This window comes from Phycicoccus sp. Soil748, assembly GCF_001428025.1.
GTDB lineage: Bacteria > Actinomycetota > Actinomycetes > Actinomycetales > Dermatophilaceae > Pedococcus.
Map to the genome: position 1 here is coordinate 85,993 of NZ_LMSC01000008.1, position 114,657 is coordinate 200,649.

Here is a 114,657-nt window from a genome sequence, read left to right on the forward strand (position 1 = left end):
GCGCTGCCGTTCTGCCTGCTCTTCCTCGTCTTCACGGCGTGGCCGGTGCTGCAGTCGCTGTTCATGAGCTTCACCGACACCAGGTCCCGCGACCTGCGGACGCCGTTCGCGGTGGACGTCGTCGGGCTCGAGAACTACGCGAAGGCGTTCTCCGACCCCGTCTTCCGCAAGGCGATGCTCAACACCGCGTACTTCGTCGTCGTGGGCGTCCCGCTCACGCTGTTGATGGCCCTCGCCGCAGCGGTGGCGCTGGACCGGGGCATCCGCCGGCTGCGCGGCCTGTTCCGGCTCGGCTTCTACACCCCCGTCATCACCTCGATCGTCGCGGTGGCCGTGGTCTGGCGGTTCCTGCTCGAGCGCGACTACGGCCTCATCAACACCGCCCTCGGCTGGGTCGGCATCGACGGGCCCAACTGGCTCGGCGACCCCCACTGGGCCATGCCCGGGCTCATCCTCATGGCCTCCTGGCGCAACTTCGGCACCGGCATGATCATCTTCCTCGCCGGGCTGCAGGCCGTGCCGTGGATGCTCCACGAGGCCGCCGCCATCGACGGTGCCGGGGCCTGGCGCCGGTTCCGCCACATCACCCTGCCGCTGCTGCGCCCGACGATGCTGTTCGTCTCCGTGACGACCGGCATCGGCTACCTGCAGTTCTTCGAGGAGCCGTTCGTCATGACCAACGGCGGCCCGCTCAACAGCACGATCTCCATGTCCATGTACACGTACCGGCAGTTCGGGTTCGGCAACTACGGGCTGGCCGCGGCGATGAGCTACATCATCTTCGTCATCGTCGCCGTCGTCACCGCGATCCAGTTCCGGCTGCTGCGAGAGAACACGTGAGGACGTCATGACCCGGACCCGTTCCCAGTGGTGGCTCTACATCGTCCTGACCCTGGCGCTGCTCGCCGTGATCGCGCCGTTCGTGTGGATGGTGCTCGGCAGCTTCAAGACCCAGGGCGAGCTGCTGCAGAACCCGCCGACATGGTGGCCGCAGGCAGCGACGCTCGACAACTACACGCGCCTGTTCTCGCGGCTCAACTTCTCGCAGTACTTCGTCAACTCGACGGTCGTGGCCGTCGCCGTGACCGCCGGCAACCTCATCTTCTGCTCGATGGTCGGGTACGCGCTGGCGATGCTCGACTTCCCGGGTCGCCGGGCCCTGTTCCTCCTCGTGATGGGCACCCTGCTCATCCCCGGGGTCGTGACCTTCGTGCCGCTGTTCGTCCTGGTGACCAACGTCGGCCTGTCGAACAGCCTGCCGGGTCTGATCCTGCCGTTCCTCGTCAGCCCGTTCGGCGTCTTCCTCATGCGGCAGTACATCAGCGGCCTGCCCCGCGACCTGCTCGACGCGGGCCGGGTCGACGGGGCGAGCGAGCTGCGCATCTTCGGCCGGATCTTCCTGCCGCTGTGCGGGCCTGCCCTCGCGACGCTCGGGATCCTCACCTTCCTCGGCTCGTGGAACAACTTCCTGTGGCCCCTCGTCGTCGCGCAGGAGGAGAGCAAGTACACCCTCCCGGTCGCCCTCGCCCTCTACTCCAAGGGCCAGAACTCCACGCAGTACGGCCTGCTCCTCGCCGGGGCGACTGTCGTGGTCATCCCCGTCCTCGCGATCTTCCTCGCCTTCCAGCGCCGCTTCATCGAGGGCATCGCCACCACCGGCATCAAGTGACCGACCTCCACCAGTGAACGCACCGTGACCGACACCGGCCCCCTTCGGGTGGCCCGGTGAACCCCCACCGAACGGAGCTCCACCTCATGGCACAGACGGCACCCCTCCACGTCCCCTCCCGCCGACAGCTGCTCGTCGGCGTCACGGCCACCGCGGCCGTCGGCCTCACCGCCGGCCGCGCGGCCGCGACCCCCACCCTCGCCGGGGCCACCAAGGGGGCTCCGGCCTTCGTACGCGGGGCCGCCACCTCCACCGCCGCCCAGCAGGACCGGGTACGCCGCTGGGCCGCGGACACGTGGCACAGCCTGGTCGCGATGACCGACCCGGGGACCGGCCTGCCGGCCGACAACATCAGCGAGGGTCTCACCGCCGGCGACCGCTCCGGGTACACCTCGCCGACCAACATCGGCGGCTACCTCTGGTCCGCCGTCGTGGCTCGTGAGCTCGGGATCATCTCGCGCGGCGAGTGCACCCGGCGCCTGCTGCAGACGCTGCACACGCTGTCGCGGATGGAGCACCACGAGCCGAGCGGCATGTACTACAACTGGTACGACGAGGCGACGGGCGCCAAGCTCACCGCGTGGCCTGGGACCGGCGACCGGGTCTACCCGTTCCTGTCCAGCGTCGACAACGGCTGGCTCGGCGCCGCCCTGCGGGTCGTCATGTCGGCTGATCCCGGCGCTGCCCCGGTGGCCGGTCGGCTGTTCGGCCGGATGCGCTGGGACATGTTCTACGACAACGACACCGCGCACCCCGGGGTGCGTCCCGGCGGCCTCATCCACGGCGGGTTCTACGACGCCCCGCCGCCGCCCGGGTTCTCCGGTTACACCGGCAACCACATCGGCTCGGGCCCCGACGTCTGGTACACCAACCACCACTACGACACCACGGTCTCCGAGACCCGCATCACCAGCTACCTCGGTATCCTCACCGGGCAGATCCCGGGTGAGCAGTACTACGCGATGTGGCGCACCTTCCCCGAGACCTGCGACTGGGCCTGGCCCGAGATGCAGCCCGTCGGCGAGCACCGCACCTACCTGGGCCTCGACGTCTACGAGGGCGCCTACACCTACCGCGGCATGCACATCGTCCCCGGCTGGGGCGGGAGCATGTTCGAGGAGCTCATGCCCGACGTCTTCGTGCCCGAGTCGAGCTGGGCGCCCCGCAGCTGGGGTCTCAACCACCCGCTGCACGTCCGGGCCCAGCGCGAGCACGGGCTGCTCGAAGCGGGTTACGGCTACTGGGGTATCTCGCCGTCGAGCGACCCGTTCGACAACTACCGCGAGTACGGCGTGGACCAGCTCGGCATGAACCCCGACGGCTACTTCTCGGACAAGGAGAAGACCAACGTGGACGCCGGGTTCGGCGACTGCCGCGAGGGCACCAACCCCCACCCCGCCTTCGGCGACGGCGTCGTCACGCCGCACGCGTCCTTCCTCGCGATGATGCACGAGCCCGCCGAGGCGTTCGCCAACCTGGCGAAGATCGAGGACGAGCTCGGGGCGTACGGTGCGGGTGGCTTCTTCGACGCCGTGGCCGTCCGGTCGGGCACGATCGCACGCCGCTTCCTGTCCCTCGACCAGGCCATGGTCATGGGCGCCATCGGCAACGTGCTGGGGGACAACGTGATCCGACGCGCCTTCAGCACCAGGGACGTCGAGCGCGCCCTGCGCCCGGTCATCGGGCTCGAGGAGTTCGGCGCGGGCCGCGCCTGACGACCCCACCGCCACACCCCACCACCACTGAGAGGAACCGATGCAGCCGGAACGCCAGACCTCACCCGAGGGGGTCGCCTACCGCGACCTCAACGGCAACGGCCGGATGGACCCCTACGAGGACCCCCGGCTGCCCGTCGAGGAGCGCGTCGAGGACCTCCTGGGCCGCCTCTCGCTGGAGGAGAAGGCGGGGCTGATGTTCCACACCGTCATCGAGGCGGGGACCGACGGCACGGTGCTCGAGCACCCCGGGGCCATCAGCAAGTCGCCGACGAGCGAGGTGGTGCTCAGCAAGCACCTCACGCACTTCAACGTGCACGCGCTCGACGACGCCCGGATGGCGGCCCGGTGGCACAACGCGCTGCAGGCGCTGGCCGAGCAGACGCCGCACGGCATCCCGGTGACCGTGTCCACCGACCCGCGGCACGCGTTCATCGAGAACGCCGGGGTCTCCTTCACCGCCAAGGCGTTCTCGCAGTGGCCCGAGCCGCTCGGCCTCGCCGCGCTGCGGGACGCCGAGGCCGTGCGCGCGTTCGGCGACATCGCCCGGAAGGAGTACCGCGCCGTCGGGATCCGGGCCGCCCTGCACCCGACGCTCGACCTCGCCACCGAACCGCGCTGGGCGCGGCAGGCCGGGACGTTCGGCCAGGACCCCGACCTCGTGACCGAGCTCGGCGTCGCCTACCTCAAGGGATTCCAGGGGGAGGCGCTCGGCCCGGACAGCGTCGCGTGCACCAGCAAGCACTTCCCGGGCGGCGGCCCGCAGAAGGACGGCGAGGACGCGCACTTCCCCTATGGCCGCGAGCAGGTCTACCCCGGGGACCGGTTCGGCGACCACCTCAAGCCGTTCCCGCCGATCATCGAGGCAGGGACCGCGGCGATCATGCCCTACTACGGGATGCCGGTCGGGCTGGTGCTGGGCGGCGAGCCGATCGAGGAGGTCGGGTTCGGCTACAACCGCCAGATCGTCACCGGCCTGCTGCGTGAGCAGCTCGGCTACGACGGTGTCGTCGTCACCGACTGGGAGCTCGTCAACGACAACCACGTCGGCGACCAGGTGCTGCCGGCCAGGGCGTGGGGGGTGGAGCACCTCGACCCGCACGGGCGGATGGAGCTGATCCTGCACGCCGGCGCGGACCAGTTCGGCGGTGAGGAGTGCGTCGAGATCCTGCTCGAACTCGTCAAGGAGGGGCGGGTGACCGAGGAGCGCATCGACGAGTCGGCCCGCCGCCTGCTCGCGGTGAAGTTCCGGCTCGGGTTGTTCGACGACCCCTACGTCGACGAGGACCTCGCCGCCACCACGGTGGGACGCGAGGACTTCCGCGAGGCGGGGTACGCCGCGCAGGCCCGGTCCGTGACGGTGCTCCAGGACGGCTCCGGCGACCTCGCCCCCGTCCTGCCGCTGGCTCGTGGCCGGAAGGTCTACGCGGAGAACGTCTCGGACGAGGCGCTGGCCGCGGTCGGCACCCGCGTGGCGACCCCCGAGGAGGCCGACGTCGCCCTGGTGCGGCTCATGGCGCCGTTCGAGCCCCGGTCGGACCTGTTCCTCGAGTCATGGTTCCACCAGGGCTCGCTGGACTTCCCGCCCGGCCTGGTGGCGCGGCTGGCCCGCGTCGCAGCCCACTGCCCGCTGGTCGTCGACGTCGTCCTCGACCGGCCGGCGGTGCTGACCCCGCTGCTGACCTTCGCGAGTGCGGTGGTCGGCAGCTACGGGACGTCGGACGCAGCGCTGCTCGACGCCCTCACCGGCACCATCCCACCCGTGGGGCGGCTGCCTTTCGACCTGCCGCGCTCGATGGAGGACGTCCGGCGCAAGGGCGAGGACGTCCCGGGGTTCGCCGACCCCCTGTTCCCTTTCGGCCACGGGCTCGCCCTGCGCGACCCCTCCTGAGACCACCGGGCCCCGACCTGCCGACCCCCTGCTGCAGCGTCGGGGCCCGGTGCCCCGCGTCCCGGCACGCTCCCGGTCCGTCCGCCCGTGTCGGGTCTACCCAAGGCAGGCCCCGTCCCCTTATGTTTAAGCCGTGAACCCATCCACGGCGGCCCCTGGCTCGCAGGCGTCGCTGCGTGAAGCCAACCGGCTCCGCGTGCTCGAGGCCCTGCGCGACCAGGGTGCGATGACCCAGGTGGAGATCGCGGGGTTCACCGGCCTCAGCCCGGCGACGGTCTCCAACGTCGTCAAGGACCTCGACGCCGTGGGGGCGGTCGAGCTCGAGCCGAGCATCCGCAACGGCCGTCGCGCCGTCCTCGTCTCCCTGGCCACGGGGAACACGCTGCTGGCCGGCATCGCCTTCGGCGACCGCGACGTGCGGGTGGCGATCGGCACCGGCCCGCGCGACATCATCGGCCGCCAGCGCATGCCGCTGCCCGCGGACCACGCCGCCGACGAGGGGATGGAGCGCGCCGTACGCCTGCTGCTGGACCTGGTCGAGAAGGCCGGCAAGACCATGGGCGACGTCCGCGCGGTCGGCGTCGGCATCCCCGCGCCCGTCGACCGGGTGTCAGGCCAGGTGGGCAGTGAGAGCATCCTCCCGGGGTGGCGAGGGGTCGCTGTCGGGCAGGAGATGGCCGGGCGGCTGCAGGCGCCGGTCGACGTCGACAACACCTCCAACCTCGCAGCGCTGGGCGAACTGAGGTGCGGCGTGCTGCAAGGGGTTCAGCACGGTGTCTACATCAAGCTGTCGCACGGCGTGGGCGCCGGGCTCATCCTCGACGGCGACATCTTCCGCGGTGCTGCGGGCACGGCGGGGGAGATCGGGCACCTGACGATCGACGAGAACGGTCCGGTCTGCCGGTGCGGCAACCGCGGCTGCCTCGAGACCTACATCGGGTCGCGGGGGCTGCTCGAGTCGCTTGCCGCCTCGCACGGCCCCCTGAGCCTGCGCGACGTCATCCACCGTGCCCTCGCCGGGGACGCAGGCTGCCGCCGGGTGCTCGAGGACGCCGGACGCCACCTCGGGGTGGCCGTCGCCGGGGTGGTCAACCTCGTCAACCCCGAGGTCGTCGTGCTCGGGGGGCAGCTCTCCAAGGTGGGGGCGATCATCACCACGCCCATGCGCGCCTCACTTGAGCGCTGCGCCATACCCAGTGCGACCGCCTCGCTGGTCGTGCGCCTCGGGGAGCTCGACACGGACGCCGACGTCGTGGGCGCGCTGGTGGCTGCCGGGGCCCTGCTGCCCGCCACCGAGGGCGCGCTGGTCAGCCCTGTGGTCACGTCTTGAATTCAACTCTTGACGTCAATGGGGTTGCGGCGCTTAACTCGACCCACGCCCGCACCACCGTGGATGCCGGTGTCTGACCAAGGGAGTTCAGCAATGCCCACCCGATCCATTCGTCTCACCGGGGCCGCTCTCGTGGCTGGCCTCGGCATCGCGACCCTCGCCGCCTGTGGCGGCAGCGGCTCCTCCTCCGACAGCAGCTCGTCCTCCGGCGGCGGTGGCGGCAGCGCCAAGAAGATCGCGCTCCTCCTGCCCGAGTCCAAGACGACCCGCTACGAGACCTTCGACCGGCCGCTGTTCCAGGCCGCCGTCAAGAAGGACTGCGCCTCGTGCTCGATCATCTACAGCAACGCCGACCAGGACGCGAGCAAGCAGCAGCAGCAGGCCGAGGCCGCGCTGACCCAGGGCGCCAACGTCCTGGTCCTCGACCCGGTCGACGGCAAGGCCGCAGCGGCGATCGCCGCCAGTGCCAAGAGCCAGGGCGTCCCCGTCATCGCCTACGACCGCTTCATCGCCGGTGTCGACTACTACGTGTCCTTCGACAACGAGACCGTCGGCAAGATCCAGGCCCAGACGCTGGTCGACATCATCAAGAAGGGCGGCAAGACCTCCGGCGACATCGTCATGATCAACGGCTCGCCCACCGACCCCAACGCCGCCAGCTTCAAGAAGGGCGCGCACAGCGTCATCGACTCGAGCGGCTTCAAGGTCGCGGCCGAGTACGACACCCCGGACTGGAGCCCCGACAAGGCGCAGGCCTGGATGGAGGGCCAGATCTCGGCCGTCAAGGGCAACCTCGTCGGCGTCTACGCGGCCAACGACGGCACTGGTGGCGGCGCCATCGCCGCCCTCAAGGCCGGCGGCGTCAAGCCCCTGCCGCCCGTCACCGGCCAGGACTCCGAGCTCGCCGCCATCCAGCGGATCCTCGCGGGCGACCAGGCGATGACCATCTACAAGCCGGTCCCGCCGGAGGCCGAGGCCGCAGCCAAGGCCGCGATCGCCCTCGCCAACAAGCAGAAGCCGGCGTCGACCAAGGACGTCGAGGGTGTGCCGTCGACGATCCTCGACCCGATCGCCGTCACCAAGGACACCGTCAAGGACACCATCGTCAAGGACAACGTCTACAAGGTGGCCGACATCTGCACCGGCTCTTTCGCTGCCGCGTGCACCGCGGCAGGCTTGAGCTGACCCGTCTCCCGTGGGTGGGGCGTGCCGATGCGGCCGTCCCACCCACGGGCTCACTGCGTACCCCGTCGTCCCGCCCCGCGGCGGGCGGCGGGACCGCACCGCGACCGCCCTCGCTCGGCGTCGCAGCCCCACCCGGAACCACCTGAAGGACTGACATGACCGCGACCCTCTCGCCGGCGACGACAGCCGTCCTGTCGCTGTCCGGTGTATCGAAGCGCTTCGGCGCAGTGCAGGCGCTCAAGGACATCGACTTCGACGTCCACGCCGGGGAGGTCGTCGCCCTGGTGGGTGACAACGGCGCGGGCAAGTCGACGCTCGTCAAGACCATCGCCGGCGTCTACACGCCCGACGAGGGCGCGATGACCTTCGACGGCCTGCCGGCCTCGGTGTCGAGCCCGGCGGAGGCGCAGGAGCTCGGGATCGCCACGGTGTTCCAGGACCTGGCGCTCTGCGACAACCTCGACGTCGTGGCGAACCTGTTCCTCGGCCGCGAGCTCTACACCGGCCGCGCGCTCGACGAGGTGACCATGGAGCAGGAGTCGTGGCGGCTGCTGCGCCAGCTGAGCGCCAAGATCCCGTCGGTCCGCATCCCCGTCGCCAGCCTCTCCGGTGGCCAGCGCCAGACCGTCGCGATCGCCCGCTCGCTGCTCGGCGCGCCGAAGGTCGTGATGCTCGACGAGCCGACGGCAGCCCTCGGTGTCGCGCAGACGGCGGAGGTGCTCAACCTCGTCGAGCGGCTGCGCGAGAACGGCCTCGGCGTCATCCTCATCAGCCACAACATGTCCGACGTCATGGCGGTCGCCGACCGCGTCAACGTGCTGCGGCTCGGCCGCAACAACGGCGTCTTCAACGTCAGCCAGACCAGCAGCCAGGAGATCATCGCCGCCATCACCGGGGCGACGACCAACGCCGTCTCGCAGCGGGCCGCCCGCCGCGAGTCGCAGGAGGAGCAGTCATGAGCGCGTCCACGCCGACCCCCGAGGCGCAGGCTCCCGCCGACGCCACCGCCGCACTGCCCGCCGACCTGCAGGACGAGCGCCTCATCGCCTCCCAGGGCATCGGTGGCTTCCTGCGCGTCTTCCTCTCCCGCCTGCGCAGCGGTGACCTCGGCTCGCTGCCGGTCGTCGTCGGGCTCATCGTCATCTGGGGCGCGTTCCAGATGCAGAACAGCGCCTTCCTCTCCAGCCGCAACCTGGTCAACCTCACCCAGCAGAGCGCCGCCACCGGCACCATCGCCCTCGGCATCGTGCTCGTGCTGCTGCTCGGCGAGATCGACCTGTCCGTCGGGTCGATCAGCGGTCTGTCAGCGGCCATCCTCGCAGTCGGGTTCGTCGGCCACGGCTGGTCGCTGCCGCTGGCCATCCTCGCCGCGATCGCCTCGGGTGCGGTCATCGGAGCGGTCTACGGGCTCCTCTACACGCGCTTCGGGGTGCCCAGCTTCGTCATCACCCTGGCCGGTCTCCTCGGCTTCCTCGGCCTCCAGCTCAAGGTCCTGGGCCAGGAGGGGTCGATCAACATCCCGTTCGACTCCGGCCTGGTCAAGTTCGCGCAGGCGAGCTTCCTGTCCGACGCCGCCGCCTACGTCGTCGTGGTCGCCGCGGTAGCGGTGTACGCCGCCACGCGACTGCGCTCCAACCAGCGTCGCGCGGCTGCCGGGCTGTCCACGACCCCGGTGGTCACCCTCGCCGTGCGCGCCGTCGCGCTGCTCCTGCTGTTGGCCATCCCGGTCTACATCCTCAACCGCGACCGCGGCGTCTCCTACATGTTCCTGCTGTTCGTCGCCCTCGTCGTGGTCTTCGACTTCGTGATCCGGCGCACCCGTTGGGGCCGCTCGGTCCTGGCCATCGGCGGCAACGTCGAGGCCGCCCGCCGTGCCGGCATCAACGTGCGCGCCGTCTACGTCTCGGTGTTCGTGTTCTGCTCGTCGCTGGCCGCCCTCGGTGGCCTCCTCGCAGCGGGGCGCCTCGCCGCAGCCAACCAGAGCAGTGGTGGCGGTGACGTCAACCTCAACGCCATCGCTGCGGCGGTCATCGGCGGCACCAGCCTCTTCGGCGGTCGTGGCACGGCGTACTCGGCCCTGCTCGGGATCCTCGTGATCCAGTCGATCTCCAACGGCCTCAGCCTGGTCAACCTCGGGTCGCCCGAGCGCTACATGATCACCGGTGGCGTCCTGCTGCTCGCGGTCATCATCGACTCGCTGTCCCGTCGGAGCCGGGCCTCGCACGGCCGCGCCTGACCCTGCGCGCCCGATTCCGACAGACGAGCGCGGCGCCACACCTCGACGGTGTGGCGCCGCACTCGTGTTCCAGCGGTTCGTGCTTCAGCGGGTGTGCGTGAGCGGTTTGGTCTGCGTCAGCGGGCTGCCTGCGCCTGGGCCTGCTTCGCCTGGCGTGCCGACCACATCCGGTCTGCGGCATCGATGCTCGCCCGGCTCGACAGGTCGACACCGGCGCGCTTCGCCGCCGCCTTCATCTGCGGTGACCCGAGGTCGGGCGCGCGGAACTCCTTCGGCGTGATGGAGGCGTCAGTCGCGGCATACCGGCGCTGTTGCGTCGCAAGGCGGTCCGCGCTCTGCGACGCGAGGCGGAGGGTGGTCGCCGTGGACCTGAAGGCGCTGCCGGTCAGCGGCGTGCTGACCGTGGGGGCGTAGCCGTCGCGGTGCCCGGCGATGTTGGGGTGGTAGCTCTCCGTGATCGGGTTGGAGAGCCCGTTGAGCCACTCGGGGCTGTCGCAGACGGCGTGGCCGACGAAGCGGCTCGTCGGGTTGGCGAAGGTGAAGCCCTTCCCGGACGCCTGGGCCGAGGTCTTGCTGTTGAGCAGGTCGGCCATCGCGTTGAGGCGCGTCTCCTCGGCGGGGGAGAACCACGTGAACGCGTTGCAGTCCTCGCCCATGAAGATGCGCGGGTAGCCCACGACGACCACCTTGGCGTTCGGCGCCTTGGCCCGGATCGACGAGTACAGCGTCGAGAGCCGGGCGGGCAGGACGTTGTCGATGATGTACTGCGCGTCGTCGATGGCGCCGTTGCAGTCGCTGGCCCAGCCGGGCTGGGCGCACTCGGTGAGGACGTCGGCGAACCCGGCGTCATTGCCGCCGACGGAGATGCTCACCTTCGTCGTCGAGGCCGAGAGCGCGCTGAGCTGGGTGCTGGTCACGTCTGCGACGGTGGCACCCGAGCAGGCCCGGAAGTTCAGGGTCAGGCCCTTGCTCGCCGCGATGAGCGAGGGGTAGGCGTACACCGACCGCTGGCACGACGTGCCGTCATTGATGTAGGACCGCGTCCCCGTTCCGGACGAGTACGAGTCGCCTAGTGCGACATAGGATCCCGCGGCCTGCGCGGGTAGTGCTGTAAGAGTCAGCGCAGAGGCGGCCCCCAGTGCCGCGATCGCGCCGAACGTCCGGGTCATCGCCATTGACATCTCCCCTGCGGTTCGGTGTGACGGTGCTCGCACAGTAGGACCGGGGGGTGGCCCATGACGGTTCGGCGCCGAACCCTTGCCAACTTCTTACCGCGCCATGACCGGCGCGGTCGGCGACGGAGCGGCCCTGCGAGACTGGCCGCATGTGGCGCGAGTTGGTGGTGGCGGTCGTCGCGGGCCTTTTCGTCACCTGGCTGGCGGTGGTCGCAGCCCTGCTGGTCGTGCGGCCGCGCGGGTCGCTGTTGAAGGAGTCGGTGCGCCTGCTCCCGGACCTGTTGCGGCTGCTGCGGGACCTGGCCGCCGACCGGAGCCAGCCGCGCGGCGTCCGCGTCCGGCTGGCGCTGCTCCTCGGCTACCTCGCGCTGCCGTTCGACCTCGTCCCCGACTTCCTGCCGGTCATCGGCTACGCGGACGACGTGGTGGTGGTCGTCTGGACGCTCCGGTCGGTCGTCCGGGTGGTGGGCCTGTCCGAGCTGCGGCGGCACTGGCGCGGGACCGACGACGGCTTCGAGGCCCTGCGCAAGGTCGCCGGCCTCCCCGGGTAGGAAGGACGGACGTCCCACGACGGGCGTCCAGCCCCACGAGCACCCTGACCAGCGGAAACGAACGCTCCACCGGTGGCGCCGTACCGGGATGTGACATAGGAAGGACACCGGCGGTGCGACGACGCCCGTCACCCGAGACAGAGGGAGCAGAGCCATGAGCGAGACCCCCAGCAGCCCCACCGACGACCTGAGTGCCGGCGAGGGCCAGGCGGACGGCGGCGCCAACCCCGGCGGCCAGGACGGCGGTGCGGACGGTGGCGCGGACGGCGGTGCTGACGGTGGCGCCGACGGTGGCGCCGACGGCGGTGCGGACGGTGGCGCCGACGGCGGTGCGGACGGCGGAGCTGACAGCGGTGCCGAGGGCCCGGCTGACGGCGGGGCGGACCCCGGTGGCCACGACGGTGGTGCCGACGGCGGCGCCGACGAGGTCGAGCGCGGTCTCTGACCTCGTCGTACGACCACTGCCGACTTTGCGCACATGACCGCCACCCGAGGCTCGGTGGCAGGGTCCGGGGTGCCCGCTCTCCCGAGCGGGCACCCCGCCCTTCGCCGACTCGTCGCCACGGACCCCGACGCCTTCGCCCGCGACCACTGGGGTGTCGAGCCGCTGCTCACCCGCAGCGCTGACCTGCCGTCGTCGTTCGACGACCTCTTCTCCGAGGCGGCCGTCGACGAGCTCGTGTCGCGGCGCGGGCTGCGCACGCCGTTCCTGCGCATGGCCAAGGGCGGCTCGACGCTGACGGACCGCAGGTTCACGCGCAGCGGTGGCACCGGGGCCGGCATCGCCGACCAGGCCAGCGACGAGGACGTCCTGCGCGAGTTCGCCGACGGCGCCACCCTCGTCCTGCAGGGCCTGCACCGCACGTGGGAGCCGGTCGTCGACTTCGCCCAGCAGCTGGCGGCCGACCTCGGGCACCCCACCCAGGTCAACGCCTACATCACCCCGCCGCAGAACACCGGCTTCAGCGACCACTACGACGTCCACGACGTCTTCGTGCTGCAGATCTCGGGCGAGAAGCGTTGGCGCATCAGGCCGCCCGTGCACCCGCGGCCGTTGCGCGACCAGCCCTGGACCGACCGCCGTGAGGCGGTCGAGCTCGCTGCGCAGGCCGAGCCGCTGGTCGAGACGACCCTGGCCCCGGGTGACTGCCTCTACCTGCCGCGCGGCTACCTCCACTCGGCCACGGCCCTCGGGGGCGTGAGCACCCACCTCACCATCGGGGTCCACACCTGGAACCGGCACCACCTCGCCCAGGAGCTGGTGTCCGCCGCCCTGGCCAGGGCGGCGCAGGACCCCGAGGTGCGGGCGTCGCTGCCGATGGGCGCCGACCTCTCCGACCCGGCCGCCCTCGGGGCCGATGTCGAGCTGGTCCGGGCGGCCCTGGCCCGCGCCCTCGAGGACGTCGACGCCGCCGACCTCACCGCGGCCATGGTCGCCGCCTCGCGCGGCTCCCAGCGCGCCGCACCCATGGGCCCGCTGGCCCAGCACGCGCTGGCCTCCTCCCTGCGCGACGACACCGCCCTGGAGGTGCGGCCGCACCTCGCGCCGACCCTCACCCCCGCGAGCAGCGGAGGGGCCGTCCTGCGCAGCCGGGCCGGCACCGTACGCGTGGACGAGGGCGACGTGGCAGCGGTCCGGTCGTTCCTCGAGGTGGGCACCGCGACGGCTGGTCACCTCGGTCTCGACCTCGCCCGCCGCCTGGTGCTGGCCGGTATCGCCGTGGCGGCGTGACCGCCGACCACTGCGCCACCGAGGCCCGGCTGCGAGCAGACCCCCTGCAGGGCTCCGCAGCTCGGGCGCAGCGGTGGCTGCTCGTCGAGCACCGTGGGCCGTGGGCCGTCAGGGCGCTCGACAGCACCGGCCTGTCCGGTGGGGTCGCGACCGCGCTGCACGAGGCGGCACTCGCGACACGGGGACGGGTGCTGCTCATCCGGCGCACCGGTCGGCGGCCACGCCGGGCGGTGCAGCAGTGGGCCGTGGTCGACCACGACGGCACCCAGCAGTGGGGCACCTGGCGCCGGCCGGAGGACCTGCTCCGCGCCGCCGAGGTGATGCTCGACGGGCCGGCCCCGCCAGCGCATGCCCGGCCGCCCCAGCCCCTCGTGCTCGTGTGCACCCACGGGCTCCACGACACCTGCTGCGCGGTCCGTGGGCGACCGGTCGCCGGGGCGCTCGCCGCCCGCTGGCCGGACCACACGTGGGAGTGCACGCACGTCGGCGGCGACCGGTTCGCGCCCAACGTGCTCGTGCTGCCCGACGGCGCCTGCTACGGCAACCTCGACGAGGACTCGGCCCAGGAGGTGGTGGCGGCCCACCTGCGGGGCGTCGTCACGGCTGCCCACTTCCGCGGGGTCTCGACCGAGCCGCCGGCGGTGCAGGCGGCGCTGTCCGCCGCGTTCACGCGGTACCGGCCCTGCGGCCTGGGCGACGTGCGGTCGGTGACTGCGGACCGGACCGGTGACGCCACCTGGACGGTCACGCTGCACGGGCGCGGACGGCTCCCCCTGCTCGTCCAGGCGGACGTCCGTCGGGTCGCGGCTCCCGCCGAGCTGCTGACCTGCCGCGCGCAGGCGCCGTCGTCGGCGTTCCGCTACGTCGTCGACGCGCTGCGCATCCCGTCGGCCGAACAGGCACCCTGACCGTCGCGCCGGTCGGCCCGACCGCCCGTCAGGGGGCGGGCGCGGCCACGCGTTCGGTCGACGGCTCGGTGGAGGCCGAGCAGGTCCGCGGCTCCGCGGTGGGAGTCGAGGTCGCGTCGCCGACCGGCGCCAGTGCCGGCGGTGCCGACTGCTCGATCCGCGACCCGTTGATCAGGGTGACGTCGTCATAGGCCGGCCGGCCCTCGATGACGTTGCGGAACTGGTAGCGCGTCAGCGAGGCGATCCGGCAGTCCTCCCCGAACGCGGCCACGTCGAACGCGGACGGCTGCCCGGTCAGCTCTTCGCCCTGGGCGCCGGCGAGGAAGTGGCTGAACGGTCCGCCGCCGGTGAAGGTGCCCACGCCGATCGTGTTGCCCTCCAGGCGATCGCTGTGCAGGTGCCCGTGGATCTTCACACCGGCCGCCTCGATCGCGCTCACCGCCCCGGGCTCGTGCCCGACGACGACGTCCGGCGCGGGCAGGTCGGCCATGGCCGCGGTGAACCGGGCGGCGGGTCCCTTCTGCTTGGCGGCGTTGTCGCGGTTGTCGTCGCCGAACCAGCGGGGGTCGTTGAACCCGGCGATGCGGACCCCGCCGATCGTCTGGACGGTGTAGCTGTCGGCGTCGGGCTCGAGCAGGACGACGTTGGGGACCTTGGCCAGGGCCTTGAGCACCTCGGTGTCGGTGGCCGAGCGGGCGTCGTGGTTGCCCTTGACGAAGAGGTAGGGCACGCCGAGGGAGCGGATGCCGTCGAAGAGTCCCGCCGCCTGCGCCTCGGCCACGGTGCCGAAGTTGACGAGGTCGCCGCTGTCGATGACGGCGTCGACGCGCTCCTGCTCGACGATGGTCTTCATCAGGGCGTACTGGTTGCCGCCGTGGATGTCGGAGACCAGCAGGAGCCGCGCGGCGACCGGCCGGCCGAGGGCCTGGGGCGCGTACTTGTCCTGCAGCGCCGACGACAGCGCGAGCAGGTTCTTCAGGTAGGGCGTGGTCTGCTCCGCCCGCGTCTCGACCCCTTCCAGGAGGTCGGCGTTGCGCTGCACCGCACCGAGGATGCCGGTGGTCGTGAACCGGTCGAGGCGTTCGGGACGGTAGCCGAAGCCGATGCTCGCGAACGTCACCCCGCACGCCACCACCCAGCACGCGGTGACGGTGGCGAGCCGACCGGGCCGTGGCAGGTGCCGGGCCCAGCCGGCGTAGGCCCCGACCGCGAGGAGCACCACCAGGAGGGCGCCACCGGCGAACCGCCAGGCCAGCCCGATGGCCGCGTGGCGCGCCGCCGCCTCGAGCTCGAGCGGCCCGGGCTGCAGCGAGCGCACCGAGATGTTGGGCCGGGACAGCAGGTCGGTGATGTGCTCCTTGACGTGCACGTTGGCCAGTACCCCGGGCGTGGGGACCGGCGTCGCGAAGTCGAGGTGGATGTCGCCGAAGACGGTCGGGCTCTGGATCGTGCCGATGTCGTGCGGGTCCACTGACAGCCGCAGCGTGGCGCCGTAGTTGAGCGTGTCGACCGACGTGGGGAACAGGGTGGTCGCGGCGACCCCGCCGACGACGCACCCCACGAACAGTGCGAGGAGCGCCGTCACGCGGACGACGGTGCGCCGTGGAGCTCCCCGGCGCAGACCACCCCCGCGCCGTGGAGGGTCCGCGGGCGTGCTCACCCACCCACCGTAACCGTCGAGCGGTCGGAGGATCGGCTGCCTACCCTGTCCGGTATGCCGCGAACCCTGGGACCGCTGGACGGGCGAGACTTCGCCGCCGTGCTCTTCGACATGGACGGGACGCTGATCGACTCGATCCCCGTGGTGGTGCGCAGCTGGCTGCGGTGGGCCGACGAGGAGGGTGTGGACCCGCGCCGGCTCGTTGGCTTCCACGGCGTCCCGGCGCGGGGCATCGCCGAGCAGCTGCTGCCGCCCGAGCGGGTCGACGCCGCCGTGGCGCGCATCGAGGCCATCGAGACCGCCGACACCGACGGCATCACCATCCTGCCCGGGGCGCTCGACGCCCTGGCCGCCCTCACCGGCGACCTGGACCTCTGCGCGATCGCCACCTCGTGCACCCGGGTGCTGGCCGACGCCCGGATCGCGGCCACCGGCCTCCCGGTCCCGCGGGTGGTCGTGACCGCGAGCGACGTCGACCGGGGCAAGCCGCACCCCGACCCGTTCCTGCTGGCGGCGCAGCGACTCGGGGTCGACCCCGCTCACTGCCTCGTCGTCGAGGACGCCCCCGGCGGCCTCGAGGCGGCCCGGGCGGCCGGCTGCGCCACCCTCGCCGTGACGACCACCACCGAGCCCGCTGACCTGGTCGCCGACGCGGTCGTGGCGACCCTGGCGGAGGTGCGGTTCGCCCCGGCCGGCGGCCGGGTTCGACTGACGGGCGTCGTGGCCGCCGCGTAGGTTGGCCGGCATGGACGCTGACGTCATCGTCGTGGGCGCCGGCCTCGCCGGCCTCGTGGCCACCGCCGAGCTCGCCGACGCCGGCCGCCGCGTCGTGGTCCTCGACCAGCAGGGCCCGGCCGACCTCGGTGCGCAGGCCTTCTGGTCCTTCGGCGGCCTGTTCCTCGTGGACAGCCCGGAGCAGCGACGCATGGGGATCAAGGACTCCGCAGAGCTGGCGCTGCAGGACTGGCTCGGCTCGGCCGGGTTCGACCGGGCGGCCCCCGGCCCCGACGGCCGCCACGGCGAGGACCACTGGGGTGAGCAGTGGGCGCGTGCCTACGTCGACTTCGCCGCCGGGGAGAAGCGTCGCTGGCTGCACGACCAGGGCATGCGCTGGTTCCCGGTCGTCGGCTGGGCCGAGCGGGGCGACGGCACCGCCTCCGGCCACGGCAACTCGGTGCCGCGGTTCCACGTCACGTGGGGCACCGGCCCGGGGGTCCTCGAGCCCTTCCTCCGGCGGGTCCGCGAGCACGTCGCCTCCGGTCGCGTCGAGCTGCGCCACCGCCACCGCGTCGACGAGCTGGTCACCCATGACGGCGCGGTCACCGGGGTGCGCGGCACCCGTCTGGTGGCCGACGAGGCCGAGCGCGGCCACCCGACCTCCCGCGAGGCCGTCGGCGACTTCGACCTCAGCGCGCAGGCAGTGGTCGTGACCAGCGGGGGTATCGGCGCCGACCACGACCTCGTGCGCGCCAACTGGCCCGCCCGGCTGGGTACCCCGCCGGAGCACATGCTCACCGGCGTCCCCGCCTACGTCGACGGACGGATGCTCGCGATCACACAGGACGCGGGCGGGCACCTGGTCAACCGAGATCGCATGTGGCACTACGTCGAGGGCATCGAGAACCACGACCCGGTGTGGCCCTCCCATGCCATCCGGATCCTGCCCGGGCCGAGCTCGATGTGGTTCGACGGCAACGGAGACCGGCTGCCGCCACCGCTGTTCCCCGGGTTCGACACCCTCGGGACGCTCGCGCACCTGCGCGGCACGGGGCACGACCACAGCTGGTTCGTCCTCACGAGCCGGATCATCGGCAAGGAGTTCGCGCTGTCGGGCTCGGAGCAGAACCCCGACCTCACCGGAAAGTCGGTACGCGACGTCCTCGGCCGCGCCCGGGCCGACATGCCCGCGCCGGTGCGGGCGTTCCTCGACCGCGGGGCCGACTTCGTGAGTGCCGACACCCTCGGCGAGCTCGTCGACAAGATGAACGCGCTCACGCCGCACGCCCCGCTCGACCGCCACCACCTCGAGCGCCAGATCGTCGAGCGCGACCGCCAGCTCGACAACGACTTCGGCAAGGACGCTCAGGTGACCGCCCTGCGCGGCGCCCGCCGCTACCGGGGTGACCGGCTGATCCGCACCGCCGCCCCGCACCGCATCCTCGACCCGGCCGCCGGGCCGCTGATCGCCGTCCGGCTGCACGTGCTCACGCGCAAGACCCTCGGCGGGCTCGAGACCGACCTGTCCGCGCGGGTGCTGTCGGCATCCGGCGAGCCGGTGCCGGGCCTGTACGCCGCCGGTGAGGTGGCGGGGTTCGGCGGCGGTGGGCTGCACGGCTACCGGGCGCTGGAGGGGACCTTCCTCGGCGGCTGCATCTTCTCCGGCCGGGTCGCCGGCCGCGCCGCGGCCGCAGCCGTCGGGTGACGCACGGCAGGGCCATCGCGTCCGCTCTCGGGCGGTGCACCGTTCGGCCGGTCAGCGGCTGAAACGGCCCATGACGTAGCGCCGTGGGCGCTAGCCTCCCTGCGTCATACGAGGGGGGAGCCGCTGTGGGCGTGCTGTTGCGGGTGCTGGGACTGCAGGCTCTGGTCGCCGTCATCGAGCGGGCCTCGCCCCGCGCAGGAGCGGTGGCTGCGTTCCTCACGGTCCTGGTGGCCAACCTCGCGCCCCTGTACGCAGTCGCGACCGGTACCTGGCTCGCGGGTGACGTGCTCATCGCGTTCTGGCTCGAGAACATCGCCGTCTACTTCTGGCTCGTGTTCCAGGCGTTGACCGCGACGCGGCTCTACGACAAGCCGGGAGCCGTGTCCTTCCGCTCTGGCAGCGAGGTCACGCCGGTGACCGGTGAGGCGGCGCGGTGGATCGCCGTCGTAGGCCTGACGGGGATGCTGGGCTTCGCCTCGGTGTTGCACGGGATGTTCGCGATCTCGCTGGCGATGACCACCGGGACGCGCGGCACCCTGGCGAGCTTCCTGGTCCTGTTCGCCGTCGTGTGGTCGAGCCACGGCGTCGCCACGATCCTGCCCTGGATCGGTGGCGGCCGCCGGCACGACCCTGATGCGACGGCCGTCGGTGCCGACTCGAAGCGCCGGCTCGCAGTGCTGCACGTCTCCCTCATCGCCACGTTCGCCTTCCTGCAGCTCACCGGTGGGATGAAGTCGCTCAACGCCGCGGTCGACCTGGGGTTCGGGGACTTCTTCCACGGCGGGCCGCTTCCGCAGGCGCCGACCATGAGCCTCGTCCCGGCGGTGGTGCTCATCGGCACCAAGCTCTTCGTCGACGTGCTCGGGCTCCTCGACCCCCGACCGAGCGGGTCCGTGTCGGCCCGCCGGGCTGAGGCAGACTCCACCGCATGACCGACGACGTGGCCGGAGCGCCCGGGCGCTCACGCCCCCAGCCGCCGCGCGCACGGTTGCTGGACGACCGCGACTTCCGGCTCTACTGGCTGGCCCGCACCGTGTCCGTCGGCGGCTCGCTCATCACCGTGGTCGCGATGCCGGTGCTGGTCTACACGCTCACGCGCTCACCGGGCCTGACGGCCGTCGTCACCACCCTCGACGCGCTGCCCTACCTGTTGATGGGCCTGTTCGCCGGCGCCCTCAGCGACCGGTGGAACCGCAAGCGCGTCATGGTGACCGCCGACCTCGCCAACGTCGTCGTCATCGGCTCGGTCCCGGTGGCCCACTGGCTGGGCGTGCTGACGATCCCGCACGTGCTCCTCGCGGGGTTCGTCGCGCAGAGCCTGTTCACGTTCTTCGACGGCGCCAACTTCGGTGCCCTCCCCGTCCTCGTGGGGCGTGAGCGGGTCGGGGACGCGAACGCCGCGATCTGGGGCGTGGGCGGGGTTCTCGACCTCGTCGTCCCGGCCGGTGTCGGGCTGGCGCTCGCAGTCGCGCACCCCTCGACCCTGCTCGCGCTCGACGCGCTGACGTTCCTGGTGTCGGCGCTGCTGGTGCGGGCGATCCGCCGTGCGCTGTCCTCGACCCGCGACAGCCTCGAGCCGCTGCGTCCCGCGGTCGTCCTGCGCGACGTGCGGGAGGGGGTGCGGTTCCTGTGGCGGCACGAGGGCGTCCGCTCCAACACCGTCATCGGCGGCCTGCAGTCGATCGCCGGGGCCGGGTTCGTCGCGCTGTTCGTGCCGTGGGCCGACCAGGTGCTGCACATCGGCACCTCCGGCTGGCGGTTCGGCCTGGTCTTCGCCGTGTGGGGTGTGGGAGGAGTGCTCGCCTCGGCCCTGGTGCCGAGGCTGCTGCGCAGGTACCCCGTCGCGAAGGTGACGCTCGGCGCCATACCTGTCTCCGCACTGGCCGGCATCGCCACCGCGCTCGCCCCGGGGTGGGTCCTCGCGAGCGTGGGCATGGTGGTCTGGGGCGTTGCCTACCAGCTCGTGCTCGTCACGTCGCTGACCTACCGCATGCAGGAGACTCCCGAGCACCTGCTCGGCCGGGTCAACACCGCCGGCCGCATGCTGTCGTGGGGGCTGGGCTGGACGCTCGGCTCGGTCGCGGGCGGTGCGCTGGCCGCGGCCACCGCGGTGCGTCCTGCCATGGTGACGCTGGTGTGCGTCGGGCTGCTGGCGGCGGCCTTCGCGTGGACGTCGCCGCTGCGCCGGATCGCCGCGACCCAGGCGGTCACCGGCTAGAGGTCGTCGCGCCGGGGTGGCTGCGCGAGGTGGCTGCCGACTAGAGGTACTGGCCGGTCGGGCCGCCCTCGCCGAGGTCGGGGCGCACGCCGGGCACACCCGGGCCCGGCTGCTCGGGGTGGCCCGGTGGCAGGGCGCGACGCATCTGCGCGAGCTGCTGCTGGGCTGCCATCTGCTGGGCGAACAGCGCGGTCTGGATGCCGTGGAACAGGCCCTCCAGCCACCCCACGAGCTGTGCCTGGGCGATGCGCAGCTCGGCGTCGGTCGGGGCGTGGCCCTCCTCGAACGGCAGCGCGATCCGCTCGAGCTCCTCGATCAGCTCGGGCGCGAGGCCGTCCTCGAGCTCCTTGATCGAACGGCGGTGGATCTCCGCGAGGCGCGCGCGTCCGGCCTCGTCGAGCGGGGCGTTGCGCACCTCCTCGAGCAGCTGCTTGATCATCGAGCCGATCCGCATCACCTTGGCCGGCTGCTCCACGAGGTCGGCCGGGTTGGTGGGCCCGTCCTCCTCGCCGTCGTGCGGGTGCACGCCCATACCGTCCTGGGTCACCACGACGACGCGCGGCTGGTCACCGCCGTCGGAGGGCGCGTCGTCAGGGGAGTTCGGCGTGAGGGAGCTCATGCGTCCATCCTGCCCCAGTCTGTCGGTGGGGTACCTCGCGCCTTGGGGCGGCGGGCTTTCGGGCCATGGGCCGAAAGCTCGGGGCGGGTACGCCGTACGGGGTGTGGAAGCGGGCGATGGGCCGAAAGTTCGGGGTTGGGTACGGCCTACGGGGTGGGGAAGCGGCCCATGGGCCGAAAGTTGGGAGTCGGGTACGGCGCGGGGCTGGGTGCGGCGCAGGGAGGGGGCAAGTGGTCCACCGTGGATGCGGGCCCCCCGACCGGCACCCACGGTGGACCGGCTCAGTCGGCTCGTCGCGTCATCGCGGGAGCCTTGCGGATGGCGGCGTACGACAGCAGCGCCGCCACCAGGGGCACGCCCACGACCACCGCGGCCAGCGGCAGCCAGGGGATCTCGATGATCGGGGCGCGGTGGACCTCGACGCCGGTCGCGGGGTCCCAGCTCTGGCTGGTGAGGGGGTAGGTCAGCGCGATGCCGGGCACCAGCCCGACGGCGATGCCGAGGACCGCGCCGATGAGGGCGACCACCGAGGCCTGCGCGGCCGCCAGCCGTCGACGTGTACCTCGCGTGGCCCCGACCGCGGCGAACGTCCCGAGGTCGGCCCGCTGCTCCGCCAGCGACAGGGCGGTCGAGATGAGCGTGACGATGAGCAGCAGCAGGGCGAACCCGCCGAACAGCGCCAGCATCACGACCCGGTCGTCGCGCTGGAACCCGCGCTCGACGTAGGCCTCGCCCTCGTCGCCGACCGCCTCGGACAGGGCGTCCTGGTCGGCGCGGCTGATGGCGCCGTCCGGGTCGCGCAGCAGCACCGTCTGCCCGGACACCGACCAGCCGCGGGCGCGGGCGGTGTCCGTGCTGACGAGGGCGCCCAGGCTCTGGCCGTCGAACGGCAGCGCGCCCCCGGCGGCCGGCAGCGAAGCCACGCGCATGGGCCCGGGCTTCTGCATCCCGGTGTCGGGGTCGGTGGTGTAGCTGCCGGTGGCGACCTGCGCCGTGCCGGCACGGACGAGCTTCGGGTCGTCGAGCAGGATGCCGCCGTCGGCGACGACCGACTTCTGGGCGGCGGACAGCCAGGGCGCGGACGCGAGGTCGGCGGCCGACAGGACACCGACCTGGCGCATCCCGATGCTGCCCACGACGTTGCACACGAGCGAGGGGTCGGGCCGGGCCCCGGGCGCGCCGGGCAGCGCCCCCCCGGCGTCGACCATCCCGGCCGGCCCACCGTTGATGGTCTGCTCGGGCGTGCAGCCGGGCGGGACGACGTTGATCACCGGTAGGGGGTCGGTGTCCGTCATGCCCATACCGGACGCCTGCACCACCCCGAGGGGGCTGACCACGAGGTGGGGGGTGACACGGCGGACGATCTGCACCGCGCGGTCAGCGATGGCGTTGCTGTCGACCTCCTGGCCGTTGCCCGACTCCGCGGCCGCGTCCGACGGGTAGTAGTTGAAGAAGCCCTCGCCGGCCGCGGCCCGGGGCTGGTACTCCCGGCGGCGCTGCTCGGTGTCGCTCGCGAGCCCGATGCTGAACATGGTCAGGGCGATGGTGCCGGCGACGATCGCCGTGACCGTCGGGACGGACCGGGTACGGTGCCGGGCCGCGTCACGGGTGGCGAGGCGCGGCGCCACGGGCAGGCGGGCGGCCAGCCGACCGGCGCCGACGAGCAGGAGCGGCACGAGCAGCAATGCGCCGAGCACCAGGGCCAGCCCCGTGGCGACGATGGGGATCTCCCGCTGCTCGGTGCGGACCGCCCAGAGCAGCCCGGCGCCGCCGGCGACGGCGACCACCGCACCGAGGACGGGCGCCACCTTGTTGAGCCGCGGGGAGACGCTCTGTCCGCGCATCACGCCGACGATGTCGAGGCGACCGAGCCGGGCTGCGGGGATCATCGCGGCGACGAGGGCGCTCAGCACCGAGCACACGACCACGAAGGAGACGGCAGCCACGGGCAGGTCGAAGTAGCGGTGGGTCGTCCACGGCCGGTGGTGCACCCACCACAGCTGGGCGAGCCGCAGGGCCCCGACGGCCAGGACGGCCGACACGACGGCACTGGCCGCGCCGAGCACAAGGGCCTGGGCGAGCACCTTGCGGCGCAGCTGGCGGGTCTCGGCGCCGTTGCTGGCGGCGAGGGCCAGGGTGCGGCGCTGACGGGAGGCGCTGACCGCGAACGCCGGGGCCACGAGCAGCGTGGTGACGATGAAGAGCATGACGGCACCGACTGCGACCAGGACGCGCAGCTGGTCCTGCTGGTAGCCGTTGAGCTGGCGCAGCTCCGGGGGCAGCTCGGCGTCGGTGGGCGGGTGCCGGACGACGTCGGCGCTGAAGACGCGCAGCCCGTAGGGATTGAGCTGCTCGACCTCGGCGTAGGTGACCGGGGTGTCGCGCAGCACGAGCCACTGCCACGAGTAGAGCGTGTCCTGGGCGATGGGCTCGGTCGTGACGACGTCGGGCATGCCGCCCCAGCCGTTGAACGCGCTGGCGGTGCCCACCACGGTGACGGGGTACTCCGTGCCCCCGCTCACGAGGGTCGCCTCGCCGGAGGTGGGCATGCCGCGGCTGATGCCGTACGGCGTGACCACGACCTCGCGTGCGCTGGTCGCCCAGCGACCGCTCAGGAGGTGGGCCTTGTCGCCCCAGGGCTTGGACGTGTCGAGCACCATGAGGTCGGCGCTGACGGACCGGTCGCCGACTCGGTGGCGCAGGGAGGTCGTGCCGACCCGGGCCACCTCGCCACCGGTGAGCCGCTGGATCGCGGCGACGTTGGACGGCGCGCCCGAGCTGACGTCACGGTCGAAGCCAGGGATCGCCTTCGCCGCGCGGTCGGCCTCGCCGAAGGACATCGCCTGGTCGGGGTCGGCCCCCTGCTGGAGCGACCGGTTGTCGGGCCCGCTGACCGCCGCCCGGGCCGGCCCCAGCGCGAGCGGGACGCGGTCGGTGCCGGTGACCGTCTCCGACGAGGCGAAGGTGGCGATGCCGACGAGGAGGCCGGTGGGCAGCGCCACCATGACGAAGACGAGGATGCTGCGCCCCCGGTGGCGGCGGGCGTCGCGCCAGGCCATCCGGAGGGCGACGCGCCACGAGGCGCGCCAGCGGGCGAACCGCGAGCCGGAAGGGCCGCCGTCGGGACGCTCGGGGACAGAGCTCTGGGCGCGGGGCGGGGTGAGGGTGGTCATGTCCGCGCTCAGAGCGCCGGGTCGAGCAGGGCCTCGGCGGTCTGCGCCGAGCCGGTGCTGTCGACGACGACCCCGTCGCGGAGGAAGACGACCCGATCGGCCCAGGCGGCGTGCCGGGCCTCGTGGGTGACGAGCAGCCCTGCGGCCCCGTCGTCGCAGCGCTCGCGCAGCACCCGCAGCACGCCCTCGCCGGTGTGGGAGTCGAGCGCGCCCGTGGGCTCGTCGGCGAGCACCAGCCGGCGGTCGCCGACCAGGGCCCGGGAGATGGCGACCCGCTGCTGCTGGCCGCCGGACATCTTGTCGGGGTAGCGGTCGGCCAGCTCGGCGACGCCGACGAGCGTCAGCGCCTCCAGGGCGAGCTTGCGGGCCCGGCCCACCCGCTGCCCGTCGAGCTCGAGCGGCAGGGCGACGTTCTCGACGGCGGTGAGCGAGGGGATGAGGTTGAAGTCCTGGAAGACGAACCCCNTGAGCACCTGCCCGCTGGTCGCCGAGTCGAGGCCGCCGGCGAGGTTGAGCAGCGTCGACTTGCCCGAGCCGCTGGGGCCCATGACCGCGACCAGCTCGCCCGCGTGGACGTCGAGGCTCACCCCGGCCAGGGCGCGCACCGCGGTGGAGTCGGTGCCGTGCACCCGGACCACGTTCTCCAGGCGCAGGATCGGGTCGCCGGTGCGTGGTGCGCTGCCGGACGTGCCGAACGGTGTCTCGATGGTCTTCACTGGGCCCCCCTGGGCGTCGTCGTGGTGGTGCGGTGCGGTGCCGACGAGCTCCCGGCCGGGCCGAGCCCCTCGTCGTCGGCGGTGGGTACGGTGCGTGCTGCCCGGCGTGGCCGGCTCGCCTCGCGGACGAGGCGGGCCTCGACGTGGTCGAGCCAGCGGACCTCGGCCTCGGCCGAGTAGATGAGGTTCTCCAGCACGAGCAGCCAGGCGAGGTCGACGTTGCCGTCGCCGCCCTCGGCCGACTCGCGGTGGGTGGTGGCGCGCTGCTTGAGCCGGGTGAGGTCCTGCAGGTGGCGCAGCGTCGCGGTGCGTTGGGTCTGCACGACCCGGTGGACGTCGACCCCCTCGACGGTCACGGCGAGGGCGAGCTTGATGACGAGCTCGTCACGCGGGGTGGTCTCCCGGTCGACCGGTGACAGCCACCACTGGGCGACCTCGGCCCGACCGGTGCGGGTCAGCCGGTAGGAGATGCGGCCCTCGTCGTCGGCGCCGACCTCCTCCACGAGCCCGTCACGCTCGAGCCGGGCCAGCGTCGTGTAGACCTGCCCGACGTTGAGTGGCCAGGTGCCACCCGTGCGTGCCTCGAACTCCGAGCGGAGCTGGGCGCCGTACATCGGCTGCTGCGCGAGCAGTGCGAGCAGTCCCTGCCGGACCGACATCGGTGCCCCTCTCGGTGAGGGGTGGCGGCCCGGCGCGGGTGCCGGGCCGCCGTGATCCCCCTGCGGTGTCCCCTATACCGGGTATTCCTCCCGGTGAGAGGAAGGTATACCGAGTATCAGGGGACGCCGTCAAGCATCAGGCGGGTGTCGGCACGTCCTCGGGCGCGGAGGCGGTCAGGGCGGCCGCGTGGCTCGTCGGCGCCGTCCGGCCGCCAGGGCGTAGCAGCGGCTGGGCGGCGAGCGAGAGCGCCAGGGCACCGGCGGCGGCCCCGACGGTGACCCCGAACGCCGCGGTGTGCCCGTGGCTGTCGGCGAGCCGGCCCGCCACGGCCGACCCCACGGCGTACCCGAGGCCGGTGGCCGCCGCGAGCAGCGTCATGGCGGTGCCCACCTTCGCGGGCGGGGCGCTGCGCTCGCCCATGGTGAAGTTGCTGATCATGTAGGGCGCCACGACGAACCCGAGCACCAGCACGACGAGCACCAGCGACTGCAGCGACCCGACCGCGAGCAGGGGCAGTGACAGCACCAGCAGGCCGGCTGCCGCGACCAGCATCCGCAGCGGGAAGCCGAAGCGCTCGGGCACCCCGGCGATGGCGAGGCCGGCGGCGACGCTGCCGACTCCGAGGACCGCGTGCACGAGCCCCGCGATCCCCGCGTGGCCCTCCGCGGTGGCCAGCACGCTCGTGCCGGTCTGCACCGAGCCGAAGAAGGCGCCGATGAGGCCCTGGGCGACCATCAGCACCGCCAGCGTCGCGGACATGACCCGCACCCGCGGCTGCCCCTCGCGGCGCGGGGTGTGGGCGAGGCGTGCCGTCGGGTGCAGGGCGAACGCGCCGCCGAAGCCGACGAGCAGGACCGCGGCCACGACCAGCCCGGCGCCCGGGTCGGCGAGCAGGAGCAGCAGGCCGAGCAGGGCCGGGCCGAGCACGAAGGTGGCCTCGTCGGCCGCGCCCTCGTACGAGAACGCCGCCTCGACGAGCCGGTGCTGACGCGCCCCGGCTCCCCGGGTGATGGGGCGCCAGCGGACGCGGGCCAGGGGACCGATCTGCGGCAGGAAGGCGCCGGTCGCGCCGGCGGCCGTGGCGAGCACGGCACCGGAGGCGTCGGAGCGGGCGAGGGCCACCAGGGCTAGCAGGCCGAGGCCGCCGAGCACGGACTGGGCGAGCACCACGGGCCGCTGCCCGACGCGGTCGGCGAGGGCCGCCGCGACGGGGGAGCAGACGGCGTTCGCGACGGCGAGGGAGCCGGCGGCGAGTCCGCCCGCGGCATACGAACCGGTGGTCCCGGACACGAGCAGCAGGGCGCCCATCTGGCTCATGGCCAGGGGCAGCCGGCCGACGAAGGCGATGACGACGTAGAGGGGGCCGGCCAGGCGCAGCAGCTGGCGGTAGGAGGCGATCGGTGACACGGGCTCAGGTCCTCGGGGCGGTGCCGGGGTACGGCGAACGGGCGTGCGCCGAACCCGCCTCCGAGGCGCACAGGAACCCTGAGCATTCCGGGCGAGGGCCTCAGCTCAGCGCTGCGGCCACGGGACCGGACGCCTCATTCTACCGGTGCGGAAGGGGTGCCCCGGTCAGCCGGCAACAAGCACCACGGCGAGGGTGACCGCACCCGGCAGCGCCTGGACGAAGAGGATCCGGTGGCTCGCGGTGGCGGCGCCGTACACCCCGGCCACGACCACACAAGCCAGGAAGAACACCCGGAACGCGAACCGGTGGTCGGCCGGACCCACCAGCCCCCACAGCAGGCCGGCCGCGAGGAACCCGTTGTAGAGGCCCTGGTTGGCGGCGAGCGCCCTGGTGGACTCGGCGAACTCCGGTGTCAGGCCGAAGGCAGCCCGGCCGCGCGGGGTCGTCCACAGCAGCATCTCTAGCACGACGATGTAGGCATGGAGGGCCGCCACGAGGGCCACGAGGACGACGGCGAGGGTGCTCACCCCCGAAGCGTGGCAGGTGGTGCCGTGGCTGTCAGGGCGTGAGCAGGATCTTGCCGATGTGGCCGCTCTCCTCGAGCTCGCGGTGGGCCGCGGGGGCGTCGGCGAGCGCATGCGTCGAGTGGACGACCGGCCGCACGCGGCCGTCCTCGACCAGCGGCCAGACGTGCTCGCGGACCGCGGCGACGATGGCGGCCTTCTCGTCGGCGGGGCGCGCCCGCAGGGAGGTGGCGATGACGGCGCCGCGCTTGCGCAGCAACAGGCCGAGGTCGAGCTCGGCGTTCGCGCCGCCCTGCAGCCCGATGACGACGAGGCGTCCGCCGGGGGCCAGGGCCTCGACGTTGCGGGCGAGGTACTTGGCGCCCATGTTGTCGAGGATGACGTCGGCCCCGGCACCGCCGGTCGCGGCCCTGACCTCCTCGACGAAGTCCTGCTCGCGGTAGTTGACGAGGATCTCCGCCCCGAGCTGGCGGCACGCCTCGAGCTTGGCGGCTGACCCGGCGGTGACGACCACGCGGGCGCCGACCTCGCGGGCCAGCTGGATGGCCATGGTGCCGATGCCCGACGACCCGCCGTGGATGAGCACGGTCTGGCCGGGCAGCAGGTTGGCGGTCATGAAGACGTTGCTCCAGACGGTGCTGACCACCTCGGGCAGCGCAGCGGCGTCCTGCAGGCTCACGCCGTGCGGCACGGGCAGCAGCTGGCCGGCGGGCACGCAGACCAGCTCGGCGTAGCCGCCACCGGACAGCAGGGCGCACACCTGGTCGCCGACCGCCCAGCCCTCGACGCCCGCGCCCAGCGCCTCGACCGTGCCGCTGACCTCGAGACCGGGGTACTCAGGGGCTCCGGGCGGCGGCGGGTAGTGGCCCAGCCGCTGCATCACGTCGGCACGGTTGACCCCGGCCGCCGCGACCCGGACCCGCACCTCGCCGGCCGCGGGCTCGGGGTCGGGGACGTCCGAGAGGACGAGGGCGTCGGCGTCACCGGGCTGGGGGATCGTGATGGCCTTCATGGGTCGAGCCTATGGCGGGCGTCCTCGAGGTCCGCGGGGGTGTCGACGTCGAGGGTGCCCGGCGCCTCGAGCGGGACGACGGCGGTCCGCAGTCGGTCGAGCACCCGCATGAGCGGGGCGCCCTGGGGCGGGTCGGGTACGGCGTCGCGGAGGGCATCCGCCCGGTAGGCGGCGAGCAGCGGCTGCAGCCGTCCGCCGGCGTCGCGTCCCACGACCGCGTCGACATCGGGCTGGCCGGCCAGCTGTGCCACGAGTGCGGGTGCCGGTCCGGCGGCGTACGGCATGTCCCCGCCGAGCGCGACGACGACCGGGTCGCCCACGTGGACCAGCGCTGCGGCCAGGGCGGCGACGGGGCCGCCGCCCGGCGGCTCCTCGCGGCACCAGCGGACCGGTCGCGACAGCTCGCGCGGCTCGCCGACGCAGACGACGGTCCAGGTGGGCGGCAGGCCGCGCACGAGGTGGTCGAGGACGGTGGTGGGGCCGAAGGCGGCCCGGGTCTTGTCGCCGCCGAAGCGGGTGCCGGCCCCTCCGCAGAGCACGACGGCGGTCACGGTGGTCACGCCCGCCATTGTGGTGGTCTCAGCCGGCGGCGTCCGGCCTGCGGGCGGGGCAGGTGGTCGAGGCGACGTACTCGAAGTGCCACCACTCGTTGTCGTAGGTGCGGCAGAGCCCGTACGCCGACCCGTGCTCCTCGAGCCAGGACGCCACCGCCGCGGGGTGCACGTCCACGGCGTACCCCTTGACGTGCGCGGACCGCAGCGGGGTGAGCACCCAGCGACCGGCCTCGGCCTTGGACCCGTAGGTGGCGACGGCGCGGTCGAACAGCACCTGCTGGTACTGCCGGCTGCGCCAGGCCGAGCGGACCTGCGGCGCGAGGCCGGCGGACCGCGCTGCGGCGAAAGCGCGCTCGAACGCCCGCGCCGCCGGCTGCTGCATGTTGGTCAGGCCGGGCACCGGGGCGCTGAAGGCGATGCTGGTGGTCGGTTCGGGGATGCGGTCGGTGACCACGGGGGCGAAGCTCGTCGCCGCCGGCGAGTGGTGGGGCTTGGACGAGGCGTGGGGGCGCGCTGCCCTGGAGGTGGACCGTGGCGTGGCGGCGCCCGAGGGCACGGCTGCGACGGGCTGCGGGCCCCGACCCTGGGCCGAGGCGTCGTCGGCGGTGGCGTCCCCTCCGTGCCAGGCGGCATACCCCGCCGTGCCTCCCCCGACGAGGAGCAGCGAGACGGCGATGGTGACGGTCCGCCGCAGGCGCTGCCGCCGTCGCCGCCCGGTGGACACGTGGGTCGTCGTCATGGTCTCCCCCCTTTCCGACCACGACAGTGTGGCAGGACCCCCGGTCGGATCAGCGGACCCCGCCGATGCGTGCCGTCAGCGTCGCGGCCACGCGGCCGACTGCGGCGACGAGCCGCTTCCGCTCGGTCTCGTCGACCTCGTCACGCGGGAAGGTCAGCGCGACCCCGGCGACCGGGTGGCCGGTGTGGTCGACGACCGCGCGGGCCACCGATGACAGCCCCGCACTGACGGAGTCGTCCTCGACGGCGTAGCCGCGGGCCCGGACCGCGGTGAGCTCGCGGCGCAGCTCGCTCACCGTCGTGGGTCCGTGCCCGTCGCGCTGGACGAGGGAGTCCTTGTGCGGGAACAGCGCCCGCACCTGGGCAGGCGGAAGCTCGGCCAGCATCGCGAGGCCGCTTGCGGTCAGCGACGCGGGCAGCCGCACGCCCACGTCGGTGACCAGCAGGGGCCGACCGGGAGCGCGCTCCTCGATGACGTAGAGCACGTCGCGTCCGTGCAGCACCGCGAGGTGGGCGTTGTGGGTCGTGGAGTCGACCAGGCGCCCGAGCAGCGGCCGGGCGATGCGCTGCAGCGGCGCCTGCCGCTGGTAGGCCGAGCCGAGCTCGAACGCCGCCACCCCGAGCCCGTAGCGGCGCTCCTCCTCGAGGTGGGTCACGAAGCCGTGGTCGCGCAGTACGGCGAGCAGGTGGTAGGTCGTCGACCGCGGCAGCCCGAGCTCACGGGCGATGGCGCCCGCCGGCAGGGGCTCGGTATGGCGCGCGAGCAGGGTGAGCACCTCGAGGGTGTGCCGGGCGGCGGGAGCGTTGGCCACGCGTCAGGCACCCCAGCGGTAGCGGCGTTCGGGACGGCCTGCCGACCCGTAGCGCAGCGACACCTCGGCCTGGCCGATGCTGCAGAAGTACTCGAGGTAGCGCCGCGCGCTGACCCGGCTGAGGCCGACCTGCTCGGCGGCCTCGGACGCGGACAGGTTGTCGGTGGCGCCGCGCAGGGCCGACTCCACCAGGCGCGCGGTCTGCGGGCTCATGCCCTTCGGCAGGGCCGCGGCGGTGGGGGCGGCGCCCCCGCGCGACAGCACCCGGTCTATGTCCTCCTGGCCGCGGACCTGGGCGGCGGTGAGCGCGTCGCGCTGCGCGGCATACCGCTCCAGGCGCTCGCGGAGGTCCTCGAAGCCGAACGGCTTGAGGACGTAGTCGACGACGCCCTGGCGCAGGGCGCCCCGGACGGCGTCGGCCTCCTTGGCCGCGGTGATCACCATGACGTCGCACTCGTGACCGGCCCGGCGCAGCTCGCCGAGGACGTCGAGGCCGAACTGGTCGGGCAGGTAGAGGTCGAGCAGCACGAGGTCGGGGCCGAGCTCACCGGCCGCGGCGACCGCGTCCGCACCGCTGTGGCAGGTGCCCACGACCTCGAATCCCTCGACGCGCGAGACGAACCCGGTGTGCACCCGCGCAACCATGAAGTCGTCGTCGACGACGAGGACGCGGATCACCGGTTGTCCCCCGCCGGGGTCGCCACCGGCGCGATGCCGAGCTGCGCCACGAACACCGCGCCGCCCTCCGGCGACCGCGCGAGCTGCACCTCGCCCCCACGTCGCTGGCACACCAGCCGGGTCAGGGCCAGGCCGATGCCGCGCTCGCCGGCCGTGGCCGCCTTGGTCGTGAAGCCGTGGGCGAAGACCTCCTGCGCCACCTCGGGCGGCACCCCCGGCCCGGAGTCGGACACCCGCACCTCGACGCTGGACGCGTCCTGGCGGATGGTCACCTCGACCCACTGGCCGGTCGGGCCGCTACCAGGGCCGTTGCCGGGGATGCTGCTCACGGCGTCGATCGCGTTGTCGACGAGGTTGCCGACGACGGTCGCGACGTCGGCGGAGTCCTCGGGGTCCAGGCGGTCGAGCGAGGTCTCGTCGGACACCCGCAGGTCGGCGCGACGCTCGGAGGCGAGCGACGCCTTGGCCATGAGCAGGGCGGCAACGGCGGGGTCGCGGACCCGGCTGTTGACGAGAAGGTCGAGGGACTGGCGACGCTCGGTGACGGCGTCGACGTAGCGCACGACCTCGTCGTACTCCCCGAGCTGGATGAGGCCGCTGATGGTGTGCAGCTGGTTGGCGAACTCGTGGGTCTGCGCGCGCAGCAGCGAGGTGGTGCTGCGGAACGAGCCGAGCTCGCGCTCGAGGTTGGCCAGGGCGGTGCGGTCACGCAGCGTGGTGACCGTGCCGAGGTGGCGCCCGTCGCGGGTCACGTGCATGCGGTTCATGACGAGCACCCGGCCGCGGCGGATGACGACCTCGTCACGAGGGGACTCGTCGTCGTCACGGCCCGTCACGCGGCCACCGTCGCGCGGGCCGTCCGGGCCGGTGCCGGTGAGGACGTCGAGCAGGCGGCCCTCGACCCGCAGGTCGCGCAGGCTCATGCCGGCGGCGTGCTCGGGCAGGTCGAGCAGGCGGCGGGCGACGTCGTTGACGAGGGTGACCCGCTGGTGGGGGTCGAGCGCGATCACCCCCTCGGCGATCCCGTAGAGGAGTGCCTCGCGGTGCTCTGCCAGCCCGGTGATCTCGTGCGGCTCCAGGCCGAGGGTCTGCCGCTTGATGCGCCGGGCGAGCAGCCACGAGCCGGCCACGCCGAGGGCCAGCGCGATGCCGAGGTAGGTGAGCAGGTACGACGAGGCGCCGCGCAGCCGCTCCCAGACCGAGGGGAAGTCCTCGGTGATCATCACGGTCCCGAGGTGCTCGCCGACGTGTCCCTTGGCGAGGCTGAGGACCGGCACCTGGCTGACGAGCATCCGGTTGCCGTCGAGCTGCATGACCCCTGACCAGCTCGCGCCGGTGCCGACGGACCTCGCACCCAGCGGCAGCGGCCGGGTCTCCATGGACGGGTCCGTGGAGACCCGGACGTTCTCGTCCTCGTCGGCGATGGTCACGGTGGTGACGCGCGACTGCGTCACCGTCTGCAGGGCGAGCGTGGCCAGGCCGGTGCGCTGCTCGGGCAGGTCGAGGTTGTAGAGGACCAGCGGGTTGGCGGCCAGCTGCTCGGCCAGCGCGGACACGCGGCGGCCCTCGACGCGGTTGAAGGTGGCCTGCGACTGGGCCAGGGACACCGCGCCGACGCTGACGAGGACGACGGTGATGATGCCCAGCTGGAGGAAGAGCAGCTGCCCGGCCAGCGTCCGCCGGCGCAGTGCGCGCATGACCACTATGAACTCAACCTTCTCTGGTGACACAAGGGCGACGAATCGCCCGCGGGGCGAGCACGATCATCCCGCTCGACCCACTCCACGCGAAAGAGGCCTCAACGATGAGAGCTCGATTCACCGGTCTGGCTGCTGCGGCAGCCGTGGCCTCCACCTTCCTCGTCGCCGCTTGCGGCGCGACCGCCAACCAGGGCACCGGCACCTCGGCCAGCAACGACGGCAAGCCCGCCAGCGGCCTGCAGATCATGGTCCCCAACTCGCCCGGCGGCGGCTACGACACCACTGCGCGCACCGCGGCCAAGGTGCTCGAGTCGTCGAAGATCACCAGCTCCGTCCAGGTCTTCAACCTCCCGGGCGCCGGTGGCACCGTCGGCCTGCAGCGCGTCGTCAACGAGAAGGGCAACGGCAAGCTGGCCATGCAGATGGGCCTCGGCGTCGTCGGCGCGGCCTACACGCAGAAGTCCAAGGCCACCCTCAACGACACCACCCCGATCGCCAAGCTGATCGAGGAGGCCGGGGCGATCGTGGTCCCGAAGGACTCGCCCTACAAGGACATCAACCAGCTCGTCGCCGCGTGGAAGGCCGACCCGAAGAAGATGGCCGTCGGCGGCGGTTCCTCGCCGGGCGGTCCCGACCACCTGCTGCCGATGCAGCTGGCCAAGGCCGTCGGCATCGACCCCAAGCAGGTCAGCTACGTGTCCTACGACGGTGGCGGCGAGCTCCTGCCCGCGCTGCTCGGCAACAAGATCGCGTTCGGTGCCAGCGGCTTCGGCGAGTTCCTCGACCAGGTCGAGGCCGGCGACGTGCGCGTCCTCGCGGTGACCAGCGAGAAGCCGATCGACGCGCTCAAGGACGTCAAGACGCTCAAGGACCAGGGCATCGACCTGGTGTTCACGAACTGGCGCGGCATCGTGGCCCCTCCCGGCATCTCCGACGCCGACAAGAAGGTCTGGGTCGACGCCCTGACCAAGATGCACGACTCGCAGGCCTGGAAGGACGAGGAGGCCAAGCGCGGCTGGACCGACGCCTTCGCCACCGGTGACGAGTTCAGCACCTTCCTCAAGGACCAGGACACCCAGGTCGCCGACATCCTCAAGCAGCTCGGCCTCGCATGAGCCCGCAGCACCCCGAGACCACGGGACCCGGAACCTCCGACGCGGTGGTGGCGCCCGACGCCACCGCCGCGGCGGGCGGGGCCGGCGGGACCAAGGACCGCGCGCAGTACGGCCTGTGTGCCGGCCTGGCCCTGCTCGGCGCCTACGTCCTGTTCGACGCCAGCCGGATCGGTGCGGTGTCGAGCAGCAACGACCCGGTGGGCCCCAAGCCCATGCCGATCCTGCTCGGGGTGCTGCTGCTCGTCGTCGCGGCCTTCTACGCCGTCGACATCGCCCGAGGCGGCCACGGCGAGGCCGAGGAGGGTGAGGACGTCGACCTGTCGACCAGCGTCGACTGGCGCACCATCGGCATGCTCATCGCCGCCTTCGCGGTCAACGCGCTGCTCATCGAGCCACTCGGCTGGGTCATCAGCGGAGCCCTGCTCTTCTGGGGCTCGGCGTTCGCCCTCGGAAACCGCCACCACGTCCGTGGGCTGGCCGCCGGAGTCGCGCTGTCGCTCATCACCTTCTACGCCTTCGCCATCGGCCTCGGCGTCAACCTGCCCGCGGGCATCCTGCAGGGAATCCTCTGATGGACAACATCACCAGCCTCATCGGCGGTTTCGGCGACGTCCTGTCGCCGATGAACCTCCTCATCGCCCTGCTCGGCGTCACCGTCGGGACCGCCGTCGGCGTGCTGCCGGGCATCGGCCCGGCCATGACGGTCGCCCTGCTCCTGCCGATCACCTACGGCATGGCGCCCGTCGAGGGCCTGATCCTGTTCGCGGGCATCTTCTACGGCGGCATGTACGGCGGCTCCACGACCTCGATCCTGCTCAACACCCCCGGCGAGTCCGCGTCGGTGGTGACCGCCATCGAGGGCAACAAGATGGCCAAGGCCGGACGCGCCGCCCAGGCGCTCGCGACCTCGGCCATCGGGTCCTTCATCGCCGGCACCATCGGCACGCTGGGCATCGTCTTCCTCATGCCGCAGGTCGCCAAGTTCGCGATCAGCCTCGGTGCTCCCGAGTACCTCGCGATCATCCTGCTCACCTTCACCGGGGTCACCGCGGTGCTGGGCGCCTCCCGGGTCCGAGGCCTCGCCTCGCTGCTCGTCGGCCTGACCATCGGCGTCGTCGGCATCGACTTCGTCACCGGTCAGCAGCGGCTCACCGGCGGCCTGCCCCAGCTCGCGGACGGCATCGACGTCGTCGTCGTGGCGGTCGGCATCTTCGCCGTCGGCGAGGCCCTGTGGGTCGCGGCGCACCTGCGGCGCAAGGCGGGCGAGGTCATCCCCGTCGGCCGTCCGTGGATGGGACGCAGCGACTGGTCCCGCTCGTGGAAGCCCTGGCTGCGCGGCACCCTGCTCGGCTTCCCCTTCGGCGCCATGCCCGCCGGCGGCGCCGAGATCCCGACGCTGCTGTCCTACACCGCCGAGAAGAAGCTCTCCAGGCACCCGGAGGAGTTCGGCAAGGGCGCCATCGAGGGCGTGGCCGGGCCTGAGGCGGCCAACAACGCCTCCGCCGCAGGCACCCTCGTGCCGATGCTCGCCCTCGGCCTGCCGACCAACGCCACCGCGGCGATCATGCTGGCTGCCCTCCAGGGCTGGGGCATCGAGCCCGGCCCGCTGCTCCTCACCAAGGAGCCGGCGCTCGTCTGGGCGCTCATCGCGAGCCTGTTCATCGGCAACACCATGCTGCTGCTGCTCAACCTCCCCCTCGCCCCCGCCTGGGCCAAGCTGCTGCAGATCCCGCGGCCCTACCTCTACGCCGGCATCCTGTTCTTCGCCTCCATGGGTGCGTATGCCGTGAACAGCCAGCCGTTCGACCTGTGGCTGCTGCTCGCGCTGGGGCTGCTCGGGTTCGCGATGCGGCGGTTCGGGCTCCCCGTCCTGCCGCTCATCGTGGGCGTCATCCTCGGCCCGCTCGTCGAGCGCAAGGGGCGGCAGTCGCTGCAGCTCACCGGCGGCGACCTCTCCGGCCTGGTCGGAGGACCGGTGGCGTGGGTCTGCTACGTCCTCATCGTCATCGCCCTCGCCTGGCCCCTCGTCGGCCTCGTCCGCAGCCGCCTCGGGCGCTCGGGCGGCTCGGGTGACCACCACGACGGCCCCGGCAGCGGCGACGGCCAGGGCCCCGACGCCCTGGCGAGCGCCCGCGCCGGCTACAGCTTCAACTCCCCGGAGGCCTGACATGACCGTGCTCGTGGGCTTCGTGCCCAACCCCCTGGGCGAGTCCGCCCTCACCGCTGCCGTCGCCGAGGCCCGGCGGCGCGGCGAGCGGCTCCTCGTGGTCAACATGTCCCGCGACGACGTCCTCGTGGACGCACGTCGTGCGGGTGAGGAGCAGCTCGAGCGGGTGCGTCGCGACCTCGAGGAGCTCGCGCTCGAGTTCGAGGTGCGCCAGATCGAGGAGGGCGGCGACGCGGCCGAGGTCATCCTCGACGTGGCCCGGGAAGAGAAGGCGTCGGTGATCGTGATCGGGCTGCGCCACCGGACACCGGTCGGCAAGCTGTTGCTCGGCTCGGCGGCCCAGCGCATCCTGCTCGACGCGGACTGCCCCGTCCTGGCCGTCAAGGCAGGATGAGCGCATGAGCGAGGGAGCTGGCACCCACGGTGACGCGACGAGCCCGGCCACGGCCGACCTCTACGACGAGCACGGAGAGGACCTGCAGTCCTGCGCGGTCCAGTTCCGCAGCTACGGAGGCCATCGAGCCTTCCACGGGGTGATCAGCACGATCCGCTGCCACCGCGACAACGCGCTGCTCAAGGCCCGGCTGGCCGAGCCGGGCGAGGGGCGGGTGATGGTCGTCGACGGTGGGGGCTCGCTGGAGTCAGCGCTCATGGGTGACCTCATCGCCGGCTCCGCGGTCGAGAGCGGGTGGTCCGGCGTCATCATCAACGGCGCCGTCCGCGACGTGGTCACCCTGCGCGACCTGCCGCTCGGCGCCCTGGCCCTGGGCTCCAACCCTCGCAAGAGCTCCAAGGAAGGTGTCGGCGAGCGCGACGTCACGGTGTCGTTCGGCGGTGTCGACTTCGTGCCCGGCCAGCAGCTCTGGGCCGACGAGGACGGCATCCTCGTCACCCGCGCCTGAGTCCGCCGCGCCCCCGCCGCACGGAGGGGCACATGGTCAGGGGTTGGTCAGGAACCAGGCACTTCCGTCCCATACGTCACACCTCGGGGGCTACCCTCGGCGCGACCCGAGGAGCTTCCATGACCATCTCGCGCCCCCGCCCCGCCGCGCTCGCCGCCCTCACCGCAGTGCTCGCCGCGGCGGTCACTGCAGCCTCGGTCACCCCGGCGGCAGCCGGCCCGACCGCGTCCGGTGACCTCGAGCGTGCGGCCTCGACCACGGGGGTGCCGCGCACCACGGCCGCCTCGACGGGACTGGCGCCATTCGGCCCGACCGGCGGCCCGCTCAGCCGCTCAGCCGGCACGGCGTCGACCGACGCGACCACCACGACGACGACCGACCTCACCTCCAGCATCGCGACCAAGCTCACCACGCGCGCCAAGGACACCCGGCTGGGTACGGCGTGGAGCGGCCAGGTCGTCGACCTCGCCACCGGGCGCGCGGTGTGGTCGAGGAGCACGACCACGACGCGCCTCCCCGCGTCCAACGAGAAGCTCATCACCGCATACGTCGCGATGAAGTCACTCGGTGGCGGCGCCACGCTCACCACCTCGGTGCTGCAGGGGAGCCGCTACAAGAGCTCGGTCTACCTCAAGGGTGTCGGTGACCCGACGCTCACCTCGGCCCGGCTGAAAACGATGGCCTCGACGGTCGCCAGCACGTACAAGGCGCAGGGCATCACGGCGGTGAAGGTGTTCGTCGACGACTCGCTCTTCCCCGCCCCCACCAACGCCACCGGCTGGAAGGCCGAGTGGGTGCCGTCGGAGGTCGCCCCCGTCCGGGCCCTGGTGGTCGACCAGGTCAATGTCATGGACACCTCCGTCAACGCCGGCTACGTGCTCGCCAACCAGCTCCGGTCCTACGGCCTCACGGTCAACGGCGTCGGTCGGGCGGTCGTGGAGACCGGCTCGACGACCGTGGCCGGCTCGACCTCGCCCAGCGTGGGGTCGATGGTCCAGGCGATGCTCAACGTCAGCCAGAACGACTACGCCGAGGCACTCTTCCGCCTCGCCGCCCTCAAGCGCGGGTTCGCCGGTGACTGGACCGGCGCGAGGGCCAACGCGCTCCAGGTGCTGCAGCGCTACGGCGTCTACACCAAGGGGCTCGTGTTCTACGACGGCTCCGGCCTCTCGCGCTCCGACCGCATGCCGGTGACGACCGCGCTGTACCTCGTCAAGAAGATGCGCACCCAGCCCGACGTCAACAGCGTGGTGTTCGCCTCGCCGGGCATGCCGGTGGCAGGCGTCTCCGGCACGCTGGAGAACCGCTTCACCACCGCGCCGACCAGCTGCGCCCGCTCCATCGTGCGCGCCAAGACCGGCAGCCTCGACGACGTCGTCACGCTGAGCGGGATAGCCCAGGGCAAGGACGGGCGCGAGCGGTTGTTCTCGCTGTTGGTCAACGCCAACACGGCGACGGCCGGCGCCCGCGCCGCGGTCGACGCCCTGACCGCCACCGCCACCGGCTGCTACTGAGCCGGCCCCCGCCGACGCGAGCACGGTCTCGCATGCGAGACGGTATGGCGCGTGCGCGCCTCCCGCACCGCGAGCGGCTGCGCTGCAATTGAAGGCATGACCGCCACTGCCTCCAGCCCTGACACCACGAGCAGCCGGCCCACCGCGTCCGTGACCGTCGGGGTGGGCCCCCTGTCCTTCGAGGACGTCGTCGCCGTGGCCCGGCAGGACGCCCGGGTCGAGGTCTCGCCGGAGGCCCTCGCCGAGGTGCGGCGCACGCGCGCTGTCATCGACGCGCTCGCCGACGACGACCAGGCGCACTACGGCGTCTCGACCGGCTTCGGCGCGCTCGCCACCAGGCACATCCCCGTCGAGCTGCGTGCCCAGCTGCAGCGCTCGCTGGTCCGCTCGCACGCCGCCGGCTCCGGCCCCGAGGTCGAGCGCGAGGTCGTCCGCGCACTGATGCTGCTGCGCATCTCCACGCTGGCGACCGGGCGCACCGGCATTCGCGAGGAGACGCTCACGACCTACGTCGCCATGCTCAACGCCGGCATCACCCCGGTCGTCCACGAGTACGGCTCGCTCGGCTGCTCCGGCGACCTCGCCCCGTTGTCGCACTGCGCCCTGGCACTGATGGGCGAGGGTGTCGTCCGCGACGCGACCGGTGAGAAGCTGCCGACGGAGGAGGTCTTCGCCGCCGCCGGGATCACTCCCGTCGAGCTGCGGGAGAAGGAGGGCCTAGCCCTGATCAACGGCACCGACGGGATGCTGGGCATGCTCGTCCTGGCCATCACCGACCTTCGGATGCTGCTCAAGGTCGCCGACGTCACCGCAGCGATGAGCGTCGAGGGCCAGCTCGGGACGGACGACGTCTTCGCCGCCGACCTGCACGCCCTGAGGCCACAGCCCGGCCAGGCGCTGTCGGCCGCCAACCTGCGGAAGGTGATGCAGGGCAGCGGGATCCGTGACAGCCACCGCGACCCCGAGGCCTGCACCCGCGTCCAGGACGCCTACTCGCTGCGCTGCTCGCCGCAGGTCGCCGGTGGCGTGCGCGACACGGTGGAGCACGCGGCGCGGGTCGCCGGGTACGAGCTGGCGTCCGCCGTCGACAACCCTGTGGTGACGCCGGACGGCCGCGTCGAGTCCAACGGCAACTTCCACGGGGCGCCGGTCGCCTACGTCCTGGACTTCCTCGCGATCGTCGCTGCCGACCTCGCCTCCATCTCCGAGCGGCGCACCGACCGGTTCCTCGACGTCTCCCGCAACCACGGGCTGCACGCCTTCCTCGCCGACGACCCCGGCGTCGACAGCGGGCACATGATCGCGCAGTACACCCAGGCCGCGATCGTCTCGGAGATGAAGCGGCTCGCGGCACCGGCGTCCGTCGACTCGATCCCCTCGAGCGCCATGCAGGAGGACCACGTGTCGATGGGGTGGTCGGCCGCCCGCAAGCTGCGGCGCTCCGTCGACGGGCTCACACGGGTGCTGGCCGTCGAGCTGCTCACGGCGGCCCGAGCCCTGGAGCTGCGGGCCCCGCTCACGCCCGCACCGGCCACCGCCGCCGTCGTCGCCGCCCTGCGCGCGGCCGGTGCCCCGGCCCCCGGCCCAGACCGGTTCCTCGCCCCCGAGATCGAGACGGCGGTCCGGCTCGTCGCCAGCGGCGGGGCCCTTGCCGCGGCCGAAGCCGTCACCGGCCCCCTCAGCTAGCCCACGCCATACCGAGATGGTGGTGAACCGTCGCCATCGGCCCGGACGACCACGATCTTCCACCACCTCGACGAACACTCGCTCGACCACCCGCCCGTACGAAGCCTGAAGGAGAACGACATGGAAGGCGCCCGTCCCGTCCGCGCACCCCGCGGCACCGCCCTCACGCACGCCACCCACTGGGGTGCCGAGGCGCCGCTGCGGATGCTCATGAACAACCTCGACCCCGAGGTTGCCGAGCGTCCCGACGACCTCGTCGTCTACGGCGGCACCGGCCGGGCGGCCCGTGACTGGAAGTCGTTCGACGCCATGGTCCGCACCCTGTCGACGCTCAAGCAGGACGAGACCATGCTCGTGCAGAGCGGGCGTCCCGTCGGCGTCATGCAGACCCACGAGTGGGCGCCGCGCGTGCTCATCGCCAACTCCAACCTCGTCGGCGACTGGGCCACGTGGCCGGAGTTCCGCCGGCTCGAGCACCTCGGGCTGACGATGTACGGCCAGATGACGGCCGGCTCGTGGATCTACATCGGCACCCAGGGGATCGTGCAGGGCACCTACGAGACGTTCGCCGCCGTCGCCGAGAAGGGGTTCGGCGGGACGCTCGCCGGCACCCTGACCCTCACCGGTGGCTGCGGCGGTATGGGTGGCGCGCAGCCGCTGGCCGTCACCCTCAACGGCGGTGTCTGCCTCATCGTCGACGTCGACCCCGCCCGCCTGCACCGCCGGGTCGAGCACCGCTACCTCGACGAGGTCGCCGACTCCCTCGACGACGCCATCGCGAAGTCGCTGAAGGCCAAGGAGGAGAGGCGGGCCTGGTCGATCGGTGTCGTGGGCAACGCGGCCACGGTGTTCCCCGAGCTGCTGCGTCGCGGTGTCGCCATCGACATCGTCACCGACCAGACCTCGGCCCACGACCCGCTGTCCTACCTGCCCGAGGGCATCGACCTTGACGACTGGCACGAGTACGCGGAGAAGAAGCCGGAGGAGTTCACCGACCGGGCCCGGGCGTCGATGGCCAAGCACGTGCAGGCCATGGTCGAGTTCCAGGACGGCGGCGCCGAGGTCTTCGACTACGGCAACAGCATCCGCGACGAGGCTCGCCAGGGTGGCTACGAGCGGGCGTTCGAGTTCCCCGGGTTCGTGCCCGCCTACATCCGACCGCTCTTCTGCGAGGGCAAGGGCCCGTTCCGCTGGGCTGCCCTCTCCGGCGACCCGAAGGACATCGCCGCCACCGACCGTGCCGTGCTGGACCTGTTCCCGGACAACGACCGGCTGCACAAGTGGATCCGGGGGGCGCAGGAGCGGATCGCGTTCCAGGGCCTGCCTGCCCGCATCTGCTGGCTCGGCCAGGGGGAGCGCGACAAGGCGGGCCTGGCGTTCAACGAGCTGGTCCGCACCGGCGAGGTGAGCGCGCCGATCGTCATCGGCCGCGACCACCTGGACACCGGGTCGGTGGCGAGCCCCTACCGCGAGACCGAGTCGATGCTCGACGGCTCCGACGCCATCGCCGACTGGCCGCTGCTCAACGCCCTGGTCAACACCTCCTCCGGTGCGAGCTGGGTCTCGATCCACCACGGTGGCGGTGTCGGCATCGGCCGGTCGCTGCACGCCGGCCAGGTCTCACTGGCCGACGGCACCGACCTCGCGGCCCAGAAGCTCGCCCGGGTGCTCACCAACGACCCGGCGATGGGCGTCATCCGGCACGTCGACGCGGGATACGACATCGCCGAGCGCACGGCCGCCGAGCAGGGCGTCCGCATCCCGATGCGCGAGGGCTGAGGCACCCCGCCCCCGGCCCGCCCCGACCCGCGCCAACTTTGGGTGCTGCAGCGCGCGCATTCACGAGCGTTCCGGCCCCCAAAGCTCGGGTGGGAGCGGGGCGGAGCTTGGGGTTGGGTCAGCCGGTGGGTTCGGTGACGTCGGCGACCTGGGCGTCGAGCACCCGTACGAGGTCGTCGGCCTGGAGGGTTGCCGCGACGCCGTGGGCGCCGGCCCCGATCGACAGGGGCCGGCCCGTCAGCGTCGCGTCGGCGACGACGGGCCACGCCCGCGTCGACCCGAACGGCGTGATGGTGCCGCGCTCGTACCCGGTGACGTCCTTGGCCGTCGCCGCGTCGGGCATCGACATGCGGTTGACCCCGAGCAGGGCTCGCAGCTTGGGCCAGCTGATCTCGCGTCTGCCGGGGACGAGGACGAAGAGGTAGTCGTCCTCGGCGCGCCGCACGACGAGCGTCTTGACGATGTCGCGGGGCTCCACGCCTCGTGCCGCGGCGGCCTCCTCCAGTGAGCCGACCCTGCCGTGGCGGGTGATGGTGTGCGGGATGCCGCTCGCCTCCAGCGCTGCCGCGGCCCGGGCCGCACCGTCGTCGCTCATGGGACGAGGGTAGGCGTCGCGCACCCGGTACGGCGCGGGGCCCGGGCTTGCGGGCGAGTGGCCGAAAGTTTCGTGCTGAGTAGGGCGCGGGGCTGGGGCTTGCGGGCGAGTGGCCGAAAGTTTCGTGCTGAGTAGGGCGCGGGGCTGCGGCTTGCGGGCGAGTGGCCGAAAGTCCGGGGCGCCCTCACCAGCCGCGGCAGGGGCTGCGGAGGCGTGGACGCGCCCTTGACACGGTCCTGGCCCCCGGCCACCCTGCACGGTGGTGACACGAGTCACCAGTCCCTCGACGAAGAGGTGCCCCGTGCCCCACCACCCCTTGCCAAGCCGTCGCAGGCGGTCCCGTACCCCGGTGCTCGCCCTCGCGGCCGTGGCCACGCTCGCGCTCGGCGGCCTCGTGGCCCCGAGCGCCCACGCCGCGGCCGCCGCGCCGACTGCACCAGCCGCACCAGCCGCACCGGCGGCACCCACCGACCCGGCGGCACCTGCCCTCGGCCCGGCGGTCACCGTCTTCGACCCGAGCATGCCGGTGTCCCGGATCCAGGCCGAGATGGACGCGTTCGCCTCCCAGCAGGTCGACAACGAGATGGGCACCGCCCGACACGCGTTCCTCTTCGCTCCCGGCACCTACGGCACGGCCGCCCAGCCGCTGCAGGTCAAGGTCGGCTACTACACCGAGGTCGCCGGCCTCGGAGCCTCCCCGGGTGACGTGACCATCAACGGCAAGGTCGAGGTCTACAACCGCTGCCTCGGTGACGGCGGCACCAGCAACTGCATCGCCCTCGACAACTTCTGGCGGACGCTGTCCAACCTCACCCTCCACGTGGATGCCACCGGACAGGACGGCTGCCGCGCCTCGGCGAACTTCTGGGCGGTGTCGCAGGCCGTCTCGATGCGCCGGCTCGACATCAGCGGCGCCAACCTGTCGCTGATGGACTACTGCACCGCCGGACCGCAGTACGCCAGCGGTGGCTTCATCGCGGACTCACGGATCCCGTTCACCATCAACGGTTCCCAGCAGCAGTGGTTCACCCGCAACAGCGAGGTCGCCGGGTGGAGCAACGGCGTGTGGAACGCCGTGTTCTCGGGCGTCGTCGGCGCGCCCGCCGAAACGGGATACCCCGACCCGCCCTACACGACGCTCGACCGCACCCCCGTGAGCCGGGAGAAGCCGTACCTCTTCGTCGACGGGCAGGGCCGGTACGCCGTGCGGGTCCCGTCCGCGCGACGCGACAGCCGGGGGATCTCCTGGGCCCAGGGCCTGACGCCGGGGCGGACCGTCGCGCTCGACAGGTTCTTCGTGGCGAGCCCGTCGACTCCGGTGCAGGAGATCAACAACCAGCTGGCCCGCGGGCTCGACCTGCTCCTGACCCCCGGTGTCTACGACATCGACCGGAGCATCAGCATCAAGCGCCCGGGGACGGTCGTGCTCGGCCTGGGCCACGCCACCCTGACCGCGGTCGGTGGGGCCGTCCCCCTGACGGTCGCGGACGTGCCTGGGGTCGTCGTCGCCGGCGTCACGGTCGACGCGGGGACGGTCGAGTCTCCGGCCCTGCTGCGCGTCGGCACCCGTCACGGCAACAACGGTGTCCCGCATGACGCCTCGAGCGACCCGACGACCCTCTCGGACGTCTACTTCAGGGTCGGCGGACCGCACGTCGGGCGCACCCGGACCGCTCTCGAGGTGAACAGCGACGACGTCCTCGTCGACCACACCTGGGTCTGGCGGGCCGACCACGGGGTGGAGCCCTTCACCGCCGGGGTGAGTGGCGACACCGACCGCTGGCGGACCAACACGGGGCTCAACGGCGTGGTCGTCAACGGTGACGACGTCACCGCCACGGGCCTGTTCGTCGAGCACTTCCAGCAGCACAACGTCGTCTGGAACGGGGAGCGCGGCACGACGATCTTCTTCCAGAACGAGCTGCCCTACGACCCGCCGACCCAGGCCGACTGGGACCACGACGGGGTCCGCGGCTGGGCCGCGTACAAGGTGGCCGACGGCGTGACCAGCCACCGGCTGTACGGCGGCGGGTCCTACGTCTACAACCGCAACGACCCGTCGATCCACACCGCGAACGGCTTCGAGGTGCCGCAGGCGCCGGGCGTCCGCCTGCACCACCTGCTCACGGTCAACCTCGGTGGCGGCGTGCTGGACCACGTGGTCAACGGCGTGGGCGGGGCTGCCGACACGACCAAGGTCGGGGTGCCCGTCTACGTCACCGACTACCCGGCCCCGTAGCCCTCAGGCCGACCCCCGGACGACGAGGTGCACGGTGTCGTCCGGGGGCGGTCCTGCCGTGCCGGAGTGGTCGAGGGCGGCCACGACGGCGGCTGCCAGGTGTCGCGCCTGGGCGTCCAGGGACTGCGCGACGGTCGTCAGCGTCGGCACCGAGAACTGCGCCGCGGTGGTGTCGTCGACTCCCACCACGGCGAGCTGGTCGGGGCAGGCGACCCCCTCTGCCCGGGCCGCGGCGAGGACCGCGAGGGCGACGTCGTCGTTGTAGGCGGCCACCCCGGTGACCGGGGCGTCCCCGTCCCGCAAGGTGCGCAGCGCCGTCCGCGCCGCCTGCGTCGTGAGCTCGACCGGGACGACGACCGGGGCCGGCAGTCCCGCCTCGGCGCACGTTGCCCGGACACCCGCGAGCCGAAGCTCGGCGAACAGCCGGACCCGGGAGTCGGTTGGGGCGGCGTAGCCGAGGACCGTGCAGCCCCTGGCGACCAGGTGGGCAGCCTGCAGCCTCCCGATGCGCTCCTGCGTCGCGGCGAAGACGTCGGGGACGTCTCCCGAGAACGGTGATTCGATGGCCCGGATCCCCGCCCGCTGCATGGCCTCTCGGTCCTCGCGCGTGAACCCCAGGACCCCCACCACGGCCAGGGGCGTAACGGTGCGCCACAGCTCGCGCAGCGGCCGGCCGGACCGGGCGTGGTGCACGAGCAGGGTGAGGCCGCGCTGCGCGAGCTCGCCGGCGAGGTGGTCCAGCAGGGTGTCGACAGCCGGCCCCAGGGGCCAGTCGGGAAGGACGTAGAGGACGAGGTCGCTGCGTCCGGTGCGCAACGTCCGTGCGGCGACTGAGGGGTGGTAGCCGAGCCGATCGGCGGAGGCCCGGACCCGGGCGCGGGTCTCGTCCGAGACGCGGACACCCGGGGTGTCGTTGAGCACGTAGCTGACGGTCGTCCGGGAGACCCCGCTGTCGCGCGCGACATCGGCACTGGTCACGCTCTCCACCCCAACCTCCCGGCCGTGCTCGTCCTGGCGGCCAGCCTAGTGAGCAGCGCCGGGCCGCCGGGACGGCTCAGCGCAGGAGCAGGTTGAGCACCACCGTCAGGACGACCGAGAGCAGCACGGAGGCCAGGATCATGGTCAGGCAGCCTGCGGTCCCCCCGATGGGCCGCACGTCGACGTTTCCGATTCGCATGGGCCCGGTCTACCCCAAGGGCGCCTGCCGAAGCCGGGCGTCTGCCATCCGAGACGGTATGGCGGGCGAGCCGCCACCGTCCGTGAGCTCGCTGGTGTGCAATGGTCCTGTTCGCCGACCCCGCCGCCGCGGGGTCGTCACCCGTGCCGGCGAGGTCGTGGAGAGGGCGCAGTGAGCTTCGAGTCGATGTGGGCCGAGCTGGAGCCGGTGGGGCGCAGCGAGCGCTCGGGCGGCTACCGCAGGTTCGCGTGGAGCCGGGCCGACCACGACCTGCGGGAGTGGTTCGCCGCCGAGGCCGCCCGCCGCGGGCTCGACCTCACCGAGGACCGGATGGGCAACCAGTGGGCGTGGTGGGGTGACCCCGACCAGGCGGTGCGTGACGGCGACCCCGGCGTCGTCACCGGGTCGCACCTCGACAGCGTCCCCGACGGGGGTGCCTTCGACGGCCCGCTCGGTGTGGTCAGCGCCTTCTCGGCGCTCGATGCGCTGCGCGACAAGGGTTTTGCGCCCCGACGCCCCATCGGCGTCGTCAACTTCGTCGACGAGGAGGGCGCCCGCTTCGGGGTCGCCTGCGCCGGGTCACGGGTCATCACCGGCGCCATGACGGGTCGGCGTGCCCGCAGCCTGACCGACGCCGACGGCACGACTATGGCCGACGCGCTGCAGGCCGCGGGCCGGGACCCGCACCAGATCGGCCGCGACGACGAGACCGTCGCCCGGGTGGGCGCGTTCGTCGAGCTGCACGTGGAGCAGGGCCGGGCGCTCGTCGACCTCGGCCACCCGGTGGCGGTCGGCACCGACATCTGGCCGCACGGCCGCTGGCGGCTCGACTTCCCCGGCGAGGCCAACCACGCGGGGACGACGCAGCTCGAGGACCGCCACGACGCCATGCTCGGCTTCGCCGGCGCCGTGCTCGCCGCACGTGAGGCGGCCACCACTCACGGCTGCGTCGCGACGGTCGGCAAGGTCGCCGTCACCCCCGGCGGGGTCAACGCCATACCCAGCGCCGTGACCGGCTGGCTCGACGCGCGCGGGGCGAGCCCGCGGGCGGTGCGCCGGGCGGTGGCCGACGTCCGCTCGATGGTCGAGCAGGCCGGCGGGGTGGTGAGCGAGGAGTCCTGGACGGCCTCGACGCCGTTCGACGCGGTGCTCGGCGCCCGGCTGCAGACGGTGCTGGGCAACGTGCCGGCCCTCGGCACGGGGGCGGGCCACGACGCGGGGATCTTCGCCAACGCCGGCGTGCCCACGGCGATGCTCTTCGTCCGCAACCCCACCGGTGTCTCGCACTCGCCCCGCGAGCATGCCGAGCTGTCCGACTGCCTCGAGGGCGTCCAGGCGCTCACCACCGTCCTGGAGGACCTCGCGGGCGCGCAGGGTCCGGGTGCGGGCGGCCGGGCATGACGACGTACTGGGCCGAGCACGCCTGGCTGCCCACGGGACTCGCGACCGAGGTGCGCTTCGAGGTCGTCGACGGCCGCTTCGCTGGCGTGCGCCGCAGGGCCCGCCCCGAGCCCGGTGACGAGCGCCTGCACGGCGTCCTGCTGCCCGGCCTCGCCAACGCGCACAGCCACGCCTTCCACCGCGCCCTGAGGGGCCGCACCCACGGCGACGGGGGCAACTTCTGGACCTGGCGCGAGCAGATGTACGCCGTGACGCGGCACCTCACGCCGGACACCTACCACGCGCTTGCCCGGGCGGTGTTCGCCGAGATGGCGCTGGCAGGCATCACGGTGGTCGGCGAGTTCCACTACCTGCACCACGAGGCGCGAGCACGCCACTACAGCGACCCGAACGCGATGGGGCACGCCCTCGTCGAGGCGGCCCGGGAGGCCGGGGTGCGGCTGACGCTGCTCGACACGTGCTACCTCGCCGGCGGCCTCACCGGTGACGGGCACCTGCCGCTGGACGACGTGCAGGAGCGGTTCTCCGACGGGGACGTCGACGCCTGGGCGTCGCGGGTGGCCGCACTGGAGCCCGATGCCACGACCCGGGTCGGCGCAGCCGTCCACTCCGTGCGCGCCGTACCCCGCGACCAGCTCAAGCCGCTGGCCGAGGTGACCCGCGGACGCACCGTGCACGCCCACGTCAGCGAGCAGCCGGGCGAGAACCTCGCGACCCAGATGTTCTACGGCGCGACGCCGACCCGCCTGCTCGCGGACGCGGGGCTCCTCACCCAGCGCTTCACCGCGGTCCACGCCACCCACCTCACCGACGACGACACCGCGCTGCTGGGAAACCACCGGACCACCGCGTGCTTCTGCCCCACGACCGAGCGCGACCTCGCCGACGGCATCGGACCCGCCAGGGCGCTGGCCGACGCGGGCGTGCGGCTGACCCTCGGGTCCGACCAGCACGCCGTGATCGACCTCTTCGAGGAGGTCCGGGGCCTGGAGATGCACGAGCGCCTCGCGAGCAACGAGCGCGGCCGGTTCACCGCCGACGAGCTCATGCGGGCCGCGAGCGTCGACGGCTACCGCAGCCTCGGGTGGGCCGAGGGCGGCACGGTCGCCGACGGCGAGCCTGCAGACTTCGTCCTCGTGCGCACCGACACCGTCAACACCGCCGGCTCGAAGGCAGGCCAGATCCTCTACAGCGCCACGCGCTCAGACGTCGACCTGGTGGTCGTGGGCGGCCGGGTCGTCGTCCGCGACGCGCAGCACCGGCTGGGCGACGTGGCCGGCCTGCTGACGACGTCGCTGGCCGCCGTGCGGGAGCACCGGTGAGCAGCGTCGTCGTCGCCGGCATCGGTGAGCTCGTCACCTGTGACGGGACCGGCACGGACGGGCTCGGCGCCCGCAGCGGCGCCGCGGTGGTGGTCGAGGACGGTCTCGTCGCGTGGATCGGTCCGCAGTCGGCGGCGCCCGCCGCCGACCGGCGCGTCGACGTCGGCGGCCGAGCCGTCCTACCCGGCTTCGTCGACTCCCACGCCCACCTGGTGTTCGCCGGCGACCGGGGGGACGAGTTCGCTGCCCGGATGGCCGGCACGCCCTACGACGGCGGCGGGATCGGGGTGTCGGTGGCTTCGACACGGGCAGCGACCGACGACGAGCTGCGCGCGCTGCTGGCCGCCCGGGTCGCGGAGATGCGCGCGCAGGGGACGACCACCGTGGAGGTGAAGAGCGGCTACGGGCTCACCGTCGAGGACGAGGTGCGCGCCCTGCGCCTGGCCCGCGAGGTCACGCAGGAGACGACGTTCCTCGGGGCGCACGTCGTGCCGGCCGAGTACGCCGCCGACCGCGCGGCCTACCTCGACCTGGTGACGGGCCCGATGCTCGCGGCCGCGGCGCCGTACGCCCGTTGGGTCGACGTCTTCTGCGAGCCCCACTCGGCCCACGCCTTCACCGCCGAGGAGGCCCGTGCCGTGCTGGTCGCGGGGCGGGAGGCCGGGCTCGGGCTGCGCGTCCACGGCAACCAGCTGGGCCCCGGACCCGGCGTCCAGCTTGCCGTCGAGCTCGGCGCCGCCAGTGTCGACCACTGCACCTACCTGTCCGGCGCGGACGTCGACGCGCTCGCCGCCGGCACCACCGTCGCCACGCTGCTGCCGGGCGTGGAGTTCTCGACGCGCTCGCCCTACCCCGACGCAGCCGCCCTGCTGCGGGCCGGGGTCGACATCGCCCTCGCCACCGACTGCAACCCGGGCACCTGCTACTCCTCGTCCATGCCGTTCGTCATCGCCCTCGCCGTTCGCGAGATGGGCCTGACGCCGGGGCAGGCCGTGCACGCCGCGACAGCCGGCTCGGCGAGGTCGCTGCGTCGCGACGACGTCGGCCGGCTGGTCGTGGGCGCCCGCGCCGACCTCACCGTGCTCGACGCCCCCTCGCACGTGCACCTGTCCTACCGGGCCGGCGTGCCGATCGCCCGTGCGCTGGACCTCCGGGCCTGAGGGTGGCGTCCCGGACCCGCCGGCGTCGCGCCGGCGTCGTCGCCGCGGCCACCCTGCTCGTGGCGGCGTTGGTGGTCGTCGGGGACGCGCTGGTCCTCAGCGCCCGGGTGACGCGGCTCGACGTCAGCCCGTCGCGGTCCGGCGGCGGCACGACATACCTCCTGGTCGCCTCGGACTCGCGCGAGCGGCTCGACGCGGCGGACCAGCGCCGCTACGCGGACGCCAACCAGCCCCACGGTGAGCGCGCCGACCTCGTCCTGCTCCTGCGGGCCCCGCAGGACGGACCGGCTCGCCTGTACTCCGTGCCGCGTGACCTCTACGTCGGCGAGGAGCGGGACGCCCCCCACCGCCTCGGCCTCTCGCTGGCCGACGGCCCGCAGGCGCTGGTCGACAGCCTCTGCGCCGACGTGGGCGTCGGGGTGGACCACGTGGTGGTCGCCGACTTCGCCGCCCTCGTCGACCTGGTCGACACGGTCGGTGGGGTCCGGGTCACCCTGGCCGCGCCCACCCGTGACCGGCGGGCCCAGCTCGACCTGCAGGCCGGCCCGCAGCGCCTCGACGGCCGGCAGGCCCTTGCCTGGGTGCGCTCGCGGCACCCGGAGGTGAAGCGCGGTGGGCGGTGGGTGGCCGACCGCGCCGCCGACCCGACGCGTTCCACCCATGCCGCCCAGGTCCTCGGAGGGGTCAGTGCCGCGCTCGACGACCCGGTCACCGTGCAGCGCGCCCTCTGGGCCGCCGGGCCCAGCCTGCGCCGCGACGGCGGTCTCCGGGTGCCCCAGATCCTGTCCCTGGCCAGGGCTCTGCGCGGCGCGGCTGCCGCGGGGGTCGTCGCCGTGCCGGCACGGTTCGAGGACACCGCGGTGCCGTTCGCGTTCATGACCGAGGAGACCACCGCGGCCCTGAGCCCCCTGCAGTCACCGGGCTGCGTGGGCGGCTGACCTCGGCCGTTCGGCCCGAGTGTGTTGCGTCGAGACGCAATGCGTGTCGTTTTGTCGGTGTGGGCGGCACCCGCTCGCTACTGTCGCCGCGCGAGCACCGCACCTGCTCGCCCTGACACCACGAACCCACGAGGAACCCCATGCCTGCTGCCCGCTTCCGCCTGTCCGCCGCGGCTGCCGTCGCCGTCCTCGGCGCCGGCCTCTTCCTGGCCGGTCCGGCCAGCGCGGCCCCCGGGACCACGATCAAGCTCGACCCGTCGGACGTCGTCATGTCCGACCAGGTGCTCAACGCCTCGGGCACGTGCGCCGCCCGCAGCACGGCTGCCGTGCTCACGGTCTCCCAGAACGGCACCGAGATCGCCCGCGAGAGTGTCAAGGTCGATGGGACCGACCTGTCCTACTCCGCCGACCTCGACCTCTCCAAGGGCGACTTCGGCGCCGCGAACGTCACCGTCGACTGCTTCCGCTACGACGAGCCCGCCGCCCTCGGCACGGCTTCTGCCCAGTTCCTGCTGGCCACCGACCTCCTCTTCGACCAGATCGACGTGACGGTCAGCCCGTCCACCGTCGCCATCGGCTCGAAGTACACGATCACCGGCGCCTGCGCCCCCGGCACCACCACCGCGGAGGTCCTCGCGGGCGTCGGCGAGAACGACGAGCCCTTCCTCGACGAGGTCGTCACCCCGGCCGCCGACGGCACCGTCACCTACAACGACACGCTGACCGCCGGTGAGTTCGTCGACACCGGCGACGCGCTCGCCATCGTCGTCTGCGGCGACCCCAGCAACCCCGACGCGGTCGGCGCCGCCGACTTCACCATCACCGCCGCCCCGGCCTCGGCGATCCCGGTCGCCGTGCCCGGTGCCGCCCCCGCGGCGGCCCCGGCCGCCCGCCCCGAGCTGGCTGCCACCGGTTCGGACAACGGCCCGCTCGCCGGCCTCGGTGGGGCGCTGCTGCTGCTCGGTGTCGGGGCCCACGTCCTGCGCCGCCGTGCGGACCTCAAGGCCTGACCCGCTCCACACGCACGAGTGCCGCGCNTGCATGGCCTTCGGGAGGTGGCCCGAGGACTTGGCGTAGTACTGCGCGGCCTTGCGGGTCACCGCGACCCTGGTCGCACCGACGGCCAGGCCGGTGAGGGCGGCGAACACCACCGCGTCCTTCCACGGCGTACGGGGGTCGCGGGGGTCGAGGGTCGCGTCCTTGCCGGCTTTCTTCCAGATGGCCGTCACCAGCTTGTTGGCGACGATGCCGGCCAGCACCGCCGAACCCGTGCCCATCACTCGCCACACCATCGGGCCCATGTCGTCCTCCAGCTCGTTCGTCCGTGACCGCTCATACCGCGGTAGTCGCGCGGGATGCCGTCCCTGCTCTCTCACACCACCCTGTCACGGAGGAGTAGCGTGTGCCACGTAACGACAGGGGAGCGCGAGAGCGCTGAGAGTGCGGGCGACCGCAGACCCTCACACCTGATCCGGTTCGCACCGGCGTAGGGAGTCGAGAATCTCGAGCACCTGTCGGTGGTCCGCGGGTGCGGTCGCCGACCGGTGCGACCCCCTCGAACCTTCCTGGATCTCGAGAGGACCACCATGAGCACCACCAACACCCCGACGGTCGCCACGATCCGTCGCGGCAGCATCCGCGCCACCGCCCCCCTCCTGGGCTGGCGCACCGTCGACCTGCTCACCGTCGCCTTCCTGGGCGCGGCCTTCGGCATCGCGTACTGGGGCTGGGGCCTCGCCTACCAGGCGCCGGCCAACGGCCTCGGCGCCGTCTTCCCGCCGCTGCAGGGCATCACCAGCGCGCCCTGGCTGATGGCCGGCGTGGTCGGCGGCCTCGTCATCCGCCGTCCCGGCGCGGCCCTGGCCTGCGAGGTCGTGGCGGCGCTCGTCTCCATGCTCCCCGGCACGCAGTGGGGTGCGACGACGCTCGTCTCCGGCATCCTCGAGGGCCTCGGGGCGGAGATCGGCTTCCTCCTGCTCGGCTACGGCGCCTTCGGCCTGGGCGCGGCGATGCTCGCCGGGGCGCTCGCCGCCCCGCTCGAGGCGGTGTACGAGTGGGCGGTCTACTGGACCGACTGGGGCATGGGCTACAAGGTCGCCTACGCCGTGGTCTTCACCGTCGCCGGCGCCGCCATCGCGGGCGGCGTGGGCTGGCTGCTCACCCGCGCGCTCGCCGGAGCGGGGGCGCTCGGCGCCTTCCCTGCCGGCCAGGAGGCGCGGGAGTCACGCGCTGTCTGACCATCNNNCCGGGCAGGTCGAGGTCCGGGGACTGGCCTGGCGCCCCTACGGCCGCCGTGACCCGGTCATCCCCGGCCTCGACCTGACCATCGGCGCGGGGCAGCGCGTCCTGCTCGTCGGCCCGAGCGGCTCCGGCAAGTCGACGNCTGCTGCGCGGGCTCGCCGGGGTCCTCGAGGTGGCCGACTCGGGTGAGCGCACCGGCACCGTCCTGCTCGACGGGGAACCCCCCGGTCGGCGGGCCGGAGCCGTCGGCCTGGTGCTGCAGGAACCGGGCGCCGGGGTCGTCTCGGCGACCATCGGCCGCGACGTGGCCTTCGGCCTCGAGAACACCGGGGTGCCCCGCGAGGCGATGCCCGAGCGCGTGACGGCGGCCCTGGCTGCCGTGGGCCTCACGATGGCGCTGGACACCCCGACGCACGCGTTGTCCGGTGGCGAGCAGCAGCGGCTCGCGCTGGCGGGCGCCCTCGCCCTCGAGCCCACCCTGCTCCTGCTCGACGAGCCGACCGCGATGCTCGACCCCGACACCACCGCGTCGGTGCGCGACGTCGTCGACCGGGTGACGGCCGCGCGCGGGCTCACCACAGTGGTGGTCGAGCACCGGCTCGGGCCGTGGGTCGACGTCGTCGACCGCATCATCGTCCTGGACGACACCGGTCACGTCGTCGCGGACGGCGACCCGCACCAGGTGCTCGCCGACCAGGGCGAGGCGCTGGCCGCGCAGGGCATCTGGGTGCCCGGCGTGCCCGACCCGGTGCCGGCCCCGGTCCCACCCGGCACCTTCGGCCCCGGGCGGCTCGGGGCCCACGTGGTCGCGCTCGACGCGGCCGCCGTGCGCGTGGAGCGCTCCGCGCGACGCCTGGACGGCTCGACCCGCACGAGCGTGGCGGTCGACGACCAGTGGCTCCAGGTGCGGGCGGGGGAGGGGCACGCCCTCGTCGGCCCGTCCGGCGCAGGCAAGTCGACCCTCATGCTGGCAGCCGCGGGCCTGCTCGAGCACCAGGCCGGCGAAGTCCGGGTGCACCCCGACCTCGCGGCCGGGGGACGTCGCGACCCCGCCGACTGGGACACCATCGACCTGGCGCGCACGCTGGCGTGGGTGCCCCAGTGGGCGAGCTCGACGATCGTGGCGACGACCGTCCTGGACGAGGTGATGACGACCTCGCGCGCCCTCGGGCTGGTCGAGTCGGAGGCCCTCGCCCGGTGCCGCGCGCTGCTCGACGTCCTCGGGCTCGGCGCCCTCGAGCAGGCCGACCCGCGCCACCTCTCCGGCGGGGAGCAGCGTCGGTTGGCGATGGCCTCGGCCGTCGCGCACCAGCCGGCGGTGCTCCTGGCCGACGAGGCAACCGTCGGCCAGGACCGCCAGACCTGGGCCGCGGTGATGGGGCTGCTCGAGGGCCTGCGGGACGCTGGGTCGGCCGTCGTCCTCACCACCCATGACGCGGGCGCCATCGAGCGCGCCGACCGGGTCACGACGGTTGAGCGGCCCGCCCAACCGCCCGAGCCCCCGACCCCTCGCCGGCCGCTGGTCACGCACGCGGGTCCCCTGTCCCTGCTCGGCGCCGCGCTGCTCGCGGTGCCCGCAGGGGTGGCGTCGCCGCGCTGGACCGCGAGCCTGCTCGTGCTCGCCCTCCAGCTGCTGCTCGCGGCCGTCGCGCTGAGCGCCCCCGCGCGCCACGCACGAAGGGGCCACGGCTCCTCGTCCGACCTGGGCCCGGCGCCCCGGGGCCGCGTCACCGGCGTGGCCCTCCGTATGGTGGCCGGGCTCCTCGGCGCGGTGTCCGTGGCCTGGTCGACCTGGCTGCTCGGCAGCCGGGACCTCGACGTGGTGGCCACGGCCGGGCTGCGGGTGCTGGTCATCGTCCTGCCGTCCGCCGTGCTCGTCCAGCACGTCGACGCCGACGCCCTCGGCGACCACCTCGCGCAACGGCTGCGCCTGCCGGCGCGGCCGGTGGTGGCCCTGGCCGCTGCCCTGCAGCGGGTCCACACGTTCGGTGAGGTGTGGACCGAGATCTCCAGGGCCCGCCGGGTGCGGGGCATCGCGGCGACGGCACGGTCACCGAGGTCCGTCCTCGCCGAGCTGTGGGCCCTCACGCTGGGGATGCTCGTGCGCTCCCTGCAGGCCGCGGCGGCCCTGGCCGTGGCCATGGACGCCCGCGGGTTCGCGACGGCCTCCCGGCGCACCTGGGCCCGGGCGGCGCCGTGGCGGACGGCGGACACCGTCGTGCTGCTCCTGGCGCTCGCGCCCCTCGCCGTCGCGCTGCTCGCCCGCTGACCAACCCCTCGGTGGCGCCTCGGTGGCGGATCGGCGACGGGTCTGGGGCGGATCGGCGACGGCGCCCAGGAGGGGCAAGGAGTGCGTCATCCGGCTCTTGTGCGCCGCCCGCGCCGGGGGCAGGGTGGCCCCATGAACCGCGTCAACGACGACGCCTCCCCGACGTCCCCCGAGGCCATCCGCAACGTCGTGCTGGTGGGGGCGTCGGGGGCCGGCAAGACCGCCCTCTTCGAGCGTCTCGTGGCGGCCCGGGTCCCGGGCCGCCGCGCTCGTGACGGGGACGCCCCGACCACCACGGCGCTGGGCGCGGCCTCGGTGCCGAGCGGCTCGGTCGTGGTCAACCTCCTGGACACCCCCGGCCACCCGGACTTCGTCGGCGAGGTCCGCGCGGGGCTGCGCGCCGCCGACGCCGCCCTGTTCGTCGTCTCGGCCGCCGACGGTGTGGACGAGGCCACCCGCCTGCTGTGGCGCGAGTGCGACGCGGTGGGCATGCCCCGCGCGGTGGCGGTGACGCGGCTGGAGGCCGCCCGGGCCGACTACGACACGACGGTGGCCGCCTGCCGACGGGCGTTCGGCGACACCGAGCCCATCGCGCTGCCGCTGGTCCGTGACGGCGCCGTACGCGGCCTGCTCGCCCTGCTGCGACGGACCGTCACCGACGCGACGGACGGCAACGGCGACGGCGCTCCGGCGCCGGACCGCGCGCCCGACGCCGACGAGGCGGCGCTCATCGACGCACAGCGACCGCAGCTGCTGGAGTCGGTGATCGAGCAGTCCGAGGACGAGGCGCTGCTCGACCGCTACCTCGGCGGCGAGGAGGTCGACCCCGACGCGGTCTCTGCCGACCTGCGCACGGCCATCGCCACCGCACGCTTCTTCCCGGTGCTGCCGACGCACGCCCCGGCCGGGGTCGGTGTCGAGGAGCTGTTCGAGCTCTTCGAGAAGGGCTTCCCCTCGCCGGTCGACGCGGCCGTGCCGACCGTCTACACCGCGGCGGGCGCGGCGTTCGGGCCCGTGACCTGCGACCCCGACGGACCCCTGGTCGCCGAGGTGGTGCGGACGACGACCGACCCGTTCATCGGCCGGCTCTCGCTGGTGCGGGTCTTCAGCGGCACCCTGCGGCCCGACGAGCCGGTGCACGTCTCCGGCCACCTGCAGCACTTCGCCGCCCACCTCGTCGACGAGCACGCCGACCACGACTCCGACGACGAGCGCGTCGGACCCCTGTCGTCGCCACTGGCCGACGAGACGCGGCCCAAGGGGGTGGCGGTCGCCGGTGACCTCGCCCTCGTCACCAAGGTCGGGTCCGCCGAGACCTCCGACACCCTCTCGCGCCGCGACCAGCCGGCCCTCGTCGAGCCGTGGGTGCTGCCGAACCCCTTGCTGCCCGTGGCGATCCACGCCCGCTCCAAGGGAGACGAGGACAAGCTGGCCACCGCGCTGCAGCGGCTCGCGGCCGAGGACGTCACCCTGCGCCTGGAGCACAACGCCGAGACGCGGCAGCTCGTCCTCTGGGCGATGGGCCCGGCCCACGTCGACCAGGTCATCGCCCTGCTCGCCTCGCGGCACCACGTGCCGGTAGACGTCGAACCGGTGCGGACCTCGCTCCGCGAGACCTTCGCCCGTCCGACGACCGTGCAGGGCCGATTGGTCAAGCAGTCCGGCGGGCACGGCCAGTACGCCGTGTGCCACCTCGTGGTCGAGCCGCTGGAGCGCGGGGCCGGCATCGAGTTCGTCGACAAGGTCGTGGGCGGGGCCGTCCCGAGGCAGTACATCCCGTCGGTGGAGAAGGGCGTCCGCCACCAGCTCGCGAAAGGCGTCCTCGCCGGGTACCCGGTCGTCGACGTGCGCGTCACGCTCACCGACGGCAAGGCGCACTCGGTCGACTCCTCGGACATGGCGTTCCAGACGGCGGCGGCGATGGCGTTGCGGGAGGCGGCCAACGACACGACGGTCGCCCTGCTCGAACCCGTCGACACCGTCCACATCGAGGTCTCCGACGACGCGGTGGGCAGCGTGCTGGCCGACCTGCGGGGCCGGCGCGGGCAGGTCCACGGCACCGAGCCCGCCGAGCTGCCGGGGCGGACCGTGGTGCACGCCGAGGTGCCGGCGCACGAGCTGTCCCGCTACCCCGTGGACCTGCGCTCGGTCTCTCACGGCACCGGCTCGTTCACCCGCGCCTTCGCCCGCTACGACTACATGCCGCCGGCCCTGGCGCGCGAGGTCGCCGCCGCCACGGGCTGACCCGCGCGCCCCGGTCCGCTGCGCCCCCGTGCGGGCTCTAGCCTTGACCCGTGGACTGGAGCGACTACGACGCTGCCCTGTTCGACCTCGACGGTGTGCTGACCCCCACCGCAGAGGTCCACATGCGGGCCTGGGACGTCATGTTCAACGACTACCTGCGCGACCGCGGCGACGGCCAGCAGCCCTACACCGACGCCGACTACTTCGCCTCCGTCGACGGCAAGCCGCGCTACGACGGCGTACGCACCTTCCTCGCCTCCCGCGGCATCACCCTGCCCGAGGGCACGCCCGACGACAGCCCGGAGCAGGAGACCGTCTGCGGCCTCGGCAACCGCAAGAACGCCGCCTTCAGCCAGGTGCTGCACGACGAGGGCGTCACGCCGTACCCCGCCTCGGTGGTCCTGCTCGACCGGCTCGCCGAGCTCGGCGTCGCCGTCGCCGTGGTGTCCTCCTCCCGCAACGCCCCAGCCGTCCTCGAGGCCGCCGGCCTCGCCGACCGCTTCGAGGTCGTCGTGGACGGCCAGGTCGCCGCCGCCCGGGGCCTGCCGGGCAAGCCGGCCCCCGACACCTTCCTGTACGCAGCCGAGCAGCTCGGCGTGCCGCGGGAGCGGGCCGTGGTGCTCGAGGACGCACTCTCCGGCGTGCAGGCAGGTCGGGCGGGCGCCTTCGGCCTCGTGGTCGGTGTCGACCGCGGCGCCGGCGCACAGGAGCTCAGCGACGGCGGAGCCGACCTCGTCGTGGCCGAGCTCGACGAGCTGGTGCGGCCGTGAACGACGACGGCACGAGCCGGGCCGCGTCCATCCGGCGGGACCCCGTCGACCGCACCCGCTTCCCCGTCGACGAGTGGCGCTGGGTCGAGACCGGCTACTCCAACGACGACCTGGGCGTTACCGAGACGGTGTTCGCCGTCGGCAACGGCTACCTCGGCATGCGCGGCAACCCCGAGGAGGGGCGCGAGACCCACGCCCACGGCACGTTCATCAACGGCTTCCACGAGACCTGGCGCATCCGGCACGCCGAGGACGCCTTCGGGTTCGCCCAGACCGGCCAGACCATCGTCAACGTGCCCGACGTCAAGACCATCAAGCTCTACGTCGACGACGAGCCGCTGCTGCTGTCGGTGGCCGACCTCGAGCACTACGAGCGCTCGCTCGACCTCGCCGACGGCGTGCTGCGCCGCTCGCTCATCTGGAGCACGCCGTCGGGCAAGCGGGTCAAGGTCGAGTCGCAGCGCATGGTGTCCTTCGAGCAGCGCCACCTCGCCGTCATGACCTTCGAGGTGACCCTCCTCGACGGCGACGCCCCGGTGGCCATCTCGTCGCAGGTGCTCAACCGGCAGGACGGCCAGGACGAGTACTTCGTCAAGGCGGCCGCCATGGGCGCCGGCTTCGACCCCCGCCGGGCCAGCACGTTCAGCGAGCGGGTGCTCCTGCCGCAGAGCCACTGGTGCAGCGAGCGCCGCGCCATCCTCGGCTACCGGTGCGCGAACTCGGGGATGACCGTCGCCGTCGCGGTGGACCACGAGATCCGCACGGACAACGCGTTCGAGGAGCTGGCGCACGCGGAGGAGGACCTCGCCAAGAAGGTCTACCGCGTCACTGCCAAGCAGGGCGTGCCGATCACGGTCACCAAGGTCGCCGCCTACCACTCCTCCCGCGGGGTGCCCGTGCGTGAGCTGGTCGACCGCGGCCGGCGCACCCTCGACCGGGTGCGCGAGGTCGGTGTCGAGGAGATGTTCCGCGAGCAGCGTCGCTGGCTCGACCGGTTCTGGGCCGACTCCGACGTGGTCGTCGACGGCCACCCGGCGGTGCAGCAGGCCGTCCGCTGGAACCTCTTCCAGCTCGCGCAGGCCGCCGGCCGCGTCGAGCAGGCCGGCATCCCGGCCAAGGGCGTCACCGGCTCCGGCTACGAGGGCCACTACTTCTGGGACACCGAGACCTACGTCCTGCCGTTCCTCAGCTACACCTCGCCGTGGATGGCCCGTGGCGCGCTGCGCTTCCGCTACCAGATGCTCCCGGCCGCCAGGCGCCGCGCACGCGAGCTCTCCCAGTCGGGTGCGGCGTTCCCGTGGCGCACGATCAACGGCGAGGAGGCGTCGGCCTACTACGCTGCCGGCACCGCGCAGTTCCACATCAACGCCGACATCGCCTACGCCCTGTCCAAGTACGTCAGCGCCACCGGCGACGAGGACTTCATGATGCGCGAGGGCATCGACGTGCTCGTCGAGACCGCGCGGATGTGGGCCGACCTCGGGTTCTGGCTCGGCCGGCGCGAGCCCAAGTTCCACATCCACGGCGTCACCGGCCCCGACGAGTACACGACCGTCGTCAACAACAACCTCTTCACCAACGTCATGGCGCGCGACAACCTGCGGCAGGCCGCGCGCTGGTCGCGCATCCTGCAGGAGCGTCGCCCGCTGGAGTACGCGCGGATGGTGGCGCGGCTGGATGTCGACGAGGAGGAGATCGAGGAGTGGGCGCGGTGCGCCCAGGGCATGCACATCCCGTATGACGAGGGGATGGGCGTGCACCCGCAGGACCAGCACTTCCTGGAGCGGGAGGTGTGGGACCTCGCGGCGACCCCGGCCGACAAGCGACCCCTGCTGCTGCACTACCACCCGCTGGTCATCTACCGGTTCCAGGTGCTCAAGCAGGCTGACGTGGTGGCGGCCCTGTTCCTGCAGGGCGACCTGTTCAGCGTCGATGAGAAGCGCGCCGACTTCGAGTACTACGACCCGATCACGACCGGCGACTCCACCCTGTCGGCCGTGGTCCAGTCGATCATCGCTGCCGAGGTGGGCTACCAGGACCTGGCGCTGCGCTACTTCCACGCCGGGCTCTACGTCGACCTCGCCGACCTGCACCGCAACGCCGCCGACGGCGTGCACATCGCCTCGTGCGGCGGGGTGTGGAACGCCGCCGTCTACGGGTTCGGCGGCATGCGCGACCAGAACGGCACCCTGACCTTCGACCCGCGGCTGCCGGCGTCCTGGCCGCGCCTGGAGTTCCGGCTGCGGGTGCGCGGCACGCGGGTCGTCGTCGAGCTGCTGCCGGAGTCGATCTCGTTCACGGTCGTCGAGGGTGGTCCCGTCGAGTTCGTCGTCCGCGGCGAGCGGGTCGAGGCGGCACCGGGCGCTCCGGCCGTCGTCGCGCTCGACGGCCAGGGCCCGGTCCTGACCCGCGAGCTCGGCAGCATGCCGGTGGTGGGTCGTGGCGACGAGCACGAGATGGTCTACACGGCCGGGGTCCCCGACCCGCACCGCCGGGCCCGCCACAACGGCCTCGGCAACGGGACGGGAGACGGCTTCGAGGTCGTCACCGGCACGGTGCCGCCCGCCCGCACCCCGGCGGTGGGACCCGGCGAACTGCCGGTCTGACCCCGTACCCCGCCGCCCGGTCCCCCTCGAGAAGGGGCCACCGGGCGTGCCGGGAACATCGGCGGCCACCACGAAGTTGAGCCTGGTGTACTCAAGTTCGCGACCCCGGATTTGCACCTGCCGGGGCGTCGTCCTAACTTGAGTGAAGGAAACTCAACCTCGAGCACCTTAGGGAGCATCACCATGGCACGTGCGGTCGGCATCGACCTCGGCACCACCAACTCGGCCGTCGCCGTCCTCGAGGGCGGCGAGCCGACGATCATCGCGAACGCGGAGGGTGGGCGCACCACGCCGTCCGTCGTCGCGTTCTCCAAGGGCGGTGAGGTGCTCGTCGGCGAGATCGCCAAGCGCCAGGCCGTCACCAACGTCGACCGCACCGTCCGGTCGGTCAAGCGCCACATCGGCACCGACTGGAAGTCGCCCGAGATCGACGGCAAGGTCTACACGGCTCAGGAGATCAGCGCCCGCATCCTGCAGAAGCTCAAGCGCGACGCCGAGTCCTACCTCGGCGAGGACGTGACCGACGCCGTCATCACCGTCCCCGCGTACTTCGACGACCACGAGCGCCAGGCCACCAAGGAGGCCGGTGAGATCGCGGGCCTCAACGTCCTGCGCATCATCAACGAGCCGACCGCTGCCGCGCTCGCCTACGGCCTCGACAAGGGCAAGGAGGACGAGCTCATCCTCGTCTTCGACCTCGGTGGTGGCACCTTCGACGTGTCCCTCCTCGAGGTCGGCAAGGACCCGGAGGACGGCTTCTCGACCATCCAGGTCCGGTCCACCAGCGGTGACAACAAGCTCGGTGGCGACGACTGGGACGAGCGCATCGTCACCCACCTGCTCACGACGGTGAAGAACACCTCGGGCGTCGACCTGTCCAAGGACAAGATCGCCATGCAGCGCCTGCGCGACGCGGCGGAGCAGGCCAAGAAGGAGCTCTCCTCCTCGACCAGCACCAACATCTCGCTGCAGTACCTCTCGATGTCGGAGAACGGCCCGATCCACCTCGAGGAGACGATGAGCCGCGCGCAGTTCGAGCAGCTCACCAAGGACCTCCTCGACCGCACCAAGCAGCCGTTCCACAACGTCATCAAGGATGCCGGCATCTCGCTGTCGGACATCGACCACGTGGTCCTCGTCGGTGGCTCGACCCGCATGCCGGCCGTGAGCGCCCTCGTCAAGGAGCTCACCGGGGGCAAGGAGCCCAACAAGGGCGTCAACCCCGACGAGGTCGTGGCCGTGGGCGCGTCCCTGCAGGCCGGTGTCCTCAAGGGCGAGCGCAAGGACGTCCTGCTCATCGACGTCACGCCGCTGTCGCTCGGCATCGAGACCAAGGGCGGCCTGTTCACCAAGCTCATCGAGCGCAACACCGCCATCCCGACCAAGCGCTCCGAGGTGTTCTCCACCGCCGAGGACAACCAGCCGAGCGTCCTCATCCAGGTCTTCCAGGGTGAGCGCGAGATCGCCCAGCACAACAAGCAGCTCGGCACCTTCGAGCTCAGCGGTATCGCGCCCGCGCCCCGCGGCGTGCCGCAGGTCGAGGTCACGTTCGACATCGACGCCAACGGCATCGTCAACGTCTCCGCCAAGGACCGTGGCACCGGCCAGGAGCAGAAGATCACCATCTCCGGTGGTTCCGCCCTCGCCAAGGAGGACATCGAGCGGATGATCAAGGAGGCCGAGGCGCACGCCGAGGAGGACAAGAAGCGCCGCGAGGAGACCGAGGCCCGCAACACCGCGGAGAACCTCGTCTACTCGACGGAGAAGTTCCTCACCGACAACGCCGACAAGCTCCCCGCCGACGGCCGGGGCGACGTCGACGCCGCGCTCGAGGACCTGAAGGCGGCCCTGAAGCCGGAGTCGGGCGCGACGCCCGAGGACATCTCGGCGAAGACCTCCAAGCTCTCCGAGGAGTCGCAGAAGCTCGGCACCGCGATGTACGCCGCCGCGGCCGAGTCCGACCAGGCCGGCGCCGCCGGTGACGGTGCGGGCGAGGGTGCCTCCGCGGGCTCGTCCTCCGACGACGACGTCGTGGACGCCGAGGTCGTCGAGGACGACGAGGAGAAGAAGTGACCGACCAGCACCCGACGGCTGACCAGCCCGACGGAGCCGAGGCGATGGTGGGCTCGGAGGAGTTCGAGCCCACCACCGCCGAGGCGGCGCTCGAGGCCGAACAGGCCGCGGTCGCGGGGCAGGCCCCCGCCGGTGAGGCTCCGGCCGCCGGCGAGGCCGCGCCCTCCGGTGGCGCCCACCCCGACACCGCCCTGGCCGCCGAGCGGCTCTCGGACCTGCAGCGGCTGCAGGCCGAGTACGTCAACTACAAGCGCCGGGTCGACCGCGACCGGGCCGTCGTGCAGGAGCGCGCTGCCCAGTCGGTCATCGAGGCGCTGCTGCCGGTGCTCGACGACATCCACGCCGCGCGCGAGCACGGCGACCTCGAGGGCGGGCCGTTCGCGTCCATCGCCGACAAGCTCGAGACGACGCTCGGCAAGTTCGGCTTGCAGCGCTACGGCGCGGCCGGCGAGGAGTTCGACCCCAACCTGCACGAGGCGCTCATGCACACCGCCTGGCCGCAGGACGGCTCGGTCGCCTCGTCCGGTTCGACGACCGTCGTGCAGGTGCTCCAGCCGGGGTACCGTGCGGGCGAGCAGGTCCTGCGTGCGGCGCGCGTCGCCGTGGCGGACCCCGAGTGACATCAGCAGCACCAGCACGACCCGCCACCCCGCACCGCTGAGAGGAGGACGCCCGCATGGCCAGCCAGGACTGGTTCGAGAAGGACTTCTACGCGATCCTCGGCGTCCCCCAGGACGCCGACGCGGCCGCGATCAAGAAGGCCTACCGCAAGCTCGCCCGCAAGCACCACCCCGACCAGAACGCGGGTGACGCGGCGGCCGAGCAGCGCTTCAAGGACATCGGCGAGGCCCACTCGGTCCTCGCCGACCCCGAGAAGCGGCGCGAGTACGACGCCGTCCGCCAGATGGCCCGAGGGGGCGCCCGCTTCACCGCGGGCGGCCCCGGCGGCGGCGCGGGGGCCGGCGGCTTCGAGGACGTGTTCTCGTCGATGTTCGGCGGCGGCGGCGGGGCCGGCGGGCCGCGCGTCCGCTACTCCACCGGCGGCGGCGGCGGGCAGCCCAACCTCGAGGACCTGCTCGGCGGCATGTTCGGCGGAGGTGGCGGCTCGCCGTACGGCGGGGGCGCGGGCTTCCGCGCCCCGACCGGTCCGCGCAAGGGCGGCGACCTCACGGCGCGGACGTCCCTGTCGTTCCGGGACGCCGTCCAGGGGGCCACGGTCACCCTCGGCACCGGTGGCGGCGACCAGGTCACGACCCGCATCCCGGCCGGGGTCAAGGACGGCCAGAAGATCCGGCTGCGCGGCAAGGGCCAGCCGGGCGACCGCGGCGCCGAGCCGGGCGACCTGATCCTCACGGTGACCGTCGACAAGCACCCGGTCTTCGGGCGCGAGGGCGACAACCTCACCGTCGACCTGCCCGTCACCTTCGCCGAGGCGGCGCTGGGGGCCACCGTCTCCGTGCCGACCCTGTCGGGCGAGCCCGTCAAGGTGCGGATCGCCCCTGGCACCCCCAGTGGCCGGGTGCTGCGCGTCAAGGGCCGCGGGGTCCCGGTGAAGTCCGGTCCCGGTGACCTGCTCGCCCGCGTCATGGTCGTCGTGCCGCAGCGGCTCTCCGACGACGCCGTCGCAGCCGTGGAGGCGCTGCGGGCGCAGGACGAGGGCCAGGACCCCCGCGCCGAGCTCTTCGCCAACGCGCGGAGGTGACCCATGGTGGCCGAGGTCCGGGGCTTCTCGCCTGACGACGACGCGCCCGTCTTCGTCATCTCCGTCGCCGCCACGCTCGCGGGGATGCACGCCCAGACGTTGCGGCAGTACGACCGGCTCGGCCTGGTCAGCCCGTCACGCACCCGCGGTGGTGGCCGACGCTACTCGGGCCGCGACGTGGCGATGCTCCGCGAGGTGCAGCGACTGTCCCAGGAGGGCGTGAGCCTCGCCGGCATCCAGCGCATCCTCGAGCTCGAGAACCAGGTCGACGCCCTGCAGTCCCGGGTCCGCGAGCTCGACCGCGAGGTCACGGCACTGCGCGGGGCCGCCGGGCTCGGCCACAGGGTGTTCGCCGTGGGGCCGACCGGTGACGTCATCGCCGTCCGGGCGGGGCAGCGGCCCCGCAGCGGCCGGTCGCAGGCGCTCGTCGTCTGGCGCCCGACCCCCCGAGGCTGAGGTCTGGCCGACCGGCGGGCGCGGGCAGCCGCCCGCACCCGTCGCTGCCTCCCTCTCGCGGCCCGCGCGGCGCGGGGCGGCACCGCCTGCCGCGAGGCATACTCACTGCGTGAGCGAGCACCTGCTGGTCTTCCCCGACCGTGACACCGCCGACGAGGTCGCGGCCGAGCTCGTGGAGGAGGGTTTCGCGGCCCAGGTCGTGCGCGAGGCCCTGGCCGGCGAGGACGACTCCGAGGACCACGAGTGGGCGGTCCACGTGGTCGAGGAGAACGTCGCCGACGAGTCCGGCCCCGTCGAGGGTGGCCTGCGTGACCGGTTCAGCGCGCTCGCCGAGGAGCGGGGCGGCTGGTACGACCCGGAGCCCACGACGCCCGCCGGGCTCTGACGACGGTCGACGGGACCTAGTACTCCTTCGCTCCAAGGTTGAGCGGAATACACTCAACTTTGGAGCGGTTGCCTCCAGTGAGCTGACTGACCAGCAGCTGCACGACCCCGTTTGAACCACACAGGAGCACCCAGGCATGGATCTGAAGCCCACCGCCAAGGTCGGCGAGGCCCTCGCCCTCGCCCAGCGCGCCGCCCAGACGGCCGGCAACCCCGAGATCACCCCCGACCACCTCACGAGCGCCCTGATCCAGCTCGAGAACGCCCAGGCCGACGTGCTGCTCCAGGCTGCCGGCACGGGGGCGGCCCACGTGCTCGGCCAGGCCGACGCGCGGCTGCGCACCCTGCCGACGACCACGGGCGCCAACCAGCCGCCGACGTTCGGGCGCGAGGCGGTCGCCGTCCTGCAGCACGCCGACACCCTGATGCGCGCACGGGGCGACGCCTACCTCGCGGTCGACCTGCTCCTGCTCGCGCTGGCCGAGACCGGCCACCTCGCGGCGGTGAAGCAGCGCGGCGCCAAGGACATGGAGGCCAAGATCGACGCCCTGCGGGCCGGTCGCAAGGTGAGCAGCGAGACGCCGGCCGAGGCCGGTGAGGCGCTGGAGAAGTACGGCTCGGACCTCACCCAGATGGCCCGCGACGGCAAGCTCGACCCGGTCATCGGCCGCGACACCGAGATCCGCCGCGTCGTCCAGGTGCTCGCGCGCCGCACCAAGAACAACCCCGTCCTGATCGGCGAGCCGGGTGTCGGCAAGACCGCCGTGGTCGAGGGGCTCGCCCAGCGGATCGTGGACGGCGACGTGCCCGAGTCCCTGCGCGAGAAGCGGCTCATCAGCCTCGACCTCGGGGCGATGGTGGCCGGCGCGAAGTACCGCGGCGAGTTCGAGGAGCGGCTCAAGGCCGTGCTCGAGGAGATCAGGGCCAGCAACGGGCAGATCGTCACGTTCATCGACGAGCTGCACACCGTCGTCGGGGCGGGGGCGACCGGCGAGGGCGCCATGGACGCCGGCAACATGCTCAAGCCGCTGCTGGCCCGGGGCGAGCTGCGCCTGGTCGGCGCGACGACGCTCGACGAGTACCGCCAGCACATCGAGAAGGACCCCGCCCTCGAGCGCCGGTTCCAGCAGGTCTTCGTCGGCGAGCCGTCGGTCGAGGACACCATCGCCATCCTGCGCGGCCTCAAGGAGCGCTACGAGGCGCACCACAAGGTCGAGATCGAGGACGCCGCGCTCGTCGCCGCGGCCAGCCTGTCCGACCGCTACATCAGCGGGCGCCAGCTGCCCGACAAGGCCATCGACCTGGTCGACGAGGCTGCCTCCCGGCTGCGCATGGAGATCGACTCCTCGCCGGTCGAGATCGACCAGCTCCGGCGTGCGGTCGACCGGTTGCGCATGGAGGAGCTGCACCTCGCCCGCGAGACCGACGAGGCCTCGGTCGAGCGCCTCGAGCGGCTGCGCAAGGACCTCGCCGACAAGTCCGAGGAGCTCGCCGCCCTCAACGCCCGCTGGGAGTCCGAGAAGTCCGGCCTCAACCGCGTCGGCGACCTCAAGTCGCAGATCGACGAGGCGCGCAGCCAGGCCGACCGGCTCCAGCGCGAGGGCGACTACGAGAAGGCGTCGCGGATCCTCTACGGCGAGATCCCGGCCCTGGAGACGTCGCTGCGCAGCGCGCAGGAGGCCGAGGGCAGCCAGGCCGAGGACCTCATGGTCAAGGAGCGCGTGGGCGCTGACGACATCGCCGAGGTCATCTCCGCGTGGACCGGCATCCCCGCCGGCCGCCTGCTGCAGGGCGAGACCGCGAAGCTGCTGTCGATGGAGTCGATCATCGGCGCGCGCCTCATCGGCCAGTCCACGGCGGTGGCGGCCGTGAGCGACGCGGTACGGCGCTCGCGGGCCGGCCTCGCCGACCCCAACCGGCCGACCGGGTCGTTCCTCTTCCTCGGACCGACCGGTGTCGGCAAGACCGAGCTCGCGAAGAGCCTCGCCGACTTCCTGTTCGACGACGAGCGCGCCATGGTGCGCATCGACATGAGCGAGTACTCCGAGCGGCACTCGGTCGCGCGCCTCATCGGGGCGCCCCCCGGGTACGTCGGGTACGAGGAGGGCGGCCAGCTCACCGAGGCGGTGCGCCGGCGCCCCTACTCGGTCGTGCTCCTCGACGAGGTGGAGAAGGCTCACCCGGAGACGTTCGACATCCTGCTGCAGGTCCTCGACGACGGCCGGCTCACCGACGGGCAGGGCCGCACGGTCGACTTCCGCAACGTCATCCTCGTCATGACCAGCAACCTCGGCAGCCAGTTCCTCATCGACCCGCTGATGGACGAGCAGGCCAAGCGCGACGCCGTCATGGGGGTGGTGCGGGCGAGCTTCAAGCCGGAGTTCCTCAACCGGCTCGACGAGGTCGTCATCTTCGACCCGCTGTCCTCCGACGAGCTCAGCCACATCGTCGAGCTGCAGGTGCGCGAGCTGGCCACCCGCCTGGTCGACCGCCGCATCACCCTCGAGGTCACCGACGCGGCGAGGGAGTGGCTTGCCATCACCGGCTACGACCCGGCCTACGGCGCGCGCCCGCTGCGGCGACTGGTGCAGAAGGAGATCGGCGACCGGCTGGCCAAGGCCGTGCTGTCCGGGCAGGTCCGTGACGGCGAGAGCGTGGTGGTCGACCGCGACGACGACGCCGACCACCTCGTGGTGCGCGCCGCCGCCTGATCGCGCAGACTTCCGGCATGAGCGAGGACGTGGACGGGCAGGGTGGCTGGCGGGCCCGGCCGGGCGAGGAGGGCCTCGACCGGCGGCCGGAGGGTGTCGACGACGCCACCGTCGAGGCGGTCGGCAAGGTGAGCGAGGCGTTCGAGGCGATCGAGGAGGTGCGCGGCCGGCTCTACGGCCTGCACCGCCTCACCGGCACCGCCGACCTCGCCCTCGGCGACGCCTGCGACCTGCTGCGCAAGGCGGGTCACGCCGGCCTCGCCGAGCGCCTCGAGACCGAGCTCGTCGGCCGCAACGTCCTCGACGGCCGCTGGACGTTCCAGGTCGTCGAGGAGTTCGACGACGGCTACTACGCCGACTTCCAGCGGCTGGAGAAGCTCGTGCGCGACGAGCTGATGGAGGGGCGTCGGCACGTCTTCGAGGCCGAGATGAAGGCCGGGCGCCGCACCCCCGGGCGGCCCGGTCACGAGGCGACGCCCGACTGACGCAAGCCGGATCGCCGCGACGCAGAGGTGAGGGGTAGGGCGCGGGGTGACCCCGCGCCATACCCCTCCGCTCGTGCGGCTGGACCCCGGTGGTCAGCGGATCGGGCGCACCACGTAGGGCATGACACCGGACTCGCTGCGGGAGAAGGCGCGGACGCGGATGTCGGGGCCGCTCACGCGGTTGGCCTCCGCGATCTTGCCGTCACCGATGTAGAGGGCGACGTGGTGGATGCCGGACGCGGTCCTGCTCGAGCGGGACCAGAAGACCATGTCTCCGGCCTTGATCTGGGAGATCGGGACGCGGGGCCCGTCGGCGTACTGGCTGCGCGAGGTGCTCGACAGGCGCAGACCGGCGCCCTTGTGGAAGACGTACTCCATGAGGCCGGAGCAGTCGAAGCCCACGGTGTTGCGGTCGTCGATCCCGCTGGGGCNGGTCGGGCCGAAGGCGTTGCCGCCACCCCATGAGTACGGGTACCTGCCGAGCATCCCCTTGGCGGCGGCGATCGTGGCGGTGACCTTGGCCGACTGGGTGTGCGTCGGCGGCGGAGGCGTGGTGCCCTTGCAGAGCGGGGCGACCAGGCCGTCGGAGCCGGTCTTGACGAAGGCGTCGCTGACGTAGCCGCCGCTCTTGAGCTTGTCCCAGACCGTCGAGCTGCCATAGGTGCCCGACACCTGCTGGCCGTAGGTCGGGCAGGTGATGGTGACGCGCGCCCCGTCGGCGCGGGTGCCGACGACGGTGGAGCTCGTCGTCGGGGCCGAGCGGACCTTGAGCGCGGCGCCGCTCGTGTTGACGCGGCCCGTCGCGGTGTCCGCCGCGTTCGCCGCGACGGTCGAGACCAGTGGGACGGCGACCAGGACGACGGACGCGGCGGCGGTCGCCAGCCGGCGGCGGTGGGTGCTGAGCAGCTGCATGGGAGTTCCCCCTCGTGACGGCCGGCACGGTGCCGGTGTGCGGGGAACGCTAGGAGCCGCAAGGCGAACCGACCATGGGGAGCAGTCCCCTGCGCGGCCTGCGCGTCCGGACCTGTGGTGGGTGCCGGGCGGTTACGGTGGGCCTGTGCGCGCCACCCTCCGCCCAGCCGTTGCAGCTGTCGCCGCCGTCCTGTCGTTGCTGGCGGTGGCCGGCTGCTCGAGTGGTGGCGACGGCGGTGCGGTGGAGCAGTCCCCGGCCCAGCAGCTCGCGGCGGCCCGCGCGAAGCTGGAGAAGAGCCCTGCGGTGGACTTCACCCTCGAGTCGACGGGGCTGCCCGGCAAGGCCGTCGGCGTCTCGGCCGCCAAGGGCACCGGCGTCTTCACCCCGCCGTCCTTCCAGGGCACCCTCAACGCCTCGATCCGCGGCATCACCGGCACAGTGCAGGTCGTGGCCGTGGAGCAGGACGTCTACATGAAGTTCTTCACGCCGTCGTTCGTCAAGATCGACCCGGCCAAGTACGGCGCCCCCAACCCGGCCCAGCTGTTCAACACCTCGACCGGCATCACCAGCCTCATCACGAGGACGCAGGACCTCGCCAAGGCCTCCACCGTCCGTGACGGGGCAGACGTCCTCAACACCTTCACGGGCAAGCTCCCCGGCGGCGCGGTGGCCGACCTGCTCGTCACCGGTGACCGCAACGGCACCTTCGACGTGACCTACGGCGTGACCCGCTCCGACAAGGAGCTGCGCACCGTCGTCATCAAGGGCCCGTTCTACGCCGGCGCCACCTCGACCTACACCCTGCACCTCACGAGCCTGGCCAAGGCCGTTGCGATCACCCGCCCCTAGGGCGCTGCTCGCGACGGCCTCCGTGGCCGTGGCGCTCGCGGCGGCCGACACGTATGTCGTCGTGCTGGCGCTCACCGACATGATGACCGGCGTCGGCCTGGGCATCGACGCGCTGCAGAAGGCGACCCCGATCATCTCGGGCTTCCTGCTCGGCTACATCGCCGTGCTGCCGCTGATCGGACGACTCGCGGACCTCGTTGCGCGGCAACGGATCCTGGTGGCCTGCCTGGCGATCTTCGTCGTCGGGTCGGCGGTGACCGCCCTCGCCGTCGAGCTGCCGGTGCTCGTCTCGGGGCGAGTGCTGCAGGGGATCGGCGGCGGTGGTCTCGTGCCGGCGACCCTGGCCCTCGTGGCCGACCTCTGGCCCGTCGGGAGGCGCGGCGTGCCACTGGGCGTCGTGGGGGCGGTGCAGGAGCTCGGCAGCGTGCTCGGGCCCGTGCTCGGCGCCGTCGTGCTGGCGGTCTCGGGCTGGCGGACGATCTTCTGGCTCAACGCGATCGCCGGTGTCGTGCTGACCGGCGCGGTGCTGCTCGCCGGTGGTCAGCGGCCGGGGCGGCCCCGCGCCGTGCCGCTCGTCGTCGGTGTCCTGGCCCTCGTCGTCACGGGCCTCGCCCTCGCGGCGCCGCAGCGGTTGGTCACGGACGTGACCCTCGGGGTGCCGTTCGTGCCGTTCGGCGGGTCGACCTCGCGGCTGGCCACCCCGGTCGGCGTCGCGGCGCTCGTCCTGGTGCTCGCGTGGCTGGGGGTCAGCGCCCGCGGCTGGTGGGCCGTGCTCGGGCGCGCCGACCTGCCCGGCGCGCTGCTCCTGGCCGTTGCGCTCGGCAGCGTCGTGCTGACCTTCGCCGCCAGCGACCCGGAGCGGGAGGTCGTCGGGCCGCTGGGGCTCGCGCTCCTGCCGTTGGGGGCGTTGGCCTTCGGCGCCTACCTGTGGCGGCACCGCCGGGTCGAGACGCCGCTCGTGGCGCGTGGGGTCGTCCGCGGCCGCGCGCGGTACGCCCTGCTGGTGAGTGCCTGCGCCGGGGTCGCGCTCGTGGCCGTGGTGGTCGACGTGCCGGTGCTGGCCCGGCTCACGCTGACCAGCTCCCAGACCGAGGCCGCGCTGGTGCTCGTCCGGTTCCTGGTCGCCGTGCCGGTGGGTGCGCTGCTCGGTGGATGGTCGCTGCGTCGGCTCGGCGACGGCGTCGTCAGCGGCGTGGGCCTGGCCCTGGCGGCGGTCGGCCTGTTCGTGATGAGCCGCTGGGGCGACGGCGCCCTGGACCACCTCTCCGCGACGGTCGTCCTGGCGCTGGTCGGCCTCGGCATCGGGCTGGCCCTCGCCCCCGTCAACAACGCCGCGCTGGCCGCCGCCCCCCACGAGGCTCACGGTGTCGCCTCCGCGCTGGTCGTCGTCGCACGGATGGTCGGCATGGTGGTCGGGCTCGCGCTCCTGACCGCCATCGGCCTGCACCGCTACTACGCCACGGTCGCGGCCCTGCCCGACCAGTCCGACACCAATGCGCTGGTCGCTGCCGGTGTCGTGCAGGTGCAGACCGTCTTCGCCGGGGCCGCCGTCGCGGCACTTCTCGGCGCCATCGCCTCGACCGGACTCGGCCTCGGTCGATCCCGGCGCTGAGGTCAGTCGGCGATCTCGACGACGACGGGGGCGTGGTCGGAGGCGCCCTTGCCCTTGCGCTCCTCGCGGTCGATCGCCGCGCCGAGCACCCGGTCGGCGAACGCGGGGGAGCCGAGGATGAAGTCGATCCGCATGCCGCGGCGCTTCTGGAAGCTCAGGCGCGTGTAGTCCCAGTAGGTGAAGGTGCCGGGCTCGGACGTGTGGGGCCGCACGACGTCGACGAACCCGGTGTCCAGCACCGCCTGGAAGGCCGCCCGCTCGGGCGGCGACACGTGGCTCTTGTCGAGGTAGTACTCCATCGACCAGACGTCCTCGTCCTGAGGCGCGATGTTCCAGTCGCCCATGATGGCGGCGGTCTCGCCGGCCTCGACCGAGTGCTGGGCCTGCGCACGCAGGGCGGCGAGCCACTGCAGCTTGTAGGCCATGTGGGGGTCCTCGAGAGCCCGGCCGTTCGGCACGTAGACGGAGGTGACCTTGATGCCGCCGCAGGTCGCGGTCAGCGCGCGGGCCTCCACCACGGGCGGCTCGCCCCACGAGGGTGCGTCCGCGAAGGAGGGCACCACGTCGGCAAGCCCCACACGCGAGACGATGGCCACGCCGTTCCAGTGGTTGAGCCCGTGGTGGGCCACCTCGTAGCCGAGCGCAGCGAGCCGGTCGAACGGGAACTGGGCGTCCGTGGCCTTGGTCTCCTGGATCGCCAGGACGTCGACGTCCGTGCGCTGGAGCCACGCCTCGACGCGGTCGATCCGGGACCTGATGGAGTTGACGTTCCACGTCGCGATGCGCACGGGGCAACCCTAAGGGGACGCACCTACAGTGGGCCCATGAGCACTGCCCTCGTCACCGGCGCGACCGCCGGCATCGGCCTCTCGTTCGCCCACCAGCTCGCCGAGCGGGGCCACGACGTGGTGCTCGTCGCCCGCGACCGCGCCCGGCTCGAGAACGTCTCGGACGAGCTCCAGGCCAAGTACGGCGTGGCCACGGAGATCCTCGTGGCCGACCTGTCCGACCGGGCCGACACCGGCAAGGTCGCCGAGCGCCTCGCCGACGCCGCCCGGCCGGTCGACCTGCTCGTCAACAACGCCGGGTCCTCCCTGCGCAAGCGGTTCCTCGACAACGAGGTCAGCCAGGAGGAGGCCGTCTTCGACGTGCTCTGCCGGGCCGTCCTGGTCCTCTCGCACGCGGGGGCGCGGGCCATGCGCGAACGCGGGCACGGCGCCATCGTCAACGTCTCCTCGGTGGCCGGCTTCATCACCTCGGGCAGCTACTCGGCGGAGAAGTCCTTCGTCACCGTGTTCACCGAGTCGCTCGCCGGCGAGCTGGCCGGGACCGGGGTCACCGCCACGGCGCTCTGCCCCGGTTTCACCCACACCGAGTTCCACCAGCGTGCCGGGGTCACCATGTCGGGGGTGCCGGGGTTCATGTGGCTCGACGCCCGTCGTCTCGTGCACGACTGCCTCGAGGACGTCGCCAAGGGCAAGGTCGTGTCCGTGCCCGGGGCGCAGTACAAGGCCGTCGTCGCCGGGCTGCGCTTCCTCCCTCGCGCACTGGTCCGCTCGCGCGCCCGTACGGTGCACCGTCCGAAGCAGCGTCGCGACGCTCGGTAGGCTGCTGAGCCGTGACCGACACCTCCGCCGCCCGCGCCCGCCTGCTCGAGATCATCAAGGACAAGGCCATCGTCCACGGCCGCGTCACCCTCTCCTCGGGCAAGGAGGCGGACTACTACGTCGACCTGCGCCGGATCACCCTCGACGGTGAGGCGGCCCCGCTGGTCGGCCTGGTCATGCGCGACCTCGTCTCCGACCTGGCGTACGACGCGGTGGGCGGCCTGACCCTGGGTGCCGACCCGGTCGCCACGTCGATCCTGCACGCCAGCGCCGCCGCGGGGGAGCGCAAGGACGCGTTCGTGGTCCGCAAGGCCGGCAAGGCGCACGGCCTGCAGCAGCGCATCGAAGGGCCCTCGATCCAGGGTCGCCGTGTCGTCATCGTCGAGGACACCTCCACGACCGGCGCCTCGCCGCTCGAGGCCGCGAACGCCGCACGCGAGGCCGGCGCCGAGGTCGTCGCCGTGGCCACGATCGCCGACCGGGCCACCGGTGCCGCGGAGAAGTTCGCCGAGGCCGGGTTCGAGTACCGCTTCGTCTACGGGCTCGAGGAGCTCGGCCTCGCCTGAGCCGCACGGCATACTGCCCCCCGCTGCGCGCAGGGCCTAGGCTCAGGGCACTCAGGAAGACCTAGGGGAGTCCCATGATCATCTGGATCGTCATCGCCGTCGTCGTCGTGCTGCTGGTCCTCGCAGCCGTCGGCATCTACAACGGCCTCATCAAGCTGCGCAACCTCGTGCAGGAGGCCTGGCGCCAGATCGACGTCGAGCTCAAGCGCCGGCACGACCTCATTGGCAACCTCGTCGAGACGGTCAAGGGCTACGCGGCCCACGAGCGGGGCACCCTCGAGGACGTCATGAAGGCCCGGTCGGCCGCCATGGCCGGTGGCCAGAGCCCCGCCCAGCAGGCGCAGAGCGAGGGCCTGCTCAGCCAGGCGCTCGGGCGCCTCATCGCCGTGGCCGAGGCCTACCCCGACCTCAAGGCCAACCAGAACTTCCTGGCCCTGCAGCAGGAGCTCACCGCGACCGAGGACCGCATCGCCTCCGCGCGGCGCTACTACAACGCCAACGTGCGCGAGCTCAACACCAAGGTCGAGACGGTCCCGAGCAACATCGTGGCGAACATGTTCGGCATCCACCGCGAGGAGTACTTCGAGGTGCAGGGCGAGGAGCGCGACGCGGTGAAGGTCGACTTCGGCCAGCGCGAGGCGACCATCCCGCCCCCGAGCGGGTATGCCGCCGGGTCCGGTCCCGCGGCGACCCCGCCTCCCGCCGAGCAGCCCCCGGCGTCGCCGCCCACCCAGCCCTGACGCGCCGTCCACCGGTCGGTGGACGACGGTTCAACCGGAAAGTGCTCCCGCGCGGGACTGCTGCCGCGGCAGGCTGGTCCCATGGACGCACCCATCACCGTGACCGGCCTGCGCAAGACCTACGGGTCCCGCGAGGCGGTCGACGGCATCGACCTGCAGATCGAGGCGGGCGAGGTCTTCGCCCTGCTCGGCCCGAACGGCGCCGGCAAGACCACCACCGTCGAGGTCCTCGAGGGCTTCCGGCGCCGCGACGGCGGGGACGTGAAGGTCCTCGGCAGCGACCCGGAGGACGCGGACCTCGCGTGGCGCAACCGCATCGGGATCGTGCTGCAGACCTCCACCGGCCTCGACCTGCTCACCCCGCGGGAGGCCGTCGCCAGCACCGCCAAGGTCTACCGCAACCCCCGCGACGTCGACGAGGTCATCGCCGCGGTCGGCCTGCAGGACAAGGCGGACGACCGCATCGGCAAGCTCAGCGGGGGCCAGCGACGACGCCTCGACGTGGGTCTCGGGATCGTGGGGTCGCCGGAGCTGCTGTTCCTCGACGAGCCGACGACCGGGTTCGACCCGCAGGCGCGTCGCGACTTCTGGGACCTCATCCGCTCCCTCACCGACGGCGGCACGACGATCCTGCTGACCACCCACTACCTCGACGAGGCCGAGCACCTCGCCGACCGGGTCGGGGTCATCGCCGCGGGCCGGATGCTCGCCCTCGACACCCCGGCCAACCTCGGTGGCCGCGCCTCCTCGGAGGCCACGGTCTCGTGGGAGGAGGGCGGCGCCCGGCGCACCGAGCGGACCAGCGTGCCCACGCAGTACGTCGCGGAGCTGTCCGCCCGTCTGGGAGGTGAGGTGCCGCGGCTCACGGTCACGCGACCCTCGCTCGAGGACACCTACCTGTCGCTGATCGCCCCGCACCTCCACGAGGTCGCGCCGGCCGATGCGATGGCGGTGTCGGCGTGAACGCCGCAGCGATCGGCTGGGACCGCACGGTCCTGGAGCTGAAGATGTACTTCCGCGAGAAGGAGGCGGTGTTCTTCTCGTTCGCCTTCCCGATCCTCATGCTGTCGATGTTCGCGGTGATCTTCGGTGACTCGTTCTCCGAGGGCGACGCGGCCGACGCCGGCGTCAATGCCGCCCGGTTCTTCCTGCCCGGCATGGTCGCGGCCGGCGTGATGCTCACGAGTTTCCAGTCGATGGCGCTCAGCGTCGCGGTGGAGCGCGACGACGGCACGCTCAAGCGGCTGCGCTCGACGCCGATGCCCCCCGTGGCCTACTTCCTCGGCAAGGTCGGGCTGGTCGCCAGCACCTCCCTGGCGCAGTTCGTGCTGCTCATCGCCATCGCGCGGCTCGGGTTCGGCGTGCAGCTGCCCACCGACGCGGTGCACTGGTTCACGTTCGCGTGGGTCTTCCTGCTCGGCGTCGCCTGCGGCACCGTGCTCGGGATCGCCTATTCCTCGGTGGCGACGTCCTCCCGGTCGGTGGGGGCCGTGGTCATCGCCCCGACGCTGGTCCTGCAGTTCATCTCCGGCGTCTACTTCGCCTTCACGGACCTGCCCGACTGGCTCAAGCAGGTGGCGTCGCTGTTCCCGCTGAAGTGGATCGCCCAGGGCATGCGCTCGGTGTTCTTCCCCCAGGACTGGCAGGGCCAGGAGATGGCCGGGGTCTGGGAGCACGGCCGGACCGCGCTCGTCCTGGGCGCGTGGCTCGCCGCGGGGCTCGTCATCTGCGCGCGGACGTTCCGCTGGACCAAGCGCGGCACGACATGATGGGCCGATGAGCGCCGACCAGCCCGTGGACTGCCGGCCGGTGCCGGGCACCTCCACGGGTGAGCTCGACGAGATGTGGCGTCGCCAGCTCGTCTGGTGGCACGTCTTCTTCGGCGTCCTGGTCGCCACGACGGCCGGCGTCCTGGTCGCCGAGGAGCCCGACCACCTCGGGTGGTCCCTGCTCGGGGTGGGCGTCATCGCCGCCGCGTACCTCGTCTGGGGCCGTCGCGGCATCGGTGACGAGGAACGGACCGCCGGCGTCCGCTACGTCGCCGTCGCCTGGGTCGCCCTCGTGGCGCTCATGGCGGTGGACGGGACGGGTACGGCGTGGGTCCTCACCTTCGGGCTCTTCCCCCAGACCTGGGCGATGCTGCGGCGCAACCACGCCGCTGCGGTGGTGGTCGCCGCGGTCCTGGCCATCGGCGCCGTACGCCTCTGGCAGGCCCCCCGCACCGGCGACGACGTCCTCGGCATCGCCATCAGCACGGTCATCACGCTGACCCTCTCCCTGGTCATGGGGCTGTTCATCCACAAGCTCATCCGCGAGGCCGACTCCCGGGCGTTCACCATCGACGAGCTCCGTCGCACGCAGGCGCAGCTGGCAGCCGCCGAGCGTGCCCAGGGGGTCGCGAGCGAGCGCGAACGCATGTCCCGCGAGATCCACGACACGCTGGCCCAGGGGTTCACCTCGGTGGTCACCCTGGCCCGGGCCACCGAGGCGGCGCTCGACCGGGGCGACCTCGAGGTGGTCCGCGAGCGCGTGCGCCTCATCGAGCAGACCGCCGCCGACAACCTCTCCGAGGCGCGGCTCATCGTGGCCGAGATGACGCCCGGCCACCTCCAGTCCCGCACGCTGTCCGAGGCGCTCGGCCGGCTGGTCGACGCCGTCGCCGCCGAGTCGGGCATGCAGGGCACCCTGGTCGTGCAGGGTGAGCCGACGGTGCTCCCCGCCAACTCCGAGGTCGTCCTGCTCCGCACCGCCCAGGAGGGGCTGGCCAACGTCCGCAGGCACGCGCAGGCGCGGACCTTCGAGGTCCGCCTCACGTATGCCGCCGACGCGCCGGTCTCGCTCGAGGTCGCCGACGACGGCGTGGGCTTCGCCCCCGACGACCCGGATCGCGGCTACGGCCTCGACGGTGCCACCGCGCGGGCCGGCGAGGTGGGCGGGCGCTTCGAGGTCAGCAGCGCCCCCGGCGCGGGGACACGGCTGCGCATGGAGGTGCCCCGATGACGTTGCGGCTGCTGGTCGTCGACGACCACCCGGTCGTGCGGATGGGGCTCGCGGCGATGCTCTCGGAGCACCCCGACTTCGAGGTCGTCGGGGAGGCCGCCGACGGTGCGGAGGCGGTCCTGCTCGTCGAGCGGCTGTCGCCCGACGTCGTCCTCATGGACCTGCGGATGCCGGTGCTCGACGGCGCCGCCGCGACGGCCCGGCTGCGGGCACGACCCGACGCCCCGGCCGTCCTCGTCCTCACCACCTACGACACCGACGCCGACATCGTCCGGGCCGTCGAGGCGGGGGCCAACGGCTACCTGCTCAAGGACTCGCCTCGCGAGGTGCTGGCCGACGCCATCCGGCGAGCCGCCCGCGGCGAGACCGTCCTCGCCCCGCCGGTCATGGCGACCCTGGCCAGCCGGCTCCGCGCGCCCGCCGGACCCTCGCTCACCGAACGGGAGACCGAGGTCCTGCGCTGCGTCGCCCGTGGGCTGTCCAACGCCGCGGTCGGGCGCGAGCTGCACATCGGCGAGGCCACGGTGAAGACGCACCTGCTGCGGGCGTTCGAGAAGCTCGACGTCACCGACCGCACCGCCGCGGTCACCGCAGCCCTGCGGGCCGGCCTGATCGAGCTGTAGGGATCAGGCGCGCTCGTCGGTGAGGTCGTCGTACGCCTCGCCGGCCTCGTCCACGATCTTCTCGGAGGGGGTGTGGCCGCGACGGGCCCGGACGACCTCGACCACCATGGGGACCACCGAGACCGCCACGATGGCCAGGATCGCGAGCTCGAGGTGGTCCTTCAGCGCGGGGAACGAGTTGCCGAGGAAGTAGCCGAGCAGGGTGACGACCCACACCCACAGGACCGCGCCCACGCCGCTCCACACGAAGAAGTGGCGGCGGTCCATGCGGCTGACGCCGGCGACGACGGTGATGAACGTGCGCACGATCGGCACGAAGCGGCCGATGACCAGCGCCTTGGCGCCGTGCTTCTCGAAGAAGGCGTGGCTGTCGTCGAAGTACTTCTTCTTGAGCAGCCGGCCGTCGCGCTCGTACAGGGGACGTCCCACGGCGCGCCCGATCTCGTAGCCGACGACGTTGCCGGCGAACGCGGCCGCGCTCAGGACGAGCAGGGCCACGACGAGGTTCATGCTGAAGTCGCCGGTGCTGATGAACAGCCCGATCGCGAACAGCAGCGAGTCGCCGGGCAGGATCGGGAAGAGCAGCCCGCACTCGACGAAGACGATCGCGACGCTCACCCAGAAGAACTGGGAGCCGAAGTGGTCGAGGAGCCACTGGGGGTCCATCCAGTTGGTGCTGAGTGAGTGCATGGGTCAAGGGTACGGGTCGCAGCCGGGTGCTCCCTGTGCGTCACCTGAGCGCGGGCTCGCCGGGGGCCTACCGGGCTGGCCAGCTGCGCTGGACACGCCCCCAGTCTCCGACCTGCGCGAACGGGTCGGGCAGGGCCCGGGTGCGACGCGGTGGGGGACCGGTCACCGGAGCGTGGTGGTCGAGGACGGTGGTGAGCACCCCCTCGCCCCGCGTCAGGTGCGGCAGCCGCTGGGCGAGGCCGTGGACCTCGTCGGCCGGCACGTCGCCGCTCAGCACGGCGGCAGCGGTCGCGGAGGTGCCGGGCACCCGGGTGTCGTGGGGTACGGCGCGGTGGTGGGGCAGCTCGGCGAGCACCGTCCCGACCAGGTCCTGCGGCACCTCGAGCTCGAACCGGTGCACGGGCGCGCAGACGACCGTCCCGGCCCGGGCGAGGGCCTCGGCGAGCACGAGCCGGGCCAGGCTGCGGAAGTCCGCCGCGGTGCTCGACATCTTCTTGTCGAACCCGGCGTGCATCGCGCTCTGCCTCGGGTAGTAGCCCGAGTGGGTCACCACCACGCGGCAGTCCGGCACCGACCAGCCGTGCACGGCCTCGGTGAGGGTGCCGTCGACGCCCTCGCGGACGGCGGCGAAGAACGCCGGTGGCATCGAGCCGAGCTCGACCTCCAGCGCGAGGTCGACGCCGCTGCCGACCGGCGCCGGCTCGACCCGCAGCCCCACCGTGGCGAGGAACGGGTTGGGGCTGACGTCGATCAGCTGGTGCGCCGATCCGGCCGCCCGGACGCGCTCGACGCAGATCGGGGTCGTCGGCCGGAACGACGCCTTCACGCCGTGGTCCTCGGCGAGGAAGGTGGCGATCACCTCCTTCTGGACCTCGCCGTAGAGCGAGACCGCGACCTCGCCACGGCCGTCGTCGAGGCGCAGGGCGATGAGCGGGTCCTGCTCCGCGAGCTCGGTCAGGGCGGCGAACAGCCGTCCTCGTTGGCTGGGCTCGACCGGGTCCACGACCGTCTCGAGGCTGGGCCGGCCCAGCTCGACCTGCCGCGCCCGGAGCCCACCGGTGCCGAAGGTGTCGCCCACCCGGGCCGTCACCGGACCGCGGAGCACGGCGATCCGCCCCCGGTCGACCTGCTCGACCCTGCGCAGCCCGTCGGGGCCGAAGACCTCCAGACCCGTCACGCGTTCGGGTACGCGTCCGCCCACCTCGAGCCGGTCGCGGACCCGCAGCGTGCCGCCCGTCACCCGCACGTAGGTCAGCCGGCTCCCCGCGGCGGACCGGTCGAGCTTGAAGACGGTCCCGGCGGCGGGCTCGTGGTCGTGGTCGTGGTCGTGGTCCTGGTCCTGGAGGTGGTGGTGGTCCTCGCCCGGCGGCGTCGTGCAGGCGGCGTCCTCGGCGACGAGGTCCGTGAGGGCGTCGAGCAGGGCCGGCACCCCGGCTCCCGTGATCGCCGACCCGAAGACCACCGGCTGCACCCGAGCCGCCCGCGTCCGCTCGCGCAGGTCGGCGCGTTCGCCGTCCGTCGGCACGAATGGCAGGTATGCCGCCTGCGGGGTCCCGGGCGCGTCCACCGTTCCCAGGGGCACCGCGTCGGGCGTGAGGCGCTCGCCCACCTGCGCGAGGACCCGGTCGGGATCGGCGCCGGTGCGGTCGAGCTTGTTCACGAACAGCACGGTCGGCAGCCCGAGCCGCTGCAGGGCGCGGGCGAGCACCAGGGTCTGCGCCTGCACCCCCTCGACCGAGGACACGACGAGGACAGCGGCGTCGAGGACGGCCAGCGAGCGCTCGACCTCGGCGACGAAGTCCGAGTGCCCGGGGGTGTCGACGAGGTTGACGAGGGTGTCGTGCCAGGCGAACGAGGCGACCGCGGAGCGGATCGTGATGCCGCGGCGTCGCTCGAGGTCGAGCGAGTCGGTCCGGGTGTCACCGGCGTCGACGCTGCCGGGGTGGTCGAGGACTCCCGCCTCGTGCAGGATCCGTTCGGTCAGGCTGGTCTTGCCGGCGTCAACATGCGCGACGACCCCGACGGTCAACGTGCGCAACTGCCTTCACATCCATTCGGTAGGTGGGTACCTGGCGGGACGTGTCGGCAGCTCGCATCGGTTTCTCCGGTCTGTGGGTCGTTCGGGTGGGTGGGTCGTGCTCCTCCATGGCAGCAGCCGCACCCCCGGCCGGGCAACGGCTTTTCCGTCGCGCAGCCATCGCGCGCCTAGGGTGGCCCCCGTGAGCGACGACGACCTGGCGGGCGCTGGCCCTGGCCGCGCCGGCCGTGATGACGAGGTCGGCGTCGGGCCGTGGGTCGGTGAGTGGCCGGCGGGGGACCAGTGGGACGCCGAGCTGCTGCGCGACGGCGACCGCCGCAACGTCGTCGACGCCTACCGCTACTGGCGGCACGACGCGATCGTCGCCGACCTCGACACCCGCCGCCACGACTTCCACGTCGCCGTCGAGAACTGGGGCCACGACTTCAACATCGGCTCCGTCATCAGGACCGCGAACGCCTTCAACGCCAAGGCTTTCCACATCGTCGGCAAGCGGCGCTGGAACCGGCGTGGGGCGATGGTGACCGACCGCTACCAGCACGAGCACCACCACCCCACGGTGGACGACCTCCTGGCGTGGGCCGAGACCGCCGGACGCGCCGAGGACGGGACGGCACGCGCCATACCCGTCGTCGGCATCGACAACCTCCCCGGTTCGGTGCCGCTGGAGACCTACGACCTGCCGCGGGAGTGCGTCCTGCTCTTCGGGCAGGAGGGCCCCGGGCTGTCGCTGGAGGCGCGCCGGGCCTGCGCTGCGGTCCTGCACATCGAGCAGTTCGGCTCCACGCGCTCGATCAACGCCGGGGCTGCCGCGGCGGTCGCCATGCACGCCTGGGTCAGGCGCCACCGGTTCGGGCAGCTGCCGACAGCAGCCCGCGGCGGGTGAGGCCCAGGACCATCAGGGCGGCGGCGCCGAGCAACAGCTCGCGCCAGTGCCAGGCCGCCCAGCCCGTGTGGGTGCCCAGCAGGCTGCTGTGTGCCGGTCCCGCAAGGGCGTCGTCGGCGAGGTCGAGCCACCCCAGGCGCAGCGCCGGGTCGGCGACGAGCGCCGGCGCGCCGGTCGTGCGTGGAGCCACGGCGGTGACCACCTCGCCGGGAGGCGTGCCGTACCACGTGGCCCCACGCCACTCGAGGTGCTTGGCGCCGGCATGGGAGGCCGTCGTCGGGGGCAGGAACGGTGACGCGACCTCGGAGGTGTCCACCTCACGACCGCTGGCCACGTCGAAGACCAGCACGGTCGACCCCGAACCCGAACCCGACCCGGAACCAGGTCCCGAGTCGTGCTGGTCGCCGCCGAGGCCGATGGCGAGGGACCTGCGGTCGGGCGAGAGGGAAGGGCTCCACTGGCTGTAGGCGAAGCCGGACACGGGCGTGGCGGGCCGCAGCACCGGCAGCCTGCGGACCGAGCCGTCCAGGCCCAGGGCCACCGGGGTGAGGGTGGTCGTGAGGTCGGTGTCAGGACCGGAGTCGCGCCCCGCGACGGCGAGCACGGTGTGGTCGTCGAGCCAGCCGGCGAGGCTGTACCCAGAGTCGGCCGCCAAGGGGCGGACCGACCCGTCGGTGCCGAGCACGAGGATCGCGACGGAGCCGTCGTTGCCGGTCGTGGCACCGGCCAGGGCGACCCGCGTGCCGTCGGGCGAGACGTAGCCGGGGGTCTGGGCGCCCACGCCGTACGGGTAGGTGGGTTCGTGCTGCGCGTCGGGGTACGCCGTGGTGCCCACCTCCGGGAAGGTCGTGGTCCGTCCGGTCACGACGTCGTGGATCCGGTAGCGGCCGTCGCCGGAGTCGACGTAGCCGAGGACGCGTCCGTCGGCTGACAACGCGGGGACCACACCGTCCATGAAGCCGCCACGGACGGGCAGGCGACGCAGGCCGCCGTCCTGGGTGACGCCGTACCACCCGCTGTTGCGGCCCATCCCCTCGGACAGGGCGACCGCGGCGAGCGGCTCGCCCCGCCGAGGGAGGTCGCTGACGGACCACGGCCTCGCGATGCGCACGGGGTGGCCCAGGGTCACGGACCCCGACGGGGCGGCCGGTAGGGCGTCCCGGTCCCACGACCCCGGCAGCACGGCGACCACGACCGCGACCACAGCCGCCGCGGCGAGTGCGACACGGGTGCTGCGCACCCGACGACGCCGGCGTCGGCCGCGGGACCACGCGGTGGCGGCGAGGTCGGGCACCGTCCGTGCGTGACCGGGGCCGTCGAGGTCGTCGGCAAGGTCTGCGAGGGCGTCGGACAGCACGGGGCCCATCACGTCACCACCAGTCGGTCGGTGAGCTCGACGAGCTCGGGTGCGGTGACCCGGAGGCGCTTGAGCGCATCGCGGGTCGTGGTCTTCACGGTGCTCACCGAGCAACCCAGCACGGCCGCGGCCTGGGCCTCGGTGCGGTCCTCGTAGAAGCGGAGCACGAGCACCGCGCGCTGCTTGGGGGTGAGGCGGCCCAGTGCGGCCTGCAGGAGCAGCCGTCGCTCGGACTCGGCGGACAGGTCGGCGCCGTCGGTGGGCTCGAGGGCCGGCTCGCCGACCACCCGTGGCCGGCGCAGTCGCATCCGCCACGTGTCGACGGCGCGGTGGTAGAGGACGGTGCGGGCGTAGGCCTCCGGGTTGCCCTCCTCCTCGACGGCCTCCCAGTGCTGGGCCACCTTGGCCAGGGTGTCCTGGAGGAGGTCCTCGGCCAGGTGACGGTCGCCGGAGAGCAGGTACGCGGTGCGCAGCAGGGTGCCCGAGCGCGACTGCACGAAGCGCTCGAACCCGGCCATCCCCTCCTGTCCCACACCCCCCATGACGTCGAACTGTGCCCTCACGGGTGGGTCCAAGGGCCACGTTCCCGGATTCTTTTCCGGCAGGCTGTCGATCAGGACGGCGCCCGTGCGTCATCAGGGTGCACGCACCCACCGATGAGAGGACCAGCCATGACCCAGTACCTCGTGCTCCTGCCGAGCCCGGAGGCGCGCTACGCCACCGCGAGCGACCAGGAGAAGCAGGAGCTGCACACCGCCCACACCGAGTTCGTCGAGCTGCTCGGGACCCGTGGCCACAAGATGGTCGGCGGAGCCCAGCTGACGCCCTCGACCCACGCGCGGGTCGCCCGCGGCAGCGCGCTCGACGACGTCACCGTGACCGACGGCCCCTTCGCCGAGAGCGCCGAGCAGGTCGCCGGCTACTACCTGGTCGAGTCCGACGACGTCGACGACCTGGCGCAGGTCTGCGGCCGCCTGCTGTCGACGCCGTTCCACCCGGCGGTCGAGATCCGTCCGACCGTGGCGATGTGAGGGGAGCGCGATGACCGAGTACGTCGTGCTGATCATGGGGGATGCCGACCGCTGGTGGACCACCATGAGCGTCGAGCAGCGCACGGCCGGGTACGCCGAGTACACCCGGTTCGGTGAGGAGCTCGGCCGCCGGGGGCACAAGATCACCGGCGGCGCCGAGCTCCACGCCTCGGGCGAGGCCCGCAGCATCCCCGCCGGTGGTGGCACCCCGACCGACGGTCCGTTCGCCGAGGTCACCGAGCAGGTCGGCGGCTTCTACCAGGTGGAGACCGACGACCTCGACGACCTGGTGGACTGCTGCCAGATCATCGCCGCCCTCGGCGACGGCATCGAGGTACGGCGCGTGGTCAAGCCGGAGGACCGTCCCTCGTGAGGTACGTCGTCCTCATCGCCTCTGAGCCGGGTGAGTGGGAGGCGGCCGACGAGGAGGCCCGCCAGGAGCTCTTCGACGCCCACCACGCCTTCGAGAGGTTCGTCGACGAGCACGGAAGCAGGCGGGAGAGCGCCGCCCTCGCCGACGCCGAGACCGCGACGACCATCCGCCACCGTGCAGGCGGCCCGGTCGTCACCGACGGCCCCTTCGTCGAGCTGACCGAGCAGGTCGGCGGCTACTACGACGTCGAGCTCCCCGACCTCGACACCGCCATCGCCGCGGCCAAGCTCCTGCCGAGGTCCTACACGGTCGAGGTCCGACCGACGGTGCAGGTCGAGGGGTACGAGGGCCGGTGACCGCCGGCGCCGACGAGCACGACCCGAGCAAGCCGAGCGGCCCGGGCGGCCGGGACGTCTCGGACGGCCCGGACGCCGCGCTCGCCCGGGTCGTGCGCGAGGAGTGGGGCCGGTTGGTGTCCCTCCTCCTCGCCCGGTTCCGCCGGCTCGACCTCGTGGAGGACGCGCTGGCCGACGCGGTCGAGGCCGCCGCCCGGCGCTGGGCGCGCGACGGGGTGCCCGACAACCCGGCCGGGTGGCTCCACACGACCGCACGGCGCCGGATCCTCGACCGGCTCCGCGGTGAGGCGATGGCCCGGCGCAAGGTGCCGCTGCTCGTCGTGGCGGCCGAGGAGGAGGGGAGTGGCGCCGTGCGGGCCGACCCGGGTGACCTCGTCGAGGACGACCTCCTGCGCCTGGTCCTCATGTGCAGCCACCCCGCGCTCGACCCGGCGGCCGCGAGCGCCCTCACCCTGCGCCTCGTCCTGGGTGTCACCACGGCCGACGTGGCGCGCCTGTTCCTCGTGCCGGAGCCGACCATGGCTGCCCGTCTCACCCGGGCGAAGAAGAAGATCGTCACGGCGGGCATCCCCTTCGCCGTCCCCGCGGCCACCGAGCTGCCCGAGCGGCTCGACGTCCTGGCCCAGACGGCCTACCTCGCCTTCACCGCCGGGTACGCCCCCGGCAGCGGCCCCGACGCCCTCCGCGCCGAGCTGGCCGGTGAGGCGGTGCGCCTGGTCCGGGTGGTCCTCGGCCTGCGTCCCGGCGAGCCGGTCCTCACGGCGTTGCTCGCCCTGATGCTGCTGCAGCACTCACGCCGCGACGCCCGCGTCGACGCGCACGGAGCGATCGTGCTGCTGCCCGACCAGGACCGCAGCCGCTGGCACCGCGACGAGGTCGACGAGGCGCTGGCGCTGCTCGCCTCTCCTGCCCTCACCGGACGGGTCACCGTCCAGGCGGCCGGGTATGCCGTGCAGGCCCGGATCGCGGCCGAGCACGCCACCGCCCCCGACGCCGCCTCGACGCGCTGGGACCGCGTCGTCGCCCACTACGACACGTTGCTCAGGCTCGCCCCGACCCCGAGCGCCCGGCTGGCGCGCGCCGTCGCGGTCGCGGAGGCCGACGGACCACGAGCCGGACTCGCCCTGCTCGACGACCTCGACGAGCAGCTGCCGCACAGCCACCGCCTGCCTGCGGTGCGGGCCGAGCTGCTCAGCCGCGCCGGAGACCACGACGGTGCCCGCGCCGCGTACGCCGTCGCGATAGCGCGCTGCGCCAACGACGCGGAGCGGGCCCTGCTGACGGGGCGCCGAGACGCGCTTGACGCCTGAGACGACGGGTGTCGTGGGCGGCTGCGGACGTGAAAGGATCGGCGCGACGACGAAGTCCCGCAGATGGCTCTAAGGAGACCCCATGCCCATCGCCACCCCTGAGGTGTACGCCGACATGCTCGACCGCGCGAAGGCAGGCTCCTTCGCCTACCCCGCGATCAACGTGTCGTCCTCGCAGACGCTCAACGCCGCGATCCGCGGGTTCGCCGAGGCGGGCAGCGACGGCATCGTGCAGGTGTCCACCGGCGGCGCGGAGTACCTCTCCGGTCCCACGGTCAAGGACATGGTGTCCGGTGCCCTGGCGCTCGCGGCCTACGCCCACGAGGTCGCCAGGAACTACGACGTCAACATCGCGCTGCACACCGACCACTGCCCCAAGGACAAGCTCGACGGGTTCGTCCGGCCGCTGCTGGCCGCCTCCACCGAGCGGGTCAAGGCCGGCGGGACCCCGTGGTTCCAGTCGCACATGTGGGACGGATCGGCCGTGCCGCTCGACGAGAACCTCACCATCGCCCGCGAGCTGCTCGACGCCTGCAAGGCCGCGAACGTCGTCCTCGAGATCGAGGTCGGCGTCGTCGGTGGCGAGGAGGACGGCGTCGCCAACGAGATCAACGACAAGCTCTACTCGACGCCCGAGGACGCGATCGCCACGGCGAGGGCCCTCGGTACCGGCGAGAACGGCTACTTCATGACGGCCCTGACCTTCGGCAACGTCCACGGCGTCTACAAGCCGGGCAACGTCAAGCTGCGGCCCGAGGTCCTCAAGGCCGCGCAGGACGCCGTGCACCGCGAGTTCGGCACGCCGGACGAGAAGCCGTTCCACCTCGTCTTCCACGGCGGCTCGGGCTCCACGGCCGAGGAGATCGCCGCGGCCGTCGACTACGGCGTCGTCAAGATGAACATCGACACCGACACCCAGTACGCCTTCACCCGCCCCGTGGCCGGCTACATGCTGACCAACTACGAGGGCGTGTTCAAGATCGACGGCGAGGTCGGCAACAAGAAGCAGTACGACCCGCGCGCCTGGGGCAAGGAGGCGGAGGCCGGCATGGCGGCCCGCGTCGTCGAGGCCTGCCAGCACCTGCGCTCGGCGGGCACCCACGCATGAGCGACAACCTGCTCGGCATCCCCGAGACCCGCCTGCCCGTCGACCCCGCGGCAGCCAAGCTGGAGGAGGGGGTGGCCGCCGACCAGGTGGCCGCGGCACACCCCACCTCCTCGCTGGCCTGGGCGACCCTCGCCGAGGACGCGCTCGCCGACGGCCGCACCGTCGAGGGCTACGCCTACGCCCGCACCGGCTACCACCGGGCGCTGGACTCGTTGCGCAAGAACGGGTGGCGCGGCCAGGGACCCGTCCCCTGGGAGCACGAGCCCAACCGAGGGTTCCTGCGCGCGCTTGCTGCCCTGGCCAAGGCGGCCGGCGCGATCGGCGAGACCGACGAGGAGCACCGCTGCACCGAGTTCCTGCGCGACTCCTCCACGACCGGGGCCCGCGAGCTCGGCCTCTAGCCGACGACGCCTCACCACCTGCAGCGCCACGGAGCCGGCGACCCCCGAGGTCGCCGGCTCCGTGGCGCGCGGCTGCTCGGTGCTGCTCGGTGCTGCTCAGTGCCGGAAGGCGACCTCGGTCACGGCGTGTGGCTGTCCCGTGGAGGCGGTCTCGTTGAGGATGCGCAGCTGCAGCGTGTACTCGTCGCCCTCCCAGGTGCAGTAGCTCGAGCCCGCGGCGCCTTCGCAGTGCTGGAACCGCGGCGCCACGCCGGGCCGCACGGCGAACGCGTCCTTGACCGCTGCCTCGCTGCCGAGCTGGGTGGCGCGGGTCCGGTCGCCCTTGACCCACGCGGTGACGAAGGCGATGCCGTAGTCCTGCGCCGAGCGCGGGATCGCCGGGGCGTCCTTGCCCGGCGGTGGCGTGGTGGGCGACGGGTCGATGGTCGGCCGGGTCGGCTTCGTCGGCACGGGCCTGGTCGCCGTCGGTGACGCGGTCACGGTGGTGGTCACCGTGACCGTCGCCGGCGCGGGTGTCGTCGAGCTCGTGCCGGTCGTGGTGGCGGGGCCCTTCGAGGGCCCGCACCCCGCGAGCACGACGGCGATCGCGATGGCGAGCATCACGGCCGAGAGGGCGGATGCGGTGGCTGGCGTGGTGGGCTGGTGTCGCGTGGTCATCGGACTTCCCCCGTCGTGGACGTGCGGTCACCAGCACAGACGTCGCGGGACGGCGGGGGGTTGGGCGGCCGTTGGTCGGCGGGTTGGTCGGCGGGTTGGTCGGGCCGTGGGCATGGTGACGGCGGAGGGAGGGATCTGGTCGGATCCCTCCCCCCGCCGTCGCCCCCTTGGGGGAGGACCGTGGTCCGTCCCGCGTGCCCGTCGTCGGTGCGTCCCCTGCGTCGTCGACGAGGTGGCGCGCTCATTGTGCATCGCCTTCGGCCTCAGTGGTGTCACTATGGTGCCAATGGCCAGATGATGCCGACGGAGGACGGGGGCCTGTGACCAGCACCGATGAGCCGCGCCGCCAGGTGCAGGCCCTCTTCGTGGACCCCGTGGAGCGCCTGCAGCGCATCCTCGAGCGCGGCGAGCGGCAGCTCGAGGCGAGGCGCGAGGACCTGGCCGAGGTGCGCTTCGCCCTCTACGAGCTGGCCTCGGCGGCTGGCAGCGTCTCCACGCGCGGACAGCGCGTCGTCGAGCCGCTGCCGGCGGACCTCGCGCCGTCGGTGCTGCGCCACCTCGTCGACAGCACCACCTCGATCGTGCGCCACTGCGCCATGACCGTCGAGGTCGGCTCGGGGCTCGACCCGGACGTCAACCGCCAGACCCGAGAGCTGCTGTCCGCCGGTGCGTTCCGGCAGCAGACGATCTACCCCATCGACATCATGGACACCAAGGCCGGCCGGACCTGGGTGCGCGCGTGGGCCGACGCGGGTGAGGAGCAGCGGCTGAGCCTCGTGCCCCCCACCGACTTCGCGGTCTTCGACCAGGAGGCGGTGGTGGCGGTCGCCGACTGGGGCAACCCCGCCGCCGACTACGTGCTGATCCGTGACCCGATGCTGGTGTCCGCGTTCACGGCCCTGTTCGACCGGTCCTTCGCCCGAGCCCTGCCCGTGGCCCCGGAGGGCGGCCCCGACCCCGCAGAGCAGGAGCTCATGCGGCTGCTGGCGCTCGGGCTCAAGGACGAGTCGATCGCCCGCTACCTGCACTGCAGCCTGCGCACGGTGCGCCGCAGGGTGGCCCAGCTCATGGACCGTCACGGCGTCCAGACCCGGTTCCAGCTCGGCGTGGCCGCGGCCCGGGCTGGTCTCGCCACGCTGGCCGATCCCACGGACCGGTAGCCTTCACCGGTACGGGCCCCGCGCAGTACGCGAGGGGCTCGCTGCATTTCTGCTCGAGACCGTGGTGATGGAAGAGGTGCTGGTATGCCGGCGATCGTGCTCGTGGGCGCGCAGTGGGGCGACGAGGGCAAGGGCAAGGCGACCGACCTCATGGGCTCCGACGTCGACTACGTCGTGAAGTTCAACGGCGGCAACAACGCCGGCCACACCATCGTCATCGAGAAGGACGGCAAGCGCGAGAAGTACGCGCTGCACCTGCTGCCCTCCGGAATCCTCACGCCGACCTGCACCCCCGTCATCGGCAACGGTGTCGTCGTCGACCTCGCCGTGCTCTTCGAGGAGCTCGACGGCCTCGAGGCCCGGGGCGTCGACACCTCCCGGCTGCTGGTGAGCGCCAACGCGCACATCATCGCGCCGTACAACCGGGTCCTGGACAAGGTGACCGAGCGCTTCCTCGGGTCGCGCAAGATCGGCACCACCGGCCGCGGCATCGGACCGACCTACGCCGACAAGATGGCCCGCAACGGCATCCGGGTGCAGGACCTGTTCGACGAGAAGATCCTGCGCCAGAAGGTCGAGGCCGCGCTGGCCTTCAAGAACCAGATCCTCGCCAAGATCTACAACCGTCGCGCCGTCGGGGTCGAGGAGGTCATGGACGAGCTGCTCGGCTACGTCGACCGCCTGCGGCCCATGGTCGCCGACACCTCGCTCGTGCTCGAGAAGGCGCTCAACGAGGGCAAGACGGTGCTCCTCGAGGCCGGCCAGGCCACCCTGCTCGACGTCGACCACGGCACCTACCCGTTCGTCACCTCGTCCAACGCGACGGCCGGTGGCGCCTGCACCGGGTCGGGCATCCCCCCGACGCGGGTCGACCGGGTCATCGCCATCCTCAAGGCCTACTCGACGAGGGTGGGCGAGGGGCCGTTCCCGACCGAGCTGTTCGACGACAAGGGTGAGTTCCTGCGCAAGACCGGCGCCGAGTACGGCACGACCACCGGTCGTCCGCGTCGCTGCGGCTGGGTCGACACGGTGGTGGGCCGCTACTCCACGCGCGTCAACGGCACCACGGACTTCGTCATCACCAAGCTCGACGTGCTCACCGGCCTCGACACGATCCCGGTGTGCGTCGCCTACGACGTCGACGGCGTCCGCCACGACGAGATGCCGGTCAACCAGACCGACTTCCACCACGCCAAGCCGGTCTACGAGGAGCTGCCGGGCTGGCGGGAGGACATCTCCACCTGCCGCACCTTCGAGGAGCTGCCGGCGAACGCCCGGGCCTACGTGCTGCGGCTCGAGGAGCTCATCGGCGCCAGGGTGTCGGCGATCGGCGTCGGCCCCGGCCGCGACGAGATCATCAGCCGTCACTCCCTGCTCGGCGACTGACGCTCCCCTCGCCACGCACAACCGGGCGCCGCCTCGGGGGAAGAGGCGACGCCCGGTACGACGCGGTGGCTGCGAAGCCCCGCCGCGTCGGTCTGGTGGACCGTCAGTGCTCGCGGCGGCGAGCCACGACGGTGAGGCCGGAGCCGACGAACAGGAGCACCAGGCCGCCTGCGACATACAGCTCGGGGTCGAAGCCGGTGAAGGCCAGGGTCGGCACGGCGCTGGCCGAGCTGGTGGTCTTCGGGTCGCCCGAGCCACCGGGGCCCGCGATCTCCTCGCCGCCGGTGCTGATGACCGGGCACGCCTCGCCGGCCGGGACCGCAGGCGTCACGAGCTCCTGGGTGTCGTAGGCCGGGGTGGTGACGATGGTGTCCTCCATGTGGGAGACCTCGTCGGTGGCAGGGACCTCCGGGGAGACGAGCACCTGGCGCTCACCCATGACCGCCGGGACCTCGGGCTGGGCCGGGGTGACGACCACGGTGCGCGCCCACTCGTACTCGGTGTAGGCCGGCTTGAGGACGGTGGTCTCCTGACCCACGAGCGAGTAGCCCTCCGGGGCCGTCTCGTCGTCCACGGTGAAGACGGTGTCGGTCTCGGTGGTGACGAGGGGCTCGGTGGCGCTGCGCACCCAGCCGTCGGCCGGAGCCTCGGTGGGGGAGGTCGTCCACTGCTTGTCGTAGTGGCTCTTCTCGGGCGCCGTGACGGTCTGGTCGTAGGCGGCGGTGACGAGCTCCTGGACCGTGTGCTCAGGGACGTCGACCTCCTGCTTGTACGTCGCAGGGACGGTCTCGTCCCAGGCCTCGGTGACGACCGGGTGGACGTACGGCATGACGATGTTCCAGCCCTGGTCGTGACCGTCCGCGGTGTTCCAGCCAAGGGGCTGGAACTGGGTCCTGCCCTGCTTGTTGACGTACTGGTACAGGCTCGTGTCGTAGACGGCGTCGTGGTGGACGACGTGCTCCGGGACGTCGACGACGTCCTTGTACGTGGCCGGGACCACGACGTCCCTGTAGACCGCGTCGTGGTGGACGATGGTCGTGGTCTCGGGCTGGTCGATGACCTTGATGACCCACTCGTACTGCGTGGTCGTCGTCACCTTCTCCCACTGGTACCGCGTCTGGGTGACGGCAGCGTGGTCCTTGGTCTGGCCGGTCGTGGCCCACCCGTCGCCATCGGGACCGGTGCTGTTGCCGACGGTCCACTGGGTCTCCTGGGCCGTTACCGCGGGCACGGCCGGCACGGCCGGAGTGATGACGTAGGACTCGGTGGCCCAGACGGCGGGCACGGCCGGCTGGGCCGGCTGGTCGACGACCTTGTGCTGGCCGGTGACGACGCTCTCGGCGTCGTGGTGGACGGTCGTGTAGACGGCCTCGACGGCCGGTGTGCCGCAGCTGGGCGCGGCGTGGGCGGTGCTGGCGATCAGCAGCGGGCCGGTGGCCAGGGTCAGCGCCAGTACGGCGCTCTTGCGCGTGGACATCATGAGTTTTCCCCTTCGCAGTGTTGGTTTCCCCCGCTTCACCCGCAGGTATGGGGAACCCCCGTGAAAGGAAAGTATTAGTAAAGATTGGGTAAAGGCATCAGGTAAAAATGCGTAGTGGTGCCGCCGTTCGGTCGATGACAAAGCAGCACAGAACCACTGGAAGCAGTCATTTCGTCGTGACTTGTTGACCGGGATGGTCAATCCGTCGACGGGCCGCAGGGCGCGGAAGGCCGTCGGGGTCGGCAGAAGAGGCGCTGGTCAGGCGGGGCGGAGCACCGTCATGCGGTGGGCCGCGCGGGTCAGGGCGACGTAGAGGACGCGGATGCCGCCGGGTGACTCGGCGGTGATCTCGTCGGGGTCGACGATGACCGTGGCGTCGTACTCCAGGCCCTTGGTCGACATCGGGTCGATGACCACGACCCGGTCGTCGAGGTCGGCCAGCGCCGCCAGCTCCGCTGCGTGCCGGGCGGGGGTGACCACCGCGACGGAGCCCTCGACCTCACCCAGCAGGGTCTCCACCGCGTCGGTGCCCACCTCCGCCCAACGGCCGCTCGTCACCACTGCGTCGACCGGCTGCGCACCGGTCTCCCGCACGGCCTGGGGGATGTCGGCGTCGGGGACCGAGGCCCGGACGACCTCGGCGGCGTAGTCGAAGATCTCGCGCGCGTTGCGGTAGTTGGTGTCCATGTGGAACAGGCGTCGCTCCTGGGTGCCGAACGCCTCCTCACGCGCCCGGCCGGCCTCCATTGCGTCGGGCCACGACGCCTGGGCCGCGTCACCGACGACGGTCCACGACGAGTACCGGCCGCGGCGACCGAGCATGCGCCACTGCATGGGGGACAGGTCCTGGGCCTCGTCGACGAGGACGTGGGCGTACTCGCCGGGACCCTCGACGCGGCCCTGCAGCAGTCGCTCGCGCGGGTCGGTCGGGGCCGTGCGCGACGTGCGGGTGCTGGAGCCGTCGCTGCCCTGGCGGCTGGCGCGGACCTCGGCGACGCCGAACTGCGAGACGTCGTCGAGCTCCTCGATCTCGTAGAAGCCGCGCTCCTCGGCGGGCGCGTCCTGCACGGTGCCCAGGCGGGCGGCGAGGTCGTCGACGAGCGCCGCGTCGGCCACCGACCAGGTGCCCGTCTCCAGCGCCACCTGCATCGAGGCCGCGAAGTCGTCGCACTCCTGGGGCGTGAGGGCGCCCTTGCCGTGGCGGTGTGCCAGGGAGGGGTCGGCGAGCCAGAGCAGCACCTCCCGCGGGTCGACCTGGGGCCACCACTGCTCGAGGAAGGTGACGACCTCGAGGTGGTCCTCGAAGCGGTCCATGAACTCGGCGCGGTCGCCCTCGCGCACGCTGGCCCACGCCGCCTCGGCGAGCTGGGCGCGCACGGCCTTAGCCGCGTTGTTGCGCTGGTGACCGCGGAGCACCTGGCTGCGGATCCGGTCGAGGGCAGGGGTGTCGACGCGGACCGCCTTGCCGTTGACGAACGCGCGGAACTGCTTCGGCGCCCCCGGCGGGGTGTCCGAGGCCGCGCGGGCGAGCAGGCGGCGTACGCGGAGCGAACCCTTGGTGGCTGCGACCGCCGGCGGGTCGAGACGCACGGCGGTGACGCCGTCGACGACGTCACCGAGGGACCGCAGGGTCACCGACTCCTCGCCGAGCGAGGGGAGCACGCGCTCGATGTAGGCGGTGTAGGCGGAGGAGGGGCCGACCACGAGGATGCCGCCGGACTCGAAGCGGCGGCGGTCGGAGTAGAGCAGGTAGGCGGCGCGGTGCAGCGCCACGACGGTCTTGCCGGTGCCGGGGCCGCCCGTGATCTCGGTGACGCCGCGGGCGGAGGCGCGGATGGCCTCGTCCTGGTGCCGCTGGATGGTGGCCACGATGTCGCGCATCTGAGCGCCGCGGCTGCGGGTCAGGGCGGCGAGCAGCGCGCCGTCGCCGACGACGACGAGGTCGTCGGGCGCCTCGGCGACCATCAGGTCGTCCTCGACCCCCACGACGTCAGGACCCTTGCAGCGCAGCACCCGTCGGCGCAGCACGTCCATCGGCTCGACCGGGGTGGCGCGGTAGAAGGCGGCCGCGGCGGGGGCTCGCCAGTCGACGACCAGCGGCTCGTAGTCGTCGTCACGGACGCCGAGGCGACCGATGTAGCGCGTCTCGCGATCGGGGTCGGCGCCCTCCTTGCCCAGCGCGTGGTCGAGGTCGAGACGGCCGAAGACGAGGCCTTCGTACTGGGTGTCCAGGGTCGAGCGACGACGAGCGGCGTTGAACACCAAGGCGTCACGCTCGAACAGCCCGGTCAGCTCCTCGTCGCGGACGTCGCCGGTGCGGTCGGTGCGCCCGCGCGCCAAGCCGTCGGCCTCCACGAGACCGGCCCGCGCCTGGGCCTTGGCGAGCTCGGCGTGGACGAGGTCGACGTGCGCCTGCTCGACGGCGATCTCGCGCGCCACCTCGGCGGTGGTCGCCTTGGAGGTGGTGTGGTCCGGAGCGGTCACGGTGGTGACTTTCTTGTCGTACGGCCTGCTCGTCCTGCAGAGAACGCACGAGTCTAGCCATCCGCGCCGACGCCCCACCGCCGCATCCCACAACCCGACGGGCCGTGCAGGACGGGAGGGGGCCGGGTCACAGCATGCCGCGTCGCGCGGCCTGGACCCCGGCCTGGAACCTGGTGTTGGCGCCCAGCTGGTCCATGAGGGCCCGGACCCGTCGCTCGACGGTGCGCTGGGACACCCCGGTCTGGCGGGCGATGGTCGCGTCGGGTGCCCCGGCGGCGAGCAGCGACAGGATCTGCTGGTCGCGCTGCTCCGCCGCCGGGCCGCCGCCGGGGCGGTGCAGTGGCGACCCCAGGGCCCACAGGTGGTCGGCGAGGGCGATGAGGGCCAGCACCATGGGCCTCGACCGGACCAGGGCCGACCCCGAACCGCTCGCGTCGAAGGCGCTGAGGTCGACCACCGCCGCGGCGTCGTCGACGATGACGCAGGAGAACGGCACCGCCGAGGTGAACCGGTAGCGCTCACCCCCGCGTTCGCGCGCCTCGAGGACGGTGAGGACGTCCGGCGCCTCGAGGATGCGGGTGTCGTAGACGGACATCATGTCGAGCACCCGGCCGCCGGCACCGCGGCTCGGCTCCTCGTGGCTGTGCAGCGGGCTGGAGAAGATGGCGTCGGTGCGCGGGGACGGCGCGCGGAAGGTGCGCACGAGCTCGGTACCCGCCGCGATCGCCTCCGCCGTCGCGGCCGCCACCTCGTCGAGGGACGTGAGGATCCGGATCGAGCCCGGGTCCGGTGCCGTCGACGATGAACGCGCCTGGAAGAACACCTGGGCCAGCTCGTGCGCCGCGGAACGGGTCTCGCGGGCACGGCGCTCGTAGGTGAGGGCCAGGGTGGGCAGCGAGATGTCCGGCGGCACCACCTCGACCATCCCGCCCCCGTGGAGCCGGACCAGGCCGCGGTCCTCCAGGACGGCGAGGCAGCGGTCGACGACGTCGGACCGCATCCCCTGCGCCACCAGGAGGGAACGGGAGGGCTCGGGGTGCTGGAGGGCGGCGAGGTAGACGCGGGTCACCGCGGCGTCGGCGTCGCCCTGCGCAGGCTCGAGGTCGAGCGGCAGAACGGGCCCGGAGGCGGTGGCAGGGGCCACGTCGGGTTCAGCGGGCATGGCGTGGCAGCGGGGTGGTCGTGCGGGACCTCGTGCCCATGCTCTGCTCCTCCCGGGCGCGTGCTGGGACCATGGTGGTGTCCTGTCGAGATCCCGTCAATGGCGAAAGTCCGACAGTCCAGGGCTTTACGGGCGGCCGGGTCATGGTCCACTCTGGCGGGGTCGACACTGTCGACCCGCGTGCCGTGTTGCAGGTTCCCCCGCCAGGCGACCGCACGTCGGCTGCGCGGCGTCCCCAGGGAGAAAGTCCCCCCCTGCCTCCCGGGGACGCCGCGCACTCATCTCCGCCGCGGTTCCCTAGGCTGGGGCCGTGAAGGTTCTCGTCATCGGATCCGGTGCCCGCGAGCACGCCATCGTCCGCAGCCTCGGCGCCGACCCGGCGGTCGACGCCGTCGTCGTGGCCCCGGGCAACCCGGGCATGGACGTGGTCGCGCTGTGCGAGCCGCTGCCCGGCGGCCTGCTCGACGGTGAGGGCGTCGCCGACCTCGCGCGTCGCCACGGCGTGGACCTCGTGGTCATCGGGCCCGAGGCCCCCCTCGTGGCCGGTGTCGCCGACGTGGTGCGCGAGGCGGGCTTCGCGGTCTTCGGCCCGTCCGCTGCGGCGGCCCGGCTCGAGGGCAGCAAGGCGTTCGCCAAGGAGGTGATGGCAGCCGCCGACGTGCCGACGGCCATGGCACGCGTGTGCAGCACCGTCGAGGAGGTGGCCGACGCCCTCGACGCCATCGGCGCCCCCCACGTAGTCAAGGACGACGGCCTCGCCGCAGGCAAGGGCGTCGTCGTGACCGACGACCTGGAGGAGGCGCTGGAGCATGCCCGCGCCTGCCTCGCCAAGGACAGGGGTCAGGTCGTCGTCGAGGAGTTCCTCGACGGGCCGGAGGTGTCGCTGTTCGTCCTGTGCGACGGCGAGACGGTGGTGCCCCTGGCGCCCGCCCAGGACTTCAAGCGGGTGTTCGACGGCGACCGCGGCCCCAACACCGGCGGCATGGGGGCCTACTCGCCGCTCGACTGGGCGCCGGCGTCGATGGTCGACGAGCTCGTCACCCGCGTGGCCCAGCCCACCGTCGACGAGATGCGCCGCCGCGGGACGCCGTTCTCCGGTGTCCTGTTCATCGGGCTCGCGCTCACCTCCCGGGGCCCGCGCGTCATCGAGTTCAACGCCCGGTTCGGCGACCCCGAGACCCAGGTCGTGCTCTCCCGGCTGCAGACGCCGCTCGGCGGGCTGCTGATGGCCGCAGCCACCGGCCACCTCGCCGACGTGGGCGCCCTGCACTGGTCCGGCCAGCACGCCGTGACCGTGGTCGTGGCCTCGCACAACTACCCGGGCACCCCGCGCACCGGTGACCCTGTCACCGGCATCGAGGAGGCGACCGACGTGCCCACCGCGTACGTCCTGCACGCAGGCACCGCCCGCGACGACGACGGGACGCTGGTGTCCGCCGGCGGCCGCGTGCTGTCCGTGGTGGCCCTCGGCGACAGCCTCTCCCAGGCGCGCGAGCGGGCGTATGCCGCCGTGGACGCCATCGAGCTCGAGGGCTCGCACCACCGCAGCGACATCGCCCTGGCCGCCGAGCGCAACGAGCTCCACGTGGGCTGACGCACGCGTCGGCTCACCCGGCGCGGCAGGCCTCGGCTCAGCCGGCGCGGCGGGCTGCGGCCCAGCCGACGGCGCCGACGGCCGCGCCGGCGGCCATCACCCCGGCGAAGAGCCAGCCGGGAAGCGCCGGAGCCTGCCACGCGATCAGGGCACCCGCCGCTGCCAGCGCCACGGCCTGTGCCACCGACGCCGTGAGGCTGGACGCCGCGGTGACCCGGCCCTGGTCGGAGACCGGCGCGAAGAGCAGCAGCTGGGTGGACAGGGTGGGTGACACGATGCCCATGCCCAGCCCGGCGACCCCCCAGAGCGCCAGCCCCGCCACCACGCCGAGGGCGTCGAGGCTGGTCAGCGCCGGCCCGAGGACGCCGACCGTGATGAGGGCGAAGCCCAGCTGCAGCCGGCGGACCGCCCTGACGCGGCGCTGCACGACATCGAGGCCGTGCAGCTGCGACCCGGCCGCCCAGCACAGCCCCGTCACGGTCAGGCTGGTCCCGGCCGCAGCCGGCCCCAGGCCGTGCACCGTCGACAGCATGAGCGGCAGCAGGCTCCCGGCCGTGCCGAACGCTGCGGCCACGAGCCCCCGCAGGGCCACGAGGGCCGGTATGCCGCGGGCCAGCCGCAGGGTCCCGGCCGGCAGGACGGTGCGGACCGCCGGGACGGTGCACGCCAGTCCGGCGACAGCCAGGCCCACCCCGAGCGCCCTCGTGCTGCCGTCGCGTCCCAGCAGCGACCCGCCGGCGGTCAGGCCGGCGAGGCCGACGGCAGCGAGGGCGGCCGCTCGCACCGCGCGGTGCTCCTGGCCGGTCCACCGGGTGGGCGCTGCGGTGGTTGCCGCGGCGCGCATCGACGGACGCAGCAGCAGCCAGGCGGGCACCAAGAGGGCGACGCCCACGGCGAAGACCGCCCGCCACGACCACACCTCGGCGAGCACGCCCGCGATGGGCGGACCCAGCAGCGACGGCAGCACCCAGGCCGCGGCGAACGCTGCGAAGACCTTGGCCCGCAACGCTTCTGGCAGTGCCCGGGCCAGCAGGACGGTGAGGGAGACGTCCATGAAGGCCTCGGCGATCCCCGAGCCGAACCGGCCCAGGGTGAGCACCGCCATACCCGGCGCCGCGGCCATCGCGACCTGGGAGGCGACGAACACCGCCATCCCCGCCTGCAGCGGCCGCACCGGTCCCCGGTGGTCGGCCCACGCGCCGGCCACCACGGTGGCGAGCACGAACGACACGAGCGGTGCAGCGCTGGCCGCGCCGAACAGCCACAGCGCGTCGAGGTCGCGGGCGGCGGTGGGGAGCACCGTCGTCGTCGCGCGGTTCTCGAACGCCCCCAGCGTCACGAGCGCGACCGCCCCGACCGCAAAGGGCAGGTGGTCGCGGGTGAACAGGCTCGCCGGCCTGCTGTCGCGGCGGCTGGGCGCCGTGGTGGTGGGCATGCGGCCCATCCTCGAAGTTCAAGTCGACTTGAGGTCAAGTCTCGGCGCTGGACCTCCACGCAGTGACCCGGCGACGACTGGGAGGATGTCGGCCATGACGTCCTCCCAGCCGCTCGTGCTGCCCGGCTACGCCCACGTCTACTCGGGCAAGGTCCGCGACCTCTACGCCCCGCTCGACGAGTCGGGTGCGCCGCGCGGCGACCAGCTCCTTCTCGTCGCCAGCGACCGCATGTCCGCCTACGACTTCGTCCTCGACACCCCCATCCCCGACAAGGGCGCGGTGCTGACCCAGCTGTCGCTGTGGTGGTTCGAGCGACTCACCGACCTCGTGCCCAACCACGTCGTCTCGACCGACGTCCCCGACGCCGTGGCGGGGCGGGCGGTGCTCGTGCGACGCCTCGAGATGCTGCCCGTGGAGTGCGTGGCTCGCGCCTACCTCACCGGCGGGGGGCTCAACGAGTACCGCGCCGACGGGCACGTCTCCGGGGTGGCGCTGCCCGAGGGGCTCGTCGACGGGTCGCGCCTGCCGTCGCCCGTCTTCACACCCTCGACCAAGGCGCCGATGGGCGAGCACGACCAGCCCATGCCGTACGCCGACGTCGAGGCCGAGATCGGCGCCCCCCTCGCCGCACGCGTCCGCGACCTGACCACCGCGATCCTCGCCCGGGGCAACGAGATCGCCGCCGAGCGGGGGATCCTCATCGCCGACACCAAGGTCGAGTTCGGCCTCGACGGCGACGACGTCATGCTGGCCGACGAGGTCCTCACCCCGGACTCGTCGCGCTTCTGGCCGGCCGACCTGTGGGAGCCGGGCCACCAGCAGCCGTCCTACGACAAGCAGTTCGTGCGCGACTGGCTCACCTCCTCCGCCAGCGGCTGGGACCGGGCGTCCGGCGAGGCGCCGCCCGACCTGCCCGAGGACGTCGTCGAGCAGACCCGGGCGAAGTATGTCGAGGCGTACGAGCGCCTGACCGGCCGATCCTTCACCTGACGCACGCCTGATGCGGGTTCTCCCCACCGGCACGCGGGCGTAGCCTGCGGGCGTGGAGGACCTGGAGGACCACCCAGCCCTCGCGGTGGCCGCCTCGGCCGCACGCGCCCACCTCGACGGACTGCGTGACCGCCGGGTCGGTCCGACCGCCCCCACCGCCCGCCTCGACGGCTTCGCCGGACCGCTGCCGGCCGAGGGCAGCGCGCCGGAGGACGTCGTGGCCCGGCTGGTCGCGGCAGCGGGTCCGGGCCTCGTGGCCTCCAGCGGCCCGCGCTACTTCGGGTACGTCGTGGGCGGCACCCTCGAGGCGGCGATGGCGGCGGACTGGCTCGCCGCCGCGTGGGACCAGGTCGCCGGCCTCGAGGTCATGTCGCCGGCCGCAGCGGCCGCCGAGGAGGTCGCGGGGAACTGGCTGCTGGAGCTGCTCGGCCTGCCCGAGGGCTCGTCCTACGGCTTCCCCACCGGGGCGCAGATGGCCAACTTCACCGCCCTGGCCACGGCCCGGCATGCGGTCCTCGCGCGGGCCGGGTGGGACGTCGAGGCCGACGGGCTGCAGGGGGCGCCGCCGGTGCAGGTCGTCGTGGGCGGACAGGCGCACGCCACGATCGCGCAGGCGCTCCGGCTGGCCGGGTTCGGCAGCCGCCCGGATGTCGCCGCGAGCGACGACCAGGGCCGGATGCTCCCCGGCGAGCTCGAGCGCGTGCTGCGCCGCGACCGCGGGCCGGTCATCGTCTGCGCCCAGGCCGGCAACGTCAACACCGGTGCGTTCGACCCCTTCCCGGCGATCGCCGACCTCTGCGGCGCCGCCGGTGCCTGGCTGCACGTCGACGGTGCGTTCGGGCTGTGGGCCGGGGCCAGCGAGCGACTGCGCCCGCTCGTCGCGGGCGTGGACCGGGCCGACTCGTGGGCGACCGACTGCCACAAGTGGCTCAACGTCCCCTACGACGGGGCGTTCGTCGCCACCCGGGACCCGGACGCCCACGTCGCGGCGATGTCGTGGGAGGCGCCGTACGTCGTGCCCGGAGCCGGCCGCGACCCCTACCGGTACGTGCCCGAGGCCTCGCGGCGGGCCCGAGGCTTCGCCGTCTGGGCGGCGCTGGTGCAGCTGGGCCGCCGTGGGGTGGCCGACCTCGTCGACCGGTCGTGTGCCCACGCGCTGCGCTTCGCGACGGGCCTGGCCGATGCCGACCCGGGCGTCGAGGTGCTCAACGACGTGGTCCTCAACCAGGTGCTCGTCCGCTTCGACGACTCCGACGAGGTCACCCGGGCCGTCGTCACCGGGGTGCAGGACGCGGGGGAGGCGTGGCTGGGTGGAAGCACCTGGGAGGGCCGGGCGGTCATGCGCATCTCGGTCTCAGGGTGGATGACCACGGCCGAGGACGTCGACCGCACGGTCGCCTCGATCCTCGCGGCGCTCGCCGCCGCCCGCACCTGACCGGCCGTCGCCTGGGCGAGCAGGCCCGGCGACGGCTACGGCGTCGGGGTCAGCAGGGCGAGTGGCATCTTCCTTGTGGTCTTCTGCTCGTACTTGCCGAAGGGCGGGCAGCGGACGAGGACGATGTCGGTCCAGGCCGTGTCGCGCTCGGCGCCGGTCAGCTCCCGGACGCTGACCGGGAAGGCCCGGCGACCCACCTGGACCTCGGCGCTGCTCGCGGCACGCAGGTTCCTGAACCACTGCGGGTCCTGCGGCGTCCCGCCGGCCGACCCGACGACGAGGTAGCCACCCTCGTGCTCGAAGTAGCCGACCGGGTTCGTGTGGGGCTGGCCTGTCTTGCGTCCTGACACGGTGAGGAGCAGCACCGGGACCCCGCCCGCGGCCCGGCCGCCGACCTTCCCTCCCGACGCCTTGTAGACGGCTACGGCGAGCTTGGACGCTCCACGCATCACGGTCCTCATGACGGGGTTCATGCCGCCTCCTTGGCGTCCAGGTGGGTCCTGCGCCGGACGTTCCTCCCCGTCGACCGGGGTGTCAACCGTCGTCGTCAAGCCCGTGGGCTGACCGCGGGCTGACCGTGGACGGCGGCACCGCACGGCCCCGATAGACTGCCGACGCCTTCACCCCGCGCCATCCCCCGCGCTGGACCCCGCATCAACCCAGGAGACACCCGAATGGGCCACGTCGTCATTGACGTCATGCTGAAGCCAGAGATCCTCGACCCCCAGGGGCAGGCCGTGAACGGGGCGCTCCCCCGGCTCGGCTTCGAGCAGTTCACCGACGTGAGGCAGGGCAAGCGCTTCGTCCTCACCGTGGACGGCGAAGTCACCGACGAGGTGCTCGCGGCGGCGCGCGAAGCGGCCGAGAAGCTGCTGTCCAACCCCGTGATCGAGGACGTCGTGAGCGTCCGCGACTCCGCGCACGACGAGGACCCCGGCCGGTGAAGGTCGGGGTCGTCACGTTTCCGGGCTCCCTCGACGACCGTGACGCCGCCCGCGCGGTGCGCGCAGTCGGCGGCGAGGCCGTCAGCCTCTGGCACGGTGACGCCGACCTCAAGGGTGTCGACGCGGTCATCCTCCCGGGCGGGTTCTCGTACGGCGACTACCTGCGCTGCGGTGCCATCGCCCGTTTCGCGCCGGTCATGGACGCGCTCATCCCGGCCGCCCAGGGTGGCCTGCCGGTCCTGGGCATCTGCAACGGGTTCCAGGTGCTCTGCGAGAGCCACCTGCTGCCGGGCGCGCTGATCCGCAACGACCACCGCAAGTTCAACTGCGTCGACCAGCGGCTCGTCGTCGAGAACGCGTCGACCGCCTGGACCTCCGACTTCGAGGCCGGGCAGGAGATCACCGTCGTCCTCAAGAACGGCGAGGGCGGTTTCGTCGCGGACGAGCGCACGCTCGACGAGCTCGAGGTTGAGGGCCGCGTGGTCTTCCGCTATGCCGGCGACAACCCCAACGGCTCCTACCGAGCCATCGCGGGCATCAGCAACGACCGCGGCAACATCGTGGGCCTCATGCCCCACCCCGAGCACTGTGTCGAGGAGGGCTACGGCCCCTCGACCGACGGGCTCCCGTTCTTCACTTCCGTTCTGCGACAGGTGGTTTCGGCATGACGGCCCAGGTCGACCGACCGGTCCTCGACACGGTCTCGCACGCTGCGCAGACCCCGGACACCGAGCAGCCGTGGGCCGAGCTCGGGCTGAAGGCGGACGAGTACCACAACATCCGCGAGATCGTCGGCCGCCGCCCCACCAGCGCCGAGCTCGCGATGTACTCCGTGATGTGGAGCGAGCACTGCTCCTACAAGTCCAGCAAGGTGCACTTCTCCCTCTGGGGGGAGAACACCACAGACGAGATGCGTGAGAAGCTCCTGGTCGGCATCGGCGAGAACGCCGGTGTCGTCGACATCGGTGACGGCTGGGCGGTGACCTTCAAGGTCGAGTCGCACAACCACCCGTCCTACGTCGAGCCCTACCAGGGCGCTGCCACCGGTGTCGGCGGCATCATCCGCGACATCATGTCGATGGGCGCCCGGCCGATCGCCGTGATGGACCCGCTGCGGTTCGGCAACCTGCACCACCCCGACNCCAACATCGGCGGCGAGGTCGTGTTCGACGACTGCTACCAGGGCAACCCGCTCGTCAACGCCCTGTGCGTCGGCGCCATGCGCGTCGAGGACATCCACCTCGCCAAGGCCTCCGGCGTCGGCAACAAGGTGATCCTGTTCGGCGCCAGGACCGGTGGCGACGGCATCGGCGGCGTCTCGGTCCTCGCGTCCGAGACCTTCGACGAGGGCGGCCCCACCAAGCGCCCCGCGGTGCAGGTCGGCGACCCGTTCGCCGAGAAGGTGCTCATCGAGTGCTGCCTCGACCTGTATGCCGCGCACGTCGTGGACGGCATCCAGGACCTCGGCGGTGCGGGCCTGTCCTGCGCCACCAGCGAGCTCGCGTCCAACGGTGACGGCGGCATGCAGATCGAGCTCGACCGGGTCCCGCTGCGTGACGCCTCGCTCCGCCCTGAGGAGATCCTCATGTCGGAGAGCCAGGAGCGCATGATGGCCGTGGTCGAGCCGGGGAAGCTCGACGAGTTCATGGCCATCACCGACCGCTGGGACGTCGAGGCGACCGTCCTCGGCGAGGTGACCGACGGCGACCACCTCGTCATCACCTGGCACGGCGAGGTCATCGTCGACGTGCCGCCGCGCTCGGTCGCCCACGAGGGCCCGACCTACCACCGCCCCCTGGCGCGCCCGGACTACCTGGACCTGTTGCAGGCCAACGGGACCGGCACGCTGGCCAAGCCGGTCGACGGCGAGGGCCTGAAGGCCGACCTGCTCACCCTGCTGGCCTCGCCCAACCTGTGCGACAAGTCCTGGGTCACCGACCAGTACGACCGCTACGTCCTGGGCAACACCGCGCTCGCGATGCCCGACGACGCCGGGGTGGTGCGTGTCGACGAGGAGACGGGCCGCGGCGTCGCGATCTCCACCGACTGCAACAGCCGGTTCGCCAAGCTCGACCCCTACACAGGGGCCCAGCTCGCGCTCGCCGAGTCCTACCGCAACGTCGCCACCGCAGGTGCGACGCCGCTCGCCGTCACCGACTGCCTCAACTTCGGCTCGCCGGAGGACCCGGGCGTGATGTGGCAGTTCCGCGAGGCGGTCAAAGGCATCGCCGAGGGCTGCAAGACCCTCGGCATCCCGGTCACCGGCGGCAACGTCAGCTTCTACAACCAGACCGGCGACACGGCCATCCACCCCACCCCGGTCATCGGCGTCCTGGGCGTCATGGACGACGTCGCCCGGCGCACCCCGTCGGGCTGGAAGACGCCCGGCCAGGTCGTCTACCTCCTCGGCGCCACCCGCGACGAGCTCGCCGGTGGCGAGTGGGCGCACGTCGTCCACGGCCACCTGGGCGGCCTGCCGCCCAAGGTCGACCTCGGCGCCGAGCAGCTCCTCGGCGAGATCCTCGTCAACGCAAGCCGCGACGGCCTCGTCGACGCGGCCCACGACCTCTCCGACGGCGGCCTCGCGGTCGCCCTCGCCGAGGCGACGATGAGGTACGGCGTCGGTGCGCGGATCTGGCTCGACGAGGTGTGCGAGCGCGACGGCGTCGACGCCTTCACCGCGCTCTACAGCGAGTCGACCGCCCGGGTCGTCGTCAGCGTGCCCCGCTCGGAGGAGGTGCGGTTCACCGACATGTGCACCGCCCGAGGACAGGTCCACGCGCGCATCGGTGTCGTCGACGACCAGACCGACGGGATCGACGTCCAGGGCCACTTCTCGGTGGGTCTTGCCGCGCTTCGCGACGCCCACACCCGTACGCTGCCGGAGGTCTTCGGCAGGTAGGCGGCCGGAGCGGGGGCGACCAGGTAGGGGGGAACGCAACCGAGGAGTGTCGTTGAGCTCAGTGCAGGACCTCGCGCGCCGCGAGGCGATCGACGAGTACGAGGTGCTGGGGCGGGAGCCCGAGCCGGAGCTGCAGAGGCTGGTCGAGCTGGCCGCCGCCGTGTGCGACGTGCCCACGGCGGTGATCAACATCATCGACGACCGGCACCAGCACCAGGTCGCGGCCGTCGGCCTCACGGCGAGCGTGTGCGCCCGTGAGGACTCCATGTGCGCCCGGGTCCTCGGCGACGCCGAGCTGGTGGTGGGGCCGGACGCGCGCCTCGACGCGCGGTTCGCCACGAACCCGTTCGTCACCGGCGACATCGCGTCGGTGCGCTTCTACGCCTCGAGCCCGCTGGTGACGCCGACGGGGGTGCCCATCGGCACCCTCTGCGTCTTCGACGACGTCCCGCGTGGCCTGTCCGCCTCGGGGGCCCGGGCGCTGGAGGTCCTCGCGGAGCAGGTCGTCGACGTCCTCGAGCTGCGACGCCTGAGCCGGGAGCTCGCCCGGTCCAACGAGCAGCTCACCCAGTTCGCCGGACAGGTCAGCCACGACCTGCGCAACCCGCTCGCGGCGCTCGTCGGGTTCCTCGAGGTCGCGGCCGACACCCCCGGCGTCTCGGAGGTGCCCGACGCCGCTCGCGCACTCGCCCGCGCCGAGTCGTCCGCCGCGCGCATGACGGCGATGATCGGCGACCTGCTGGCCTTCGCCCGCGTCGGCGGGGGAGCGCGGCTCGCCCCGGTGGACCTGCAGCAGGAGGCCAAGGCGGTGCTGGAGGACCTGTCCGCGGAGGTCGTGGCGCGGCGAGCCGAGGTGGAGGTGGGCGCCCTGCCCACGGTCACCGGTGACGGCACCCTGCTGCGCGCCCTGCTGCAGAACCTCCTCGCCAACGCCGTGAAGTTCAGCGCCGGGCACGGGCAGCGGCCTGTGGTGGGCGTCGGCGCAGAGGCCGTTCCCGGCGGGTGGCGCGTCACGGTCGACGACAACGGGCCGGGCGTCGCCGTCGAGGACCGCGACCGGGTGTTCGAGCTGCTGGCGCGCGGCGAGGACCAGGAGTCGGTCGACGGCCTGGGCATCGGCCTGAGCACGTGCCGCCGCATCGTGCAGTCGCACGGGGGGCGCATAGGCATCACGGATTCTGAGCTGGGCGGGGCCTGCGTCTGGGTCTTCCTGCCCCAGCGCAAGGCCGCCTGACCCACCGCAAGGCCGCCTGACCCACCGCAAGGCTGCCCGACCCGACGCGGCGAAACCACCCGTACCGGCCCGTGACGTGCGAGCGGTCCGGTCGCGCTCCCCCTCCGCGCGGCCGGACCGTTCGTCCCCTTGGTGTCCCCGCCTCGAAGACTACGGCCGGGTGCCGACAGCGTCGATGGGTAGAACTACCCATGGAGTGACCATGTCCGGACGAGGACGAGGCATGTGTCAGGCACGTGTCAGGCGCCGTGGCAGGCATCGCGTCCACGCCACCTACGATGCCGGTATGCCGCCGCGTCGCCGAGTCCCCGTCGCCGCCGGCCGCGCCGCCGTGGAGCGGTGGCGCGCTGAGCGGCTCGACACCTCGCGGGACGACCTGGCCACGGCTGTGCGCTACACCCTCGAGGAGCTGGCGACCGTCGCCCCCGGACGCAGCGTGGAGGTGCGCGTGCCACCGTTCGGGGCGGTGCAGTGCGTCGCAGGGACCACCCACACCCGCGGCACGCCGCCCAACGTCGTCGAGACCGACGCCCAGACGTGGCTCGAGGTGGCCACCGGGCTGGTGAGCTGGCAGGCGGCCTGGGACGCCGGGAGCCTGCGCGTCAGCGGGCACCGCGCCGACCTCGACCAGCACATGCCCCTGGCCTGAGCGACGCGCTCACTCGCCGGGGAACGTGACGCCCAGCTGGCGGCGTACCGAGTCCATCGCGGCCATGACCGCCACGGTCTCCGACCACGGCATGAGGGGCGACTCGGTCGCGCCGGCGGCGATGCACCGCGCTGCCTCCGCGGCCTCGAAGTGCAGCCCGTGCTCGCGGTCGCTGGGCTCCAGCACGTCGAGCACCTCGTCGTCGGGGCCGACCAGGCGCAGGGTCGACTGGGCGAAGAACGGGGTGGCGAGCTCGAGCCGCGCGATGGTGCCGGCGATCGACGCCGTCGTCGGGGTGCTAGCCACCATGCTCGACCCGACCAGGCCGATCGCGCCGTGCTCGTTGCGGACCACGACCGACTCCTGCGCGTCGACCCCCAGCCCGGTGAGGGAACCGGTGGCCGTGACGTCGGTCAGGGTGCCCAGCACCATCGAGGCGAACGAGAGCGGGTAGACCCCGAGGTCGAGGAGGGCGCCACCGGCGAGGGCGGGGTCGGACAGCCGCTGGGGACCGTCGGGGTGCAGCAGCTGACCGTGGTCGGCAGCGACCATGTGCACCTCACCGAGCAGTCCCTTCTCGAGGCACTGGCGCACGACGTCGAGGTGCGGCAGGAAGCGCGTCCACATCGCCTCCATCGCGAACAGGCCCCGGCCCCCGGCCGCCTCGAACACCGCGCGGGCCTCGGCGGCGTTGCGGGTGAAGGCCTTCTCCACGAGGACCGGTTTGCCCGCACCCAGCGCCAGCAGCGCGTGGGCGGCGTGCTCGCTGTGCGGCGAGGCGACGTAGACGACGTCGACCTCGGGGTCGGCCACGAGCTCCTCGTACGATCCGTACGCCGCCGGCACCCCGAAGTCGCGGGCGAAGGACTCCGCCCGGTCGGTGCTGCGGGAGGCGACCGCGACGACCTGCTGACGGGTCCTGGCCTGCAGGGCCGCGACGAACGACCGCGCGATGCCGCCGGGCGCGATGACGCCCCAGCGCAGGACAGGCGCCTCCATGGGGTCGGGGGTGCGGGTCGTCGGCAGGCGCAGGCCAGCGGCAGTCGTCATGGCCTCATCCTGCCGGGTCAGCGCACGCGCCAACGATCGACCACCGGTGGCTCCGGCGACGCCTGGGCGTCCTCGTCGCCGAAGGGCTGGGCCGATCCGAGTGACCTGGTGAGCTGCGGCCCGTGGAGCAGCGTCGCGGAGAACGCCGTCATCGCGATGCGGCGCGTCATCGCCTCCAGCGGCAGCGGCTGGGCGCTCGCGGCAAGGACGGTGTTGCCGAAGCGGCGGCCCTTGCGCACCTCCGAGGTGGCCACGGCTGCGGTATGCGGTAGCACCTCGCTGATGGATGCGTGCAGCCGCGCGAGGTGGCGGCGGTTCGGCTCGTCAGCGGTGTTCATGAGCAGCAGCCCGCCGGGGCGCAGCACCCGGCGCACGTCGGTGAACCACGGGGTCGACGCCAGCTCGGCGGGCACCCGGCCGCCGGCGAACGCGTCGACGACCACGACGTCCGCGCTGGACTCCGCCAGGGCGCTCAGCCCGCTGCGGCCGTCGACCGGGCGCACGCGGATCCGGTGACCGCGCGGGAGGGGGAGCTGGTGGCGCACCGCCTGGGTGAGGTCGGCGTCCGGCTCGAGGACGACCTGCGGCGAACCGGGGCGGGTGTGGGCGAGGTAGCGCGGAAGGGTCAGTCCGGCCCCGCCGAGGTGGGTGACGACCAGCGGTCCCTCGGGCAGGGCGTCGAGGAGCGCAGCGAGGAACTGGACGTACTCGAAGACGATCAGGCGCGGGTCGTCGAGCTGCACGTGCGACTGGGGGTGGCCGTCCATCATCACGACGGTCCCGCCGCTCCCGTCGTCGACGAGCTCGACCGACGACACCGTCAGGGCCGCAGCAGCGACTTGATGGCGCGACGCTCGTCCATCGCCGCGTAGCCCTCGGCGACCTCGGCCAGCGGGAGCTCGAGGTCGAACACCAGGCCGGGGTTGATGGCGCCGGCAAGGACGTCGTCGCGCAGCTCGGGCAGGTACTGCCGCGCCGGGGCCATGCCGCCGGCGACGCCGACGTTGCGCACGAACATGTCGCGCACGGGGTACTCGACACCGTGGGGGGCGCCGACGTAGCCCACCGTCGCACCGGGCCGGGCGGCCGCGATCGCGGTGAGCATCGACTCCTTGGTGCCCACGCACTCCAGGACGGCGTCCGCGCCGACGCCGCCGGTGAGCTCGAGGACGGCCGCGACCGCCTCGTCACCACGCGCCTCGACCACGTCGGTGGCACCGAACTCGCGCGCCACCTTCTGCCGCGGCTCGTGGCGTGACATGGCGATGATGCGCTCGGCCCCCATCCGGGCCGCCGCGAGGACGCCGCTCAGCCCCACCGCGCCGTCGCCGACGACGACGACGGTGTCGCCCTCGGCCACCCGGGCGGCCACGGCGGCGTGCCAGCCGGTGCCCATCACGTCGGACAGCGTCAGCAGCGACGGCACCAGCGCGTCGTCGGGGACCTCACGGGTGGAGACCAGGGTGCCGTCGGCGAGCGGCACGCGGACGTACTCGCCCTGGCCGCCGTCCGCCATCACACCGTCGCGGTCCGGCCCGCCCCAGAACCCGCCGTGGTCGCACTGCGACTGGATGCCGACGCGGCAGTGCGGGCACGTGTTGTCGGAGTACATGAACGGCGCGATGACGAAGTCGCCCGCGCGCAGGCTGCGCACCTCGCTGCCGACCTCCTCGACGATGCCGACGAACTCGTGGCCGATGCGCGACGGCTCGGTCACGTCGTTGATGCCGCGGTAGGGCCACAGGTCGCTGCCGCACACGCAGGCAGCGGTCACCCGCACGATCGCGTCGGTGGGCTTGGCGATGGTCGGGTCCGGGACCTCGTCGAGTCGGACGTCTCCGGGGGCGTGCAGCACGGTGGCCTTCATGGGCCCAGCCTCCCACGCCACCGGTGGCGTGCCTCGGCGGAGGTGTGGCGCGTGGGCCCGCCCCCGGGACGGGATACGGTCGCGACATGCGCGTCGGCATCACGATCCTCCCGGAGCACCGCTGGACCGAGGCCGCGCCGTTGTGGCGCCGCGCCGAGGAGTACGGGTTCGACCACGCGTGGACCTACGACCACCTCGTGTGGGCGGGGCTGCCCGACTCCCCCTGGTTCGGCGCGTTGCCGACCCTGACCGCGGCGGCCACGGTCACCTCGCGGATCCGGCTGGGCACGTTCGTCAGCTCACCCAACTACCGCCACCCCTATGCGTTCCTGCGCGACCTGCTCGCCGTCGACGACGTCTCGGGTGGGCGCCTCGTCGTCGGCCTCGGCACCGGCGGCGACCTCGACTCGCGCATCCTCGGGGAGGACCGGCCGCTCAGGGAACGGGTCGACCGGTTCCACGAGTTCGTCGAGGTCCTCGACCGGCTCCTGCTCGAGGACCACGTCGACCACCGCGGCGAGCACTACACGACTGCCGACGCCCGGACGCTGCCCGGCGCGGTGCAGCAGCCGCGCCTGCCGTTCCTCGTGGCGGCCAACGGCCCGCGGTCGCTGCGCCTGGCGGCTCGGTACGGTCAGGGCTGGGTGACCTACGGCCGCGGTGGCGACACCCTTGAGGACTGGTGGTCGGGCGTCGAGGCGCTCGGTCGGCTGCTCGACGAGGCGGAGGCCACCGCGGCCCGGGAGCAACCGCTGGACCGCTACCTGTCGCTCGACGGCTCGCCACGGTTCTCCCTGGAGTCCGTGGGCCTGTTCGAGGACATGGTGGGCCGGGCGGGGCGCCTCGGGTTCACCGACGTCGTCACGCACTGGCCGCGCGCCTCCGAGCCCTACTCGGGCTCGGAGGCGGTGCTGGAGCAGGTCGCCGAGAGGCTCGACGACCTGCGCTCGCTCAGCTGAAGGAGAACAGCGCCAGCGGAGCGCTCGTCGGCGCGGTCGAGCCCCCGGCCGGCTCGAGCGTGACCCCGGCAGCCGAGGCCGTCGAGGCGTCGCCCTCGAGCATCACCGTCAGGGTCGAGGCGCTGCCGTGCGGCATGACGCCGGCGTTGACCATTCCCTTGCCGGGCTGGTCGAACCAGAACTGGTAGTCCTTGCCGGTGGGCGCGGCAGCCATGTTGTCGGCGACCACGACGGCCTTGTGCAGCGAGGCGCTGCGCACGATGGTCACCTTGGCGTCACCGATGTTCTTCACGACCCGCTGGGCGTCGGGTGCCTCGAGCACCTGCTCGGACGCCGACACGGGCGCCTTGGCCGGCCCGTTGTCCCAAGGGCTCCACGCGATGCCCCCGGCGATGAGGGCGACGGCGGCGGCGGCGCCGACGAGCCACTCCGCCACCGGGCGACGGCGACGACGCAGGGGGACCACGTTGGCCGGCAGGTCCGGGGCCCGGGCATCGGGTGCCGGCTCCGGGTCGTCGTCGATGACGACGGGGATGCGTGCCGCAGGGGCGTCGGGGTCCGGGGCGTCGTCGTCCTGGAGCCCGCGCCCGCCGGCTTCCGGCTGCTCGAGCGGCGGCAGGGGGCGGACGGTGCGGATCCTGGCGAGGACCGCGGCCCGCATGCCGGGCGGGGGAACGGCCTCGCTGACGAGGGAGAGGTGGGCGCCGGCCTCGACCAGGCTGGCGACCTCGGCGCGGCACTCGGGGCACTCGGCGAGGTGGCGCTCGAACGCGGCGCGCTCCTGCTCGTCGATCGCGTCGACCGCGTAGGCGCCGACCAGGCTGTGGACGTCGGCACTCATTGCTGCACCCCCAGGGTGTCTCTCAGGCGGATCAAACCGTCACGTATTCGGGTCTTGGCCGTCCCCAGCGGGACGCCGAGGAGGGAGGCCACCTCGGTGTGGGTGTAGCCGCCGAAGTAGGCGAGCTCCACGGCCTTGCGCTGGGTGTCGGTGAGCACGTCCATCGCGTTGCGGACCCGCTGGGCGTCCAGGCGCCGCTCGACCGTCTCGACCGTCTGGTCGAACGAGCGTTCCTGGTTGCGGGAGCCGTAGCTGTCCTCGCGGTCGGTGGAGGCCTGCGCGGACCGCACCCGGTCGACCGCCTTGCGATGGGCGATGGTGAGCATCCAGCTCACCGCGCTGCCACGCTCGGGGTCGAACCGGGCGCTGGTGCGCCAGATGTCCAGCAGGGCCTCCTGGGCGACCTCCTCCGACTGCGCCGGGTCACGCACGACCCGCAGCACCAGCCCGTAGACGCGTGAGGACACTGCGTCGTAGAGCCGGGCGAACGCGGACTCGTCGCCGAGGGCGCACGCTCGGAGGAGCTCGGAGAGGTCCGGCGCCACGGCAGGACCTCCCCATGCCGGGGCGGGGCCTGGGGACGTCGCTGCCATGGACACCATCATCACTGATCAGGCTTACTTCGGCAGCAGCACGCCGTCGATGATGTACACCGTGGCGTTGGCGGTTTGCACGTTGCCGCAGATCACGTTGGCCTCGCCGACCTTGAACGACTCGCCGGAGCCGGAGACGGTGATGGTCCCGCCACCCAGGGTCTTGTGGTCGCCGGCCAGCTGGTCGGGGGTCAGGCGACCCTCGACGACGTGGTTGGTGAGCACCTTGGTGAGCAGGCCCTTCGGGTCCTTCATCGCGGCGTCCATGGTCGCCTTCGGCACGGCCTTGAAGGCGTCGTTGCTCGGCGCGAAGACGGTGATGTCCTTGGCGGAGTTGAGGGTCTCGCCCAGGCCCGCCTCACCGACCGCGGTGACCAGGGTGGACAGGACCGGGTTGTTGCTGGCGGCGGTGGCGACCGGGTCGGTGGCCATGCCCGAGAAGGAGCCCTTGCCGTCCGCGGGGACCGCGGAGCAGCCGGCCCCGAACGGCTTGGCCATCATGTCGTCCGAGGAGGACGACGACGAGGAGGAGGAGCTCGAGCTGCTGGAGCTCGGCATCGAGGACGACGAGGACGAGGCAGCGGTGTCCGAACCGGAGTTCCCACAGGCCGCGAGGGACAGGGGGAGGGCGAGGCTGAGGGCAGCGATGGTGCTGCGGCGGGCGAGTCGCATGACGTGGCTCCTTGGTGGGTGACGTTCTTACACCCGGTATTCGCCTCTACTGGGAGGATGGATTGGCTTCTGCCGCAACTATTTCCAGAAATCCCTACGTCTCTTCGTCGACACAGGAATCCCCTGCCACCGCGAAGGGTGACAGGGGATTCCTTGTGGCAGTAGTGGATTCGTCAGGACACGATGACGACGATCGAGTGGTAGCCGGATGCCCCACCGGGGAACGGGTCGGCGCGCTCGGCAGTCTGGACCGTGCCGGTGCCGTCGGTGGCGCGCACCGTGAGGTCGTGCCGGCCGCTCTTGGCGTCCCACGCCCAGTACCACTGCCGCCAGTAGTCGGTGCCGCCGTCGGGTCCCAGGGTCGCCTTCTGCCACGGGCCGTCGTCGACGCGCACCTCGACCTCCTTGATGCCGCGGCCCTGGGCCCAGGCGACACCACCGACCACGATGCGTCCGGGGGCGTACGTCGCCAGCCCTCGG

The 114,657-nt window shown here is 72.9% G+C and carries 104 protein-coding genes, 5 pseudogenes and 1 riboswitch (1 of these 110 only partly in view); of the genes and pseudogenes, 70 read left to right on the plus strand and 39 right to left on the minus strand.

The features are described 5' to 3' along the window. The 8 genes and pseudogenes from ASG70_RS12910 to ASG70_RS12945 form a co-directional block, all read left to right on the plus strand. A pseudogene (locus tag ASG70_RS12910) lies at positions 1-840 on the plus strand (carbohydrate ABC transporter permease); the annotation flags it as partial. Between the two features lie 7 nt (positions 841-847). Then, positions 848-1,669, plus strand: a complete 822-nt coding sequence (locus tag ASG70_RS12915) for a carbohydrate ABC transporter permease (RefSeq protein WP_056884269.1) — start codon at positions 848-850, stop codon at positions 1,667-1,669. Positions 1,670-1,755: 86 nt separating this feature from the next. Then, positions 1,756-3,384, plus strand: coding sequence for a glucoamylase family protein (locus ASG70_RS12920; protein WP_056884460.1), 1,629 nt, complete (start codon positions 1,756-1,758; stop codon positions 3,382-3,384). A 40-nt stretch (positions 3,385-3,424) separates the two neighbouring features. Further along, positions 3,425-5,275, plus strand: a complete 1,851-nt coding sequence (locus tag ASG70_RS12925) for a glycoside hydrolase family 3 protein (RefSeq protein WP_056884270.1) — start codon at positions 3,425-3,427, stop codon at positions 5,273-5,275. Between the two features lie 133 nt (positions 5,276-5,408). Then, positions 5,409-6,605 carry an ROK family transcriptional regulator gene (locus ASG70_RS12930; RefSeq protein ID WP_082590738.1) on the plus strand — a complete coding sequence of 399 codons (1,197 nt, stop codon included), beginning with the start codon at positions 5,409-5,411 and terminating at the stop codon, positions 6,603-6,605. Positions 6,606-6,698: 93 nt separating this feature from the next. Beyond that, positions 6,699-7,790 (plus strand): sugar ABC transporter substrate-binding protein, encoded by a 1,092-nt coding sequence (locus ASG70_RS12935; RefSeq protein WP_056884271.1) that lies wholly within the window; start codon positions 6,699-6,701, stop codon positions 7,788-7,790. A gap of 155 nt (positions 7,791-7,945) precedes the next feature. Next, positions 7,946-8,749: an ATP-binding cassette domain-containing protein gene (locus ASG70_RS12940; protein WP_056884272.1), complete on the plus strand. Its 804-nt coding sequence runs from the start codon at positions 7,946-7,948 to the stop codon at positions 8,747-8,749. Then, positions 8,746-10,026: a sugar ABC transporter permease gene (locus ASG70_RS12945; protein ID WP_056884273.1), complete on the plus strand. Its 1,281-nt coding sequence runs from the start codon at positions 8,746-8,748 to the stop codon at positions 10,024-10,026. Before ASG70_RS12940 ends, ASG70_RS12945 begins: the two co-directional genes overlap by 4 nt. Positions 10,027-10,142: 116 nt before the next feature. On the opposite strand, the gene ASG70_RS12950 is transcribed toward ASG70_RS12945, so the two are convergent. Then, positions 10,143-11,201 carry an SGNH/GDSL hydrolase family protein gene (locus tag ASG70_RS12950; protein WP_056884274.1) on the minus strand — a complete coding sequence of 353 codons (1,059 nt, stop codon included), beginning with the start codon at positions 11,199-11,201 and terminating at the stop codon, positions 10,143-10,145. Positions 11,202-11,350: 149 nt separating this feature from the next. Here ASG70_RS12950 and ASG70_RS12955 point away from each other — a divergent pair, with 149 nt between their 5' ends. The 4 genes from ASG70_RS12955 to ASG70_RS12970 all read left to right on the plus strand — a co-directional run bounded on the left by ASG70_RS12955 (position 11,351) and on the right by ASG70_RS12970 (position 14,392). Further along, the gene (locus tag ASG70_RS12955; RefSeq protein WP_056884275.1) at positions 11,351-11,752 is read left to right on the plus strand and encodes a YkvA family protein; all 402 of its coding nucleotides are present in this window, start codon (positions 11,351-11,353) and stop codon (positions 11,750-11,752) included. Between the two features lie 154 nt (positions 11,753-11,906). Beyond that, a complete protein-coding gene (locus tag ASG70_RS12960; RefSeq protein ID WP_056884276.1) occupies positions 11,907-12,197 on the plus strand; it encodes a hypothetical protein in 291 nt (96 codons plus the stop codon). A gap of 33 nt (positions 12,198-12,230) precedes the next feature. Further along, positions 12,231-13,484: a JmjC domain-containing protein gene (locus ASG70_RS12965; RefSeq protein ID WP_056884277.1), complete on the plus strand. Its 1,254-nt coding sequence runs from the start codon at positions 12,231-12,233 to the stop codon at positions 13,482-13,484. Continuing rightward, positions 13,481-14,392 carry a sucrase ferredoxin gene (locus tag ASG70_RS12970; RefSeq protein ID WP_056884278.1) on the plus strand — a complete coding sequence of 304 codons (912 nt, stop codon included), beginning with the start codon at positions 13,481-13,483 and terminating at the stop codon, positions 14,390-14,392. The genes ASG70_RS12965 and ASG70_RS12970 overlap by 4 nt, the downstream gene beginning before the upstream one ends. Positions 14,393-14,420: 28 nt before the next feature. On the opposite strand, the gene ASG70_RS12975 is transcribed toward ASG70_RS12970, so the two are convergent. Then, positions 14,421-15,977: a metallophosphoesterase gene (locus ASG70_RS12975; protein ID WP_056884279.1), complete on the minus strand. Its 1,557-nt coding sequence runs from the start codon at positions 15,975-15,977 to the stop codon at positions 14,421-14,423. A gap of 129 nt (positions 15,978-16,106) precedes the next feature. Between ASG70_RS12975 and ASG70_RS19355 the strand changes: the two genes are divergently transcribed. From ASG70_RS19355 to ASG70_RS12995, 4 genes are all read left to right on the plus strand, one after another. Then, positions 16,107-16,787, plus strand: coding sequence for an HAD-IA family hydrolase (locus ASG70_RS19355; protein WP_056884280.1), 681 nt, complete (start codon positions 16,107-16,109; stop codon positions 16,785-16,787). A 10-nt stretch (positions 16,788-16,797) separates the two neighbouring features. Beyond that, positions 16,798-18,474 (plus strand): FAD-binding dehydrogenase, encoded by a 1,677-nt coding sequence (locus tag ASG70_RS12985; RefSeq protein WP_056884281.1) that lies wholly within the window; start codon positions 16,798-16,800, stop codon positions 18,472-18,474. A 125-nt stretch (positions 18,475-18,599) separates the two neighbouring features. Then, complete coding sequence (locus ASG70_RS12990; protein WP_056884282.1) at positions 18,600-19,406, plus strand: DUF6498-containing protein; 807 nt, start codon at positions 18,600-18,602, stop codon at positions 19,404-19,406. Next, positions 19,403-20,692 (plus strand): MFS transporter, encoded by a 1,290-nt coding sequence (locus ASG70_RS12995; protein ID WP_056884283.1) that lies wholly within the window; start codon positions 19,403-19,405, stop codon positions 20,690-20,692. Before ASG70_RS12990 ends, ASG70_RS12995 begins: the two co-directional genes overlap by 4 nt. A gap of 40 nt (positions 20,693-20,732) precedes the next feature. On the opposite strand, the gene ASG70_RS13000 is transcribed toward ASG70_RS12995, so the two are convergent. The 13 genes and pseudogenes from ASG70_RS13000 to ASG70_RS13055 form a co-directional block, all read right to left on the minus strand. Further along, positions 20,733-21,311: a bacterial proteasome activator family protein gene (locus ASG70_RS13000; protein ID WP_056884284.1), complete on the minus strand. Its 579-nt coding sequence runs from the start codon at positions 21,309-21,311 to the stop codon at positions 20,733-20,735. Between the two features lie 281 nt (positions 21,312-21,592). After that, positions 21,593-24,484 carry an ABC transporter permease gene (locus tag ASG70_RS13005; protein ID WP_056884285.1) on the minus strand — a complete coding sequence of 964 codons (2,892 nt, stop codon included), beginning with the start codon at positions 24,482-24,484 and terminating at the stop codon, positions 21,593-21,595. Positions 24,485-24,492: 8 nt separating this feature from the next. Next, on the minus strand, positions 24,493-24,949 hold a 457-nt coding region (locus ASG70_RS13010), incomplete at its 5' end, for an ABC transporter ATP-binding protein (protein ID WP_235531494.1). A gap of 1 nt (position 24,950) precedes the next feature. Further along, positions 24,951-25,191: pseudogene (locus ASG70_RS20035) on the minus strand (ATP-binding cassette domain-containing protein); the annotation flags it as partial. 5 nt (positions 25,192-25,196) lie between these two features. After that, positions 25,197-25,859 (minus strand): PadR family transcriptional regulator, encoded by a 663-nt coding sequence (locus ASG70_RS13015; protein ID WP_056884286.1) that lies wholly within the window; start codon positions 25,857-25,859, stop codon positions 25,197-25,199. Positions 25,860-25,995: 136 nt separating this feature from the next. After that, positions 25,996-27,267, minus strand: a complete 1,272-nt coding sequence (locus tag ASG70_RS13020; RefSeq protein ID WP_082590744.1) for an MFS transporter — start codon at positions 27,265-27,267, stop codon at positions 25,996-25,998. A gap of 165 nt (positions 27,268-27,432) precedes the next feature. Next, positions 27,433-27,795 carry a DUF1304 domain-containing protein gene (locus tag ASG70_RS13025; protein ID WP_056884287.1) on the minus strand — a complete coding sequence of 121 codons (363 nt, stop codon included), beginning with the start codon at positions 27,793-27,795 and terminating at the stop codon, positions 27,433-27,435. Positions 27,796-27,826: 31 nt separating this feature from the next. Then, positions 27,827-28,804, minus strand: coding sequence for an NAD(P)H-quinone oxidoreductase (locus ASG70_RS13030; RefSeq protein ID WP_056884288.1), 978 nt, complete (start codon positions 28,802-28,804; stop codon positions 27,827-27,829). Further along, positions 28,801-29,364 carry a molybdenum cofactor guanylyltransferase gene (locus ASG70_RS13035; protein ID WP_162253916.1) on the minus strand — a complete coding sequence of 188 codons (564 nt, stop codon included), beginning with the start codon at positions 29,362-29,364 and terminating at the stop codon, positions 28,801-28,803. Before ASG70_RS13035 ends, ASG70_RS13030 begins: the two co-directional genes overlap by 4 nt. Before the next feature lie 19 nt (positions 29,365-29,383). Continuing rightward, positions 29,384-30,097, minus strand: a complete 714-nt coding sequence (locus ASG70_RS19685; RefSeq protein WP_056884290.1) for a D-alanyl-D-alanine carboxypeptidase family protein — start codon at positions 30,095-30,097, stop codon at positions 29,384-29,386. A gap of 49 nt (positions 30,098-30,146) precedes the next feature. Beyond that, complete coding sequence (locus ASG70_RS13045; protein WP_056884291.1) at positions 30,147-30,908, minus strand: IclR family transcriptional regulator; 762 nt, start codon at positions 30,906-30,908, stop codon at positions 30,147-30,149. A 3-nt stretch (positions 30,909-30,911) separates the two neighbouring features. After that, positions 30,912-31,586 carry a response regulator gene (locus tag ASG70_RS13050; RefSeq protein WP_056884292.1) on the minus strand — a complete coding sequence of 225 codons (675 nt, stop codon included), beginning with the start codon at positions 31,584-31,586 and terminating at the stop codon, positions 30,912-30,914. Then, positions 31,583-33,283 (minus strand): ATP-binding protein, encoded by a 1,701-nt coding sequence (locus tag ASG70_RS13055; RefSeq protein ID WP_056884462.1) that lies wholly within the window; start codon positions 33,281-33,283, stop codon positions 31,583-31,585. The genes ASG70_RS13050 and ASG70_RS13055 overlap by 4 nt, the downstream gene beginning before the upstream one ends. A 107-nt stretch (positions 33,284-33,390) precedes the next feature. Here ASG70_RS13055 and ASG70_RS13060 point away from each other — a divergent pair, with 107 nt between their 5' ends. The 8 genes from ASG70_RS13060 (at position 33,391) to hutU (ending at position 42,449) form a co-directional block, all read left to right on the plus strand. Then, positions 33,391-34,401, plus strand: coding sequence for a tripartite tricarboxylate transporter substrate binding protein (locus tag ASG70_RS13060; protein WP_082590747.1), 1,011 nt, complete (start codon positions 33,391-33,393; stop codon positions 34,399-34,401). After that, positions 34,398-34,973 (plus strand): tripartite tricarboxylate transporter TctB family protein, encoded by a 576-nt coding sequence (locus tag ASG70_RS13065; RefSeq protein WP_056884293.1) that lies wholly within the window; start codon positions 34,398-34,400, stop codon positions 34,971-34,973. Before ASG70_RS13060 ends, ASG70_RS13065 begins: the two co-directional genes overlap by 4 nt. Beyond that, the gene (locus tag ASG70_RS13070; RefSeq protein ID WP_056884294.1) at positions 34,973-36,568 is read left to right on the plus strand and encodes a tripartite tricarboxylate transporter permease; all 1,596 of its coding nucleotides are present in this window, start codon (positions 34,973-34,975) and stop codon (positions 36,566-36,568) included. The genes ASG70_RS13065 and ASG70_RS13070 overlap by 1 nt, the downstream gene beginning before the upstream one ends. A gap of 1 nt (position 36,569) precedes the next feature. Next, positions 36,570-36,962, plus strand: a complete 393-nt coding sequence (locus ASG70_RS13075) for a universal stress protein (RefSeq protein ID WP_056884295.1) — start codon at positions 36,570-36,572, stop codon at positions 36,960-36,962. Between the two features lie 4 nt (positions 36,963-36,966). Next, positions 36,967-37,470, plus strand: coding sequence for a ribonuclease E activity regulator RraA (rraA, locus tag ASG70_RS13080; RefSeq protein WP_056884296.1), 504 nt, complete (start codon positions 36,967-36,969; stop codon positions 37,468-37,470). Positions 37,471-37,589: 119 nt separating this feature from the next. After that, positions 37,590-38,984, plus strand: a complete 1,395-nt coding sequence (locus ASG70_RS13085) for a D-alanyl-D-alanine carboxypeptidase/D-alanyl-D-alanine-endopeptidase (protein WP_056884297.1) — start codon at positions 37,590-37,592, stop codon at positions 38,982-38,984. Between the two features lie 96 nt (positions 38,985-39,080). Further along, complete coding sequence (gene hutH / locus ASG70_RS13090) at positions 39,081-40,670, plus strand: histidine ammonia-lyase (RefSeq protein WP_056884298.1); 1,590 nt, start codon at positions 39,081-39,083, stop codon at positions 40,668-40,670. A gap of 120 nt (positions 40,671-40,790) precedes the next feature. Beyond that, the gene (gene hutU, locus ASG70_RS13095) at positions 40,791-42,449 is read left to right on the plus strand and encodes a urocanate hydratase (RefSeq protein WP_056884299.1); all 1,659 of its coding nucleotides are present in this window, start codon (positions 40,791-40,793) and stop codon (positions 42,447-42,449) included. A 118-nt stretch (positions 42,450-42,567) separates the two neighbouring features. On the opposite strand, the gene ASG70_RS13100 is transcribed toward hutU, so the two are convergent. Then, complete coding sequence (locus tag ASG70_RS13100) at positions 42,568-43,044, minus strand: aminoacyl-tRNA deacylase (RefSeq protein WP_056884300.1); 477 nt, start codon at positions 43,042-43,044, stop codon at positions 42,568-42,570. Positions 43,045-43,393: 349 nt separating this feature from the next. Here ASG70_RS13100 and ASG70_RS13105 point away from each other — a divergent pair, with 349 nt between their 5' ends. Next, positions 43,394-45,283 carry an adenylyl cyclase gene (locus ASG70_RS13105; protein WP_200949277.1) on the plus strand — a complete coding sequence of 630 codons (1,890 nt, stop codon included), beginning with the start codon at positions 43,394-43,396 and terminating at the stop codon, positions 45,281-45,283. Between the two features lie 3 nt (positions 45,284-45,286). On the opposite strand, the gene ASG70_RS13110 is transcribed toward ASG70_RS13105, so the two are convergent. Together ASG70_RS13110 and ASG70_RS20220 are read right to left on the minus strand one after the other, a co-directional pair. Continuing rightward, positions 45,287-46,261 (minus strand): LacI family DNA-binding transcriptional regulator, encoded by a 975-nt coding sequence (locus ASG70_RS13110; protein WP_082590800.1) that lies wholly within the window; start codon positions 46,259-46,261, stop codon positions 45,287-45,289. A gap of 76 nt (positions 46,262-46,337) precedes the next feature. Continuing rightward, a complete protein-coding gene (locus ASG70_RS20220; protein WP_255353848.1) occupies positions 46,338-46,460 on the minus strand; it encodes a hypothetical protein in 123 nt (40 codons plus the stop codon). Between the two features lie 186 nt (positions 46,461-46,646). Here ASG70_RS20220 and ASG70_RS13115 point away from each other — a divergent pair, with 186 nt between their 5' ends. From ASG70_RS13115 to ASG70_RS20040, 5 genes are all read left to right on the plus strand, one after another. Beyond that, positions 46,647-47,861: an allantoate amidohydrolase gene (locus ASG70_RS13115; protein WP_056884465.1), complete on the plus strand. Its 1,215-nt coding sequence runs from the start codon at positions 46,647-46,649 to the stop codon at positions 47,859-47,861. Continuing rightward, positions 47,858-49,183, plus strand: a complete 1,326-nt coding sequence (locus ASG70_RS13120; RefSeq protein WP_056884302.1) for a formimidoylglutamate deiminase — start codon at positions 47,858-47,860, stop codon at positions 49,181-49,183. The genes ASG70_RS13115 and ASG70_RS13120 overlap by 4 nt, the downstream gene beginning before the upstream one ends. Then, positions 49,180-50,343, plus strand: a complete 1,164-nt coding sequence (hutI, locus tag ASG70_RS13125; protein ID WP_056884303.1) for an imidazolonepropionase — start codon at positions 49,180-49,182, stop codon at positions 50,341-50,343. The genes ASG70_RS13120 and hutI overlap by 4 nt, the downstream gene beginning before the upstream one ends. A gap of 2 nt (positions 50,344-50,345) precedes the next feature. Then, a complete protein-coding gene (locus ASG70_RS13130) occupies positions 50,346-51,281 on the plus strand; it encodes an LCP family protein (protein WP_056884304.1) in 936 nt (311 codons plus the stop codon). 140 nt (positions 51,282-51,421) lie between these two features. Next, entirely contained in the window at positions 51,422-52,291 is an 870-nt protein-coding gene (locus ASG70_RS20040) for an LPXTG cell wall anchor domain-containing protein (protein ID WP_056884305.1), read from the plus strand. A 28-nt stretch (positions 52,292-52,319) separates the two neighbouring features. On the opposite strand, the pseudogene ASG70_RS20045 reads toward ASG70_RS20040, so the two are convergent. After that, positions 52,320-52,582 (minus strand): annotated as a pseudogene (locus ASG70_RS20045) (DUF4235 domain-containing protein); the annotation flags it as partial. 106 nt (positions 52,583-52,688) lie between these two features. Further along, positions 52,689-52,791: riboswitch (TPP riboswitch) on the plus strand. A gap of 76 nt (positions 52,792-52,867) precedes the next feature. Between ASG70_RS20045 and ASG70_RS13140 the strand changes: the two are divergent. The 12 genes from ASG70_RS13140 (at position 52,868) to ASG70_RS13195 (ending at position 69,222) form a co-directional block, all read left to right on the plus strand. Then, positions 52,868-53,518 (plus strand): ECF transporter S component, encoded by a 651-nt coding sequence (locus tag ASG70_RS13140; RefSeq protein ID WP_056884306.1) that lies wholly within the window; start codon positions 52,868-52,870, stop codon positions 53,516-53,518. Between the two features lie 257 nt (positions 53,519-53,775). After that, a complete protein-coding gene (locus ASG70_RS13145) occupies positions 53,776-55,791 on the plus strand; it encodes an ATP-binding cassette domain-containing protein (RefSeq protein WP_369818916.1) in 2,016 nt (671 codons plus the stop codon). A gap of 132 nt (positions 55,792-55,923) precedes the next feature. Continuing rightward, positions 55,924-58,035 (plus strand): elongation factor G-like protein EF-G2, encoded by a 2,112-nt coding sequence (locus tag ASG70_RS13150; RefSeq protein WP_056884307.1) that lies wholly within the window; start codon positions 55,924-55,926, stop codon positions 58,033-58,035. A gap of 50 nt (positions 58,036-58,085) precedes the next feature. Further along, a complete protein-coding gene (locus tag ASG70_RS13155) occupies positions 58,086-58,805 on the plus strand; it encodes an HAD family phosphatase (protein ID WP_056884308.1) in 720 nt (239 codons plus the stop codon). Continuing rightward, the gene (locus ASG70_RS13160; RefSeq protein WP_082590750.1) at positions 58,802-61,411 is read left to right on the plus strand and encodes a glycoside hydrolase family 65 protein; all 2,610 of its coding nucleotides are present in this window, start codon (positions 58,802-58,804) and stop codon (positions 61,409-61,411) included. The genes ASG70_RS13155 and ASG70_RS13160 overlap by 4 nt, the downstream gene beginning before the upstream one ends. Positions 61,412-61,594: 183 nt before the next feature. Next, complete coding sequence (gene dnaK, locus ASG70_RS13165) at positions 61,595-63,484, plus strand: molecular chaperone DnaK (RefSeq protein WP_056884309.1); 1,890 nt, start codon at positions 61,595-61,597, stop codon at positions 63,482-63,484. Then, a complete protein-coding gene (gene grpE, locus ASG70_RS13170) occupies positions 63,481-64,104 on the plus strand; it encodes a nucleotide exchange factor GrpE (protein WP_056884310.1) in 624 nt (207 codons plus the stop codon). The genes dnaK and grpE overlap by 4 nt, the downstream gene beginning before the upstream one ends. Positions 64,105-64,160: 56 nt before the next feature. Further along, positions 64,161-65,186 carry a DnaJ C-terminal domain-containing protein gene (locus ASG70_RS13175; protein WP_056884311.1) on the plus strand — a complete coding sequence of 342 codons (1,026 nt, stop codon included), beginning with the start codon at positions 64,161-64,163 and terminating at the stop codon, positions 65,184-65,186. 3 nt (positions 65,187-65,189) lie between these two features. Beyond that, the gene (locus ASG70_RS13180) at positions 65,190-65,642 is read left to right on the plus strand and encodes a heat shock protein transcriptional repressor HspR (protein ID WP_056884312.1); all 453 of its coding nucleotides are present in this window, start codon (positions 65,190-65,192) and stop codon (positions 65,640-65,642) included. 109 nt (positions 65,643-65,751) lie between these two features. Beyond that, positions 65,752-66,027, plus strand: a complete 276-nt coding sequence (locus tag ASG70_RS13185) for a ribonuclease E inhibitor RraB (protein ID WP_056884313.1) — start codon at positions 65,752-65,754, stop codon at positions 66,025-66,027. A gap of 136 nt (positions 66,028-66,163) precedes the next feature. Beyond that, positions 66,164-68,737, plus strand: coding sequence for an ATP-dependent chaperone ClpB (clpB, locus tag ASG70_RS13190; protein ID WP_056884314.1), 2,574 nt, complete (start codon positions 66,164-66,166; stop codon positions 68,735-68,737). Between the two features lie 17 nt (positions 68,738-68,754). Next, positions 68,755-69,222, plus strand: a complete 468-nt coding sequence (locus ASG70_RS13195) for a hypothetical protein (RefSeq protein WP_056884315.1) — start codon at positions 68,755-68,757, stop codon at positions 69,220-69,222. Between the two features lie 93 nt (positions 69,223-69,315). Here the strand turns inward: ASG70_RS13195 and ASG70_RS20425 are convergent. Together ASG70_RS20425 and ASG70_RS20430 are read right to left on the minus strand one after the other, a co-directional pair. After that, a partial coding sequence (locus ASG70_RS20425; RefSeq protein ID WP_369818912.1) for a C40 family peptidase occupies positions 69,316-69,653 on the minus strand: 338 nt, incomplete at its 5' end. 1 nt (position 69,654) lies between these two features. Beyond that, positions 69,655-70,134: pseudogene (locus tag ASG70_RS20430) on the minus strand (hypothetical protein); the annotation flags it as partial. Positions 70,135-70,279: 145 nt separating this feature from the next. Between ASG70_RS20430 and ASG70_RS13205 the strand changes: the two are divergent. Beyond that, on the plus strand, positions 70,280-70,984 hold the full coding sequence (locus tag ASG70_RS13205) for an LppX_LprAFG lipoprotein (protein ID WP_056884317.1): 705 nt from the start codon (positions 70,280-70,282) through the stop codon (positions 70,982-70,984). Continuing rightward, the gene (locus ASG70_RS13210; protein WP_056884318.1) at positions 70,965-72,596 is read left to right on the plus strand and encodes an MFS transporter; all 1,632 of its coding nucleotides are present in this window, start codon (positions 70,965-70,967) and stop codon (positions 72,594-72,596) included. The genes ASG70_RS13205 and ASG70_RS13210 overlap by 20 nt, the downstream gene beginning before the upstream one ends. A gap of 2 nt (positions 72,597-72,598) precedes the next feature. On the opposite strand, the gene ASG70_RS13215 is transcribed toward ASG70_RS13210, so the two are convergent. Then, complete coding sequence (locus ASG70_RS13215) at positions 72,599-73,384, minus strand: exodeoxyribonuclease III (protein WP_056884319.1); 786 nt, start codon at positions 73,382-73,384, stop codon at positions 72,599-72,601. A 36-nt stretch (positions 73,385-73,420) separates the two neighbouring features. On the opposite strand from ASG70_RS13215, the gene ASG70_RS13220 reads away from it, so the two are divergent. The 7 genes from ASG70_RS13220 to ASG70_RS13250 all read left to right on the plus strand — a co-directional run bounded on the left by ASG70_RS13220 (position 73,421) and on the right by ASG70_RS13250 (position 79,132). After that, positions 73,421-74,203 (plus strand): SDR family oxidoreductase, encoded by a 783-nt coding sequence (locus ASG70_RS13220; RefSeq protein WP_056884320.1) that lies wholly within the window; start codon positions 73,421-73,423, stop codon positions 74,201-74,203. Between the two features lie 11 nt (positions 74,204-74,214). Continuing rightward, positions 74,215-74,769: an orotate phosphoribosyltransferase gene (gene pyrE / locus ASG70_RS13225; protein ID WP_056884321.1), complete on the plus strand. Its 555-nt coding sequence runs from the start codon at positions 74,215-74,217 to the stop codon at positions 74,767-74,769. Between the two features lie 74 nt (positions 74,770-74,843). Then, positions 74,844-75,509 (plus strand): LemA family protein, encoded by a 666-nt coding sequence (locus ASG70_RS13230; protein WP_056884322.1) that lies wholly within the window; start codon positions 74,844-74,846, stop codon positions 75,507-75,509. 81 nt (positions 75,510-75,590) lie between these two features. Continuing rightward, on the plus strand, positions 75,591-76,472 hold the full coding sequence (locus ASG70_RS13235) for an ABC transporter ATP-binding protein (protein WP_056884323.1): 882 nt from the start codon (positions 75,591-75,593) through the stop codon (positions 76,470-76,472). Then, positions 76,469-77,278, plus strand: coding sequence for an ABC transporter permease (locus ASG70_RS13240; RefSeq protein ID WP_056884324.1), 810 nt, complete (start codon positions 76,469-76,471; stop codon positions 77,276-77,278). The genes ASG70_RS13235 and ASG70_RS13240 overlap by 4 nt, the downstream gene beginning before the upstream one ends. A 7-nt stretch (positions 77,279-77,285) precedes the next feature. Then, entirely contained in the window at positions 77,286-78,509 is a 1,224-nt protein-coding gene (locus tag ASG70_RS13245; protein WP_056884325.1) for a sensor histidine kinase, read from the plus strand. Beyond that, positions 78,506-79,132 carry a response regulator transcription factor gene (locus ASG70_RS13250; protein ID WP_056884326.1) on the plus strand — a complete coding sequence of 209 codons (627 nt, stop codon included), beginning with the start codon at positions 78,506-78,508 and terminating at the stop codon, positions 79,130-79,132. Before ASG70_RS13245 ends, ASG70_RS13250 begins: the two co-directional genes overlap by 4 nt. Before the next feature lie 3 nt (positions 79,133-79,135). On the opposite strand, the gene ASG70_RS13255 is transcribed toward ASG70_RS13250, so the two are convergent. Next, positions 79,136-79,822 carry a DedA family protein gene (locus ASG70_RS13255; RefSeq protein WP_056884327.1) on the minus strand — a complete coding sequence of 229 codons (687 nt, stop codon included), beginning with the start codon at positions 79,820-79,822 and terminating at the stop codon, positions 79,136-79,138. A 67-nt stretch (positions 79,823-79,889) separates the two neighbouring features. After that, positions 79,890-81,860, minus strand: a complete 1,971-nt coding sequence (locus ASG70_RS13260; RefSeq protein WP_056884328.1) for a translation factor GTPase family protein — start codon at positions 81,858-81,860, stop codon at positions 79,890-79,892. A gap of 181 nt (positions 81,861-82,041) precedes the next feature. Here ASG70_RS13260 and ASG70_RS13265 point away from each other — a divergent pair, with 181 nt between their 5' ends. Next, the gene (locus ASG70_RS13265; RefSeq protein WP_056884329.1) at positions 82,042-82,746 is read left to right on the plus strand and encodes a TrmH family RNA methyltransferase; all 705 of its coding nucleotides are present in this window, start codon (positions 82,042-82,044) and stop codon (positions 82,744-82,746) included. Here ASG70_RS13265 and ASG70_RS13270 read toward each other — a convergent pair. Both ASG70_RS13270 and ASG70_RS13275 read right to left on the minus strand, forming a co-directional pair. Then, the gene (locus ASG70_RS13270) at positions 82,697-84,103 is read right to left on the minus strand and encodes a hypothetical protein (RefSeq protein WP_156399994.1); all 1,407 of its coding nucleotides are present in this window, start codon (positions 84,101-84,103) and stop codon (positions 82,697-82,699) included. The genes ASG70_RS13265 and ASG70_RS13270 overlap by 50 nt on opposite strands. Positions 84,104-84,111: 8 nt before the next feature. Continuing rightward, positions 84,112-84,666, minus strand: coding sequence for a SigE family RNA polymerase sigma factor (locus ASG70_RS13275; RefSeq protein ID WP_200949279.1), 555 nt, complete (start codon positions 84,664-84,666; stop codon positions 84,112-84,114). Positions 84,667-84,774: 108 nt separating this feature from the next. Here ASG70_RS13275 and ASG70_RS13280 point away from each other — a divergent pair, with 108 nt between their 5' ends. The 6 genes from ASG70_RS13280 (at position 84,775) to ASG70_RS13305 (ending at position 88,682) form a co-directional block, all read left to right on the plus strand. Beyond that, a complete protein-coding gene (locus ASG70_RS13280; RefSeq protein ID WP_056884332.1) occupies positions 84,775-85,134 on the plus strand; it encodes a YciI family protein in 360 nt (119 codons plus the stop codon). Positions 85,135-85,144: 10 nt separating this feature from the next. Continuing rightward, on the plus strand, positions 85,145-85,507 hold the full coding sequence (locus tag ASG70_RS13285) for a YciI family protein (protein ID WP_056884333.1): 363 nt from the start codon (positions 85,145-85,147) through the stop codon (positions 85,505-85,507). Then, a complete protein-coding gene (locus ASG70_RS13290) occupies positions 85,504-85,863 on the plus strand; it encodes a YciI family protein (protein WP_056884334.1) in 360 nt (119 codons plus the stop codon). Before ASG70_RS13285 ends, ASG70_RS13290 begins: the two co-directional genes overlap by 4 nt. Next, positions 85,860-87,173 carry an RNA polymerase sigma factor gene (locus tag ASG70_RS13295; protein ID WP_082590756.1) on the plus strand — a complete coding sequence of 438 codons (1,314 nt, stop codon included), beginning with the start codon at positions 85,860-85,862 and terminating at the stop codon, positions 87,171-87,173. The genes ASG70_RS13290 and ASG70_RS13295 overlap by 4 nt, the downstream gene beginning before the upstream one ends. Before the next feature lie 82 nt (positions 87,174-87,255). After that, positions 87,256-88,281 (plus strand): class II fructose-bisphosphate aldolase, encoded by a 1,026-nt coding sequence (gene fbaA, locus ASG70_RS13300; RefSeq protein ID WP_056884335.1) that lies wholly within the window; start codon positions 87,256-87,258, stop codon positions 88,279-88,281. After that, positions 88,278-88,682 (plus strand): DUF3151 domain-containing protein, encoded by a 405-nt coding sequence (locus ASG70_RS13305; protein WP_056884336.1) that lies wholly within the window; start codon positions 88,278-88,280, stop codon positions 88,680-88,682. Before fbaA ends, ASG70_RS13305 begins: the two co-directional genes overlap by 4 nt. 96 nt (positions 88,683-88,778) lie before the next feature. Here the strand turns inward: ASG70_RS13305 and ASG70_RS13310 are convergent, their stop codons facing one another. After that, positions 88,779-89,339: a hypothetical protein gene (locus ASG70_RS13310; protein WP_056884337.1), complete on the minus strand. Its 561-nt coding sequence runs from the start codon at positions 89,337-89,339 to the stop codon at positions 88,779-88,781. Between the two features lie 320 nt (positions 89,340-89,659). Between ASG70_RS13310 and ASG70_RS13315 the strand changes: the two genes are divergently transcribed. Together ASG70_RS13315 and ASG70_RS13320 are read left to right on the plus strand one after the other, a co-directional pair. Next, positions 89,660-90,499 carry a helix-turn-helix transcriptional regulator gene (locus ASG70_RS13315; protein WP_056884338.1) on the plus strand — a complete coding sequence of 280 codons (840 nt, stop codon included), beginning with the start codon at positions 89,660-89,662 and terminating at the stop codon, positions 90,497-90,499. 84 nt (positions 90,500-90,583) lie between these two features. Then, the gene (locus tag ASG70_RS13320) at positions 90,584-91,885 is read left to right on the plus strand and encodes an adenylosuccinate synthase (RefSeq protein WP_056884339.1); all 1,302 of its coding nucleotides are present in this window, start codon (positions 90,584-90,586) and stop codon (positions 91,883-91,885) included. 103 nt (positions 91,886-91,988) lie between these two features. Here the strand turns inward: ASG70_RS13320 and ASG70_RS13325 are convergent, their stop codons facing one another. From ASG70_RS13325 to ASG70_RS13335, 3 genes are all read right to left on the minus strand, one after another. Further along, on the minus strand, positions 91,989-93,365 hold the full coding sequence (locus ASG70_RS13325; protein WP_056884340.1) for a hypothetical protein: 1,377 nt from the start codon (positions 93,363-93,365) through the stop codon (positions 91,989-91,991). 258 nt (positions 93,366-93,623) lie between these two features. Continuing rightward, positions 93,624-95,849, minus strand: coding sequence for an AAA family ATPase (locus ASG70_RS13330; protein WP_056884341.1), 2,226 nt, complete (start codon positions 95,847-95,849; stop codon positions 93,624-93,626). A 127-nt stretch (positions 95,850-95,976) separates the two neighbouring features. Then, positions 95,977-97,011 (minus strand): LuxR C-terminal-related transcriptional regulator, encoded by a 1,035-nt coding sequence (locus ASG70_RS13335; RefSeq protein ID WP_056884342.1) that lies wholly within the window; start codon positions 97,009-97,011, stop codon positions 95,977-95,979. A gap of 310 nt (positions 97,012-97,321) precedes the next feature. Here ASG70_RS13335 and purD point away from each other — a divergent pair, with 310 nt between their 5' ends. Beyond that, positions 97,322-98,605 carry a phosphoribosylamine--glycine ligase gene (gene purD, locus ASG70_RS13340; protein WP_056884343.1) on the plus strand — a complete coding sequence of 428 codons (1,284 nt, stop codon included), beginning with the start codon at positions 97,322-97,324 and terminating at the stop codon, positions 98,603-98,605. 37 nt (positions 98,606-98,642) lie between these two features. Here the strand turns inward: purD and ASG70_RS13345 are convergent, their stop codons facing one another. Then, complete coding sequence (locus ASG70_RS13345; RefSeq protein ID WP_056884344.1) at positions 98,643-100,040, minus strand: MFS transporter; 1,398 nt, start codon at positions 100,038-100,040, stop codon at positions 98,643-98,645. A 94-nt stretch (positions 100,041-100,134) separates the two neighbouring features. On the opposite strand from ASG70_RS13345, the gene ASG70_RS13350 reads away from it, so the two are divergent. Next, complete coding sequence (locus ASG70_RS13350; RefSeq protein ID WP_056884345.1) at positions 100,135-101,031, plus strand: phosphoribosylaminoimidazolesuccinocarboxamide synthase; 897 nt, start codon at positions 100,135-100,137, stop codon at positions 101,029-101,031. A 52-nt stretch (positions 101,032-101,083) separates the two neighbouring features. Further along, entirely contained in the window at positions 101,084-102,466 is a 1,383-nt protein-coding gene (locus tag ASG70_RS13355) for a pyridoxal-dependent decarboxylase (RefSeq protein WP_200949280.1), read from the plus strand. Between the two features lie 35 nt (positions 102,467-102,501). Here the strand turns inward: ASG70_RS13355 and ASG70_RS13360 are convergent, their stop codons facing one another. Then, positions 102,502-102,939 (minus strand): nitroreductase/quinone reductase family protein, encoded by a 438-nt coding sequence (locus tag ASG70_RS13360; protein ID WP_056884346.1) that lies wholly within the window; start codon positions 102,937-102,939, stop codon positions 102,502-102,504. A gap of 201 nt (positions 102,940-103,140) precedes the next feature. Here ASG70_RS13360 and purS point away from each other — a divergent pair, with 201 nt between their 5' ends. The 6 genes and pseudogenes from purS to ASG70_RS13385 all read left to right on the plus strand — a co-directional run bounded on the left by purS (position 103,141) and on the right by ASG70_RS13385 (position 108,195). Further along, a complete protein-coding gene (purS, locus tag ASG70_RS13365; RefSeq protein WP_056884347.1) occupies positions 103,141-103,410 on the plus strand; it encodes a phosphoribosylformylglycinamidine synthase subunit PurS in 270 nt (89 codons plus the stop codon). Next, positions 103,407-104,078, plus strand: coding sequence for a phosphoribosylformylglycinamidine synthase subunit PurQ (gene purQ / locus ASG70_RS13370; RefSeq protein WP_056884348.1), 672 nt, complete (start codon positions 103,407-103,409; stop codon positions 104,076-104,078). Before purS ends, purQ begins: the two co-directional genes overlap by 4 nt. After that, a partial coding sequence (locus ASG70_RS20055) for an AIR synthase related protein (RefSeq protein WP_235531495.1) occupies positions 104,075-104,551 on the plus strand: 477 nt, incomplete at its 3' end. The genes purQ and ASG70_RS20055, both read left to right, overlap by 4 nt. Position 104,552: 1 nt before the next feature. Continuing rightward, a pseudogene (gene purL, locus ASG70_RS13375) lies at positions 104,553-106,312 on the plus strand (phosphoribosylformylglycinamidine synthase subunit PurL); the annotation flags it as partial. A 46-nt stretch (positions 106,313-106,358) separates the two neighbouring features. Continuing rightward, positions 106,359-107,546 carry an ATP-binding protein gene (locus ASG70_RS13380; protein WP_369818913.1) on the plus strand — a complete coding sequence of 396 codons (1,188 nt, stop codon included), beginning with the start codon at positions 106,359-106,361 and terminating at the stop codon, positions 107,544-107,546. Between the two features lie 286 nt (positions 107,547-107,832). Then, positions 107,833-108,195 carry a sterol carrier family protein gene (locus tag ASG70_RS13385; protein ID WP_056884351.1) on the plus strand — a complete coding sequence of 121 codons (363 nt, stop codon included), beginning with the start codon at positions 107,833-107,835 and terminating at the stop codon, positions 108,193-108,195. A 9-nt stretch (positions 108,196-108,204) separates the two neighbouring features. Here ASG70_RS13385 and ASG70_RS13390 read toward each other — a convergent pair whose 3' ends face one another. From ASG70_RS13390 to ASG70_RS13400, 3 genes are read right to left on the minus strand one after another with little or no spacing between them, the layout of a single operon-like run. Beyond that, entirely contained in the window at positions 108,205-109,245 is a 1,041-nt protein-coding gene (locus ASG70_RS13390; RefSeq protein ID WP_056884352.1) for a Gfo/Idh/MocA family protein, read from the minus strand. 17 nt (positions 109,246-109,262) lie between these two features. Then, on the minus strand, positions 109,263-110,063 hold the full coding sequence (locus ASG70_RS13395) for a spermidine synthase (protein ID WP_235531496.1): 801 nt from the start codon (positions 110,061-110,063) through the stop codon (positions 109,263-109,265). Between the two features lie 2 nt (positions 110,064-110,065). Then, positions 110,066-111,112, minus strand: coding sequence for a zinc-dependent alcohol dehydrogenase family protein (locus tag ASG70_RS13400; protein ID WP_056884353.1), 1,047 nt, complete (start codon positions 111,110-111,112; stop codon positions 110,066-110,068). An 86-nt stretch (positions 111,113-111,198) separates the two neighbouring features. Here ASG70_RS13400 and ASG70_RS13405 point away from each other — a divergent pair, with 86 nt between their 5' ends. Beyond that, complete coding sequence (locus ASG70_RS13405; RefSeq protein ID WP_056884354.1) at positions 111,199-112,071, plus strand: LLM class flavin-dependent oxidoreductase; 873 nt, start codon at positions 111,199-111,201, stop codon at positions 112,069-112,071. Here ASG70_RS13405 and ASG70_RS13410 read toward each other — a convergent pair. The 4 genes from ASG70_RS13410 to ASG70_RS13425 form a co-directional block, all read right to left on the minus strand. Then, positions 112,064-112,912 (minus strand): anti-sigma factor domain-containing protein, encoded by an 849-nt coding sequence (locus ASG70_RS13410; protein WP_056884355.1) that lies wholly within the window; start codon positions 112,910-112,912, stop codon positions 112,064-112,066. The genes ASG70_RS13405 and ASG70_RS13410 overlap by 8 nt on opposite strands. Next, positions 112,909-113,505: a sigma-70 family RNA polymerase sigma factor gene (locus tag ASG70_RS13415; protein ID WP_200949281.1), complete on the minus strand. Its 597-nt coding sequence runs from the start codon at positions 113,503-113,505 to the stop codon at positions 112,909-112,911. The genes ASG70_RS13410 and ASG70_RS13415 overlap by 4 nt, the downstream gene beginning before the upstream one ends. A gap of 24 nt (positions 113,506-113,529) precedes the next feature. Continuing rightward, a complete protein-coding gene (locus tag ASG70_RS13420; protein ID WP_056884356.1) occupies positions 113,530-114,177 on the minus strand; it encodes a fasciclin domain-containing protein in 648 nt (215 codons plus the stop codon). A gap of 173 nt (positions 114,178-114,350) precedes the next feature. Then, positions 114,351-114,657, minus strand: partial view of a molybdopterin-dependent oxidoreductase gene (locus tag ASG70_RS13425; RefSeq protein WP_156399995.1) — the end only. It continues 1,277 nt past the right edge of the window; the window shows 307 of its 1,584 coding nt (coding positions 1,278-1,584); its start codon lies beyond the right edge, outside the window — the gene reads right to left on this strand; it ends in the stop codon at positions 114,351-114,353.

Coding starts and splice junctions, on each gene's coding strand:
- ASG70_RS12915 (WP_056884269.1), top strand. CDS start 848: ATGACCCGGACCCGTTCCCAGTGGTGGCTCTACATCGTCCTGACCCTG.
- ASG70_RS12920 (WP_056884460.1), top strand. CDS start 1,756: ATGGCACAGACGGCACCCCTCCACGTCCCCTCCCGCCGACAGCTGCTC.
- ASG70_RS12925 (WP_056884270.1), top strand. CDS start 3,425: ATGCAGCCGGAACGCCAGACCTCACCCGAGGGGGTCGCCTACCGCGAC.
- ASG70_RS12935 (WP_056884271.1), top strand. CDS start 6,699: ATGCCCACCCGATCCATTCGTCTCACCGGGGCCGCTCTCGTGGCTGGC.
- ASG70_RS12940 (WP_056884272.1), top strand. CDS start 7,946: ATGACCGCGACCCTCTCGCCGGCGACGACAGCCGTCCTGTCGCTGTCC.
- ASG70_RS12945 (WP_056884273.1), top strand. CDS start 8,746: ATGAGCGCGTCCACGCCGACCCCCGAGGCGCAGGCTCCCGCCGACGCC.
- ASG70_RS12950 (WP_056884274.1), bottom strand. CDS start 11,201: ATGGCGATGACCCGGACGTTCGGCGCGATCGCGGCACTGGGGGCCGCC.
- ASG70_RS12955 (WP_056884275.1), top strand. CDS start 11,351: ATGTGGCGCGAGTTGGTGGTGGCGGTCGTCGCGGGCCTTTTCGTCACC.
- ASG70_RS12960 (WP_056884276.1), top strand. CDS start 11,907: ATGAGCGAGACCCCCAGCAGCCCCACCGACGACCTGAGTGCCGGCGAG.
- ASG70_RS12965 (WP_056884277.1), top strand. CDS start 12,231: ATGACCGCCACCCGAGGCTCGGTGGCAGGGTCCGGGGTGCCCGCTCTC.
- ASG70_RS19355 (WP_056884280.1), top strand. CDS start 16,107: ATGCCGCGAACCCTGGGACCGCTGGACGGGCGAGACTTCGCCGCCGTG.
- ASG70_RS12985 (WP_056884281.1), top strand. CDS start 16,798: ATGGACGCTGACGTCATCGTCGTGGGCGCCGGCCTCGCCGGCCTCGTG.
- ASG70_RS12995 (WP_056884283.1), top strand. CDS start 19,403: ATGACCGACGACGTGGCCGGAGCGCCCGGGCGCTCACGCCCCCAGCCG.
- ASG70_RS13000 (WP_056884284.1), bottom strand. CDS start 21,311: ATGAGCTCCCTCACGCCGAACTCCCCTGACGACGCGCCCTCCGACGGC.
- ASG70_RS13005 (WP_056884285.1), bottom strand. CDS start 24,484: ATGACCACCCTCACCCCGCCCCGCGCCCAGAGCTCTGTCCCCGAGCGT.
- ASG70_RS13015 (WP_056884286.1), bottom strand. CDS start 25,859: ATGTCGGTCCGGCAGGGACTGCTCGCACTGCTCGCGCAGCAGCCGATG.
- ASG70_RS13030 (WP_056884288.1), bottom strand. CDS start 28,804: ATGAAGGCCATCACGATCCCCCAGCCCGGTGACGCCGACGCCCTCGTC.
- ASG70_RS19685 (WP_056884290.1), bottom strand. CDS start 30,097: ATGACGACGACCCACGTGTCCACCGGGCGGCGACGGCGGCAGCGCCTG.
- ASG70_RS13055 (WP_056884462.1), bottom strand. CDS start 33,283: ATGCGCGCACTGCGCCGGCGGACGCTGGCCGGGCAGCTGCTCTTCCTC.
- ASG70_RS13060 (WP_082590747.1), top strand. CDS start 33,391: ATGAGAGCTCGATTCACCGGTCTGGCTGCTGCGGCAGCCGTGGCCTCC.
- ASG70_RS13065 (WP_056884293.1), top strand. CDS start 34,398: ATGAGCCCGCAGCACCCCGAGACCACGGGACCCGGAACCTCCGACGCG.
- ASG70_RS13070 (WP_056884294.1), top strand. CDS start 34,973: ATGGACAACATCACCAGCCTCATCGGCGGTTTCGGCGACGTCCTGTCG.
- ASG70_RS13075 (WP_056884295.1), top strand. CDS start 36,570: ATGACCGTGCTCGTGGGCTTCGTGCCCAACCCCCTGGGCGAGTCCGCC.
- rraA (WP_056884296.1), top strand. CDS start 36,967: ATGAGCGAGGGAGCTGGCACCCACGGTGACGCGACGAGCCCGGCCACG.
- ASG70_RS13085 (WP_056884297.1), top strand. CDS start 37,590: ATGACCATCTCGCGCCCCCGCCCCGCCGCGCTCGCCGCCCTCACCGCA.
- hutH (WP_056884298.1), top strand. CDS start 39,081: ATGACCGCCACTGCCTCCAGCCCTGACACCACGAGCAGCCGGCCCACC.
- hutU (WP_056884299.1), top strand. CDS start 40,791: ATGGAAGGCGCCCGTCCCGTCCGCGCACCCCGCGGCACCGCCCTCACG.
- ASG70_RS13100 (WP_056884300.1), bottom strand. CDS start 43,044: ATGAGCGACGACGGTGCGGCCCGGGCCGCGGCAGCGCTGGAGGCGAGC.
- ASG70_RS20220 (WP_255353848.1), bottom strand. CDS start 46,460: ATGCGAATCGGAAACGTCGACGTGCGGCCCATCGGGGGGACCGCAGGC.
- ASG70_RS13115 (WP_056884465.1), top strand. CDS start 46,647: ATGTGGGCCGAGCTGGAGCCGGTGGGGCGCAGCGAGCGCTCGGGCGGC.
- ASG70_RS13120 (WP_056884302.1), top strand. CDS start 47,858: ATGACGACGTACTGGGCCGAGCACGCCTGGCTGCCCACGGGACTCGCG.
- ASG70_RS20040 (WP_056884305.1), top strand. CDS start 51,422: ATGCCTGCTGCCCGCTTCCGCCTGTCCGCCGCGGCTGCCGTCGCCGTC.
- ASG70_RS13140 (WP_056884306.1), top strand. CDS start 52,868: ATGAGCACCACCAACACCCCGACGGTCGCCACGATCCGTCGCGGCAGC.
- ASG70_RS13150 (WP_056884307.1), top strand. CDS start 55,924: ATGAACCGCGTCAACGACGACGCCTCCCCGACGTCCCCCGAGGCCATC.
- dnaK (WP_056884309.1), top strand. CDS start 61,595: ATGGCACGTGCGGTCGGCATCGACCTCGGCACCACCAACTCGGCCGTC.
- ASG70_RS13175 (WP_056884311.1), top strand. CDS start 64,161: ATGGCCAGCCAGGACTGGTTCGAGAAGGACTTCTACGCGATCCTCGGC.
- ASG70_RS13180 (WP_056884312.1), top strand. CDS start 65,190: ATGGTGGCCGAGGTCCGGGGCTTCTCGCCTGACGACGACGCGCCCGTC.
- clpB (WP_056884314.1), top strand. CDS start 66,164: ATGGATCTGAAGCCCACCGCCAAGGTCGGCGAGGCCCTCGCCCTCGCC.
- ASG70_RS13195 (WP_056884315.1), top strand. CDS start 68,755: ATGAGCGAGGACGTGGACGGGCAGGGTGGCTGGCGGGCCCGGCCGGGC.
- ASG70_RS13220 (WP_056884320.1), top strand. CDS start 73,421: ATGAGCACTGCCCTCGTCACCGGCGCGACCGCCGGCATCGGCCTCTCG.
- ASG70_RS13230 (WP_056884322.1), top strand. CDS start 74,844: ATGATCATCTGGATCGTCATCGCCGTCGTCGTCGTGCTGCTGGTCCTC.
- ASG70_RS13235 (WP_056884323.1), top strand. CDS start 75,591: ATGGACGCACCCATCACCGTGACCGGCCTGCGCAAGACCTACGGGTCC.
- ASG70_RS13245 (WP_056884325.1), top strand. CDS start 77,286: ATGAGCGCCGACCAGCCCGTGGACTGCCGGCCGGTGCCGGGCACCTCC.
- ASG70_RS13250 (WP_056884326.1), top strand. CDS start 78,506: ATGACGTTGCGGCTGCTGGTCGTCGACGACCACCCGGTCGTGCGGATG.
- ASG70_RS13255 (WP_056884327.1), bottom strand. CDS start 79,822: ATGCACTCACTCAGCACCAACTGGATGGACCCCCAGTGGCTCCTCGAC.
- ASG70_RS13280 (WP_056884332.1), top strand. CDS start 84,775: ATGACCCAGTACCTCGTGCTCCTGCCGAGCCCGGAGGCGCGCTACGCC.
- ASG70_RS13285 (WP_056884333.1), top strand. CDS start 85,145: ATGACCGAGTACGTCGTGCTGATCATGGGGGATGCCGACCGCTGGTGG.
- fbaA (WP_056884335.1), top strand. CDS start 87,256: ATGCCCATCGCCACCCCTGAGGTGTACGCCGACATGCTCGACCGCGCG.
- ASG70_RS13305 (WP_056884336.1), top strand. CDS start 88,278: ATGAGCGACAACCTGCTCGGCATCCCCGAGACCCGCCTGCCCGTCGAC.
- ASG70_RS13310 (WP_056884337.1), bottom strand. CDS start 89,339: ATGACCACGCGACACCAGCCCACCACGCCAGCCACCGCATCCGCCCTC.
- ASG70_RS13320 (WP_056884339.1), top strand. CDS start 90,584: ATGCCGGCGATCGTGCTCGTGGGCGCGCAGTGGGGCGACGAGGGCAAG.
- ASG70_RS13325 (WP_056884340.1), bottom strand. CDS start 93,365: ATGATGTCCACGCGCAAGAGCGCCGTACTGGCGCTGACCCTGGCCACC.
- ASG70_RS13335 (WP_056884342.1), bottom strand. CDS start 97,011: ATGCCCGCTGAACCCGACGTGGCCCCTGCCACCGCCTCCGGGCCCGTT.
- ASG70_RS13345 (WP_056884344.1), bottom strand. CDS start 100,040: ATGCCCACCACCACGGCGCCCAGCCGCCGCGACAGCAGGCCGGCGAGC.
- ASG70_RS13350 (WP_056884345.1), top strand. CDS start 100,135: ATGACGTCCTCCCAGCCGCTCGTGCTGCCCGGCTACGCCCACGTCTAC.
- ASG70_RS13360 (WP_056884346.1), bottom strand. CDS start 102,939: ATGAACCCCGTCATGAGGACCGTGATGCGTGGAGCGTCCAAGCTCGCC.
- purS (WP_056884347.1), top strand. CDS start 103,141: ATGGGCCACGTCGTCATTGACGTCATGCTGAAGCCAGAGATCCTCGAC.
- ASG70_RS13385 (WP_056884351.1), top strand. CDS start 107,833: ATGCCGCCGCGTCGCCGAGTCCCCGTCGCCGCCGGCCGCGCCGCCGTG.
- ASG70_RS13390 (WP_056884352.1), bottom strand. CDS start 109,245: ATGACGACTGCCGCTGGCCTGCGCCTGCCGACGACCCGCACCCCCGAC.
- ASG70_RS13400 (WP_056884353.1), bottom strand. CDS start 111,112: ATGAAGGCCACCGTGCTGCACGCCCCCGGAGACGTCCGACTCGACGAG.
- ASG70_RS13405 (WP_056884354.1), top strand. CDS start 111,199: ATGCGCGTCGGCATCACGATCCTCCCGGAGCACCGCTGGACCGAGGCC.
- ASG70_RS13410 (WP_056884355.1), bottom strand. CDS start 112,912: ATGAGTGCCGACGTCCACAGCCTGGTCGGCGCCTACGCGGTCGACGCG.
- ASG70_RS13415 (WP_200949281.1), bottom strand. CDS start 113,505: ATGGCAGCGACGTCCCCAGGCCCCGCCCCGGCATGGGGAGGTCCTGCC.
- ASG70_RS13420 (WP_056884356.1), bottom strand. CDS start 114,177: ATGCGACTCGCCCGCCGCAGCACCATCGCTGCCCTCAGCCTCGCCCTC.